The organism is Parvularcula dongshanensis (genome assembly GCF_014199615.1).
Taxonomy (GTDB): Bacteria; Pseudomonadota; Alphaproteobacteria; order Caulobacterales; family Parvularculaceae; genus Parvularcula; species Parvularcula dongshanensis.
In genome coordinates this window covers 168,342-281,433 of record NZ_JACHOB010000004.1, presented here as the reverse complement: position 1 = coordinate 281,433, position 113,092 = coordinate 168,342, and the positions used below count along the sequence as shown (strand labels likewise).

The 113,092-nt window shown below is 67.9% G+C and carries 103 protein-coding genes (2 of these 103 only partly in view); 39 read left to right on the top strand and 64 right to left on the bottom strand.

Translation table 11 applies throughout. The features are described 5' to 3' along the window. Window positions 1-1,566, top strand: the 3' portion of a protein-coding gene (locus GGQ59_RS10850; protein WP_183818451.1) for a glycoside hydrolase family 3 protein. 1,092 nt of this gene lie to the left of the window's left edge; only the last 1,566 of its 2,658 coding nucleotides appear in the window; the start codon falls outside the window, past its left edge; the stop codon is at window positions 1,564-1,566. A 50-nt stretch (window positions 1,567-1,616) separates the two neighbouring features. On the opposite strand, the gene GGQ59_RS10845 is transcribed toward GGQ59_RS10850, so the two are convergent. From GGQ59_RS10845 to GGQ59_RS10775, 15 genes are all read right to left on the bottom strand, one after another. Continuing rightward, window positions 1,617-2,786: a bifunctional 2-methylcitrate synthase/citrate synthase gene (locus GGQ59_RS10845; protein ID WP_183818449.1), complete on the bottom strand. Its 1,170-nt coding sequence runs from the start codon at window positions 2,784-2,786 to the stop codon at window positions 1,617-1,619. A 12-nt stretch (window positions 2,787-2,798) separates the two neighbouring features. Further along, window positions 2,799-3,710: a methylisocitrate lyase gene (gene prpB, locus GGQ59_RS10840; RefSeq protein ID WP_183818447.1), complete on the bottom strand. Its 912-nt coding sequence runs from the start codon at window positions 3,708-3,710 to the stop codon at window positions 2,799-2,801. After that, a complete protein-coding gene (locus tag GGQ59_RS10835) occupies window positions 3,710-5,242 on the bottom strand; it encodes an MmgE/PrpD family protein (RefSeq protein WP_183818445.1) in 1,533 nt (510 codons plus the stop codon). The genes prpB and GGQ59_RS10835 overlap by 1 nt, the downstream gene beginning before the upstream one ends. Before the next feature lie 98 nt (window positions 5,243-5,340). Beyond that, the gene (locus tag GGQ59_RS10830) at window positions 5,341-6,411 is read right to left on the bottom strand and encodes an EscU/YscU/HrcU family type III secretion system export apparatus switch protein (RefSeq protein ID WP_183818444.1); all 1,071 of its coding nucleotides are present in this window, start codon (window positions 6,409-6,411) and stop codon (window positions 5,341-5,343) included. Further along, a complete protein-coding gene (locus tag GGQ59_RS10825) occupies window positions 6,412-7,155 on the bottom strand; it encodes a flagellar biosynthetic protein FliR (RefSeq protein ID WP_183818441.1) in 744 nt (247 codons plus the stop codon). Then, entirely contained in the window at window positions 7,152-9,224 is a 2,073-nt protein-coding gene (locus GGQ59_RS10820; protein ID WP_183818439.1) for a flagellar biosynthesis protein FlhA, read from the bottom strand. Before GGQ59_RS10820 ends, GGQ59_RS10825 begins: the two co-directional genes overlap by 4 nt. Before the next feature lie 13 nt (window positions 9,225-9,237). Next, entirely contained in the window at window positions 9,238-9,504 is a 267-nt protein-coding gene (locus tag GGQ59_RS10815) for a flagellar biosynthetic protein FliQ (protein ID WP_221400994.1), read from the bottom strand. Beyond that, complete coding sequence (fliE, locus tag GGQ59_RS10810; RefSeq protein WP_183818437.1) at window positions 9,504-9,794, bottom strand: flagellar hook-basal body complex protein FliE; 291 nt, start codon at window positions 9,792-9,794, stop codon at window positions 9,504-9,506. Before fliE ends, GGQ59_RS10815 begins: the two co-directional genes overlap by 1 nt. Next, window positions 9,795-10,178 (bottom strand): flagellar basal body rod C-terminal domain-containing protein, encoded by a 384-nt coding sequence (locus GGQ59_RS10805; protein ID WP_183818435.1) that lies wholly within the window; start codon window positions 10,176-10,178, stop codon window positions 9,795-9,797. Beyond that, a complete protein-coding gene (locus GGQ59_RS10800) occupies window positions 10,178-10,516 on the bottom strand; it encodes a hypothetical protein (protein WP_183818433.1) in 339 nt (112 codons plus the stop codon). The genes GGQ59_RS10805 and GGQ59_RS10800 overlap by 1 nt, the downstream gene beginning before the upstream one ends. Before the next feature lie 79 nt (window positions 10,517-10,595). Continuing rightward, a complete protein-coding gene (locus GGQ59_RS10795; RefSeq protein ID WP_183818431.1) occupies window positions 10,596-11,024 on the bottom strand; it encodes a flagellar biosynthesis repressor FlbT in 429 nt (142 codons plus the stop codon). A 1-nt stretch (window position 11,025) separates the two neighbouring features. Beyond that, window positions 11,026-11,391 (bottom strand): flagellar biosynthesis regulator FlaF, encoded by a 366-nt coding sequence (locus GGQ59_RS10790; protein WP_183818429.1) that lies wholly within the window; start codon window positions 11,389-11,391, stop codon window positions 11,026-11,028. Between the two features lie 55 nt (window positions 11,392-11,446). Beyond that, window positions 11,447-12,655 carry a flagellin gene (locus tag GGQ59_RS10785; protein ID WP_183818427.1) on the bottom strand — a complete coding sequence of 403 codons (1,209 nt, stop codon included), beginning with the start codon at window positions 12,653-12,655 and terminating at the stop codon, window positions 11,447-11,449. 123 nt (window positions 12,656-12,778) lie between these two features. After that, the gene (locus tag GGQ59_RS10780) at window positions 12,779-13,108 is read right to left on the bottom strand and encodes a hypothetical protein (RefSeq protein WP_183818425.1); all 330 of its coding nucleotides are present in this window, start codon (window positions 13,106-13,108) and stop codon (window positions 12,779-12,781) included. Beyond that, window positions 13,105-13,299, bottom strand: coding sequence for a rod-binding protein (locus GGQ59_RS10775; protein ID WP_183818423.1), 195 nt, complete (start codon window positions 13,297-13,299; stop codon window positions 13,105-13,107). The genes GGQ59_RS10780 and GGQ59_RS10775 overlap by 4 nt, the downstream gene beginning before the upstream one ends. Before the next feature lie 202 nt (window positions 13,300-13,501). On the opposite strand from GGQ59_RS10775, the gene GGQ59_RS10770 reads away from it, so the two are divergent. Both GGQ59_RS10770 and GGQ59_RS10765 read left to right on the top strand, forming a co-directional pair. Next, window positions 13,502-14,683, top strand: a complete 1,182-nt coding sequence (locus tag GGQ59_RS10770; protein ID WP_183818421.1) for a flagellar hook-length control protein FliK — start codon at window positions 13,502-13,504, stop codon at window positions 14,681-14,683. 10 nt (window positions 14,684-14,693) lie between these two features. Beyond that, entirely contained in the window at window positions 14,694-14,957 is a 264-nt protein-coding gene (locus GGQ59_RS10765) for a flagellar hook assembly protein FlgD (RefSeq protein ID WP_183818419.1), read from the top strand. Window positions 14,958-14,976: 19 nt separating this feature from the next. Here GGQ59_RS10765 and GGQ59_RS10760 read toward each other — a convergent pair whose 3' ends face one another. The 7 genes from GGQ59_RS10760 to GGQ59_RS10730 all read right to left on the bottom strand — a co-directional run bounded on the left by GGQ59_RS10760 (window position 14,977) and on the right by GGQ59_RS10730 (window position 19,126). Further along, window positions 14,977-15,441 carry a flagellar basal body-associated FliL family protein gene (locus tag GGQ59_RS10760; RefSeq protein ID WP_183818417.1) on the bottom strand — a complete coding sequence of 155 codons (465 nt, stop codon included), beginning with the start codon at window positions 15,439-15,441 and terminating at the stop codon, window positions 14,977-14,979. Then, a complete protein-coding gene (locus tag GGQ59_RS10755) occupies window positions 15,441-16,127 on the bottom strand; it encodes a flagellar basal body L-ring protein FlgH (protein WP_183818415.1) in 687 nt (228 codons plus the stop codon). Before GGQ59_RS10755 ends, GGQ59_RS10760 begins: the two co-directional genes overlap by 1 nt. Then, window positions 16,124-16,492 carry a flagellar basal body P-ring formation chaperone FlgA gene (flgA, locus tag GGQ59_RS10750; RefSeq protein WP_183818413.1) on the bottom strand — a complete coding sequence of 123 codons (369 nt, stop codon included), beginning with the start codon at window positions 16,490-16,492 and terminating at the stop codon, window positions 16,124-16,126. Before flgA ends, GGQ59_RS10755 begins: the two co-directional genes overlap by 4 nt. Next, on the bottom strand, window positions 16,492-17,277 hold the full coding sequence (flgG, locus tag GGQ59_RS10745) for a flagellar basal-body rod protein FlgG (RefSeq protein ID WP_183818411.1): 786 nt from the start codon (window positions 17,275-17,277) through the stop codon (window positions 16,492-16,494). Before flgG ends, flgA begins: the two co-directional genes overlap by 1 nt. 4 nt (window positions 17,278-17,281) lie before the next feature. After that, window positions 17,282-17,992 (bottom strand): flagellar hook-basal body complex protein, encoded by a 711-nt coding sequence (locus GGQ59_RS10740; protein WP_183818409.1) that lies wholly within the window; start codon window positions 17,990-17,992, stop codon window positions 17,282-17,284. Continuing rightward, the gene (gene motA / locus GGQ59_RS10735) at window positions 17,989-18,846 is read right to left on the bottom strand and encodes a flagellar motor stator protein MotA (RefSeq protein ID WP_183818407.1); all 858 of its coding nucleotides are present in this window, start codon (window positions 18,844-18,846) and stop codon (window positions 17,989-17,991) included. Before motA ends, GGQ59_RS10740 begins: the two co-directional genes overlap by 4 nt. 61 nt (window positions 18,847-18,907) lie before the next feature. After that, window positions 18,908-19,126: a hypothetical protein gene (locus GGQ59_RS10730; RefSeq protein ID WP_183818405.1), complete on the bottom strand. Its 219-nt coding sequence runs from the start codon at window positions 19,124-19,126 to the stop codon at window positions 18,908-18,910. Between the two features lie 240 nt (window positions 19,127-19,366). Between GGQ59_RS10730 and GGQ59_RS10725 the strand changes: the two genes are divergently transcribed. Further along, window positions 19,367-19,786: a helix-turn-helix domain-containing protein gene (locus GGQ59_RS10725; protein WP_221400993.1), complete on the top strand. Its 420-nt coding sequence runs from the start codon at window positions 19,367-19,369 to the stop codon at window positions 19,784-19,786. 8 nt (window positions 19,787-19,794) lie between these two features. Here the strand turns inward: GGQ59_RS10725 and GGQ59_RS15470 are convergent, their stop codons facing one another. From GGQ59_RS15470 to GGQ59_RS10710, 3 genes are read right to left on the bottom strand one after another with little or no spacing between them, the layout of a single operon-like run. Continuing rightward, window positions 19,795-20,226, bottom strand: coding sequence for a magnesium transporter MgtE N-terminal domain-containing protein (locus GGQ59_RS15470; RefSeq protein WP_183818403.1), 432 nt, complete (start codon window positions 20,224-20,226; stop codon window positions 19,795-19,797). Then, a complete protein-coding gene (locus tag GGQ59_RS10715) occupies window positions 20,223-20,798 on the bottom strand; it encodes a hypothetical protein (protein WP_183818401.1) in 576 nt (191 codons plus the stop codon). Before GGQ59_RS10715 ends, GGQ59_RS15470 begins: the two co-directional genes overlap by 4 nt. A gap of 4 nt (window positions 20,799-20,802) precedes the next feature. Continuing rightward, window positions 20,803-21,264, bottom strand: a complete 462-nt coding sequence (locus tag GGQ59_RS10710) for a flagellar basal body-associated FliL family protein (protein ID WP_183818399.1) — start codon at window positions 21,262-21,264, stop codon at window positions 20,803-20,805. 145 nt (window positions 21,265-21,409) lie between these two features. Here GGQ59_RS10710 and fliF point away from each other — a divergent pair, with 145 nt between their 5' ends. Genes fliF through GGQ59_RS10690 form a run of 4 tightly spaced genes read left to right on the top strand, consistent with a single transcriptional unit; the run spans window position 21,410 to window position 24,999 of the window. Continuing rightward, a complete protein-coding gene (fliF, locus tag GGQ59_RS10705) occupies window positions 21,410-22,891 on the top strand; it encodes a flagellar basal-body MS-ring/collar protein FliF (protein WP_183818397.1) in 1,482 nt (493 codons plus the stop codon). A 25-nt stretch (window positions 22,892-22,916) separates the two neighbouring features. Next, on the top strand, window positions 22,917-23,189 hold the full coding sequence (locus tag GGQ59_RS10700; protein WP_183818395.1) for a FliM/FliN family flagellar motor switch protein: 273 nt from the start codon (window positions 22,917-22,919) through the stop codon (window positions 23,187-23,189). Window positions 23,190-23,191: 2 nt separating this feature from the next. Next, the gene (gene fliP, locus GGQ59_RS10695) at window positions 23,192-23,941 is read left to right on the top strand and encodes a flagellar type III secretion system pore protein FliP (RefSeq protein ID WP_183818393.1); all 750 of its coding nucleotides are present in this window, start codon (window positions 23,192-23,194) and stop codon (window positions 23,939-23,941) included. Further along, the gene (locus GGQ59_RS10690; RefSeq protein ID WP_183818391.1) at window positions 23,938-24,999 is read left to right on the top strand and encodes a FliG C-terminal domain-containing protein; all 1,062 of its coding nucleotides are present in this window, start codon (window positions 23,938-23,940) and stop codon (window positions 24,997-24,999) included. The genes fliP and GGQ59_RS10690 overlap by 4 nt, the downstream gene beginning before the upstream one ends. Before the next feature lie 8 nt (window positions 25,000-25,007). Here GGQ59_RS10690 and GGQ59_RS10685 read toward each other — a convergent pair whose 3' ends face one another. The 5 genes from GGQ59_RS10685 to GGQ59_RS10665 all read right to left on the bottom strand — a co-directional run bounded on the left by GGQ59_RS10685 (window position 25,008) and on the right by GGQ59_RS10665 (window position 30,682). Continuing rightward, window positions 25,008-26,108 carry a flagellar basal body P-ring protein FlgI gene (locus tag GGQ59_RS10685; RefSeq protein ID WP_183818389.1) on the bottom strand — a complete coding sequence of 367 codons (1,101 nt, stop codon included), beginning with the start codon at window positions 26,106-26,108 and terminating at the stop codon, window positions 25,008-25,010. After that, window positions 26,105-27,097 (bottom strand): flagellin, encoded by a 993-nt coding sequence (locus GGQ59_RS10680; RefSeq protein WP_183818387.1) that lies wholly within the window; start codon window positions 27,095-27,097, stop codon window positions 26,105-26,107. The genes GGQ59_RS10685 and GGQ59_RS10680 overlap by 4 nt, the downstream gene beginning before the upstream one ends. Continuing rightward, window positions 27,094-28,506, bottom strand: a complete 1,413-nt coding sequence (locus tag GGQ59_RS10675; RefSeq protein WP_183818385.1) for a FlgK family flagellar hook-associated protein — start codon at window positions 28,504-28,506, stop codon at window positions 27,094-27,096. The genes GGQ59_RS10680 and GGQ59_RS10675 overlap by 4 nt, the downstream gene beginning before the upstream one ends. Window positions 28,507-28,514: 8 nt before the next feature. Beyond that, window positions 28,515-29,813, bottom strand: coding sequence for a flagellar hook protein FlgE (locus tag GGQ59_RS10670; RefSeq protein WP_183818383.1), 1,299 nt, complete (start codon window positions 29,811-29,813; stop codon window positions 28,515-28,517). A 65-nt stretch (window positions 29,814-29,878) separates the two neighbouring features. Beyond that, complete coding sequence (locus GGQ59_RS10665; protein WP_183818380.1) at window positions 29,879-30,682, bottom strand: flagellar motor protein MotB; 804 nt, start codon at window positions 30,680-30,682, stop codon at window positions 29,879-29,881. A 92-nt stretch (window positions 30,683-30,774) separates the two neighbouring features. On the opposite strand from GGQ59_RS10665, the gene GGQ59_RS10660 reads away from it, so the two are divergent. Beyond that, window positions 30,775-31,509 carry a FliM/FliN family flagellar motor switch protein gene (locus GGQ59_RS10660; protein ID WP_183818378.1) on the top strand — a complete coding sequence of 245 codons (735 nt, stop codon included), beginning with the start codon at window positions 30,775-30,777 and terminating at the stop codon, window positions 31,507-31,509. 7 nt (window positions 31,510-31,516) lie between these two features. On the opposite strand, the gene GGQ59_RS10655 is transcribed toward GGQ59_RS10660, so the two are convergent. The 12 genes from GGQ59_RS10655 to GGQ59_RS10600 all read right to left on the bottom strand — a co-directional run bounded on the left by GGQ59_RS10655 (window position 31,517) and on the right by GGQ59_RS10600 (window position 50,116). Further along, window positions 31,517-32,878 carry a spinster family MFS transporter gene (locus GGQ59_RS10655; RefSeq protein WP_183818376.1) on the bottom strand — a complete coding sequence of 454 codons (1,362 nt, stop codon included), beginning with the start codon at window positions 32,876-32,878 and terminating at the stop codon, window positions 31,517-31,519. 3 nt (window positions 32,879-32,881) lie between these two features. Further along, window positions 32,882-33,817, bottom strand: a complete 936-nt coding sequence (locus GGQ59_RS10650) for an alpha/beta fold hydrolase (RefSeq protein ID WP_183818374.1) — start codon at window positions 33,815-33,817, stop codon at window positions 32,882-32,884. Window positions 33,818-33,863: 46 nt separating this feature from the next. Continuing rightward, the gene (locus GGQ59_RS10645) at window positions 33,864-36,221 is read right to left on the bottom strand and encodes a TonB-dependent receptor (protein WP_183818372.1); all 2,358 of its coding nucleotides are present in this window, start codon (window positions 36,219-36,221) and stop codon (window positions 33,864-33,866) included. 93 nt (window positions 36,222-36,314) lie between these two features. Then, window positions 36,315-37,037 (bottom strand): helix-turn-helix domain-containing protein, encoded by a 723-nt coding sequence (locus tag GGQ59_RS10640; RefSeq protein WP_183818370.1) that lies wholly within the window; start codon window positions 37,035-37,037, stop codon window positions 36,315-36,317. Between the two features lie 243 nt (window positions 37,038-37,280). After that, window positions 37,281-41,948, bottom strand: a complete 4,668-nt coding sequence (locus GGQ59_RS10635; protein WP_183818368.1) for an ExeM/NucH family extracellular endonuclease — start codon at window positions 41,946-41,948, stop codon at window positions 37,281-37,283. A 274-nt stretch (window positions 41,949-42,222) separates the two neighbouring features. Further along, on the bottom strand, window positions 42,223-43,008 hold the full coding sequence (locus tag GGQ59_RS10630; RefSeq protein WP_183818366.1) for an SDR family NAD(P)-dependent oxidoreductase: 786 nt from the start codon (window positions 43,006-43,008) through the stop codon (window positions 42,223-42,225). 75 nt (window positions 43,009-43,083) lie between these two features. Further along, a complete protein-coding gene (locus GGQ59_RS10625) occupies window positions 43,084-44,256 on the bottom strand; it encodes a zinc-dependent alcohol dehydrogenase (protein WP_183818364.1) in 1,173 nt (390 codons plus the stop codon). A gap of 18 nt (window positions 44,257-44,274) precedes the next feature. Continuing rightward, entirely contained in the window at window positions 44,275-44,988 is a 714-nt protein-coding gene (locus GGQ59_RS10620; protein ID WP_183818362.1) for an SRPBCC family protein, read from the bottom strand. 310 nt (window positions 44,989-45,298) lie between these two features. Continuing rightward, on the bottom strand, window positions 45,299-47,077 hold the full coding sequence (locus GGQ59_RS10615; RefSeq protein WP_183818360.1) for a glycoside hydrolase family 15 protein: 1,779 nt from the start codon (window positions 47,075-47,077) through the stop codon (window positions 45,299-45,301). Then, window positions 47,064-47,813: a trehalose-phosphatase gene (gene otsB / locus GGQ59_RS10610; RefSeq protein WP_183818358.1), complete on the bottom strand. Its 750-nt coding sequence runs from the start codon at window positions 47,811-47,813 to the stop codon at window positions 47,064-47,066. Before otsB ends, GGQ59_RS10615 begins: the two co-directional genes overlap by 14 nt. Window positions 47,814-47,859: 46 nt before the next feature. Beyond that, a complete protein-coding gene (locus GGQ59_RS10605) occupies window positions 47,860-49,290 on the bottom strand; it encodes an alpha,alpha-trehalose-phosphate synthase (UDP-forming) (RefSeq protein WP_183818356.1) in 1,431 nt (476 codons plus the stop codon). 94 nt (window positions 49,291-49,384) lie between these two features. Then, a complete protein-coding gene (locus GGQ59_RS10600) occupies window positions 49,385-50,116 on the bottom strand; it encodes an RNA methyltransferase (protein WP_183818354.1) in 732 nt (243 codons plus the stop codon). 349 nt (window positions 50,117-50,465) lie between these two features. Here GGQ59_RS10600 and GGQ59_RS10595 point away from each other — a divergent pair, with 349 nt between their 5' ends. Genes GGQ59_RS10595 through GGQ59_RS10585 form a run of 3 tightly spaced genes read left to right on the top strand, consistent with a single transcriptional unit; the run spans window position 50,466 to window position 55,194 of the window. Then, entirely contained in the window at window positions 50,466-52,181 is a 1,716-nt protein-coding gene (locus tag GGQ59_RS10595) for an SIR2 family protein (protein ID WP_183818352.1), read from the top strand. A gap of 2 nt (window positions 52,182-52,183) precedes the next feature. Further along, complete coding sequence (locus GGQ59_RS10590; RefSeq protein WP_183818350.1) at window positions 52,184-52,759, top strand: hypothetical protein; 576 nt, start codon at window positions 52,184-52,186, stop codon at window positions 52,757-52,759. Further along, a complete protein-coding gene (locus GGQ59_RS10585; protein ID WP_183818348.1) occupies window positions 52,756-55,194 on the top strand; it encodes an AAA family ATPase in 2,439 nt (812 codons plus the stop codon). The genes GGQ59_RS10590 and GGQ59_RS10585 overlap by 4 nt, the downstream gene beginning before the upstream one ends. 89 nt (window positions 55,195-55,283) lie before the next feature. On the opposite strand, the gene GGQ59_RS10580 is transcribed toward GGQ59_RS10585, so the two are convergent. Then, on the bottom strand, window positions 55,284-55,754 hold the full coding sequence (locus tag GGQ59_RS10580; protein ID WP_183818346.1) for a GlcG/HbpS family heme-binding protein: 471 nt from the start codon (window positions 55,752-55,754) through the stop codon (window positions 55,284-55,286). 192 nt (window positions 55,755-55,946) lie between these two features. Between GGQ59_RS10580 and GGQ59_RS10575 the strand changes: the two genes are divergently transcribed. The 8 genes from GGQ59_RS10575 to GGQ59_RS10540 all read left to right on the top strand — a co-directional run bounded on the left by GGQ59_RS10575 (window position 55,947) and on the right by GGQ59_RS10540 (window position 63,383). Further along, entirely contained in the window at window positions 55,947-56,516 is a 570-nt protein-coding gene (locus tag GGQ59_RS10575; protein ID WP_183818343.1) for a DUF2306 domain-containing protein, read from the top strand. Then, on the top strand, window positions 56,513-57,394 hold the full coding sequence (locus tag GGQ59_RS10570; RefSeq protein ID WP_183818341.1) for a helix-turn-helix domain-containing protein: 882 nt from the start codon (window positions 56,513-56,515) through the stop codon (window positions 57,392-57,394). Before GGQ59_RS10575 ends, GGQ59_RS10570 begins: the two co-directional genes overlap by 4 nt. Further along, window positions 57,391-58,350: an alpha/beta hydrolase gene (locus tag GGQ59_RS10565; RefSeq protein WP_183818339.1), complete on the top strand. Its 960-nt coding sequence runs from the start codon at window positions 57,391-57,393 to the stop codon at window positions 58,348-58,350. Before GGQ59_RS10570 ends, GGQ59_RS10565 begins: the two co-directional genes overlap by 4 nt. Before the next feature lie 87 nt (window positions 58,351-58,437). After that, window positions 58,438-60,600 (top strand): carbohydrate binding family 9 domain-containing protein, encoded by a 2,163-nt coding sequence (locus GGQ59_RS10560; RefSeq protein WP_183818337.1) that lies wholly within the window; start codon window positions 58,438-58,440, stop codon window positions 60,598-60,600. Between the two features lie 600 nt (window positions 60,601-61,200). Then, window positions 61,201-61,989 carry a CAF17-like 4Fe-4S cluster assembly/insertion protein YgfZ gene (ygfZ, locus tag GGQ59_RS10555; protein ID WP_183818335.1) on the top strand — a complete coding sequence of 263 codons (789 nt, stop codon included), beginning with the start codon at window positions 61,201-61,203 and terminating at the stop codon, window positions 61,987-61,989. Continuing rightward, window positions 61,986-62,570: a DNA-3-methyladenine glycosylase I gene (locus GGQ59_RS10550; RefSeq protein ID WP_343074321.1), complete on the top strand. Its 585-nt coding sequence runs from the start codon at window positions 61,986-61,988 to the stop codon at window positions 62,568-62,570. The genes ygfZ and GGQ59_RS10550 overlap by 4 nt, the downstream gene beginning before the upstream one ends. A 14-nt stretch (window positions 62,571-62,584) precedes the next feature. Next, the gene (locus tag GGQ59_RS10545; RefSeq protein ID WP_221400992.1) at window positions 62,585-62,755 is read left to right on the top strand and encodes a hypothetical protein; all 171 of its coding nucleotides are present in this window, start codon (window positions 62,585-62,587) and stop codon (window positions 62,753-62,755) included. A gap of 79 nt (window positions 62,756-62,834) precedes the next feature. Beyond that, a complete protein-coding gene (locus GGQ59_RS10540; protein WP_183818331.1) occupies window positions 62,835-63,383 on the top strand; it encodes a hypothetical protein in 549 nt (182 codons plus the stop codon). 12 nt (window positions 63,384-63,395) lie between these two features. Here GGQ59_RS10540 and dusA read toward each other — a convergent pair whose 3' ends face one another. Beyond that, entirely contained in the window at window positions 63,396-64,370 is a 975-nt protein-coding gene (gene dusA, locus GGQ59_RS10535; protein WP_183818329.1) for a tRNA dihydrouridine(20/20a) synthase DusA, read from the bottom strand. A gap of 648 nt (window positions 64,371-65,018) precedes the next feature. On the opposite strand from dusA, the gene GGQ59_RS10530 reads away from it, so the two are divergent. Both GGQ59_RS10530 and GGQ59_RS10525 read left to right on the top strand, forming a co-directional pair. Next, window positions 65,019-65,819: an AcvB/VirJ family lysyl-phosphatidylglycerol hydrolase gene (locus GGQ59_RS10530; protein WP_343074324.1), complete on the top strand. Its 801-nt coding sequence runs from the start codon at window positions 65,019-65,021 to the stop codon at window positions 65,817-65,819. Window positions 65,820-65,931: 112 nt separating this feature from the next. Beyond that, window positions 65,932-67,548 (top strand): phosphatidylglycerol lysyltransferase domain-containing protein, encoded by a 1,617-nt coding sequence (locus GGQ59_RS10525; RefSeq protein ID WP_183818325.1) that lies wholly within the window; start codon window positions 65,932-65,934, stop codon window positions 67,546-67,548. A 209-nt stretch (window positions 67,549-67,757) separates the two neighbouring features. On the opposite strand, the gene GGQ59_RS10520 is transcribed toward GGQ59_RS10525, so the two are convergent. The 4 genes from GGQ59_RS10520 to GGQ59_RS10505 all read right to left on the bottom strand — a co-directional run bounded on the left by GGQ59_RS10520 (window position 67,758) and on the right by GGQ59_RS10505 (window position 72,930). Beyond that, window positions 67,758-69,875: a TonB-dependent receptor plug domain-containing protein gene (locus GGQ59_RS10520; RefSeq protein WP_183818323.1), complete on the bottom strand. Its 2,118-nt coding sequence runs from the start codon at window positions 69,873-69,875 to the stop codon at window positions 67,758-67,760. Window positions 69,876-69,902: 27 nt separating this feature from the next. Next, window positions 69,903-70,895, bottom strand: coding sequence for a hypothetical protein (locus tag GGQ59_RS10515; protein WP_183818321.1), 993 nt, complete (start codon window positions 70,893-70,895; stop codon window positions 69,903-69,905). Between the two features lie 98 nt (window positions 70,896-70,993). After that, on the bottom strand, window positions 70,994-72,559 hold the full coding sequence (locus GGQ59_RS10510) for a M56 family metallopeptidase (protein WP_183818319.1): 1,566 nt from the start codon (window positions 72,557-72,559) through the stop codon (window positions 70,994-70,996). Next, window positions 72,556-72,930 (bottom strand): BlaI/MecI/CopY family transcriptional regulator, encoded by a 375-nt coding sequence (locus tag GGQ59_RS10505; protein ID WP_183818317.1) that lies wholly within the window; start codon window positions 72,928-72,930, stop codon window positions 72,556-72,558. Before GGQ59_RS10505 ends, GGQ59_RS10510 begins: the two co-directional genes overlap by 4 nt. A gap of 271 nt (window positions 72,931-73,201) precedes the next feature. Here GGQ59_RS10505 and GGQ59_RS10500 point away from each other — a divergent pair, with 271 nt between their 5' ends. Next, entirely contained in the window at window positions 73,202-74,320 is a 1,119-nt protein-coding gene (locus GGQ59_RS10500; RefSeq protein WP_183818315.1) for an endo-1,4-beta-xylanase, read from the top strand. Beyond that, window positions 74,317-75,822, top strand: a complete 1,506-nt coding sequence (locus GGQ59_RS10495; RefSeq protein ID WP_183818313.1) for a UxaA family hydrolase — start codon at window positions 74,317-74,319, stop codon at window positions 75,820-75,822. Before GGQ59_RS10500 ends, GGQ59_RS10495 begins: the two co-directional genes overlap by 4 nt. A 3-nt stretch (window positions 75,823-75,825) precedes the next feature. On the opposite strand, the gene GGQ59_RS10490 is transcribed toward GGQ59_RS10495, so the two are convergent. Then, complete coding sequence (locus tag GGQ59_RS10490; RefSeq protein WP_183818311.1) at window positions 75,826-76,806, bottom strand: glycoside hydrolase family 43 protein; 981 nt, start codon at window positions 76,804-76,806, stop codon at window positions 75,826-75,828. Between the two features lie 29 nt (window positions 76,807-76,835). Continuing rightward, the gene (locus GGQ59_RS10485) at window positions 76,836-79,043 is read right to left on the bottom strand and encodes a hypothetical protein (RefSeq protein ID WP_183818309.1); all 2,208 of its coding nucleotides are present in this window, start codon (window positions 79,041-79,043) and stop codon (window positions 76,836-76,838) included. A 490-nt stretch (window positions 79,044-79,533) separates the two neighbouring features. Here GGQ59_RS10485 and GGQ59_RS10480 point away from each other — a divergent pair, with 490 nt between their 5' ends. Together GGQ59_RS10480 and GGQ59_RS15465 are read left to right on the top strand one after the other, a co-directional pair. Then, the gene (locus GGQ59_RS10480) at window positions 79,534-82,653 is read left to right on the top strand and encodes a TonB-dependent receptor plug domain-containing protein (protein WP_221400991.1); all 3,120 of its coding nucleotides are present in this window, start codon (window positions 79,534-79,536) and stop codon (window positions 82,651-82,653) included. 67 nt (window positions 82,654-82,720) lie between these two features. After that, entirely contained in the window at window positions 82,721-84,127 is a 1,407-nt protein-coding gene (locus tag GGQ59_RS15465; protein ID WP_221400990.1) for a glycosyl hydrolase family 28 protein, read from the top strand. A 7-nt stretch (window positions 84,128-84,134) separates the two neighbouring features. Here the strand turns inward: GGQ59_RS15465 and GGQ59_RS10470 are convergent, their stop codons facing one another. Together GGQ59_RS10470 and lra1 are read right to left on the bottom strand one after the other, a co-directional pair. Beyond that, the gene (locus tag GGQ59_RS10470; protein ID WP_183818305.1) at window positions 84,135-84,950 is read right to left on the bottom strand and encodes an IclR family transcriptional regulator; all 816 of its coding nucleotides are present in this window, start codon (window positions 84,948-84,950) and stop codon (window positions 84,135-84,137) included. 74 nt (window positions 84,951-85,024) lie between these two features. Continuing rightward, entirely contained in the window at window positions 85,025-85,786 is a 762-nt protein-coding gene (lra1, locus tag GGQ59_RS10465) for an L-rhamnose 1-dehydrogenase Lra1 (protein WP_183818303.1), read from the bottom strand. Between the two features lie 120 nt (window positions 85,787-85,906). On the opposite strand from lra1, the gene rhmD reads away from it, so the two are divergent. The 9 genes from rhmD (at window position 85,907) to GGQ59_RS10420 (ending at window position 95,674) form a co-directional block, all read left to right on the top strand. Continuing rightward, window positions 85,907-87,091 carry an L-rhamnonate dehydratase gene (gene rhmD / locus GGQ59_RS10460; RefSeq protein WP_183818301.1) on the top strand — a complete coding sequence of 395 codons (1,185 nt, stop codon included), beginning with the start codon at window positions 85,907-85,909 and terminating at the stop codon, window positions 87,089-87,091. Window positions 87,092-87,104: 13 nt separating this feature from the next. Continuing rightward, the gene (locus GGQ59_RS10455; RefSeq protein WP_183818299.1) at window positions 87,105-87,974 is read left to right on the top strand and encodes a 2,4-didehydro-3-deoxy-L-rhamnonate hydrolase; all 870 of its coding nucleotides are present in this window, start codon (window positions 87,105-87,107) and stop codon (window positions 87,972-87,974) included. Continuing rightward, window positions 87,974-88,717: an SDR family NAD(P)-dependent oxidoreductase gene (locus tag GGQ59_RS10450; protein WP_183818297.1), complete on the top strand. Its 744-nt coding sequence runs from the start codon at window positions 87,974-87,976 to the stop codon at window positions 88,715-88,717. Before GGQ59_RS10455 ends, GGQ59_RS10450 begins: the two co-directional genes overlap by 1 nt. A gap of 14 nt (window positions 88,718-88,731) precedes the next feature. Next, entirely contained in the window at window positions 88,732-89,631 is a 900-nt protein-coding gene (locus tag GGQ59_RS10445) for an amidohydrolase family protein (protein ID WP_183818295.1), read from the top strand. Continuing rightward, window positions 89,628-90,833 (top strand): FMN-dependent L-lactate dehydrogenase LldD, encoded by a 1,206-nt coding sequence (gene lldD / locus GGQ59_RS10440; protein WP_183818293.1) that lies wholly within the window; start codon window positions 89,628-89,630, stop codon window positions 90,831-90,833. The genes GGQ59_RS10445 and lldD overlap by 4 nt, the downstream gene beginning before the upstream one ends. Beyond that, the gene (gene rhaT, locus GGQ59_RS10435) at window positions 90,806-91,903 is read left to right on the top strand and encodes an L-rhamnose/proton symporter RhaT (RefSeq protein ID WP_183818291.1); all 1,098 of its coding nucleotides are present in this window, start codon (window positions 90,806-90,808) and stop codon (window positions 91,901-91,903) included. The genes lldD and rhaT overlap by 28 nt, the downstream gene beginning before the upstream one ends. 10 nt (window positions 91,904-91,913) lie before the next feature. Then, window positions 91,914-93,494, top strand: coding sequence for a rhamnogalacturonidase (locus tag GGQ59_RS10430; RefSeq protein ID WP_183818289.1), 1,581 nt, complete (start codon window positions 91,914-91,916; stop codon window positions 93,492-93,494). A gap of 105 nt (window positions 93,495-93,599) precedes the next feature. Further along, window positions 93,600-93,905: a DUF4212 domain-containing protein gene (locus GGQ59_RS10425; protein ID WP_183818287.1), complete on the top strand. Its 306-nt coding sequence runs from the start codon at window positions 93,600-93,602 to the stop codon at window positions 93,903-93,905. After that, window positions 93,902-95,674: a sodium:solute symporter family protein gene (locus tag GGQ59_RS10420; RefSeq protein WP_183818285.1), complete on the top strand. Its 1,773-nt coding sequence runs from the start codon at window positions 93,902-93,904 to the stop codon at window positions 95,672-95,674. Before GGQ59_RS10425 ends, GGQ59_RS10420 begins: the two co-directional genes overlap by 4 nt. A 39-nt stretch (window positions 95,675-95,713) precedes the next feature. Here the strand turns inward: GGQ59_RS10420 and acs are convergent, their stop codons facing one another. From acs to GGQ59_RS10400, 5 genes are all read right to left on the bottom strand, one after another. Continuing rightward, the gene (acs, locus tag GGQ59_RS10415) at window positions 95,714-97,648 is read right to left on the bottom strand and encodes an acetate--CoA ligase (protein WP_183818283.1); all 1,935 of its coding nucleotides are present in this window, start codon (window positions 97,646-97,648) and stop codon (window positions 95,714-95,716) included. A 52-nt stretch (window positions 97,649-97,700) separates the two neighbouring features. Continuing rightward, complete coding sequence (locus GGQ59_RS10410; RefSeq protein WP_183818281.1) at window positions 97,701-98,615, bottom strand: site-specific tyrosine recombinase XerD; 915 nt, start codon at window positions 98,613-98,615, stop codon at window positions 97,701-97,703. An 8-nt stretch (window positions 98,616-98,623) separates the two neighbouring features. After that, window positions 98,624-100,117, bottom strand: coding sequence for a hypothetical protein (locus GGQ59_RS10405; protein WP_183818279.1), 1,494 nt, complete (start codon window positions 100,115-100,117; stop codon window positions 98,624-98,626). Beyond that, on the bottom strand, window positions 100,114-100,248 hold the full coding sequence (locus tag GGQ59_RS15235; protein WP_281373819.1) for a hypothetical protein: 135 nt from the start codon (window positions 100,246-100,248) through the stop codon (window positions 100,114-100,116). Before GGQ59_RS15235 ends, GGQ59_RS10405 begins: the two co-directional genes overlap by 4 nt. Before the next feature lie 112 nt (window positions 100,249-100,360). Then, a complete protein-coding gene (locus GGQ59_RS10400; protein WP_221400989.1) occupies window positions 100,361-100,885 on the bottom strand; it encodes a DUF421 domain-containing protein in 525 nt (174 codons plus the stop codon). An 86-nt stretch (window positions 100,886-100,971) separates the two neighbouring features. Between GGQ59_RS10400 and GGQ59_RS10395 the strand changes: the two genes are divergently transcribed. Then, entirely contained in the window at window positions 100,972-101,307 is a 336-nt protein-coding gene (locus tag GGQ59_RS10395) for a DUF3140 domain-containing protein (protein WP_183818277.1), read from the top strand. On the opposite strand, the gene GGQ59_RS10390 is transcribed toward GGQ59_RS10395, so the two are convergent. Then, on the bottom strand, window positions 101,304-102,347 hold the full coding sequence (locus GGQ59_RS10390) for a 3-hydroxyisobutyryl-CoA hydrolase (protein ID WP_183818275.1): 1,044 nt from the start codon (window positions 102,345-102,347) through the stop codon (window positions 101,304-101,306). The genes GGQ59_RS10395 and GGQ59_RS10390 overlap by 4 nt on opposite strands. Further along, window positions 102,344-103,240, bottom strand: coding sequence for a Brp/Blh family beta-carotene 15,15'-dioxygenase (locus GGQ59_RS10385; protein ID WP_183818273.1), 897 nt, complete (start codon window positions 103,238-103,240; stop codon window positions 102,344-102,346). Before GGQ59_RS10385 ends, GGQ59_RS10390 begins: the two co-directional genes overlap by 4 nt. Before the next feature lie 141 nt (window positions 103,241-103,381). Between GGQ59_RS10385 and GGQ59_RS10380 the strand changes: the two genes are divergently transcribed. Then, complete coding sequence (locus GGQ59_RS10380; RefSeq protein ID WP_183818271.1) at window positions 103,382-104,365, top strand: HWE histidine kinase domain-containing protein; 984 nt, start codon at window positions 103,382-103,384, stop codon at window positions 104,363-104,365. Here GGQ59_RS10380 and alaS read toward each other — a convergent pair. After that, window positions 104,362-107,004: an alanine--tRNA ligase gene (gene alaS / locus GGQ59_RS10375; RefSeq protein WP_183818269.1), complete on the bottom strand. Its 2,643-nt coding sequence runs from the start codon at window positions 107,002-107,004 to the stop codon at window positions 104,362-104,364. The two genes, GGQ59_RS10380 and alaS, sit on opposite strands and share 4 nt — an antisense overlap. Window positions 107,005-107,152: 148 nt before the next feature. Between alaS and GGQ59_RS10370 the strand changes: the two genes are divergently transcribed. After that, window positions 107,153-108,472, top strand: coding sequence for a hypothetical protein (locus GGQ59_RS10370; RefSeq protein ID WP_183818267.1), 1,320 nt, complete (start codon window positions 107,153-107,155; stop codon window positions 108,470-108,472). Window positions 108,473-108,549: 77 nt separating this feature from the next. Continuing rightward, window positions 108,550-109,098, top strand: coding sequence for a lipocalin family protein (locus tag GGQ59_RS10365; protein WP_183818265.1), 549 nt, complete (start codon window positions 108,550-108,552; stop codon window positions 109,096-109,098). A gap of 114 nt (window positions 109,099-109,212) precedes the next feature. Here the strand turns inward: GGQ59_RS10365 and GGQ59_RS10360 are convergent, their stop codons facing one another. The 4 genes from GGQ59_RS10360 to GGQ59_RS10345 form a co-directional block, all read right to left on the bottom strand. Continuing rightward, a complete protein-coding gene (locus GGQ59_RS10360) occupies window positions 109,213-109,800 on the bottom strand; it encodes a hypothetical protein (protein ID WP_183818263.1) in 588 nt (195 codons plus the stop codon). A gap of 189 nt (window positions 109,801-109,989) precedes the next feature. Continuing rightward, the gene (locus tag GGQ59_RS10355) at window positions 109,990-110,391 is read right to left on the bottom strand and encodes a HesB/IscA family protein (protein WP_183818261.1); all 402 of its coding nucleotides are present in this window, start codon (window positions 110,389-110,391) and stop codon (window positions 109,990-109,992) included. A 2-nt stretch (window positions 110,392-110,393) separates the two neighbouring features. Further along, window positions 110,394-110,819 carry an SUF system Fe-S cluster assembly protein gene (locus tag GGQ59_RS10350; RefSeq protein ID WP_183818526.1) on the bottom strand — a complete coding sequence of 142 codons (426 nt, stop codon included), beginning with the start codon at window positions 110,817-110,819 and terminating at the stop codon, window positions 110,394-110,396. Between the two features lie 118 nt (window positions 110,820-110,937). After that, window positions 110,938-113,092, bottom strand: partial view of a S9 family peptidase gene (locus tag GGQ59_RS10345; protein WP_183818259.1) — the 3' portion only. 83 nt of this gene lie beyond the right edge of the window; only the last 2,155 of its 2,238 coding nucleotides appear in the window; its start codon lies beyond the right edge, outside the window; the stop codon is at window positions 110,938-110,940.

The window sequence follows — 113,092 nt, the reverse complement described above, 5'->3', positions numbered from 1 at the left end:
GACGCCGACGTGCCGTTCACGGACATCCCCTTCTCGGAAGTCGCGAGCGAAGAGAACATCGCGCTGTCCGAACAGGCCGCCCGTGCCTCGCTCGTGCTCCTCAAGAACGACGGCGTCCTGCCCCTTCAAGAGGGCACGAAGGTCGCGGTGATCGGGCCGAACGCGGACAATTGGTGGACGCTGGTCGCGAACTACAACGGCATCCCGACGCAGGCGACGACGGCGCTTGCGGGCGTGCGCGAGAAGGCGGGCGAAGAGAACGTCACCTACTCGGCCGGCTCCGCCATCGCGGGCGACATCTACACGACCTACGACGCGGTGCCCGCCTCGGTCCTGTTCCACGAGGACGAGGACGGCGAGATGCAGCCGGGGCTTCAGGCCGCCTACTACGACGATCCGGCCCGCGAGGGCGAGCCGGCCAAGACCCAGGTCGACGAGAACATCGACTTCTATTGGGAGCGCACGCCGTCGAACGACGCGCTCGCCGACGAGTTCGGCGCGACCTGGGAAGGCGTGATCGTCCCCGAGGAGAGCGGGTCTTACGCCTTCAAGGCGTCGCGCTGGCTCGAAGTCACGGTGGACGGGCAGGAGATCGGCACCGAGCCGATGCAGCTCGAGGCGGGGCAGCGCTACCCCCTCACCGCCACCTTCGGCCTCGACAGCGGCTGGACGCGCGACGCGCTCGAGAAGTTCGCCGAGCTCGAGTGGACGCGGACCGACATCGACCTTCGCGCCGAGGCGATGGCGGCGGCCGAAGAAGCCGACGTCGTCCTCTTCTTCGGCGGCATCGACGCGAACCTCGAAGGCGAGGAGATGCCGGTCGAGATCGACGGCTTCCTCGGCGGGGACCGCACGAGCCTCGACCTGCCCGCCCCGCAAGAGGAGCTGCTCGAAGCGCTGAAGGGCACGGGCAAGCCGCTCGTCCTCGTCAACTTCTCGGGCAGCGCCATGGCGCTCAACTGGGCGGACGAGAACGCCGATGCGATCGTGCAGGCCTTCTACCCCGGCGAGAAGGCGGGCACGGCGATCGCCGACCTCCTCTGGGGCGAGTTCAGCCCGTCGGGCCGCCTGCCGGTGACGTTCTACCGTTCGGTGGACGACCTGCCCGAGTTCGGTGACTACTCGATGCAGAACCGGACGTACAAGTACTATACCGGCGAGCCGCTCTACCCGTTCGGCTACGGCCTCAGCTACACCGAGTTCGGCTTCGGCAAGATGAAGACGCCGCGCAGGCACGATGCGAGCCAGCCCCTGCCCGTCAGCTTCACCGTGACGAACGAGGGCGAGCGCGAGGGCCGCGAGGTCGTGCAGGTCTACCTCTCTCACGAGGACCGCGCGAACGAGTCGGTGCCGATGAAGGAACTCGTCGCCTTCGACGTGGTCGACCTCGCCCCCGGCGAGAGCAAGACGGTCGAGTTCGAACTCGCCCCCGAGCGCCTCGGCTACTTCGCCGAGGACGGCAGCTTCGTGACGCCCACGAGCGGCCGCGCGACGATCACCGCGGGCGGCGGCCAGCCGGGCACGGAAGGCACCGTGTCCAAGCGCGTGACGTTCCGGGGCGAGTAAGCCTCAATCCGACGACGAGAAGGGGGCGGCTTCGGCCGCCCCCTTTTTTGTCAGCCGCGGTCGCCCATCGGCACATAGGCGCGCTGCGCCGATCCCGTGTAGTGCGACAGCGGACGGATCAGCTTGTTGTGGCCGAGCTGCTCGACGATGTGCGCCGTCCAGCCCGTGATCCGTGCCATGACGAAGAGCGGCGTGAACATCGGGATCGGGAAGCCCATCAGGTAGTAGGCGGGCCCTGCGGGGAAGTCGAGGTTGGGGTAGATCCCCTTCTCCGACACCATGGTGTCGTCGAGGATGCGCGACATCTCCCAATAGGTCCGCGCTTCCTCGGTGTCCGTGACGTCCACCATCCGCTTGAACGCGTCCGTCATGGTCGGCACGCGGCTGTCGCCCGAGCGGTAGACGCGGTGGCCGAAGCCCATGATCTTGCGCTTCTCGCGGAGCGCGGTCAGCATCCAATCGCGGGCGCGGTCCGGCGAACCGACCTCCTTCAGCATGTCCATCACCGCCTCGTTCGCCCCGCCGTGAAGCGGCCCCTTGAGCGCCCCGATGGCGCCGGTGACGGCGGAGTAGAGGTCCGAGGTCGTCGACGCGATCACCCTCGCGGTGAAGGTCGAGGCGTTGAAGCTGTGCTCGGCGTAAAGCGTCATCGACACGTCGAAGGCTTCGACGACCTGAGGTGCCGGCACCTCGCCGAAGCACATGTGGAAGAAGTTCTCAGACCACGGCAAGGACGCGTCCGGCGCGATGGCCGGCTTGCCTTCGCGGTGGCGATAGTCGGCCGCGATCATCTCCGGGATGTTCGCGAAGAGGCGCAGCGAGAGCCGCTGCAACGCCTCGGCGTCGAAGCCCGCCTCGCTCATGCCGGAGCCGAGGTTGGCTTCCGCATCCTCCTGCCCCGCGAAGGACACGGAGGTGCGAAGCGTGTCCATCGGATGGGCGTGCGCCGAGTAGCGCTCGATCACCCCGCGCAGCGCCGGGGAGAGGCCGCGCGCGGCGCGCTCCTCCGCCTCGAACGCTTCGAGCTGCGTCTTCGTCGGCAGCTCGCCGTTCCAGATCAGGTAGGCGGTCTCCTCGAACCGGCCCTGCGTCGCCAAGTCCTGTACGGCGTAGCCGCGATAGGTCAGCGAGTTCGTCTCGGGCACCACCTTGGAGACGGCCGTGTCGTCGGCGAGCACGCCTGCGAGGCCGTAGCGGACCTCTTCGTTCGTATCGGTCATCCGTGTTCCTTCCTACTCGGTCGGCGTATCGCCGACCTCGAAGTTGAAGAGGTCCTGGTCGAAGCGGCTGTACTCCTCGTAGCGGAGGAGGTCGTAGAGGTCGCGACGGTGCTGCATCCGGTCCAAGATGCCGTTCTGGTCGCCGACCTCCTTGATGTGGTCGAGGCCGCGCAGCGCCTCGCCCATGGCGAGCCGGAGGGTCGTGACGGGGTAGATGACGACGTTGAAGCCGAGGTCGGTCAGCTCCTGCTTCGTCAGCAGGCGGGACTTCCCGAACTCCGTCATGTTGGCGAGCATCGGCACGCCCAACTCCCGGCGGACGCGCTCGAACTCGCGCTCGTCCTTCATCGCCTCGGGGAAGAGCATGTCCGCGCCCGCGTCGACATAGGCCTTCATCCGGTCGATGGCCTGGTCGAGGCCCTCCACCGCCCGCGCGTCGCAGCGCGCGATGAGGACGAAGTCGGGATCGAGGCGCCCGTCCGCCGCGGCACGGATGCGCTGGACCATGGTGGCGGTGTCCACCACCTCCTTGCCGTCGAGATGGCCGCAGCGCTTCGGCATGACCTGGTCCTCGATGTGGCAGCCCGCGAGGCCCGCCTCCTCGACGAGGCGGACCGTCCGCGCCGCGCTCATCGGCTCGCCGAAGCCCGTGTCGATGTCCATGAAGGCGGGAAGGTCCGTCACCCGCGCGGTCTGCTGGCCGCGCCGAATGAACTCTTCCTGGTTCGCGATGCCGATGTCGGGCAGGCACAGGTCCGCCGCGATCACGGCGCCCGAGACGTAGACGCCGTCGAAGCCTTTGCGCTCGATCGCCTGCGCGCAGAGCGGGTTGAAGGCGCCGGGGAACTGATGAAGCCCCCCGTCGCCGAGCATGTGGCGGAACGCCTTGCGCTTCTGGTTCGCGGTCTTGCTCGTGAACAGCATCAGAAGATCCCTCTCAAAGCGTTCTCGGTCAGATAGCCTTCCGGCGCGACCGGGTTGAGCGCCAGCACCTCTTCGGCCGAGAGGTCCGGCAGGCGCTGGACGAGGTCCAGGAACCGGGCCGCTTCGGCCTCTTCCAGTATGCCCTCGGTCAGCGTGCGGAACTTGCCGACATAGTCCTCGCGCACGAAAGGCGAGGCCCCGTCGGGGTGGGCGTTGGCCAGGGCGATCTCGTCCTCGATCGTCCCGCCGTCCTTCATCGTCACGACGACGCGCGCGCCGAAGGCTTTCTCCTTCGGGTCGCTCGCGTGGTAGCGGCGCGTCCACTCGGGATCCTCGGTCGTCTCGATCTTGTGCCAGAGGCGGACCGTGTCGTCCCTGCGGGCCCGCTCCGGCGCGTAGGAGCGCTCGTGGTGCCACTCGCCGTCCTGAAGCGCGACGGCGAAGATGTACATGATCGAGTGGTCGAGCGTCTCGCGCGACGCGTTCGGGTCTCTCTTCTGCGGGTCGCCCGCGCCGGTGCCGATGACGTAGTGGGTGTGATGCGAGGTATGCAGAACGATCCGTTCGACCGCATCGAAGTCCTCGATCCGCTTGCCCATCCGGAAGGCGAGGTCGATCAGCGCCTGGCTCTGATACTCGGCCGAGTGCTCCTTGGTGTAGGTCTCGAGGATCGCGCGCTTGGCCTCGCCGGGCGCGGGCAGCGGCACGCGGTAGGTCGGAGCGTAGGGGCTTTCCCCCCGGTCGCGGGCGGTCCTGCCGTTCAGGATCCAGGAGATCACCGAGTCCTCGCCCTCGTAGATCGGGCTCGGCGCCCCCTCCCCCCGCATGGCGCGGTCGACGGCCTCGATCGCGGCCTTGCCCGCATAGGCGGGCGCGAAGGCCTTCCACGAGCTGATCTCGCCCTTGCGCGACTGACGTGTCGTGACGGTCGTGTGCAGCGCCTGCTGGATCGCCTGGAAGGTGATTTCGGGATCGAGGTCCAGAAGCGTGCCGAGCCCCGCCGAGGCGGACGGGCCGATATGGGCGATGTGGTCGATCTTGTGCTCGTGCAGGCAGATCGATTTGACGAGGTTCACCTGCACTTCGTAGCCCGTCGCGATGGCGCGGACGAGCGCGCGGCCGTCCCGGCCCGCCTGCTGCGCGACGGCCAGGATCGGCGGGATGTTGTCGCCGGGGTGAGAGTAGTCGGCCGCCAGGAACGTGTCATGGAAGTCGAGCTCGCGCACCGCCGTGCCGTTGGCCCAGGCCGCCCACTCCGCGCCGACGCGCAAGCCGGCGGGCGCGCCGAACAGCGTCGCGCCGCCTTGCCGCGAATGCGCCTTCGCCTGCGCGCGGGCGGTCTTGATCGGCCCGCGGTTGAGCGAGGCGATGGCGACGGCGGCGTTGTCGATGATGCGGTTGACGATCATCTCGGCGGTGTCCGCCTCGACCTCGACAGGGTCGGCGGCCAGCGCCGCCAGCTTCCAGGCGAGCTGCTCTTCGCGAGGAAGGTCGTCCTTCGACGGGTGGGCGCGGACTTCGTGTTCGATCATGGGGCTCCCTCTTTTTCTCCTCCTTTACGGCGGATGGCGGGGGGGCGGCAGGGGCAGGATCGTGCGAAGACACACGGCGCGGCGCGAGGCCGTCGCGCCTAGCGCTTCTTCTGTGCCTTCACCCGGTCGGCGAAGCGGATCGCGGCGGCGACCGCCGCGAAGTGCTCGCGCTTGATCGGCGCGCCGACCTCGACGGTGGCGTGAAGCGCGCGGGCGCAGGAGACGTCGCGGTGGATCGGCACGCCCGCCGCCTCCGCCCGGCGCCGGATGGCGAGCGCCATGCCGTCCACGCCCTTGGCGACGCAGCGCGGCACGTCCCCGCCCTTGCGGTCCCAGCTGAGGGCGACGGCGTAGTGCTCGGGGTTGACGATGACGACGTCGGACTTCGGGACCTCGGCGAGCTGCGCCATCCCGGCGATCTCCTGCGCCTTTCGCTGCCGGGCGCGCTTTTGCTCGGGGTCGCCTTCGGACTCCTTCGCCTCGTCCTTCACCTCCTGCCGGGTCATGCGCAGCTTCTTGGTGTGCCGCGCGTGCTTCATGGGCAGGTCGATGGCCGCGGCGCCGAGCGACAGGAGGACCGCGATCAGGAGCATGCCGGTCAGGAGCGTGCCGATCTCGATCGGCAGGACGCCCGGCGCGCCGCCCGTGCGGGACAGGATGCGCGGCAAGGCCGTGACGGCGAAGCCGACGCCGGCGCCTGCGAAGACGAGCATCTTTATGCCCGACTTCGCGAACTCGGCGAGGCCTGCGGGGCCGAACTTCTTCTTCGCGTTCCCCATGGGCGAGAGCCGCTTGAGGTCGGGCTTGATCTTGGACGGCGCGAAGACGATCGCCTGCTGCGCGATCAGCGAGACGAGGGTCAGGAAGAGCGGGGCCACGAGGACGGCGATGACGGCGAGCGCGGGCTTGCCGATGACGGCGAGCGGCGTGCCGCCCGTCATCAGGAACTCGGACGCGGCGTCGGGCCGGGCGAGGATGCCGCCGAGCGCGCGGGCACAGAGAAGCGCGAGCGTGCCCCCGCTCGCCGACAGGACGATGAGGAGGCCCGCGTAGCGCGCCAGGGTCTGCACCTCGGGCGAGGAGGGAACGTCCCCCTTCTCGCGCGCCTTGCGCAGGCGCTCGACGGACGGCGCAAAGGCCTTGTCGTCGTTCTCCGCGCCTTCCGCCACCTACCAGAACCCTAAGGGTGCTTCGTCCATGGCGCCGAGCCAGGCGGTCATCATCGCGCCGAGGCACAAGGACAAGAGGAAGAGGCCGGCGAGGACGTTGGCGGGCACGCCGACGAAGGTGACCATCATCTGCGGCATGGCCTGGTTTATGAGGCCGAGGACCACGTTGTAGAGAAAACCGATGAGGACGAAGGGAAGCGCGATCGAGACCGACAGGGCGAAGGCGTCCGCCGTCCGGCTCATCGCCCACTCTCCCAACCCGTCCGTCGCGGGCACCCCGCCGAGCGGGAAGACGGCGTAGCTGTCCGCGAGCAGGCGCACGGCCTGAACGTGCAGGTCGAGCGTCACGAAGAGCGCCGCCCCGACGAGGGTCAGCAAGGTGGAGACGGCGGGCGTCGCCTCCTCGGTGACGGCCGCCCCGAGGATCTGCGACAGGTTGATCGCCTGCGCAATGATCACGCCCGCGATCGTCAGGGCATGGATCATCACGCGGAAGGAGAAGCCGAGGCCGAAGCCGATCAAGGCCTCGCCCGCGATCAGGACGAGGATCGGCGTGTCGGCGCGGGCCGCCGAGGCCGGCAGGACGACCGGCAGGATCGCCCCCATCAGCGCCAGCGCCGTGATGAGGCGCACCCGGACGGGCACGGCGCGCTCGCCGATCCCGGGCAGCAGGAACATCATCAGCGAGAGCCGCGTGAAGACGGCGAGCGCCGCGATGACGAAGGCGCCGAGAACGCCGGTCACGCGACGGCCAGCATGGCGGGCTTGCTGCCCGGCCCGATCTCCTCGAAGGCGAGAACGGGGTTCTTGAGACCCCGGCTCCTGAGCACGTCGCGAACGATGCGCCGGCGGCGGGCCGTGACCGCGACGGCGGCGTAGGCCCCGCCCGCGGCGGCCTTGTTGAGCGCCGTCTGAATGTCCTCGCCGAGACCCTTGACGTCGGCGGCGGTCAGGGCGCCGCCCTCGGGCGTGAGGCGTTCCTTGAACGTCTCTTCCCAACGCGGAGAGAGCTGCACGAGGGGCAAGGAGCCGTCCGGCGCCCGGTAGCCCTCGATGAAGGTGAACGCGATCTGGCGCCTGACGGCCTCGACGAGGTCTTCGGGGTTCTGGCATCGCGGCTGGTGCTCCACGATGGCGTCGAGGAGGAGCGGAATGTTCCGGACGCTGATCCGCTCGGCGAGGAGCCCGCGCATGACCCATTGCAGCGTCTCGGGCGCGACCTTCTCGGGCATGAACTCGTCGAGAAGGCGCTTGTTCGCCGCGGCGCGCTCCTGATCGGTGAGGTCGGTAAAGGCGCCGAGCGACTCGCGCAGGGCGCGGCGGGTCATCAAGCGCTCGAAACCGTTCTGGACGGCCTCCAACAGGTGGGTCGTCAGCACCTCGACGGGCTCGATGACGGTGATGCCTTCGTCCGAGAGCTGCTCGCCCGACGGCGCCGACACCCAACGGGCCTCCGCGCCGTAGACCGGCTCCTTGACCAAGCTTCCTTGGATGTCAGGCCGTTCGTTGTGCTTCACGAGGGCGAGGACGCTGCCCGGTTCGAGCTTGTCCGTGCCCGCCACCGCGCCCTGAACGACGATGCGGTAGGTGCCCGGCCCGAAGCTGCCGTCCGTCACGCGGATGGGCGGCATGACGAAGCCGTAGCGCGTGATGACGAAGTCGCGCAGCTTCTCGATGCGCTTGTCGAGCCCGTCCTCGCCGCGACTGACGAGGGCGCTGAGCGAACGGTCGAGCTCCAGGTGGATCTCGTCGAGGTCGAGGCTGTCGCCGGGTTTCGGCTTGGCCGGCGCGGTCTCGACCTTCGGCGCTTCGGCCTTCGGCTTCGAGAGCGTCTTCTGCGCGGCGTAGGCCGCGTAGCCGAGCCCCCCCGCGCCGAGCATGAAGGGAACGAAGGGCAGGCCCGGCAGGAAGGCGAAGACCGCCATGAGGACGCCGACCGTGCCGAGCGCGAGCGGGCGCGCGGTGAACTGACGGATGAGGGCCGCATCGACGCTGCCTTCGCCCCTGCCCTTGGACAGGAGGAGCGCGGCGGCGATCGAGATGATGACGGCGGGGATCTGGCTGACGAGGCCGTCGCCGACCGTCAGGATCGAGTAGTTCTGGATCGCCTCGACAAGGCTGATCTTGTGGACGACGAGCCCCATGATCAGGCCCGCGACGATGTTGAGGAGCGTGATCAGGAGGCCGGCGACCGCGTCGCCTTTGACGAACTTCGAGACGCCGTCGAGGGAGCCGAGGAACGCGGTCTCTTCTTGTTGAAGATCGCGCAGGCGCCGCGCCTCTTCGTGGCTGATCGCGCCGGCCGCGACCTCGGCGTCGATCGCCAGCTGCTTGCCAGGCATGGCGTCGAGCGCGAAGCGGGCGCCGACCTCGGCCATCCTTCCTGCGCCCTTCGTGATCACGAGGAAGTTCACGATGATCAGAACGCAGAAGACGATGAGGCCGAGGAACAGGTTCCCCCCCATCACGAACATCGCGAAGCCTTCGATCACCCCGCCCGCCGCGGCCGTTCCCGTGTGCCCCTCGCCGATGATCAGCTTGGTCGAGGAGATGTTGAGCGCGAGGCGCAGAAGGAGCGCGATCAGGAGGACGCTCGGGAAGGAGGAGAAGTCGAGCGGCTTCTCGATGAAGAGCGCGATGGTGAAGATCAGGATCGCGAAGGCGAAGCTCGCCGTCAGCCCGATGTCGAGCAGGATCGGCGGCACGGGCAGGATCATCATCACGATGATGACCATGAGACCCAGGGTGAGCAGCACCGTAGGCTGACGCAGAACGTCGAGCCGGAGGGGAGAGGCCGCCGCCGTCGCGCTCATTCGGCCCGCATCCTTACGGTGCGATCACCGGCAGGACGGCCGTGTCGAAGAGGCGCATGCACAGACCGACCATGAAGCTCGCCGTCAGGCAGAAGACGAGCAGCATCGCGGCGCCCTTGGGCACGAAGGTCAGGGTCATCTCCTGAACCGAGGTCAGCGCCTGGAGAAGGCCCACGACGACGCCCGCGACGAGGGCCGTCAACAGAAGGGGCGCCGCCATCATCGCGGCCGTCAGCATGGCCTGGCGGGCGAGGTCGATGATCTGCGCGTCGCTCAGCATCAGACCGGCATCCGCAGGATTTCCTGATACGCCTCGACGACGCGGTCGCGGATCGTGACGGCGGCGTCGAGCGCCAGCTCGGCCTGCGCCATCGCCTCGACCACGGCCTGCGCCGTCCCCTCGCCCTTGGCGAGCTGCGCGACGGCTTCGTCGGCCTGATCGAAGACCTGCGCGAAGCTCTCGGCGGCCTGCTTCGCGGCGGGCTCGGCGCTTTGCGTCTTGGCGGGGGCGGCCGGCTTGCCGATCTGGGCGTAGCCGTTGAGGGCGCCGAGGGCGGAAAGGTCTGACATCTATCGCCTCAGAAGTCGGATGAGGTTGGAGTAGGTTTCGCGGGCCTGACGGAAGGCCTCGAGGTTGGCTTCGAAGCTGCGCTTGGCTTCGCGGGCGTCGGTCACTTCGACCAGCATGTCGACATTGCTCATCTCGACGTAGCCGTCCGGGTCCGCGAGCGGATGGCCGGGGTCGAGCACGCGGTTGAGCGACTTCTGGTCGAGGCTGAGCGCAGCGACCGACACCGCAGCGTCGCCCTGCCCCGCTTCGAAGGTCAAAAGCTTGCGGTGGTAGCCGGGCGTGTCGACGTTGGAGAGGTTCTCGTGGACCGTCCGGAGGCGGAGGCTCTGCGCACCCATGCCGTCGGCGGCGGCGCGCATGGCGGCGGTGATGGGATCGACCATTAGCGGCCCCGCCCGAGAACGGTGCGGTAGAGGCTCAGCGCCTGGTCCCAGACGCCGAGCGCCAGGTCGTGCTCGCCCCGCGCTTGCGAAAGCGCCATGACCTGCGCTTCGAGCGAGACGGAGTTGCCGTTCGGATCGGAGGCCGCGGTCTTGTCGATCGAAACCTGCGGCGTGGCGCGCCCCGCCCGGTAAGCCTCGGCGAAGCTTTCAGCCGCACGAGCCTTGTAGCCTGGCGTGTCCGCCTGCGCGATGTTGGTCGCCGCGACCCGCTGCGCCTCGGTGGCATGGGTCGCCATCGCGCGTGCGATGTCGAGCATGCCGAGCTTGGATCCGATCATTCCGCCCCGCCTGCCGGGCCGGGCCCGGCGTTAACGTCGCGGTCAGAATGCTTACGATCGGTTGAACATATGGTTAACGTTACCGCGAGGCGATGGCCTTACGTTCTTCCGAATCGCAGCCCAGCATCTCGTCCTCGACCGTGAAGAGCGGCTTCAGCGCCATCAGCACGCCGTGAAAACGGCCCGCCGAGGCGAAGGCGGCGGCACGGTCGACGTCCTCGATGTGCGGCGTTCCGGCGAACACATCGGCCAGAGCGGCGAGCTGCACCTCCAGGGCGGCTTTTCCATCCTCCGGCGAGCACTCGTTCGCGAGGATCAGCTGCGCGGCGTAGTAGGCACGGCGCACCGGCGTCTTCACCGCGTTCGGGTGCAGCGCATCGGACAGCCTGAGGACGAAGGTCCCCTCATCCATGACCGTGATGGCGGAGCGCTTCGGGCCGTTCTCGACGAGGCAGCCGCCGACCAGGAAGCGTTCGTTTGGACGGAGGGTGAGGGTCAGTCGTCCCATTCTAGGCCGCCTTTTCTCGAGTGGGAGCCGCAAGCCCGGCCGCGACCTGGCGATTGATGTCAGCGAGAACCTTCGCGTCGGCGCTCTCGCTCAAGACCCCGTTCGAGTGGCGGAGCACGAAGCCCGCCAGGCTGAGGAGGGATCCTCTGATCTCGGGAGGAAGGGCGTTCTGAGGGCTGGAGAGGTCGGTCGCGAGCGTCGTCCAGAGCTGTACGTTGCGGTGAACCGCGTCGGCGAGGGCCGTAAAGGGTTGTTCGTCCCGTCCCAGCTGGCCTGCGAGCTCGAGAAGGAGCGCACGCTCCGCGCCGCGGGGGGAGAGAGTCTGCCGGCGGGCCTGCGCGTAGCCAGCCTGGGCGTCTGAGTACATCGGGTCGTCCAATCAGGAGAGAGGCCGGCGCGCTGACGCGCGCCGGCCAGTTGGATCAGCGGAACAGCGACAGGATCGACTGCGGCGCCTGGTTGGCGATCGACAGCGACTGAAGGCCGAGCTGCTGCTGGACCTGGAGCGCCTGGAGGCGGGCCGAGGCCTCTTCCAGGTTCGCGTCGGTCAGAGCCGACACGCCGATCTCCAGCGAGTCGATCAGCGAACCGATGAAGTCGTTCTGGATGTCGACCCGCTTCTGCGCGGAGCCGAAGCCAGCCGAGGCGTCGATCGCCGTGTTCAGCATCGTCTCGATCGAGGTCAGCGCCGCAGCGGCACCTTCGGTCGTCGTGACGTCGATGTCGGCGAGGCCCGAGAGGCCGCCCGCAGCGGTACCGCCGGTCTTGGCCGTCGCGCTGTAAGCGGAGGTGGCCGCACCGCTGTTGGTGACCGTCAGGACCGTATCGTCGCCAGACGTCGAGATCGCGAGCGCCACGTCGGCGGAGAAGCCGGCGTCCGCTTCCGCGGCGGTCTTCAGCGCCGAAGCGACGTCAGCCGCCGTGTCGCCCGCCGAGGCGGTGTACTCTACAGTGACGCCGCCCGCCGTCAGGCTGAACAGATCACCCGCCGCGAGGTCGCCGCCCGTGAAGGTCAGCGTAGCGGTGGTCGGCGTGCCGGAGCCGTCTGCCAGCGTGCCGGACCCGGAGTCCGTCACGAAGCCCGCCTCGCCGCTCGCGATGTTCGTCGTCGAAGCGACGCCGGCCGTCTCCGTCAGGTCGACGCGGTTCACGGCGATCTTGTCCGCCGTCACGTTGTTGCTCGCATCGCGGTTCAGCGAGGAGAGGAGCGAGACCGAGTCGCCGCCCTTCAGAAGGTTCAGGCCGTTGAACTGCGCAGCATCGACGGTGTCGGCGATCTGGTTACGGAGCGCCGTGATGTCGGTCTGGATCTTCGTCCGGTCGACGTTCTCTTCCGCCGCGGACACGATCAGGCTCTTCATCTCCTTGAGGAGGCCGGTCACGGTCTCGGAGGCCGAACGCGCGACGCCCACGGTCGCGGCGCCCAGATTGAGGCTGTCCGTGATCGTCTTGAACGCAGCGACGTCCGATTCCATCGTCGTGGAGATCGCCCACACGGCGGCGTTGTCGCGGGCCGTGTTGATCTTGCGGCCGGTCGAGATCTGGCTCTGAACCGTCTGCAGGCTCTTGTTGATGTTCTGCAGCGTGTCGAGCGCGACCATCGCGCTCTGGTTGGTATTGATGCTCGTCATGAGATCCTGCCCATTCACTCAAACTGACGAGTCCGTCCTTCTGACGAAACCGGGGTCGACCCCGGCGCAACATCTCTGAAGTTGCCCCGAGGAAGCCTTACCGCGCCATGCGATAATATTCGCTTAAACGCGCGTCCCTCTTTCCACTGCCTGATCCGTATGCGTGAGACGGCCGCCCGCCGCCGTGTAACCGACCGTGCGCGCGCGCTGTTGCAGGGATCCGAGCCGGTCGGAGGCCGAACGGCAGGCCGTCAGGGCCAGGCCGAGGAGGCGATGGTTCTCCTCCACCGCGCTGCGCACGGCGTCGAGGCTGTTCGCATCGGCCCCGCGCGTCTCGAGCACCGTGGCGAGGCGGGCCTTCTCTTCCTGGTAGGCGGGCAGCGTGTCGAGGCGGCCACCGAGCAGCGCCGCCTTCTCTTCCGCCAGCAGCGTCAGGAGCGCCTTCGCGGTCACAGCGTGGCGTCCGTCGAGGCCGTGTCGTCCTGCCGGGCCGCAAGCTCCGCGTAGAACCTGTCGGCCAGGCCGATGCCGCCGTCCTGCGCCATCTGGTCCGCGACCGCCTCGAGCAGGAAGCTGGAGAAGGCGTCGCCCTCTCCCGTTCCTTGCGCGCCGAAGGCTTCGGCGACGCCCGCATGTTTCAGCATCTCCGCGAGGAAGGCCGACTCCAGCTGCTCGGCCTTCTCGCGCAGCGGCGACGCGCCGGCAGGCGACGGCGTGGCGACTGCACTGATGCTTGGTATAGGTATGATCGCCTCCTGCGTTGCAAGAGACGTAACGAGACGCGTGTAAAGGGTCGGTAAACCCTGTTGGACGATAGTCCCTCAAGACTCACCTGCCGCCGGGACCATGCCGAGCCTTCTTCTTCCTCTCACGACGACCAATGCCGGCGCTGCGCCCCCCGAGGGTCAGGCGATCAAAGGGGACGCGCCCTCGGCAGCGGAGTTCGCCGCCATTTTGGGCGGTTCGGAGGGCGGCCTTCTGTCCCTGGCGACGGCACCCGCCACCCGGACCATCGAAACGGGCGTGGTAGACGGACCGTTGAAGACAGAGGAGGCGTCGGCGGACGCCCTCGTCCCGACCGACGCTTCGCAGACCCTCTCGGTCATCCTTCCGCAGGCGAACGCAGCGGCTTCGGGCGAGACGAGCGATTCTGAGGCGTTGGTCGCGGACGCAGCCGAGGCCGCGGAGGCCCGGAGCCTTCCTTCTCTTCCGGGCGGAAGGAGCGCGCCGGTCCCAGTGCCGGTAGCGGGTGGCCGCCAGGCGGTCAGCCCGGCGGGCGAACCGGCCGAGAGCCCCACCCCTGCCGCGACCGCAGGAACGGCCGAACCCATCGCGGCGGTCGGATCGAGCGAACCCGACCAGCCGTCCGGCCTTCTGGATATCGAGAGACCCGCGCCCTCGCGCGCGAACCGCGACGCCGCAGCCTCGGCGGAAGCGGAGCTGGCGCACCCATCGGCGGACCGGTCCGCCTCGGCCACGCAGAAGCCGGCAGACCTTTCCATGGCCGGGCCGAGCGCCCTGCCCGAGGGCTCGAGGGTTCCCCTCGGCACCGAACCGATGAACGCCCCGCCGACCCAGACGAGCGGCGTCGGCAACGCCTCCGCGCCCTCGCGGCTCGAGACCCAGGCCGCGCCTGCGCCCGGCGAACCGGCCATGCAGGTCCTCGACGCCGTTCGCCTGCGAAGCGACGAGCGGTCCGTCACGGTGCGGCTCGACCCCCCCGACCTCGGTCGCGTCCAGATCGAGTTCGACTTCCACAAGCGCGGTGCCGTTACCGCCCTCGTCTCGACCGACAACCCCGATACCGGCGCGCTGCTGCGGCGGCACGCGGACTGGCTTCAGCGCGAGTTGACCGCCGCCGGGCTCGGCGACGCGACGTTGAGCTGGGGTCAGGCCTCGCAAGGCGGCGGCGATGATGCCGACCGCCAGCGGATGAGCCAGCTCGCTTTCCACGTTCACGATCTGCCGGCGGCGCCGGCGGCCGCCCGCCCCGCTCCCGCGAGCGGCCGGATCGATCTCAGGCTGTAGGAGCTACCCCATGTCCGTCAACGCCGTCACCGCCGCCATGAGCCAAGGCGCCGATACACCCGCCGCTCAGTCGGCACCCAAAGCCGACTTCGACGCCTTCCTCACCATGCTGACGGCGCAGGTCCGGCATCAGGATCCGCTGGCGCCGCTCGACTCGACGCAGTTCGTCGAGCAGCTGGCGACGTTCTCGTCCGTCGAGCAGCAGGTCGAGACGAACAAGCACCTCGAAGCGATCGCCGAGATGCTGTCTCTCGCCCTTCAAGATCAGGTCTGACGCCGGTCAGCGCCGGCCGTCAGCGTTCCTGTCGAGCATAGTCGAGGATCAGAACGCTGACGACCGTGTCGCCCAGCGTGAGCTTCGCTTCCTCGGTCAGGCGATCCCGGACCGCGTCGTAGGTCTCGATGTTGCTGATGTCGCCGGTGAAGTAGCCTTCGTTGGAAAGGCCGAGCAGGGCCCGCATCAAGCCGTCGCGTACCTTCGGCTCGCGTGCGAGGTAGTCCTTGGCCGCACCCGCATCCATCTCGATCGAAAGGTCGATCATGACGAGCGACGTGATCTTCTCCTCCGACACGACGGGCACGATGAAGGGACGCTTGAACTTGAAGTAGCCGGCCTGCTTCGGCGCTTCGGCGTGGTGGACGTCGACCTTCGCCTCTTCGCCATGCGCCTTCGGCTTCTTCGTCATCGTCATCATCGCGCCCGCCCCGCCCCCGAGGACGGCGATGAGGACGATCAGGGCGGGAAGAAGCTTCTTCATCAGAACGGCACCAGGATGTCGAGGAGACGCGAGCCGACCTTCGGCTTGGTCGTACCGGCGACCTGTCCGTGGCCGGAGTAGACGATGTCGGCGCTCGCGATCTTCTCGTGGCTGATCGTGTTGTCGCGCGTGATGTCCTCGGGGCGCACGACGCCGCTGACCTTGAGGTCGCGGGTTTCCGCGTTGACGCGGATGCGTTGGGTGCCCTCGATGACGAGGTGGCCGTTCGGCAGCTGGTCGACGACGACCGCTGCGAGTTCCAGCGTCACCTTTTCCTGGCGGGCGATGCTGCCCGACCCTTGAGCGGCCTTGCTGCGCGACAAGGCGACCGCAGGGTCTACGCGAGCGCCCAGGGGCAGGACGCCGTTCGCCCACTCCGGCAGGCCGAAGAGCGCGTTGACGGAGAAGTCCTCCTCGTTGGTGCGCGTCGCATCCATGCTGTTCTGCATCTCGGCCTCGTCGTCGACCGAGACGATGACGGTGAGGATGTCGCCGACCTCGCGCGCGCGCCTGTTGCCGAAGAGGCTCTGGGGATCCTGGTTCCACAGGCTCGCGGTCGCGGGGGGCTTTCCGTAGTTGCGGGTCGCGACCTGCGGCAGCGGCTCTTCTACGGGGTAGTCCGGCCTCGAAGCGCAGGCGACGAGGACGAAGGCGAGGACGAAGGCGAGGACGAGGATGCGCTTCATGGGCGCACCTCGACGAGGCCCGAGGCGAGGACCGTGCCGCTGACGACCCGGCGGGTCGCCGTGTTCATCACGCTGATCTCCTCGCCTTCGCCGCCCGCGCCGAGGGCGCGACCTTCGGCTTCGAGGCGCATCGCGCCCTTCCTGGCGACGAGGGTGACGAGGGCGTTGCGCTGGACGAGGTCGGGCATCTTCGTGTCGCCGAGCACGACTTCGCGGCCTTCGAACACCGTGCGCGTCAACTGTCGCCCGACGAGCGCGCAGGGTGCCTGGCACCCCGATACGTGCGACGCCTCGATGACCGTTCCGGCGGGCAGGCGGCTCTCCGCGAGCACGGCGCCCGACATCAGAAGAACCAGCGCGATCATTATCTTATCCTCGTCGCGGCGGCGTACATCTCGTCGGCGGCGGTGAGGACCTTGGAGTTGAGCTCGTAGCCGCGCTGCGCCTCGATGAGGTCGGCGATCTCGGAGACGACGTCGACGCCCGACTCCTCGAGGTAGCCTTGGCGGATGAAGCCGTTGCCGTCGAGGCCGGGCGGCGCCGGGTTCGGATCGCCAGAGGCCTCGGTCGCGCGGTACAGGTTGCTGCCGAGCGCCTCGAGGCCGCGTTCGTTGACGAAGGACGACAGCGTGATCACGCCGATCGATTGGGGCGGCGTGCCGTCCGTGAACTCCGCCATCACCTCGCCGTCCGGCGTGATCGTCAGCTTCCGGGCTTCGCGCGGCACCGTGATCCCGTCCGCGAGCGGAAAGCCCGACGAGGTGACGACCTGACCGTCGGCGCTGACTTCGAACTTGCCGTCGCGCGTGAAGGCCTGCTCGCCGGAGGGCAGCTCGACCTCGAAGAACCCTCGGCCCTCGATCGCGAGGTCGAGGTCGCCGCCGCTCGCGCGAAGACCGCCCTGCCCGATGTCCATCGCGATGGCGGCCGTCCTGACGCCGAGGCCGAGCTGTACGCCCGCCGGCACGATCGTTCCCGTACGCGACGAAAGCGCGCCGGGCGTCACGTCCTGCCGATAGATGAGGTCCGCGAACACGGCCGAGCGCGGCGCGTAGGCCGTGGTCGACATGTTCGAGATGTTGTTCGCGATCACGTCCACCCGCGTCTGCTGGGCGGCCATGCCGGTGGCGGCGGTGCGAAGGGCGTCCATGGCTCTACTCCTGCCTGATCGCGGCGATCAGGGCGCTGAGGCGGTCGTGCTCTTGTTGCGAGAGCGTCTGTCCGGCGTCGAAGAGACGCTGCGTGGCGATCATCTCGGCGAAGGCTTCGACGGCCGAGACGTTGGAGCGTTCGAGGAATCCTTGCAGGACCTGCGGCTCCTCGATCAGGTCGTCGCCATTGGGCGCCTGCCAGTGATTGCTTCCCGCACGAACGGGTTCCCCGCGCGGCCTGAAGACGCCGATGTCGGCGTAGGCCTCGCCGTCGATGCTCATCGTGCCGTCGCGCGCGATGGCGACGTCCTTGGCCTCCGGCGGCACCTCGATCGGCGAGCCGCCGCCATCGACGAGGGGGAAGCCGTTGGGATCGACGACCAGACCGTCCACGTCGAGCGTGAAGGCGCCGGCCCGCGTAAGCCGCGGCCCGGCCGGCGTCTGAACCTTGAAGAAGCCCTCGCCGTCGATGGCGAGGTCGAACGTGCCGCCCGTGCCGTCGAGGCCGCCGGGCGTGAAGTCGGTGTCGTGCGCGACCAGGTGGCCCATCGACATGGAGGGCGTACGCCCGGTCCGAGTGACGTGCTCGGCGAAGACCGTGCCTTCCGCCTTGAAGCCTGGCGTGGAGGCGTTGGCGATGTTGTTCGCGGTGACGGAAAGGGCCTTCATGAGGCCCGACTGCCGCGCGAGGCTCGCGATGCTGGCGTCGGTCACGCCGCCTCCTTCAGCGCGGTCTCGAGCTCGGTGAAGCTCGGGCGCAGACCCGAAGGAACGCGGCGGCGTCCGACCTCGACGCAGATGTTGGGCGCGTGGCGGTGAAGGGTGGAGACGAGCACCTCGCGGAACAGCTCGTAGAAGGCGTGCTCCTGCTCGCGCACCGTCCGAACGCGGGCCGCCAGCGGACCGAAGACGCCGTAGGCGAGGAAGACGCCCAGGAACGTGCCGACGAGCGCGCCGCCGATCATCTGTCCGAGGATCTCCGGCGGCTTGTCGATCGAAGCCATGGTCTTGATGACGCCGAGCACGGCCGCGACGATGCCGAGCGCGGGCAGCGCATCGGCGAGCGCGCCGAGCGCATGGGCGCCGTGCAGCCGCTCCTCCTTCAGCTGCTCGAGTTGCTTCTCGAGCAGCTCCTCGACCTGATGCGGGTTGTCGAAGTTCATCATCATGCTGCGGATCGTGTCGCAGATGATCTCGACCGCGACCCCGTCGGATTGGATCCGGGGGTACTTGGAGAAGAGAGCGGAGTTCTTGGGGTCTTCGATGTGCGCTTCGACTTCGACCGGGCTCTCGCGGAAGAGGGCGATGAGCTTGTGCATTAGGCAGAGGGCGTCCTGATAGTCGGCGCGCTTCCACTTCGGCCCCTTGATGACCGCGACGATGTCCCCGCCCGTCTGCTTGATCGCGTGGAAGTCGTTCGCCGCGAGGAAGGCGCCGAGCCCGGCGCCGCCGATCATCGTCATCTCGTAGGGCAGAGAGTGCAGGATGATCGAAAGCTTGCCGCCGGCGAAGGTGTACCCGCCGAAGACCATGACGACCGTGACGGCGAGACCGATGAGGGTAAGCATACGGGAATGGTTACCCGCGTCATTATGTATGAAAGGTTAAGTGCTCGCGCAGCGGGAACGATCAGCCATTGTTCGCCGCGCTGGACGGCCACGGCCTCTCGACCGGCAACGATGGATCGCGGCTCAGTAGGCTGAGGAGATCGCTTCGGGCTTCGGGCGACATCTCCGCGAGGCGACGGCAGAGGCTCGCGAAGACGTGGTCGTCCAGGAAGTATAGGGTTTGGAGCACCAAGGCTTCGTCGCCGCAGCGCTCGATGAGTGCCCTGATCGATGCGTCCATGAGAACCTGCCGTCCCAGCTGGGCAGTCAGAGAGCGCCCGGAAGCGGCGGCATAGCACATCGCGAACGCCTCACTACGCGTTTGCGATACGCTGGCGATGCCGAGGATCGACCGTTTCGGTCCCAGCGACCCGCATCGACCAGGGCGCTCGCGTGTGAGGGGTGCAGCGCTTCAACCTAGGGTTGATCTTCGTGGCCTCGACAAGTAGAGGTAGATCGCCGTTACGAAGGGGCCTCGAGCTTGGCACGTACCGCAACGCCCTGCCCCGCCACGCCGCCCCACGAAGTCGATCTGCGGGTCGGCCAAAACCTGCGCAGTGCGCGCAACATGCGCGGGCTGACGCAAAAGGCGCTCGGTGAGGCGGTCGGCCTGACCCTTCAGCAGATCCAGAAGTACGAGAACGGCTCGAACCGCATCAACGTCTCGCGCCTCCATCAGTTCTCGGAGGTGCTCAAGGTTCCGGTCTCTCACTTCTTCTCCGGCCCGGCGGCGGACCTCTCACCAAGATCCGCTGAGCCTGCGCCCGGCGCAGGCGCCCCCGGCGGGCTTCGCTTCTCTGCGGAGGATTTCGAGCTCTTGACGCTCTTCAAGACCCTTTCGCCGCGGCTGAAGCGGCGAATGATCTGCCTCGTCGAAGAGATGGCCGAGCCGCGCGGTTGACGCGCCGATCAGCTCCCGGGCGCCTCCGGCGCCGACAGGATCGCCACCGCTTGGGGCGTCTCCATCTCGCCGAGGACCGCGCTCGCTCGGCGTTCGGGCAAGCGCGAGAGGATCCGGCTCGCCTCGACGGGCGGCAGGGCCACGAGGATGGCGGCGGCCTGCGCGGTGGGCATCGCGGCGTAGAGCCGCATCAACCGCGCTTCGGCGTCCGCCCCCGGGGCGGCGGGCGCCTCGGCCTCGATGGCCGCCCTCTCCCGCTCGATCAGCAGGCGCTCGCGTTCGAGGGCGTGTAGCGACTCCTCGACATCCGCGACCTCCTCGGAAGCGGACGTTTGAAGGCTCGGCAGGGGAAAGCCGGCGATCAACTCGCCGCCCGTCCGCGCGACCGCCGTCAGCGCGACGAGGAAGGCGAGGCTCGGTAGGATCGCCGTGCTGTTCACTCGCCCCCCGCGGCCCGGCGGGCGAAGGGGTTGGGACGGCTCGGCGCGGCAGGGGCGACCCTGACGACGTTGTCGGCGGGGGCGGCGCGGCTGGGGACCGGGCTGCCCGCCGGTACGGGTGCGCTTCTGGCGCTGCGCGTCCTAGCCTGCCGCTCCGGCTCGTCGTCCTGGGCGTTCTTCAGCACCTGCTCGTTCATCAGCTCGATCAGGACGCGCATGTCGGCGGCCAGCAGCGTCACCTCGGTGCGCGTCGCCTCGATGCGGGCCCTGTTCTCGCGCCAGGTCTCGCGGGCCTGCCGGTCCATCGTCTCGAGGAGGAGGTCGACTTTGGGCTCGCACGCATCGATGCGGCCGAGGAGGCGCTCGAGCCTCTCGGCGGCACCGGCCGTCTTCGCCGTCAGCGTCGTCGTCTCCTGCCGGACGGAACCGGCGGCCTTCGTCATCGCGACCACGGCCGCACCCAGGCCATGCTTGAGGTCGTGCAGCCGGCGCAAGCGGCGGCTCAGGACGGCGCAGTAGATCGCCGTGAACAAGGAGAGGCAGAGAAGGGCGGCGTCGAGAAGGGAGATCATAGCCTCAGGTCATCATGAAGTCGGTGATAAGGATCTCCGCGACCGCGCCCGGCCCGAGCACGCTTCGCGCTCTGTGCAGGAGTTGTTCGCGCAGGGCCGGCAACGCCTCCGGGTCGCTGACCGTGTCGGGCGTCACCGCCCGCAGATCGCCGAGGAAGCCGTCCTTGAGCCGCAGGACCTGCGCCTCTTCGAGCGCGGCGTGATCGTCCGTCATGCCCAGCGCGATGCCGATCCGAAGCGAACGCGCGCCGATGCCGGGCCGCAAGCTCACGACCACGGGTTCGAGCGCGACGTAGGCGGCCGCCGGCACGTCGTGGTGCTCTTCCGCCGCGATCGGTCCGGCCTCCGCCGCGCAGCTGGGCGCGAGGCCGCTCGATGCGATCTTGACCATGGCGAAGGTTCCGCCCCCCGCGATCAGCGCGAGGGCCGCGATGCCGAGCGCTCCGCCTTTCTTGCCTTCCGCCATGCCTCGCCCCGTCGCCTCAGACCCACCGGCACGCGGCCGCAGGCCTATCCTGAGTTGGTAGGAATGGTTAAACGCCCGTATTGGTAAAGGGTTTGTTAAGCGTTCCCCATCTACCCCGTTAGGAAAGATGAACGGGGTCTAAGGGGTGGCATCGAGCCTGGGCACAAGCGGGATCCTCGCAGCCTTGCGGGCATTGACGCTCAGGCAACGGATCGTCGCTGGCGGCGCCGTCGCCGCCGTCGTCCTCGCCATGGTCGCGATGGTCGGCCTCTCTCGTCACGAGGACCAGGCCTTGCTCATGTCCGGTCTCGCGGACAGCGCGGCCGGCGAGGTGATGGCCGAGCTCGACGGGCTCGGCGTCGCCTACACCGTAAAGGGAACGTCGATCTACGTGCCGCAGAGCGAGCGGGACCGTCTGCGCCTGGAGCTCGCGCGGCGCGGCCTGCCCCGCGACGGCGAAGCGGGCTACGAACTCCTCGACGACCTCGACGGCTTCTCGACGACCGCGGACATGTTCGATGCGGCCTACTGGCGCGCGAAGGAGGGTGAGCTCGCCCGCACGATCCGCGCCATGCCCGGCGTCCACGCGGTCCGCGTCCATCTGGGCGTCGGGCGCGAATCCGCCTTCCGCCGCAACGCGACGCAGAAGACGGCGTCGGTGACGATCGAGGCGCCGCTCGGCCTGACGAAGGAGCAGGCGAGAGCCGTGCAGACGCTGACGGCGTTGTCCGTCGCGGGACTCTCCCCGGATCAGGTCGCGGTGATCGACAGCCTTCGCGGCGTCGTCGCGGGCCCGGGCACCCGCGAAGGGCTCGCGAGCCTCGACGAGGACTCCCGCGCCGCGGAGATCGAAGGCCGTCTCGTCCGCCTCCTCGAAGCGCGCGTGGGCCCCGGCAACGCGCGGGTCTCCGCCTCGGTCGAGATCGATCGCGACGCGGTGCGTGAGACCGAGCGGGTGGTCGACCCGGACGGTCGCCAGATCGCGCAGCGTTCCTTGAGCGAGGAAAGCGACACCCAGAACGCGTCCGGCGGGGTGGTCACCGTGGCCAGCAACCTTCCCGACGGGGATCTCGACGCCGAAGACGGCAGCGAGACCCTGCGTCGCAGCCGGCAGGAGGAGGTCGTCTATACGGGGACCGAGATCGAGCGGCACACGGAACGCCTTCCCGGCGCCATCTCCCGCCTTTCCGTCGCGGTCCTCCTCAACGAGGCCGACGGCGAAGCCGCCCGGACGCCCGAAGAGCTCAGCGCGCTCAGAGCGCTCGTGGCGAGCGCCGCCGGCATCGACGAGGCCCGCGGCGACACGCTCGCTCTGCGCACCTTGGCCTTCACCCAGCCCGAGCCCATCGTCACGCAGGTGCCGGGCTTCGTCGAGGCCGAGGTCCTGCCCCGCGCGGTGAGCCTCCTTCAGATGGGCATACTGGGCGTGGTCGTCATCGTCCTCGGCGTCTTCGTCGTTCGGCCGCTCCTGTCCCAACGGGCAGAGACCGTCGCCGAGAGCGAGCCCGGCGCCCTGCCGAAGGACGCCGTCGGCCTTCTGACCGTGCTGGTCGAGGAGAGCCCCGACGACGCCGCAGCCGTGCTCGACGCGTGGCTCGAGGACGACGCCGTCGTCCGCGCCGCCTAGAGCCTCAACGGAGGAACCGAACGCCATGAGCCAGACAGCCGCGCCCGCCCCCGCCAACCTCTCGGCCAAGCTCGCCGACGTGCCCGTCACGGTCAGCGTGCTGATCGGCGAGAAGGCCGTCTCCCTCGACGAGCTGTCGCGCTGGGCGCCGGACACGCTCGTTCCGCTCAAGGAAAGCGCTCAGGCGCCGCTCCGCCTCCTCGTCGGCGGCATCGAGATCGCGACGGCGGAACTTTGCGAAGGCGAGGAAGGCCCCGGCAGCCTCGCCATCCGCATCCTGGACGTCACCGGCGGCTGAGCGTGCGGGCGGCCCTCGCTCTCTTCCTCTTCGCTCTCCTCGCGCTCGGTCCCGCCGCGGCGCAGGAGCCGGAGGGGCTCGGCACGGCCCTTCAGGCGCTGGCGCCCGAGGAGGGGACGAGCCTGCGCGCGGAGCTGATCCCGCTCTTCCTCGTCGTCACCGTCCTCAGCCTCGCGCCGGGGCTGCTGATGATGGTCACCTGCCTGCCGCTCATGGTGATCGTCTTCTCCTTCCTCAGGCAGGCGATCGGGCTTCAGCAGGCGCCGCCCAACATGATGATCACGAGCCTCGCGCTCTTCCTCACCTTCTTCGTCATGGAACCCGTCTTCACGACGGCCTGGGAGGTCGGGATCGAACCCTTGCGCAATGGCGAGATCACCGAGGTCCAAGCCTTCGACGCGGTCATCGTTCCGTTCCGCAGCTTCATGGAAGCCCGCACGCATGAGAGCACGCTCATGACGCTGAGCGAGGCCCTGCCGGGCCGTTGGGACGGAGTCTCGGACGACGTGCCGCTCTCCCTCCTCGTGCCGTCCTTCATGCTGTCCGAGATCAAGACGGCCTTTCAGATCGGCTTCGCGGTCTTCTTGCCGTTCCTGGTCATCGACCTCGTCGTCGCCTCCGTCCTCATGGCGATGGGCATGATGATGGTGCCGCCCGCGGTCGTCTCCCTCCCCTTCAAGCTCGCCTTCTTCGTCCTCGCCGACGGCTGGACGAAGATCGCGGCCGCTCTTCTTCGAGGCTACGCCGGATGAGCCTGACCCCGCGCGACGAGACCTTGCCGGCGACGAAACCCGCCGCGCCCGAGACCGCCCTGCCGCCGCTGAGCGCCGACGAGCAGGCCGCGGTGATCCTCGCGCTGCTCGGCGAGAAGGGGGCGGCGCAGCTCTCGGGACGCCTCGGCGCGCACCACCGGCCACGCCTCGAGGCGGCCGTGCGCAGCCTTCGCACGCTGAACGTCCGTCAGCAGCGTGCCCTCGCAGCGCGCTTCGCCGAGGCGCTCGCGATCCGCAAGGCGGGTCCGCGCGGCGGCGAGGAGGCGGCGACCGCTCTGACCGACGCGCTGTTCGGGCCCGCAATGCCCGCCCTGCCCCCTGCGGAGGCGGAACCGCCCAAGACGTTGTGGGACCGCCTCGCGGGCCTCAAACCCGAAGACGTAGCGGCGTTCCTGGCGGAGAAGGGGCCGACCATAGCGGGCCTCGCGCTCTCGCACCTGCCCGAGGCCTTCGCGGCCGAGGTTGCCGGTGCCCTGCCCGAAGGAGACGCGGCGAAGGCGGTGGCGCGCGTCGCCGGAGACGAAGTCGGCGAGCCCGCCATGCGCGCGGTATGCGCTGTCCTCGAGACCGCCTTCTTCAGCGAAGGGCCGGGCGCATCGCGCGGCATCGACGAGCTCAAGGCGGCGCAGGTGGCGGGCCTCCTCAACCGTCTGCCTACCGCCCGACGCGAAGCGGCGCTCGCCGTCCTCGCCGAGACCGTGGAGCCCGCCTTCTTGGCGGCGATCAAGAAGCGCGTGCTCGGCTTCGACGCGCTGGCGACGCGCCTGCCGCGCAACGCCGTTCCCATCCTCTTCCGCGAGATGGAGGAGGCCGCCCTTCTCAAGGCGCTCGCCTACGCCACGGCGCGCGGCTCGCAGACGCCGGAATACTTCTACGGCAACATCTCCCAGCGCCTCGCAGGGCAGCTCAAGGAACGCATGGCGGCCCATGCCGGGATCGCGGAGACGGCCGGAGAGAAGGCGCAGGCGGAGGTCGTCGGCTTCGTCCTGACCGCGTCCGCAGACGGCCGGATCAGCCTCCTCGACGAAGAGGCCTGACCGGCGCCTTACTGAAGGACCAGGTCGGCGTGGAGCGCGCCGGCCGTCTTCATGCTCTTGAGGATGTCGATGATCTCGCGCGGCGTGACGCCGAGCGCGTTGAGGCCCGAGACGAGGTCCGACAGGGTCACGGTCTCGGGCATCAGCGCGACCGAGCCGGGGCGGCCCTCGTCGACTGCGATGCTCGTCCGCGGAAGGATCGCGGTCTGACCGCCCGCGAAGGCGCCGGGCTGCGAAGCGACGGGGGTCTCGGCGATCGCGATCGAAAGGTTGCCCTGGGCGATCGCGACGGCGGAGATCCGTACCTCGGAGCCGAGGACGATCGTGCCCGACCGCTGATCGACGACGACCCTGGCGGGCGTGTCGGGCGTCAGCGTCAGACGCTCGATCGCGCTCATCACCCGCGCCGGGTTCTCGCCCCCCGGGAAGTGAAGGTAGACCGTGCCGGCGTCGAGAACCTCGGCAGTGCGCTCGCCGAGCGAGGCGTTGAGTACCTCTTCGATGCGGGCGGCGGTCGTGAAGTCGGGGTTCTTGAGCGCGAGGTCGACCCCGCGCAGGTCGCCGAAGCGGAAGTCCACTTCCCGCTCGACCCGCGCGCCGGCCGGGATCGTCCCGACGGTCGGCGTTCCTTGCGTCACGGACGCGGCGCCGCCTTCGGCCTGGAAGCCCGAGATCAGGACCGGCCCTTGCGCCACCGCGAAGACCTCGCCGTTCGCCGCGGTCAACGGCGTCATGACGAGCGTCCCCCCGCGCAGGTCGTCGGCGTCGCCGATCGAGCTGACGGTGACGTCGATCTGGCTGCCCGCACGCGCGAAGGCCGGAAGGCTCGCCGTGACGAGGACGGCGGCGACGTTGTCGGGGCGGAAGTTCTCCTCCGCCACGTTGACGCCGAGCCGCTGCAGCAGGCTCTGAAGCGCTTCTTCCGTGTAGGGCGAGTTTCGTAGCGTGTCGCCCGTTCCGTCGAGGCCGACGACGAGGCCGTAGCCGATGAGGTCGTTCCCCCGCACGCCTTCCACCGTGACGAGGTCCTTGAGGCGGACCTCCCCCGCCTCGGCGCCGAGGGGCGCGAGGACGGCCAGGAAGCTAAGAAGAGCGAGGCAGAGTCTCATCGCATGTAGTCCGTGAAGCTGAGGCGGCTGAGGCGCGCCGTGACGGTGTAGGCGGCTTCGAGCTGGGCTTCGAGGCGCTGGACCTCGGCAGCCGCTTCGAAGGCGTCGCGGCCCGCGAGCGACTCGCGCGTCGCGGTCAGGACGAGGCGCTCGGCGGCCTTCGCCTCGGCCTCGGCGTCGAGCCGGTTCGCGGCGAGCCCGTTCGCCGCCGCCTCGGCGACCAGCCCTTGGCCCGCCGCCTCGAGCTTGCCTGCGGCAGCGCGCGTCCACTCGACGCCGCCCTCCCCCAGTTCGGGCCCGAGGGCGAGGCGGACGAGGCCTTCGATCGTGTTTCGTACCGCCTGACTGTCGGCGCGGGCGGCGAAGGGGACGACCGAACCGTCCGACAGCGCGACGCCCCCGGCGCTGCCCGTCCCGCCCATATAGACCTGCGTATCGAAGCCGCCCCCTTCCGCGAAGAAGGCCGTCAAACGGGCATCGAGTTCCGCCGCGTCCGCAGCGCCTGTCAACTCGGCGCGGACGCTGTCGAGGATCGCGCCCGCATCCGCCAGCGCCCGTCCGTCGGTGGCGTCGCCAGCGAAGAGCGTCCGCCCGCCATGCTGGACGTTCAGCGTCGTGACCGTCTGCGAGAGGAGAGCGCGCGCCGTGTTCGAGGTCTCGATGAGGCCGGCGGCACCGCCGAGCGTCACGTCCGTCAGGGCGCGGGCGCCGTAGCCGTCGATCATCTCGCGCACCGTGCCGACCGCGTCACCTGCGAGCCGGAGCCGGTTCTGCGCCAGCGCCATGCGCGAGGCGGAGGCATCGACGTCGCCGAGCGCCTTGTTCACGAGCGCCAACTCGCCCGCCCGCGCCCCGAGCGTCCGCGAGAGGTCCTGCCGCTCGCCGCTGACCATCTCGGCCGAAGCGCGGGACAGCTCCGTGCGAAGCCGGGTGCTGGTCCGGTGCAAGGACCCGAGGAACAACGCGTCGGGGAGGCCGACCGACGTCATCGGACGGCCGCCATGAGCACGTCCATCATGTCCGAGACGGTCTGCAGGACCCGCGCGTTCGCGGCGTAGGCCTGTTCGATCAGCATCATGTCCTGAAGTTCCTTGTCCGTATCGACGCCAAGCGCGCCGATCTCGGCGTCCGACGCACCGCGCTGCCGGATCGCGGCCGCGACGGACCGTCCCTCCGCCGATTGGAGCTTCGCGCCCTGGTCTGCGGACAGCGCGCTTGCCCGGACCGCGGGACCGCCATCCGCGGTGAGCGTCGAGAGGAAGCGGCCGAGCTGATCGCCATTGCCGATGGGGCCGGTCGCCGCGGCGCCGAGGCCGTCGCGAAGACGGGTCACCGTGCCGCCCTGCGCCGGATCCACGGCGGCGGCCAGCCGAAGGCGTCCCGCGATCCCCGCGCCGAGCCCGCTCGGAGAGGGATCGCCGCCGTCGGTGAAGAGGCCAGCCTCCCCCGGCGTCTTGGTCGGATCGCTCTCATCCGCCGCGAAGCGCGTCACGAGGTCGACCGCGACTTCGTCGAGTGCGTCTTGAAAGGCCGGAACCTCTCCGTCCCGCTGCGAGAAGAGGGCTGCGATGCGGCCCGAGCTCGAGCGCTGCGGCCCCGTCCCCGTCGGCGTCAGGTCGACGCCGTCGACGCTGATGCCCGAGAGCGGCGCGCCGAGCGCATGCGTCCGGCCCACGCTCCCCATCGGAGTGAATTCGACCGTGTGCGCGGTACTCGTCAGCAGGAAGGCGCCGCCCTCCGTCACGAGGTGGACGTCGTCGCCCTGCCTGAGGACGGTCACCGGCAGGTCGGCATTGATGCCGTCGATCAGGCGTTGGCGCTCGTCCTCCACCGCCGGCGTCGTCTCGCCGGCGGGCAGACGGTTCAGCGCTTCGAGGCGGGTCAGCGCGTCGTTGATCTCGACGACGGCGATACCGATGTCGCGGTCCGCTTCGCTTCGCATCGCGTCCGCGCCCTCGGAGGCTTCCCCGAGGCGCGTCGTCAGCGCCTGTCCCGCGTCCCGAAGGCCGAGAAGGAGCGTCTCTGACTCCGGCGTCGCGGCCGCGTCGCGCAGCGACCGCTCGAAGTCCGCCAGCGCGGCGAGGACGCCCGTCTCGTCGTTCGGGCCGCCGAAGAGTTCCGTCAGGCGCCGCGCCGCCTCCGCACCGCTCGAGGCGGACGAAGCCAGCGCGTCGGCCCGCATCCGCTCGGTCGTGAGGTGAGAGGCGCCCGCGCGGGTCTCGCCCAGGAGGCGGACGCCCGCGCCTTGCGTGCCGATGACCCGCTCGGAGAGCGCCGCCGCCCGGCGGACGTAGCCTTCCGTATGCGCGTTCGCGACGTTGCCGGCCGCCACGTCCGCGCGCGCGCGGGCGGCCGCGAGGCCGGAGGTGGCGATGTTGAGCGCCGCGCTGACGGTCATCAGCTACCCTACCTTTTGATGTTGGTGGTTTCCTGCAGCATCTCGTCCACCGTCTGAATGATCTTGGCGTTGGACGCGTAGGCGCGCTGCGTCTCGATCAGGCCGGTCAGCTCGGAGGCGATGTCGACCGTCGACTCCATGAGGCCGTAGCCGACCGTCTCGCCGACGGGGCCGGTGCCTGCGTCCCAGAAGTACACGTCGCCGCTCGACTGGGACATGCGGAAGGCCCCGTTGTTGGCGGCGCTGAGGCCGTTCGGGTTCGGAACGTCGCCGACCGGGATCCGGTACAGCGTACGGCGGAAGCCCGTGTCGTAGATGGCGTCGAGGTTGCCCTGTTCGTCGACCTCGACCTTGAGGAGGTCGCCGATCGCGGCGCCGTCGCGCTGGATCGCGTAAGGCGCGAAGTCCGCTGCCAGCTGCGTCAGGCCCGCGTTCTGGCCGGTCCGTCCGACGAAGAGCTGAACCGGACCCCGCGGCAGGTCGACGGTGATCTCGCCCGTCGCGGCGTCATAGGTCGGGTTGTTCGTCACGGCGTTGATCATGCCGCCGCTCGTCATGTTGTCCTGGAAGTCTACGTCGAAGGAGGACAGGCTGACAGGCACCCCGGTCGAGTTGTCGAACAGCTCGACGGACCAGGCGTTGCTGCTGCCGGTCGCGGGCACGTTGGGCGTGTAGACGGCGGTCAGGATCTGCGTCCGCCCGAGGTTGTCGTAGTACTCCATCGGCACTTCGTAGGGCTCGCCCGGCGCGCCCGCTTGGGTCGCGTCGGCGGGCAGGTTGACGCCCATGGAAATGCGCTCCGTAGGCGTCGACGTGTATCGGTTGACCAGCACGTTGACGGGCTCGAGGCTGGCGCTGCTCTCCCTCGTCACCGCGCCGACGTCCCCGGTCTCGTCCGTTGGCCAGCCCATCAGGAAGAGGCCGGTCGATGTGCGGAGGAAACCGTTCTCGTCCGGCGAGAAGGAACCCGTCGGCGTCAGCATGAAGGTCCGCCCGACCGCGTTCTCCGCCGCGCCGGAAGCGGTCGTCACGGGCAGCATGCCCCGGCCCGCGACCGCCAGGTCGGTCGAGTTGCCCGTCGAGATGAGCGAGCCTTCCTCGTTGACTTGGCGATACGCGTTCACGCGAACGCCGCCCGCCGCGTAGGCGTTGTCGCGCTGCTGGATCACCATGGAGGAGAAGTCGGCGACCGCTCGCTTGTAGCCGTAGGTATCTGAGTTCGCGATGTTATCGGAGATCGTGGCGAGGCGCGTCGCGTTGACGGCGAGCCCCATGATGCCCGCATTCATCGAGGAAGAGATCGTCATGCTATGGCCTCGCCTATTCGTTCCCGTCTCGGTTGGTAAACGAACAGGCTTAACCGAAGGTTTCGTCAGCGAAGGCCTGCGCGCATTGGCTGAGACGGCGTCGGCATCGCATCCGCCTTCTTGCCTAGAAGGGTGATGGCGATGCGCCGATTGGCCGGATCGTGGCGATCTTCTGCCAGCGGCGCACGGTCGGCCCTGCCGGAGACCTCATCGAAGCTCGTCTCGTCCACGCCTTCCGCCAGGAGGAGGCGGCGGGCCGTGTTGGCCCGGTCGGCCGACAGCTCCCAATTGGTGTAGTCCTGGTCGTCGTAGGTGTAGCCGTCCGTGTGCCCTGTGATCTTCACCGGGGCCTTCGCGCCGTCGATCACGCCCGCCACGCCCGAAAGGAGCGCGCGGAGCTCGCTCGACGGTGCGGCCGATCCCTTCGCGAACAGGGCGTGACGCTGGGCTTCCAAGAGTTCGATCACGATGCCCTCCTCCGTCTCGGTGACACGGACGCGGCCGTCCGCATCGGCGAGACCCTGGGCTGCCGCCGCTTCGACGATCGCCGCTTCGATCTCGGCCGGGTGGCGCTGTATCGCCTCCTCGTCGCCGCCCCTGGTCGGAAGGTTCTCCGAGGTGGCGATGCTGTCGCCCTCCAGCATGTCGGTGCCGCCGCCGGAGATCGGGCTGATCGGGATCGAAGGATCGAAGTAGTCGGCGAGGCCCTTGCGCTGATCCTCCGTCGTCGCGTTCAGGAGCCACATCAGGAGGAAGAACGCCATCATCGCGGTGACGAAGTCCGCATAGGCGACCTTCCACGCCCCGCCGTGGTGGCCGCCGGCGACGACGACGCGTTTCCGCTTGATGATGGTCGCTTCGCTGCTCATCCGCCCGCCCGTCCGTGCGGACCTACCTACTCATGCGAGCGTAAATCCGATTTTAACGCGCAACGAGACAGTCATTAGGGATGGAGACGTGAATGACTGCGACTGGTCTTGCCCTGCTGGTGAACGCCCCCCGCGCCTGGCCCGACCGGCTCGCGGCGCAGCGTTCGCGCGGCGAGGCGCAAGGTCCTCTCGCTGCGGAGCTTCTGACCGAGAGCCTGCGCCGCAAGGTGACGTTCGGCTCGGTCCGGTTCGCCCGCCGCTCGGCGGACGCGCCGCCGTCCGACGAGGAGGTTCTGGTCGTCTGGCCGAGCGCCCCCGCCGCGCCGCGCCTGCGTTTCGCCCTGCCCGCTGCGACGGCGGAGAAGCTCGTCGACGCCGCCTTTGCGGGGCCGGTCACGGACGAGGCGCTTCGCGCCGCGGTGCTGGCGGAACTTTGCGGTGAGGCTTTCGGCGGTTGGAGCACCGGTCAGACGATCGAAGAGGACGGCGTTCCTCTCGCCACCGCGTGCTTCGTACTGACGTTGGAGGATGACGACGAGATCGTCGTGAACGTTCAAACCCCGAGCGAACGGCCAACCGCGAAGGGCATCTCTGCGGGCCGCCTTCTGACGGCGAGCCTGCCCGTCGAAGCATGCCTCGGCGAGCTCGACCTTCCTTACGCGAAGGTGTCCTCTTTGAAGCCGGGCGATACGCTTCCGCTGCCCCCCGCCGCGGCCGAGGGCATCGCGATGCGCCTGCGCGGCCGCCTGCGCCCCCTGGCGAGGGGCGAGATGGGAACGGACAGCGGCGTGCGCGCCGTTCGCCTGACGGGCACGGCTGCCGCCTGAACCAGCCTTACCCGGCTTCGTGCCAGTCTTTGCGAAGCCGCGGCGCCGTCACGAACATCAGGACGGCCGCGATCACGTAGAAGCTGCACCCCGACAGGATGGCGTAGCGCAAGGACTCCGCGCCGAGCCTTGCTGTGAGCCCGTCCGAGATCGCTCCGATCGCCGCCTGCCCGACGCCGATGCCGATCAGGTTGTTCACGAACAAGAACACCGCGGAGGCCGTCGCCCGCATGTGCGGCGGGACGAGGTGCTGGAAGGCCGAGATCACCGGGCCGAGCCAGACGAGGCCGAGCGCGGTCGGGATCAAGAAGACGACGAAGGCGACGCCGAGCGACGGGGTGAGGAGGCCGATCGCGAGGAACGGCACGGTGAGGACGAAGGCGCAGGCGGGCACGACCGCGTAGGCCGAGCGGCGCGTCTGCCCGTAACGGTCCGCGAGCGCGCCGCCCATCCAGATGCCGACCACGCCGCCGATCAACAGGATCGCGCCGTAGAAGTAGGCGGCGTAGAGGAGCGGCCCCGGGTTCGGCGGCAGGAGCGCGTCCGGCATGAAGGAGAAGAAGCCCGGCAGCGCCTCGCCGAAGCTCCGTACGAAGAAGGAGGGCAGCCACAAGAAGAGGCCGTAGCCCATCATCGACGCCGAGGCCGCGCCGAGGCTCAGCCCCCAGAAGCTCGGCTTCCTCGCGAGGGTCGCAACGACGTCCTTGATCGAGGTCCAGACGTCCGAGGCGGGCGGCGGCACGTCCTTGTCGAAGCCGCCCCGCACCGGCTCGCGGACGGTCAGCTTCAGAAGCGGCGCCGCGAGGAGCCCTGCGCCGCCGACGATGAAGAACGCCGCCCGCCAGTCGAGGAGGCTCGCCAGGATGCCGCCGAGGATGATCCCGATGGCGCTGCCGACCGGGATGCCGAAGGAGTAGACGGCAAGCGCCCGGGAACGCTCTTGCGGGGGGAAGTAGTCGGCGATCAGCGAGTAGGCCGGCGCGACGCCGCCCGCCTCTCCGACGCCGACGCCGAGCCGTGCGAGGAAGAGCTGGCCGAAGGACTGCGCGAGGCCGCAGGCGGCGGTCATGGCCGACCAGACCGTCAGCGCGACGGTCATGATGACCACCCGGCTCTTCCGGTCGGCGAGCATCGCGATCGGCACGCCGAGCAGGGTGTAGAAGAGCGCGAAGGCGAGCCCGCTCATCAGGCCGATCTGGGTGTCGGAGAGTCCGAGTTCCGCCTTGATCGGCACGGCGAGGATGCCGACGATCTGCCGGTCGATGAAGTTGAAGGTGTAGACGATCACCAGCACCGCCAGCACCCAGGCACGGGTGCGGTTGCTGGCGCGGGGCGCGGGGGTCAGGCTGGCGGCGGGCGCGTCACTCATGCCTCAACGTCCAGGATTCGCGTCGCGGAGGAACCCCTCGATCGCCGCTGCGACCTCTTCGGGCGCCTCTTCCTGCGCGACGTGGCCGACGCCGTCCAGGCGGACGAGCGTGGCGTTGGGTATCACTTCGGCCAAGCGCGCGCCGTCGGCGGGCGGGATGATCTGGTCTTCGGTGCCCCACAGGATCAGCGTCGGCGCCTCGATCGTCCGCAGGACGGGTTCTGGGTCCGGCAGGGTGAACTCTTCGAGGGACGCAACGAAGGCATCGCCGTTCCCCTCGCGCCGCATCATCTCGCGCAGGGTCGCGAGGCGCTCTTCGGGCACCTTGCTCGGATCGGCATAGATGCGCGCGATCGACGCCTCGAAGGCGGGCGCCGGCACGGTGCGCAAGTAAGCCGCGAGCATCGGCGGCACCGGGGCGGGCACCTCCGTCGTCCCGTTCATAGGGTAGGCGCCGGGGTCGATGAGGACGAGCGCCGACACCTTCTCGGGCGACATCGCCGCCAGGCGCCAGGCGGCGAGGCCGCCGAGCGAGTTGCCGACGAGCACGGCCCGCTCGATGCCGAGCGCCTCCATCAGTTCGCCCGCGAAGGCGGCCCGCTCCTCGGGCGCGTATCGCGCTTGGGGGTCCGGCCCGGTCATGCCGTGGCCGAGGAGGTCGTAGCGGACGACGCGGTAGTCCTCCGTCAGGAGCGGGGCCAGCGCGTCCCAGGTCTCGAGGCTGAAGGTGAAGCCGTGCATCATCAGGAGGACGGGGGCGCCCTCGGCCCCCTCTTCCCGCACGCGCACGCGCGCGCCGTCCACCTCGACGTAGCGGTCGGCGCCCTGCGCTTCGGGCCCGGCCTGCTCGTCGGAAGAGGCCTCGCGAGGCTCGTCCGTGCAGGAAGCCGTCAGGCAGGCGAGGAGGACGGCACAGGCCGCCGATAGGGCGTGTCGCATAGAGACTATCCTTGACGGGGCGGCGCGACCGCGCCGCCCGCTGACTTCAGAACCGGGCCGTCACCGTCGCGAAGACCTGCCGCGGCGCGCCGTAGAAGGTGGTCGCGACCCCATCGAGGCCGAGGGTCGCCGTGATCGGCTGCACGAAGCTGCCGTCCGCGTTCTGGCTCAGGAAGTTGTAGCCCGAAACGCGGTACTGCCGGTCGAAGAGGTTCTTGCCGTGCAGGCCCACCTGCCAGCGCCCGCTCTCTTCGGTCCAGACGAGGCTCGCGTCGAACAGGAAGTAGGAGGGCTGATCGATCAGCGAGTTCGGCACCTCGAACTGGTTCGTCGAGTCCTTGAACGAGGTGACGGTAAGGAAGCTCAGCTCCCCCGCCCCCACCGGCCGCGTGTAGTTGGTCTGCAGCGCGCCCGACCATTTGGGCGTGTTCTGAACGACCCGCTCGTCCGCGACGTCCTCGCCCGCGACGACGAACTCGGTGTAGTCCGCATCGATGTAGCCGAGGCTGTAAGACGCCGACAGCCTGTCGCCCGCGCCCGTCAGGTCCTCCGAGAACACCGCGGTGCCTTCGAGCTCGACGCCGAAGAACTCCGCTGCGCCCGCATTGGTCGTGATCCCGACGAAGGTCGGCGCCCCGGTGACGGGGTCCGTGCCGCCCGCGGACCCGGGGATCTGCACGTTCTTGTAGTCGGCGAAGAAGACCGCGACGTTGTTCGTCAGCCGACCGTCCATCGCCTGGGACTTCCACCCCGCCTCGTAGGAATCGACCTCTTCGGGCTCGAAGAGGAAGAAGTCGAAGATGTCCGCGTCGTCCACGTCGCCGTCGCCGTCGAAGTCGATGGCGTCCGTGCTCTGCCCCCGCGGGTCGAACCCGCCGCCCTTGAAGCCCTGGCTGTACGAGACGTAGAGATCGTTGTCGCCATTGGGCGCGTAGGAGAGCGACACCCGGGGACTGAAGTCGTCGAAGGTCTCGGCGCCCTGGAAGTCCGAGGTCGTCGCGATGAGGGTCGGGTTCATCCCGCCGAGGGGCTCGGTCCGGCCGCCGATGAAGGTCCGGCGCAGAACGTCCGCGGACCGCTTGTCTTCGGTGTAGCGCCCGCCGAGCGATAGCTCGAAGCCCTGCCACCCCATCATCCGTTCGAGGTCGAAGCTGAAGTCGCCGAAGACGGCCCAGCTCTTCGTATCGACATCGCCGGTCGTGTTGGCGTTGAGCCCAGGCAAACCGAGCGCCAAGCCGGTCGTGCCGAGCACCACGTCGAACGTGTCGTAGGCGTTGGCGTCTATGTAGTAGACGCCGGCGACGCCTTGAACCGCATCGCCCTCATAGGTGAGCTGAACTTCCTGCGTGAACTGATCGTTGTTGTAGATCGCTGGCACGTCGACGTCGACCTGCGGCAGCGCGTCGAAGTCGATCTGCGTCTCGGTCTCGTCGTCACGCCAAGCCGTGATGCTCTTGAGGCTCAGCGCGTCCGTCAGCTCGAGCTCGGCCGACAGCGAGATGCCCCAAGCCTCGGTCTCGTTCGGCCCTTCGATGCCGCCGCGCGTGTCGTAGACGTCGTCCAGCACCGGTGCGCCGGAGACGAGGCCGACGATCGGCCGGTGGCCGCCGCGCGGACTGGACGTGTCCTTGAGCCAGTCCGCCGTCGCCCGCAGGAACAGGACGTCCGAGGGCTCGAACTCGACCGTGCCGCGCGCGCTGAGGATCTCCTTGTCGTAGTTCTCCTCGCCCGTCGTCAGGTTCTTGCCGAACCCGTCGCGGTTGAACGTGCCGAAGGCCGCCCCGACCCGGAGGGTGTCCGTCAGCGGCGCCTCGGCCTTGGCGACGAGGTCCGCCTGGTTGAACGTGCCGTAGGTGCCGCGCAGCTCCAGCGCAGGCTCCGAGCCCAGCCGGCGCGTCACGTACTTCACCGCCCCGCCGATCGTGTTGCGGCCGTAGAGCGTGCCTTGCGGCCCGCGCAGGACCTCGATCCGCTCCACGTCGTAGATGTCGAGAACGGCGCCCTGCGGCCGGTTGAGGTAGACGTCGTCGACGTAGATCCCGACGCCCGCCTCGAAGCCCGCCACGGGGTCCTGTTGGCCGACGCCCCGGATGAAGGCGGTCAGGGTCGTGTTCGTCCCCCTGCTGACCTCCAACGTCGTGTTCGGCACGGTCTGGGCGACGTAGGTGATGTCCGGCGTGCCGAGCGCTTCGAGCTGCTCGCCCTGAAGCGCGGTCACGGCGACGGGGACGTCCTGAAGGCTCTCCCCCCGGCGCCTGGCCGTGACGAAGATCGTGTCTTCCACCCCGGCGGCGCCTTCGTCCGGGACCGTCGTCGACTGGGCGAGCGCCGAGCACGGCAAGGCGCCGAGGGTCGCCGCGACGATGAGCGCGAGGCGGCTCGCGCCGCCGGTCTTCTGAGCCATGTGTTCCTCCGAATTCTATTTTTTCGGCAAGGATACATGGCGGCCCGGCGCTCGCCTACGACGCGAGCGCGCAAGCCCAGTGAACAGTTTCGCTCAGCGCAGGCGTCGGCGCGCGGTCGCGGGGGTCGCCCCGGTCCACGCCTTGAAGGCTCTGTTGAAGCTCCTGACGTCCGAGAAGCCCAACCGCGCCGCGATGCTCGGCAGAGGAAGATCGCTGCGCAGGAACGCGGTGGCGCGGGCGGTCAGCGCGGCGGCGCGCAGCGCTCTGAAGCTCGTGCCCTCGGCCTGCAGGTGACGGCGCAGCGTCGCGGGGCTCATGTCGAGGGCGAGCGCCACCTCTTCCTGGCTGACGTCCTCCGCCGCGAGGGCCTCCCGCACGGCGTCGGTAACCGGCGCCGGCGCCTCCTGCAGCAGCCGCGCCTGCTCCTCGCCGACGGCTTCGAAGGTCAGCGCGCCCGGCGGCGGGAAGCGGACGCGCTCGCCCTCCGCCGCCGCCCGGTCGTAGACGAGCGCATAGGCCTTCGCGCCGTAGCGCACCTCCGCCAGCCGTTCGAAGGGGACCGCCGCGGGCCCCTTCGGCCTGCGCAGCCGGACGCAGTGCAGGCTCGGCCCGGCCACGCCCGGCGCGATCAGGCGCAACAGCGCGTGCGCGAAGAGGAGCGTCGCCTCCATCACCACACGGACCTCCGCCGGCTTCTCGACGGCGAAGGGAAAGCCGCGCTCGTCGGTGACGAAGGCGACCTCCCCGCCATGACGGACGATCCGGTTGAACGCGCCGCCATGGAGCATGTTGTAGGCGTTCGCGACGATCTCCATCGCCTCGCCCAGCGTTCCCTCGGGCGGCAGCTGGGAGAGGACGAGGCGTGTCGAGCCCGGCAGGAGGCCGCGCCGGGAGAGCGCGCCCGTCTCGTCGCGCGGCGCCGCTTCGCGCCACGCGTCGAGCCAGTCGGTGACCGGCGTCGTCCCTGTCAGGCCCGTTGCCGTCTCCTGCCCCCTCCTCGAGGCGGGCCTAGTCTAGTCCGCGTCGCCGGGGCGGACCACCCGCCCCGGCTTGAGCGCTTACGCGATCTCGACGGCGGCGCTCTCGCCGAGCTCGAGCCCGATGATCAGCGGGTCGTGGTCCGACGCCGAGAAGGGCGTGTCGCCGTAGAAGCCCGCATCCGTGAACTCGCTCGAGTAGCCGAGGAGATCCGGCTCGTCGGCGTTGATGTGCCACTCCGTCACGCCGGTGACCTGGTCGGCGAGCGAACCCGTCGCGAAGCCGTGGTCGAGCGTGCCGCGCTGACCGTCGAAGGTGTAGGAGTAGGCGTTCTCCTGTCCGATGAAGCTATCGATTAGGTCGACGAGCCCTTCCGAGCGCAGGAGCTGGATCGGGTCTTCCTGCGCGTAGGCGTTGAAGTCCCCGACGATGACGTAGTCGCCGTCCCCCGTGCCGAGCGGATCGGTCGCGATCCAGTCGGCGAGCTGCTGGGCGGCGTCCGTGCGCGTCTCGTTGAACGCGCCCTGCCCGTCGCCGATGTCCGCGTCGCCGCCGGAGCCGCTGCCGCCCTTCGACTTGAGGTGGTTCACGACGAGCGCGAAGCTCTCGCCGCTCGCGATCTCGACGAAGGATGCTGCGACGGCCGGGCGGTTCTGCTGGCTGCCGCCGTCGTCGAAGGTGAAGACCTCCGACGCGTCGAGCGTCACCGCCGTCTGGTCGTAGACGATGGCGTTGGTGATCGCGTCGGTACCGATGCGGCCGTCCGCACCCGCACCGTCGGGGATGACGAAGGCGTAGCGGTCTTCGCCGACGGCCGCGTTGAGCGCCTCGACCAGCGTACGGATCGCCGACCCCTCGCCGAAGCCGTTGTTCTCGACCTCCTCGAAGCCGAAGACCTCGCCCCCGGAAGCCAGAACCGCGTTGACGAGCTTGTCCGTTTGCCGCGCGAAGTCCTCCGCCGACGTTGCACCCCGGGCCTGCCCGGCCGGGTTGTCGGCGGACGCGTCGGACAGGCTCGTGAAGTAGTTCAGCGTGTTCATGCTGACGACCTGCAGCGAGCCGCCGACGTCCGACGGCGTCGCTTCGCGCGCGCCCGTGTTGGTCGCCTCGTCGATCGGCAAGGTGCCGTCCGGCAGCAGGCGGTACTCTGAGAAGCCGTAGCCGAGGACGCCCTCGACGGGCCCGGACATCTCCGCGCCGAGGCGGAGCGTCGGGCCTTCGAGGCCGAAGTCGTCACCCGCATCGATGTAACCATTGCCGTTGTCGCCGGGCGCGGTGGCCGGGGCGTAGCCGAACTCGGACGGGTTCTGGCTCGAGACGCCGTCATCGATGATCAGACGGTTGAGGGCGTTCGCCTCTTGCAGGGCGTCGATCTCGTCCGCCTGCGTCTGCGCGTCGAAAACTTGCGTCGGCTGCACCTGCGTGCCCGCACCGACGACGACCTCGCCGTAGCGGTCGAAGTTGAAGTTCTCGATGACGGTGATCGGCGCGTCCGTGCTGCTCGTCAGCGAGACCCGCATGCCCTCGAAGCGCTCGAGCGAGCCTTCCGAGGCGAGCGGCAGGGTGACGCCGACATATTCGGGCAGCATGATGCCGGTGCCGGTCACGTCGATGCTCGTGACGTTCGTCAGCGACGTCAGGCCGAAGCGTTCCTCGACGGTACCGGAAACCGTGATGAGGTTCCCCGCGTCGACGGCGCCGTCCGTATTGGCGATGAAGATCCCCTCGGACGTCGCCTCGTCGCCGTCGTAATCGGCGACTTCCTCCTGGACGTAGAAGCCGTCGTCGACGACGCGAGTCACGACCGCAGAGATGGTGACAGCCTGGCCGACGAGCATGGACTCGTAACCATTGCCCTGGATCGTCGAGATCAAGACGAGCTCACCCGGCGGGGGCGGCGGCGGCGCGCCTGCGTCGTTCGCGGCGCCGGGCGTCGCGTCCTCGGGCCCGGCCCAGCCCCCGTCCTCGGTCCGGTAGAGCGACTGGCCTTCAGGCGTGCTGCTGGTCTCGGCGACGCCCATGTCTGTCGAGGTCAGGCCTGCGGCCGCGCCTTCGGTCGCCTGGAACGTGCCTTCATAGCTGAAGAACTCGAGCGCCGTGCCGGCCTCGGCCAGGACCAGGCCGTCGGGGCCGTTCTGAATGCCCGAGACGTCCCACACGTAGTAGTCGTAGGTCCCGTCCGAGGTCATGGAGAGACCGGCGACGCCGGTGCTCTCGTAGACGACGCCGCCATTGCCGTTGAGAAGCTCGACCGTCAGGCCGCTGACGTCGGCGCCCGCGCCCACGCGGACCTCGACGAACTCGCCCGTGTCGGTACCGGCATTGTCGTAGTGCACCTCGTTGAGGCGCGGCGGTTCCGGCGGGGCACCCGCATTGTCCGCCCCCGCCGTCGCCTCGCGCGGGCCGGTCCAGCTGCCGTCGTCCTCGCGTTGCAGCGACAGGCCTTCGGCCGTGTCGGCCGCCTCGGAGACGCCGATGTCGACCGAGGTCTCGCCTGCAGCCGCCCCGGCGGACGCGGTGAAGATGCCCTCATAGGAGAGGAACTCGATCAGCTGACCATCGATCGACAGCGCGAGGCCGTCGGGGCTGCCGTTCTGGATGCCGTTCGAAGGCAGCTCCCAGACGTAGTAGTCATAGGCGCCATCGGACGTCATCGTCAGGCCCGCAACCGCCGTGGTGCCGTAGACGGAGCCGCCATTGCCGTTGACGAGCTCGACCGTCAGGCCGGAGACGTCCTCGCCGGCATTCACACGAACCTCGACGAACTCGCCAACGTCCGCGCCGTCATTGTCGTAGTGCAGCTCGTTGATCCGGGCGCTCGTCGCCACGGGCAGCTCGTTCGCCGCGCCGCGCGTCTCAGACGCCGGACCGGCCCACGAATCGTCCACGCCGCGCTGGAGCGACTGACCCACTTCCGTGTTGCTGGTCTCCTCGACGCCGATATCGATCGAGGTCTGGCCCGAAGCGGCCCCCTCGGCGGCGGCGAACTCGCCTTCATAGGATAGGAACTCGACGAGAGTGCCGTCCACGGACAGGGCGAGGCCGTCCGGGCTGCCGTTCTGCAGGCCGTTGGTCGGCAGCTCGAAGACGTAGTAGTCGAACTCGCCGTCCGTGGTGACGCTCGCCTCGTCGGCCGTCAGCGCGTCGTAGACCGTGCCGTTCGAGCCGTTCAGAAGCTCGACGAGGAGGCCCGAGGCATCCGCGCCCGCCTTCGTCCGCACCTCGACGAACTCGCCGACATCCGTGCCCGCATTGTCGTAATGCAGCTCGTTGATGCGCGCTTCGAGGGGGATGAAGTCGTTGTCGTAGCCCGCCGTCGCGTCGCGCGGCGCGTCCCAGCTGCCGTCCTCGTTCCGCTGCAGCGAGAAGCCGACCGACGTGTCGCCGGGCTCGAAGACGCCGATGTCGGTCGAGGTGACGCCCGCCGCCGCGCCTTCGGTCGCCTCGAAGCTGCCTTCGTAGGAGAGGAACTCGACCAGCTGGCCGCCGTCCGACAGGGCGAGGCCGTCCGGGCTTCCGTTCTGGAGGCCGTTCGTCGGCAGCGCGAAGACGTAGTAGTCGTAGGCGCCGTCGCTCGTGACGCTCGCGCCCGCCGCCGTCAGCGCGGCGTAGACGCCGCCGTCGTTCCCGTTGACGAGCTCGAGGACGAGGCCGCTGACGTCGGCACCCGCCGCCGTGCGAACCTCGACGAACTCGCCGACGTCGCCGCCCGCATTGTCGTAGTGGAACTCGTTGATGCGCGCGGTCGATTCCAGCACGTCATCGACCGCGACGCTGATCGCCTCGCTCGACGAGGCGCCGTTCGCGTCGGTCGCCGTGACGATCAATTCGTAGGCGTTGTCGCCGTCCGCGTCGGCCGGGCTCTCGAAGTCGGGCGCCTCGGCGAAGCTGACCTCGCCCGTCGCCGCGTCGATCACGAAGCGGTCGGCGTCGTCCCCGCCGAGAGAGAAGGTGATCGCGTCGCCCTCCGCGTCCGTCGCGGTCGCGGTGAAGACGCTCGTCTCGCCCTCATCGGCCGCGACCTGGGAAGGCACGCTCAGGACCGGCGCGTCGTTCGTGCCGGTCACCGTCACGGTGACGGTCGCGACCGAGGAGCCGCCGCGGCCGTCAGAGACGGTGTAGCTGAAGGTGTCCGTGGCGGTCTCGCCCTCGGCCAGCGCATCGAAGACGCCCGCCGGGTCGTAGGTGACGACGCCGTTCTCGAAGCTGACGCTCGCCCCGGCTGCGCTGACGGCATCGACGCCCGCGATGCCGATCGCATCGCCGTCGAGGTCCACGTCATTCGCCAGCAGCGCGTCCTCGCTCAGCGACAGCGCGTCGTCTTCGCCCGTCGCGGCCGCCTCGCCCTGGACGAAGGGATCGTTGTTCCGCCCGTCGAGGTAGTAGGTGTAGCCGTCCTGCGCGAAGGTGATCGCCTCGACGTCCGTGAAGGTGTGCCGGTCGCCCCTGCCCTCCCCTTTGTCGGTGACGAGGTAGATGTCGCTACGGCCCAGACGATCGATCTCGTAGCCGAGCACGCCGCCTTCGAGCACCACCGTGTCGAAGCCCTTGCCGCCGAGCACCACGTCGCCGCCGGCGCCGAGATAGACCGTGTCGTTCCCGGCCCCCGCCTGGATCAGGTCGCGCCCGGCGCCCGCATAGATCGTGTCGTTGCCTCCCCGGCCGAGGATAAGGTCGGACCGATCCGTACCGTAGAGCGTGTCGTCACCGTTCGTACCGAACGGAAGGCGGGGGAGTTTGAAGACCACGGGGAACCTGCCTGGCTGTAAGCGCGCGCTGCGCATTGCCAGAGTTTGTTCACACTTTTGTGTCGTTAGAACCCCGTTAACCTGTCAATTCGGCAAGGAGATTTCCACACCGAGAGGACCGAGCGCCTACGACTTCGCGGTGAGCGTGTGTCCGGGTTCGTTTCGTCAGCGCGACCTCCTCACCGGCTAGGGCGAAGGTCGACCGATCCGGCGCGCGGCACGAAAAAGCCCGCTTCTTTCGAAGCGGGCTTTCCTGGTCTCGTAGGGGCGTGCGTCAGTTCGACTGCCGGCCCGGCTCCGCCATGTGGCGGTGCATCTCGGCGAGGACCGTGTCGGGGATGATCCCCGTGAAGGCCGCCTGGACCTTGTTCATGAAGCCGGAGACCACACCAGCCTTGCCCTTCATCATCGCGTCGTAGCCGTGCTTCGCGGTCTTGGCGGGGTCCTCCTTGGAGTCGTCCTGACCGACCGGCGTGCCCTCCATCTCGGCGCGGTCGAAGAACTCCGTATCCGTCGGGCCCGGCATCAGGCAGGTGACCGTGACCTCCGTCTCCTTAAGCTCGTTCCTGAGCGCGTAGGAGAGGCTGTCGAGGTAGGCCTTCGTGCCGTTGTAGACGGCTTGGAACGCGCCGGGCATCAGGCCGGCGATCGAGCCCGTGATCAGGATGCGGCCCTTGTTCCGGTCGCGCATCTGGCGGCCGACCTTGTGCAGGAGCGAGGTCGTCCCCGTCACGTTGAGGTCGATCACGTCCTTCGCCTTCTGGAAGTCCTGATCGAGGAAGGCGCCGCCGAGGCCCTGCCCCGCATTGGCGAGCAGGAGGTCGACGGGGCGGCCCCCGATCGCCATCCAAAGCTGGTCGAGGCCGTGCTCGGTGCCGAGGTCCGTCTGCACCGCCGTGACGGTGACGCCCTGGCCGCGCAAGCTGTCGGCGGCGTGCTCGATCTCGGCCTCGTTGGCGACGATGAGAAGCTCGTAGCCGTCGGCGGCGCAAAGCTTGGCGAGTTCGAGCCCGATGCCAGTCGAAGCACCGGTCACGACGGCGAGTCCAGTATGAGCCATGATGCAATCTCCTAGATTATGGAAGCGTACCTTACAGGGCGCCGCCGCCCGGTCCCGGGCGGCGGCCGGCCCCGATCAATGAGGTTTCAGAACGACCTTGGTCCATTCGTCCTGATTGTCGTGGAAGTTCTTGTAGCCTTTGGGCGCCTCTTCCAGCGGCAGGTGGTGGCTGATCAGGAAGGTCGTGTCGATCTCGCCGTCCTGGATCCGTTTCAGAAGATCGGCCGTGTACCGCTGGACGTGGGTCTGGCCGGTCTTCACCTGCAGGCCCTTCTCCATCAGCGCGCCGATCGGGAAGTCGTCCACCAGACCGCCATAGACGCCCGGCATCGACACCCGGCCACCCTTGCGCACGCACATGATCGCCTGGCGCAGCGCGTCGGCGCTGTCGGCGCCGATGCCGAAGCGCTGCTTGACCGTGTCGAGCATGTTGCCCGCCGTGAAGCCGTGGGCCTCCATACCGACCGCGTCGATGACCGCGTCCGGCCCGAGCCCGCCCGACATCTCCATGAGCGCCTCGCGCACGTCGGTCAGCTTGAAGTCGATGACCTCGGCCCCGAGCTCCTTGGCGAGCCGCAGGCGGTTCGGGTAGTGATCGATCGCGATCACCTTGCCCGCACCCATGATCATCGCGGACTGGACCGCGAAGAGGCCGACCGGGCCGCAGCCCCAGACCGCGACCGTGTCGCCGGGCTTGATGTCCGCGTTCTCCGCGCCCATCCAGCCGGTCGGCAGGATGTCGGAGAGGAACAGGACCTCGTCGTCGCTCATCCCGTCTGGGATCACCTGCGGGCCGACGTCGGAGAAGGGCACGCGGACGTACTCCGCCTGACCGCCCGAGTAGCCGCCGGTGAGGTGGCTGTAGCCGAACAGCGAAGACATGGCGTGCCCGTAGAGCGCTTCGGACGCGTCCTGCTTCTCGACGGGGTTCGAGTTGTCGCAGGCCGAGTACAGATCGTTCTCGCAGAAGAAGCAGCTGCCGCAGGCGATGGTGAAGGGGATCACCACCCTTTGTCCCTTCTCGAGCGTACTCTTGGGCCCGGTCTCGACGACCTCGCCCATGAACTCGTGGCCGAGGACGTCGCCCTTCTTCATGCCGGGGATGACGGCGTCGTAGAGGTGAAGGTCGGAGCCGCAGATCGCGGTCGAGGTGATCTTCACGATGGCGTCGCGGGGGTTCACGATGGCGGGGTCGGGGACGTTGTCCACGCGGACGTCGTGCCGCCCGTGCCAAGTCAGTGCGCGCATGAGTTTTCCTTCCGTGTCTTACGGATGCATCTGGGAGGTGGCGATCTCGCCCGTCTCCATCAGCATCTTGAACCGCTTGAGGTCGCGGCGGGCTTGGATGTGAGGCTCGGCCTGCATCACCTTGGCGACCATGCGCCCGGCCGCGCCGAAGGGCGCGTCGTAGGCGATGACGAGCTCGACCTCGGTGCCGCGTCCGGCCGGGGCGTCCTTGAACGCGACGTGGCCGGTCGTCTTGATGTCCGAGCCCTCGACCGACCGCCAGCCGATCATCTCGCCCTCGCGGTCCTCCGTGACCTCGGTGATCACGTCGACCGTGCGGCCGCCGGGCGCGCGGATCTGCCAGTCGTGACGCGTCGCGTCGCCCTCCGCCCGCGGCGTGATGGCGCGCACGTTCTCCATGAACTTCGGCAGGTTCTGGAAGTCGCGGAAGAAGGCGTAGAGCTCCGCCTTCGGCTTGTTGATGGTCACCGTCTTGCCGACCAAGGCGTAGTCGCCCATGCGGTTGCGCACCGCCGTACGCGCGGGCGCGTCGTCGGGCGGTCGCCGGTCGCGGTCGTGCTGACGCGCCCTCGCGGTCGCGACGCCGATCGCGGTCGCCGCCAACGCTCCGGTCGCGATCAAGCCGAGGACGGTGCCCGGATCGTTCGTCCCCTTGCGGTTCGGTTCGTCATGGGCGCTCCGTGCGGGCAGCGCGCCCGACGGACCGCCAGGATGGGTTGAATATGACGCCATTCTTGGCCTCCCATGTCCTAAAGGGTCATGGGTAGAACGCGGCGTAGGCCCGTATCGTTCCGGGACAGCGGTATGACAGGGCCGCGAAGAGCGGCGGAACCGGCGAGCGCGCGGCCCGTCCGATCCGCTGGCCCGGGGTCTCTCCGGACGGCCGAAGGCCGATCGGGAATAGCTGCACCGGGGCTCGCTCGTTTGAACGAGGACGCCCGATCAGTCTCGGCCAGCCGCTTCGTCGGCAAGGAGGACGAAGCCGCTCCGGGCGGCGCTTCCCCGCGGGACGGTTCTAACCCCGATCACTACCGCGCTTCGGTCAGACGACCTCGGACCAGCCCTTCGACAGCCGCGTCGCGGAGTTGATGATGCCCACCATGGAATAGGTCTGCGGGAAGTTGCCCCAGAGCTCGCCCGTCTCCGTGTCCATGTCCTCCGACAGGAGGCCGAGGCGGGTCCGGCGGGAGAGGACGTGCTCGAACAGCGCGCGCGCCTCGTCCTTCCGGCCCACCGCGATCAGCGCGTCGACGTGCCAGAAGGTGCAGGCGGTGAACGCCGTCTTCGGCTTTCCGAAGTCGTCCGCCGCCTTGTAGCGGTAGACGGCGTTGCCCTCGCGCAGCTCCTTGTCGATCGCATCGACCGTACGGCGGAAGCGTTCGCGCTCTTCGTCCGATTGCGGATAGCCGACCTCGCACATCAGAAGCACGCTGGCGTCGAGGTAACCACCGTCGAAGTCGCCCGTATAGGCGCCCTTCTCTTCGGACCAGGCGTTCGCCTCGATCGTCGCGCGGATGGTCTCCGCCCTATCGTGCCAGTAGGCCCGGCGATCCTCATGGCCGAGGTGCTCGGCCACGTTAGCGAGGCGGTCGCAGGCCGCCCAGCACATCAGGACCGAAGAGGTGTGGACCGCGGCCCGCGTGCGGTACTCCCAGATCCCGGCGTCGGGCTGATCGTGCATGGCGAAGGCCCGCTCGCCGATCTTCTCCATCAGGCGGAAGTCGGTCTCGCCCGCGGGCGCCCGCAGGCGCCGGTCGAAGAAGGCCTGCGCAGCGCCTAGAATGACCTGTCCGTAGACGTCGTGCTGGATGTGCTCCGACGCTTGGTTGCCGCGACGCACGGGCGGCGATCCGCGATAGCCCGGCAGGCGGTCGACGATGTGCTCCTCGAGCTTCATCTCGAGACCGACGCCCAGGACCGGCTGAATGTGTCCGCCGTCCGTCAGCGCGGCGACGTTCCTGAGCCAGCGCAGATAGTATTCGAGGGTCGAGACCGAGGAGAGGCGGTTGAGCGCGGTGACGGTGAAGTAGGCGTCCCGGATCCAGCAGAACCGGTAGTCCCAGTTGCGCTGCGATCCCGCGTGCTCGGGCACGGACGTCGTCAGCGCCGCGATGATGCCGCCCGTCTCCTCGAAGACGCAGAGCTTGAGCGTGATCGCCGCCCGGATGACGGCGTCTTGATACTCGAACGGGACGGCGAGCCTGCGCGACCACTCCTGCCAGTAGTCCGTGGTCCGCTCTTCCCAGTCGCGGGCAAGGACGTCGGTCGCGTCCGACAGCGACTCGTCCGGTCCGAAGACCATGTGGATCGGACGGTCGAGCGTGAACTGCGTCTCGGAGAGGACGTAAGAGATCGGCGCGTCGGTCGTGACGCGGAAGCGGCTGCCGTCTTCGGAGCTGTATCGGATGTGGTTGGTGCCGCGCGACATGCGAAGCTCGCCGCCCTTCCAGCCATCCGTGGGTTTCAGCCGGACGCGGATGCGCGCGGTCCCGGCGCGCGGCACGATGCGCCGCACGAAGCTCGCAGGACGGAAGGTCCGCCCCTTCGCCGAGAAGCGCGGGCAGAAGTCGTAGATGTCGAGGACCGCCCCGCCCTCGGCATGCAGCGTCGTGCGCAAAACGGCCGTGTTGCGGATGTAGGTCTGCTCGGACCGGGTGTGCCCGACCATCTCGACGGCGAAAGTTCCTTCCCCGCCCATGAGCGCGTCGAAGACGGGCTCTCCGTCGAAGCGCGGCAGGCACAGAAAGGCATAGGCGCCGTGCTCGTCGACGAGGCCCGCGATCGAACCGTTGCCGACGACGCCGAGTTCAAGAGAGTCCATTCAGCGCCTCTTTCAGGAAGGCCCAGACGTCGTCCGGGTCGTCTAGGCGGTAGCGGGCGATCGTATCGCCGTCACCGACTTTGACGGCTTCGCCTCCGAGGCGCTGGACGACGGCGAAGCCGTCCTCGTCCGTCGCGTCGTCGCCGAAGAAGACGGGGCGGCGTCCGGCGAAGGGGGCGTCTTCCATCAGCCTTTCGATGGCCACGCCCTTGTCCATGCCGACCGGTTTCAGTTCGATCACGCGCTTGCCGTGCTGCAGCTTGTAGCCCTCGGTCTTCGCCGCGAGGCCGCGAAGCGCGTCCAGGACTGCGGGTTCCGCCTCCGGGTTGGCACGCGTGTGGATGGCCAGGACCGCGGCCTTCTCTTCGACGAAGACGCCCCTGTTCGCGTGGGCGATGGCCTCGGCGGCGCGAAGAAGGTCCGCCGGCGCCTCGGGCAGCGTGCCCGGTTCGCTCACGCCGGGCGCGAGCACCATGTTGCCGTGATTGCCGGCGCGCCAGAGGCTGGTCGGCACGCGGCGCGAGAGGTCGCGGCCGTCGCGCCCCGAGATTAGCGCCAGCGCGCCGCCGAGCGCCTTCTCGAGCGCGTCGAGCATCTCCGCCCCGCCCTCCGGCAGCCAGACAGCGTTCGCGTCGTCCTGGAGCGGCGAGAGCGTACCGTCGAAGTCCAAGAAGAGGGCGGCGCCCGATAGGAAGTCGTGCGGCGGCGCCTCCGAGGCGAGCGCGGCTTGCGGCATGAACGAGGCCCCTTGGTCGTGAAGAGCGGCCGGACGGCCCCTCGTCTTAACGGTTGAGCGCGACGACGCTCCCTGACCCCGCCTTAGCGGGGCTCGCGCTCGACCCCAAGGGCCGATCCGGCGACAGGTCCGCGATGAAGGACTCGCGCCACCAGGTGATGTCCTGCTCGTTCACCACCTTGTTCATCGCTTCCCACCGGCGGCGCCGCTCCGGCAGCGCCATGCGCAGCGCCTCGCGCATGGCGTCGGCCATGCCGGACAGGTCGTGCGGGTTGACGAGGAGCGCGCCGCCCGAGAGCTGCTCCGCCGCGCCCGCGAACTGCGACAGGAGGAGGACGCCGGGGTTGGCGGGGTCCTGCGCCGCGACGAACTCCTTGGCGACGAGGTTCATCCCGTCATGCAGCGGCGTGACGAGGCAGAGGCTCGCGATGCGGTAGAGGCCCGCCAGGTAGTCGCGCGGATAGCTACGCGCGAGGTAGCGGATCGGGATCCAGTCGAGGTCGCCGTAATCGCCGTTGATGCGGCCCGACAGCTCGTCGAGCTCGCCGCGCAGGTCGGCATACTCCTCGACCTTGGTGCGCGAAGGCGGCGCGATCTGCGTGTAGGCGATCTTGCCGTGAAGGTCGCGGTCGTGATCGAGCAGCCGGCCCATCGCCTCGAAGCGCTGCGGGATGCCCTTGGAGTAGTCCATCCGGTCGACGCCGAGGATCAGCTTGCGGTTGCCCAGGAACGGCTTGATCCGCGACTGCGCGACCTGGGCCGCGTCGCCGACGGACAGGCGCGCGAACTCGTCCGCGTCGATGCCGATCGGGTAGGCCTTGATGGTGATCGCGCGGCCCTGGACCTCGTAGCGGCAATCGCCGAGCGCCTTCGCGCCCATCTCCTCGAGGATGTACTTCTCAAAGTTGCGCCGGTCGTTCGTCGTCTGGAAGCCGATCACGTCGAAGGCCGCGAGGCCGCGCACGAGCCGCGCGTGGTCGGGCAGCGACTTGAAGATCTCGGGCGGCGGGAAGGGGATGTGCAGGAAGTAGCCCATCCGGCCGTCCCAGCCGAGCTCGCGCAGGTCGCGGCCGAGCAGCATGAAGTGGTAGTCGTGGACCCAGACGACGTCGTCGCGCTGCAGGCGCGGCCGGATCAGCTTGGCGAAGCGGCGGTTCACCTCGGCGTAGATCGCGAACTCGCTCTCGTCGAAGTTCGCGAGGTCCACGCGGTAGTGCATGACCGGCCACAAGGAACGGTTCGAGTAGCCGAGGTAGAACCCCTGATGCTCCGCCTCGGTGAGGTCGGTCACGGCGAACTCGACGCCGTCCTCTTCGAAGAGCTCGACGCCGCGCGGGGCGGTCTTCGTCACCTCGCCGGACCAGCCGAACCAGAGGCCGCCCGACTCGGCGAGCGCCTCCCAAAGGGCGACGGCCAGGCCGCCCGCCTTCGACCCCCCGGCCGCGGTGCGGTTGGAGATGCCGATCAGCCTAGGCATAGGAGAAGCGCTCTCGCGGTTGCGTCCTTCCGGAAACACCGCCCCAAAGGGGAAGTTCGGAAGCACGGAAGGATTTCAGCTAGCGTATTCAGTATCACGTTCCCTCATCCTGACGCCTCGCAAGCTGCCTGACCACCCCGCGAAACAGTCGCGTTTCCGCCTCGGTCAGCTTGGCATGCGTCAGCATGGTGCGCAGGTTCCGCTCCAGTGTGGGCCTTTTCGCCTCCGGATAGAAGTAGCCAGTGGCTTCTAGGGCGTTGAACAAATGCGTGATCATGCCCTCCGTGCTCTCCCGGCCCGCGGGCGTCTGGTCGTAGGGGCTCTCGAAGCGCTCCCCCGATCCTGCGGCGCGGGACCACTCATAGGCGACGAGGAGCACGGCCTGGGCGAGGTTCAGCGAGCTGAACTGAGGGTTCACCGGCACGGTCAGGATCGCGTCGGCGAAGGCGAGGTCGTCGGTCGACAGTCCCGACTTCTCGCCGCCGAAGAGGACCGCCGTGCGCAGTCCGTCCTGGGCATGCGCGACGAGCCGCCCGGCCGCGTCTTCGGGCTCGTGCACCGGCACGAAGACCCCCCGCTGCCGCGCCGTCGTCGCGAGGACGTAAGCGCAGTCGGACACGGCCTCTTCGACCGAGCCGAACACGCGTGCCCCGTCGATCACCTGGGACGCCCCCGCCGCCATCGCTCCCGCCTTGGCGTTCGGCCAGCCGTCCCGCGGCTCGACGAGGCGTAGCCCGGTCAGCCCGAAGTTCAGCATGGCCCGCGCGCTAGCGCCGATGTTCTCGCCCATCTGCGGGCGAACGAGGATGACGAGAGGGGTGATCATGAAAGGCGCTTACGCCGAGCGGGCGGCAGGATGAAGCGGTTGGGCGGCCGGCGCGTTCATGTCGCTTCAACGGCCGGACTGACGCTAGCGGCGAGCTACGGCGCAATCAGGCCCGAATCGAACGTTCTGCCGCTCGCGCATAGGGTCCGGTCCTATCCAGAAGGCGACATAAGACCCGTTTCTCCTCGAATAGTAAAAATCGCGATTGAAGGAGCGGAGGGCAAGCGATTCTCAATCGCTGATTGTTTCCGCGCCGGCTACCACCTAGACCGCAAACCTCAGGAATCGCGCGATGTTGGAAGCAGGTCGACGATAGGCGCGCGTAACAAACAGGGGGTGCATCATCACCGTGCCGAAAGCCGCCACGATTTCGATTGCTGAGACGCTCTCGCTTCTGGATGGCGACTTTAGGGCCTTTGCCCAAGGCGTCGCTGAGGGCCGTTACGCGTTTTGGCTAGGCTCGGGCATTTCCTTGTTCCGGTACCCGGGCCTCAAAGAAATCATCATCAAGGCGCTGGAATATCTCCGCACTCGCGTCGATCACACTCAGAACACTTGCCCGTTCAAGAAAGCGTTGGTCCGCGCCTACGGGATTGCTGATCTGAGCGCCGATGAGAGAGACTCCATCGATCTGACCTTGGCTGTTGAGGATTGGCCACTCGCTGACCTTCTGAAGGAACGGCTTAGCGGCAAGTATGCGCAGTTTCTTAACATCGACGTCGACGATGAGCCGCTAGACCTCATGATTTGGGACGCGGTCAATGTGGTAGGTACCTACGCCAACGATGATGTAATGCCCGATGCTGAGCATTATGCGATCGCCGTGCTCGTCAAGGAAGGTCTAGTCAGGGAGCTCCCCTCGGCAAATTGGGACGGGCTGATCGAAAAAGCGACGCGCGAGCTAAGCGGCGACAACGACGGCCTAAAAATCTGTGTGCGCTCGGAGGACCTGCAGGCGCCAGATCAAAAGGCAACGCTGACCAAGTTTCATGGCTGCGCGGTGCGCGCACGCGACGATGAGGCGCTCTATCGACCGTATCTTGTGGGCGCACAGCGTCAGATCGATGGATGGGCCACAGACGCGAAGGTCGCGGGGCTGGTCCAGCATTTAATCGACGTTGCAATCTCTAAACCAACTCTTTTGCTCGGCTTCTCCGCGCAGGACGCGAACATCCGAACGATTTTTGCGCTGGCTGCAGACAAGCAGAGCTGGGACTGGCCCGGCGACTTGCCGGCGTACGTCATGGCTGAAGAGGCGGTCGGAGAAGCACAGACTGCGCTCCTAGCAAATGTCTACCGCAACCAGTTCGCAGGAGCCGATCGAGCACAAATCAAAACGAGCGCCCATTTGCAGGCTTACGCTAAGCCTTTGCTGACGGCGCTGTTGTTGTGGACCTATGCCGCCAAACTTCAGCGTACGGCCCGACTCGGGACTTTTGATCTGTCGGACGAACTCGCTGCGTGGGTAGACGAAGGAGTGATCCTGTTGCGCGATCAAATGGCAGCGGCGAACACAGGTAACCATTTGGCGTTCGTGGAGGCGTTGATCGGCGGTCTGTCGCGCGGCAAGCGCCTGTTCCTCGCGGGCCGAAGCGATCCGACAACGACGCGTTACGAGGCGCTCAGCCCAATACCGCTGAGTCAGATGGATCAGAACGTCGAAACAGAGACAGATGGGACGCCCGAGGCTGCGGTAATTGCCGCTACGCTCGCCAAAGGCGTCCATGTCGGCGATTGGACGCTCAGACCAACGTTGAACACGGACGATCGAGCTGGTGTCGCCGAACTGACGAGTGGCGGGCGGACCAACCGGGTGTTTATGGTTGGCAAGCCGGACGCGGAGCTTGCACTTCATGACAGCGAAGCGGTCCTGGAAGACGACGAAGACGCCATTCTTATCCACGCCCGATCAATCCATGAGAGAATGCAACGGTCGCCCACACGCGCGCCAGGCCGGACCGGCGGCCCTGTGGGGCCGCGTCGAGTCAGCATGGCTAGTCTTATCGCGGAGGTGGCCGAGCCCTCGGCGCTGATGGAGCGCTTCAAACAGGAAGCGGGTCTGTAACGATGAGTGCGCCTGTTGAGCGAGTGGTGGCGTTCCTAGCGAACGCCGGCTTTCACGAGCTTCCGCTACCTTTAGTTATCCGTCAGAGCACGTTTGAATTCGCCGCTGTGATGATGGGGCCGGGCGATGCGAGTGACATCGTCCTCATCGCGGACACTGTGGACGCCAGAGACGCCGACGTTGTTAGAAGGATACAAGGGGTCGCCCGGGCGCTTGATCTAGCGCGCTCACGCAATCCCCTGACGTGTGTGTTGGTCGGTCCAAGGCCGCACCCGGACCATTTGTCCAGGCTCATGCAGGTGTGCCGCGTCTTACCAGTCGGCACGATTCCCTCCGGCGAAGAGCACAGCGAGGAGCATCTCTCAAACTGGCTCGCAGTGCTCACCCCGCTTGACCAAATCGACACCGAAGGCGCCGTCGCCGATCCGATGGCGGAGCTGATGTCGCGGATCGACGATTTAACTCCGGACGTTCAAGCTCTCTGCGAGAATGTCCCGAACGGTCCGAGCGCCGTCGAAGCTGCGGTCAACGAGTTGCTGACTAAGAGCCTCAGCGCCGCCTGGGGGGACAAGGCATGAGCGCTCGGCTGACGCAGGTACAGGTAACGGACTTTCGCAGCATTCGCGGAACCGTCACCGTGCCACTCGATGCACCGGTGGTCCTTGTCCACGGCCCAAATGGCAGCGGAAAGACGAGCTTGCTGTCTGCGATCGAGCTTGGCCTCACCGGGGCGGTGGGATCGCTCAAACGATTTGACGACGCTTATACAGACAATCTCGTCCACTATGACGCTGTCAAAGCGAGTATTTCGGTCAACGCTTCGCACGACGAGATTCCAAACACTCCCGCCGAGGTGAGAGTTCGGGCCGGTGAGATCGAGGGCACGCCGTTATTATCGCGGATGCAAAGCCGTTTCTTCACGGAACGCTCTTTACTCTCTCAGGCAACGTTGAGCCGTCTTCTCGAGATCTATGAAGCAAGCGATGCGCGCAAGACGGCGAGCCCCCTCACCAGGTTCGTCAACGACCTCTTGGGGCTCGATCAGCTTGATTCGCTCGTGGAGGGCCTTCATCCCACCGGTGACAAAAGACGTCTGGTTAAAAGCTTGCCGCTTTATGGCGAGGCGATCGACGAGCTGGCTGAACATGATAAATATGTTACAAGGCTCGCAGACGCGATCACAGAAGCGAGGACAGCGCTTGGGAGTAAAGCGGCCGAGCTGACCGAAGCGCTCGGGCCTTTCGGTGTTCAGTCAATCAATGATCTCGATGACGACCGGTCCCAACTAGGCGACAGCAACGCGGAACGCCGTGCATCTGTCGAAAAAGCAGCGCTTCGCCGTGATATTGAAGCCGCGCTGTCCGTGTGGCGACGGATTGAACAGCAACCGGGTCGTGAGCAACGGGCCGCGGCGGAAGCCTTTGTCCAGGATCGCCAGGAGACGCTAGCAGCGTGGGAAAATGATGAAAGGCTGGCGCTCGAGGTGGCGTTGAGCGGAGCCGCCGCGCTCTACGCAGACCTGCCGCCAGCCCGATCGGTGGGTTGGGTCGAAGCACATCGGGAAGCGGTCGAAGAACTAAGCGATGAATTCGCTAAGGCGGACGGAAGGCTGACCCGCGACGAGATGGCCCGCAAAGAGCTTATAGATTTTCGCGAGGCCTTAAATAAGGCAAAGGCCCGTGAAGGCCGACTTGATGAAAGCCTCGGGACGCTCGCGACGAGTAGTGGAGAGATGGCGCAGGCTCTTTCACAACTCGCACCGCTCGTCGACAGCGAGATTTGTCCTGTCTGCCGAAGGGATTTCTCTGAAGTAGGAACGACATCTCTCCGAACCCATCTCGCCACACACATCTCGTCCCTGTCGCAAACCGCAAGTCGTTTGCGTTCTGTGGCTGAGGAGCGCCAAACAGTCCGCATGCAGATTACGCAACATCAGAGAAATCTCAGTCGATTGGAAGAAACGGTTCTGGACGGCGGAGATCTTGCAGCGCTCAGGCATCGCCGCGCCAATCTCGGCGAAGCGCTTCGTCGATTGCAAGACACCGCCGACGCTGCGCGACGGGGCGATGCTTTGTCGAAAGAGACAGATCAAGCGTCGCAGCGTCTGGCAATTTTGAGGCGTGATGAGGAGGCGCTGCGGGGTTTGCGAGCTTCGGTCCTAGGCTTCGCGCAGCAGCTCAGCCTTCAAGAGCCGTCCGAGAGCGAGGCGCTCGGAACAGTTTTGGAGCGTTATTTGGTAGCGCTCGACCAAGTCCTCGCCGCAGCGCTGCGTCGCGACCAGGAGCGCAGGCGGGTTGAGGCGGCACTCGAGGCCTATGCCAGCGCCCATGCGCGACTTAGCGAGCTTGAACGCGATCATCGCGACGCGAGCGCGAAACACAAGAGCTTCAAAGATGCCATTAAGGCCACCAACGGAGTCCGTGGGGAGATCCGGAAACTATCGGATCGCGCCGTGGAGGCGCGCACGGCTGTTGTGCGCGAGGTGTTCAACGAGTCTCTAAATCGAGTGTGGAATAATCTCTTCATCCGGTTGGCACCGGAAGAACCTTTTCTTCCCGTATTTGAACTGCCGGATAAGGGAAGAGGGCCGGTCGAGGCGAAGCTTACCACGCGCTATCGTGGCAAGGACCAGGGCGGAAATCCGAAAGCCATGCTCAGTGCTGGTAATCTCAACACGGCGGCGCTGACGCTCTTTCTATCCCTACATCTGTCTGTGAAGCCGCTATTGCCCTGGCTCGTGATCGATGATCCGGTTCAGAGCATGGATGAGATTCACATCGCGCAGTTTGCGGCGCTCCTCCGTACGCTAGCAAGACAGCAAGGCCGCCAGGTCGTTATCGCTGTTCATGAACGTCCGCTCTTTGAGTATCTCGCGCTAGAGCTGAGTCCGGCATCGCCTGGCGACAAGCTCATCACGGTTGAGTTGTCAAAGGACGCCGAAGGACGGACGATCTGTGATCCAAAGCCGATCACGTGGAACGCGGACGCAGTCTATCGGGCAGAAGCTGTTTGAGATCGCAGAAGCTCGTGCATGCAGCTAGGCGCAACTGTCCGATGTCCGCTCCTACACCTGCGCGGTCAAACGGTTCATCCGAAGGTGCCTCAAGGTCGACTTGTCCTGAGCCCCGCCGCCGTCGCGCCTGCTTCCGCGCACTCGATATCTTGCTCCTGGCTTGCGCCCGACGCGCCAACGCCGCCTAGCGGTTCACCCGCTTCGGTGAACAGCGGCACGCCCCCGCCGACGGTCGCGATGTTCGGGACGTTGGGCGCGTTCCACTCCCGCATCGTCGCCGTCGAGAAGCGGAACGTGGCCGCCGCGTGGCCTTTCCACCGAGCGACCTCCGTCACGGCAGGGATCGCGTCGTCCATCGCCGCGAAGGTCACAAGGTCACCGGCGCCATCATGCACCGAGACGGCCATGTTCCATCCCTCGGTCTCCGCCAACGCGAGGCAGCCGTCGCGTACGGCGGCAGCCGCGTCGTAGTCGAGGTGCGGCCGCGCGGTCTGAGCGCAGGCGGCAAGGGGGAATATAGCGGCGATCGACGCCGCGACGGCGATGGTGTGTCGGAACATCGGACGGTCCTCGGTTCGCTTGCGTTGAGCGTGGCATCGCCGATGAGGAAAGGCATGTCGCGAACGGGTCCCTTGCTATCGCCAAGGGGCCAGGGTGCGCGCGAGCCGGTTGTGGTCCGGCCGCCCAGGTATAGCGTGCAACCGATGGAAAAGACGTCACCTGGATCGCCTTCGCGCGTCGGTTGGGGGTTGATGGTTGTAGCGGCGAGCTTCATCGGCCTTGCCTCGGCACGCTATGCGCTGCCCGAGGCGCCGTCCGCCCCCTTGCCTAACTACGAGGCCCGGAAAGTCACATTCGTCACGCATGCCTTGGCGGGCGGCATGGCCTTGATGATCGGGCCTTGGCAGTTCCGCGGCCCGACGCGGAGCGCGTGTCATAGGTTTCGCGGGCGGGCCTACGTGGCGGCCATCGCGGTTGCGTGGTTGGCGTCCCTACCGATCGCAGTCACGGCCGAAACAGGCAGCGTCGCGGCGCTCGGTTTCCTTTGCCTCGGGTTGGCTTGGATCACGACGACGATGCTCGGCTTCGCCGCAGCGCGCCGTGGCGAGATCGCCGAGCACCGACGCTGGATGGTCAGGAGCTACGCGCTCGCCTTCTCGGCCGTCACGCTGCGGCTCTACCTCGCTGGTGCGCTCGGCGCGGGCGTGGCGTTCAGCACAGCGTACCCCATCATTGCTTGGGCCTGTTGGGTGCCGAACCTTCTGCTAGCCGACGCTTGGCTGCGCAGGCCGGGCGGTTCAGGCGCGAGGGTGCCCGCATGACCCTTCGGGAGTCCAGCACCGTACTCGGCACGATCACGCTGCCCGATATCACGCTCGGCCGCGCCCCCGTGCCCGGCGTGCCGTCCGTCTATGCGCACCGGGCGGACGAGGACGGCGACCGTCTGATGATCTCGTTCTCGACCCACGCGCTGTCGTTCGTGCTGAGCGGCCGCAAACGGCTCTTCAGCGGGAAGCGGTACGTCGAGGTCGAGGAGGGCGGGGCGGTGCTGTTCGCGGCCGGCCATTGCCTCTCCACGGACACGCGACTCGGCCCTGAGCCCTATCGGAGCCTGTTATTTTTCTTCGACGACGTCTTCTTAGAACGAGTGCTGGCGAAGCAAGGCGCGCAGCGTCCGGCACCGCGTAGCGAAGAGCAGTTCCATACGTTGCATCCGAGCCGCCAGCTGGCGGCGCTTCGCGACGAGACCGCACGGACCCTCGCAACCTTTCCGGCGATGTCTCCCGCGCGGATAGCCCTGCGTTTGGAAGAGGCGTTACTCGTCCTATTGGAGACGGAGGGCTCGGATGCCTTCACCGTCCTTCGCAGACCAAACGGTGACGATCCGGTCGCCCGGGTCCAGCGCACGGTAGAAGGACAGTGGCAGCGGGGCTTGTCTACCGAAGAGATGGCTTTCCTCTGCCACATGAGCGCGTCGAGCTTCAAACGGCACTTCCGTACGGCGTACGGCGTCACGCCGGGCCGATGGCTCGTCGAGCGGCGACTTGGCTACGCGGCCCACCTTCTTCGCGTCGAGCGCAAACGCCCGGCTGAGGTGTTCGAGGCGGCAGGTTTCGCCTCCGCCTCGTCCTTCACGCAAAGCTTCAAAGCCCGGTTCGGCACGACACCGAGCGCGTACAGAGAGGGGAACGAGCCATGAGCTTCACGAGACGCGGTGTCCTAGCGAGCGGTGCGACCATGGTGGCTTTGCTGGGTCGGGGGGCGCGGGCCGCTAACGCCGAACCTGCGTTCAGCCCCGCTTCGGGTCGCCTCTTCCCCCTCGGCGAACTCAGCTCGGATAGGGTTGTACCGCGGGCGGTCGATGTCTGGGTGCCGGATGGCGCGACCGCGGAGAACCCTGCGCGCGTGGTCTACGTTCACGACGGCAAGAACTTCTTCGATCCAGCGCAGAGCTATTCAGGAGTCGCGTGGGAGATGGACGACGCAATGACGAAGCTGGCGGGTGAAGGCATCGAGCCAGCCGTGGTCGTCGCCATCGCCAGCCCGTCCGATGCGGACAGGCCGCGTGAGTACAACAGCCGCCACCTGTGGGACCGGCTGACGCCCAAGACGCGTGCCGTCATGGCGCGCTCCTGCGGCGGCGAGGTTCGCTCGGACGACTACCTCGCCTACCTGACTGAGACCGTCATGCCGAGGATCGAGGCGGACTTCCCCGTGCGCCGGAGCCGCTCGGATACCTTCCTCCTCGGCTCCAGTATGGGCGCTCTGATCTCACTCGAAGCGTTGGCGAGCCATCCTGACCGCTTCGGCGGGGCCGGTTGCCTGTCGGCGCATCTGATGGGCTTCGGACCGTTCGCACAGGACGAAGCGTTGCGGCCGACCGACGAGCAAGTCGCCGAGGTGACCGCGGCGGTCGGCGCCTTCGCGGCGAATGACCTGCCGGCGCCAGACCTGATTAGGCTATGGATCGATCGAGGTACGGAAGAGCTCGATGAGCACTACCCGCCTTTCCAGGAGTCGTTCGAGGCCGGTGCCGAACGCGCGGGCTTCACACCGGGCGACGGCTACCGCGCTCAAGTGTTCAAAGGGACGGGCCACCACGAACGATACTGGGCCGCGCGCCTGCCTGAGGTTCTGCGCTTCCTGCTCGGCTGACCTTCCTTCGACAGGATCAGGTCCGCTGCCGGAAGGTCGCGGACCGTCGCGGTCTCTACCCTGACCGAAACGGACAGGGGAAAAGCAATGCGGGTACTGACGACGGCCTTGATCGCGATGAGCGTTGCGGCCGGCCTTCCGGCCGCGGCACAGGAAGCAGGACCCGAGAGCCTGGTCGCGCGTACGATCGACCTCGCTGAGGCGCCTGACATAGACGGCGCGATCCTGGAGCCGGTCTGGCAGCAGGCTGACGCACTGACCGGCTTCGTCCAGATCGAACCGGTGCTCGGCGCGACCCCGACGATGGAGACGCGAGCTTGGGTCCTACACGACGACCGCAACCTCTACATCGCCGTCGAAGCGCTCGACCCGCAGCCTGACGCGATGCGGGTTCGGCGGCTCGAACGCGACCTCGCCATCGACGCGGAGCCGTCAATCCGCGTGCTGCTCGACCCACTATCCACCGGGCGGGACGGCTACGCGTTCGGCCTAAACGCCGGCGGCGCGCGCTACGACGCGCTGATCGAGAACAACCGGACCGAGCGGCCCGAATGGGACACGATCTGGCAGGGCCGGGCTCAGCTGACGCCGGATGGCTGGACGGCGGAGTTCGCGATCCCGTTCCGGTCGCTAGGGTATCGTGCGGAGGCGGGAGACTGGGGCTTCCAGATCACCCGCATGATCCCGCGCTTGGGCGAGGAGATCCGCCTATCGAACGTCGACCGCTCCCGCGAGATCATGGACCTGACCGACGTCGCCCGGCTCAGCCTGACCGCGCCGCCGCGCGACGGTTTGGGCGTCGAGGCAATGGTCTACGGCATCGTCAGAGTCGAGCACGGTACCGGCGAGGATACCGACACGAAGGGCGTGCTCGAGCCCAGCGTGGACGCCCGCTGGTCGATTACGCCCTCGCTGAACGGTACGGTCACGCTGAACACGGACTTCAGCGATGCGCCGCTCGACGAGAGGCTAGTCAACACGGGGCGCTTCGCGCTCTTCCTTCCCGAGACCCGGGACTTCTTCCTGCAAGACGCCTCCGTCTTTCAGTTTGGCGGCGCGGCCTTCACAGGCGACGTCAACGGCCGCCCGTTCTTCTCGCGGAGGATCGGCCTCGAAAGCGGAGCGGCGGACGGCATCGCGGCAGGTACCAAGCTATCGGGGCGGGTGGGGCGCTTCGGGATCGGTGCGCTGTCCGCCTGGACAGAGGAGGGGACGGCGGAGCCGCAGCTGCTGTCCGTCGCGCGCTTGTCCGCCGACGTGACGGCTGGCACCCGGATCGGCGCGATCGCGACGAACGGCGATCCGTCAGGGCTGACGGACAACACGGTGGCGGGGGTCGACCTCCAGCATATCTGGACAGGCTTGGGCGGCGGCAACCTTAGCGTCGACGCAGCCGTCTTGCGCTCCTGGCAGGGCGGCGAAGCGTTCGACACCATCGGCTCGGAGGTCGCCTATCGGTCGAGCGCTTGGACGGGCTTCCTGCAGTACAAGGACATCGAGGCCGGCTACGACCCCAAGCTCGGCTTCGCGAACCGGTCCGGCATTCGGCGAATGAACGGGTACGGGTGGAAAAGCTTCTACCTCCGTGACCTGCCGATCAGCTACGCCAGCCTTGGGGTCGCGCGCGGCGTCGTCGGTGATCGCGACGGCACGGTTCTCGATGGCCACTTCGCGACCTTCCTGACGCTGAGGACGCCGCGCCAGGACCAGCTGTTCCTGAACCGGCTCGAACGCAAGACGACGGTCCTCGAACCCTTCTCGATCTTGAGCGAACTGCCGGTCGCACCGGGGGTCTACGACACCGAGAACTACGAGGCGCATCTCGACCTGGCGCCGTCGCGGACGGTCGGCGGGCGGCTCTACGTGGATTGGGGCGGTGCCTATGACGGCGAGACGATCAAGGTGAACCCGATCCTGCGGGTCCGCCCGAACCGGCACCTCGCCTTTGAGGCTGGCTACACGCGTGAATCCTTCGACCTGCCGACCGGCGATCTCACCGTTCAAGTCGTCAGTGCGGGCGCTGAGTTCAACGCGACGCCGAACCTGCGCATCGCTGGCCAAGCCCAGTACGACGACGCGAGCGATCGGCTCGGTCTGCTCGGCAAGCTTCGGTGGGAGGTCACCCCGGAGACCGAACTGCTCGTCGCTCTGTCTCACGGTCGCGACCTGGCCGGCCCAGTGAAAACGGCAACCTCTCAAGAAACCGACACGCGGTTGACCGTTAGGTTCGGACGCGTGCTTCGCTTCTGATGTCCGGTCCTGCGCCGAAGTGGACGTCGCAGTCCTGCAATCAACGTCCCTTATCGGTGACGAACCGACTTTCCGGTCGCTGCTGAAAGCGACCTTACCGCCACACTTATCCCCGCCCCCTTGGGCCCGTGCCATTCTCTCCTGGTCGCGGCAGGGCCGACAGCTGACGTCTCTCCTGCCTGCCGCTGCGGGACCACGTGCCGGTCGGCCTGGGTGATGGAATGCATCCCGCCGTATCGGGCCAGACACGCGCCGGGCGAGCTGAAGAACGGCCCCGGCGGATCGCCTCGAGGGAGGTGGAGGGTCCCGTACCGCGCGTTGCGAGGGTTTGGGACCCCTTGCGCCGCAGACAACCTTACCACTCCCCGAACTGCGGCGAGCCGCGCGCGGGACACCCCGGACCATCGTACCACCGCGCAAGCGGACGATGAGCGCTGCCTCGCTTCCGGTCTCGCTGGCGCCCGGGGCCAAAGGCCCGTGCCGCCAGCCAGCGCTCAAGCAGGCGGGCGGTCAGCCCGCCGGTAGCGCCACTAAGAATGCAGCGAGCGACAGCGCCACGAAGAATGTGCATCCCGACCGATCTTCTCTTATCTCTCCGCTATGACCTCGCTTCCCCCCGCCGTCCTGCCCGGCCGCCGTGTCCTGTCGCTGACGGGGCCGGACACCGTGTCCTTTCTGCAGAACCTCCTGACCGCGAACGTCGCGCGGCTTTCGCCCGGCGAAGCGACGCATGCGGCGCTCCTGACGCCGCAGGGCAAGGTGCTCTGCGCCTTCTTCGTCCACAGGACCGAGGAAGGCGTCCTTCTCGACCTGCCGCCCGGCCAGGACGCGGCGATCGGACAGCGGCTCGGCCTCTACAAGCTGCGCGCGAAGGTTCAGATCGAGGCGCGCGGCGACCTCGCCGTCCATGTCGGCGACGAAGGGCCGGACGGTGCCGTGACCGACCCGCGCCTGCCCGCGCTCGGCAAGCGCTGGCTCGCCGGGCCCGCCGCGCCGGAGAGCGACGCCGGCTACGACGCTCGCCGCCTCGACCTCGGCGTGCCGGAGTTCGGGCGCGACTACGAGGCGGGCGCGGTCTTTCCGATGGACGTGAACCTCGATGCGCTCGGGGCGGTCGACTACAAGAAGGGCTGCTTCGTCGGACAGGAGGTCGCCTCGCGCATGTTCCGCAAGGGCGAGGTGCGAAAGCGCAGCTGGCAGGTGCGCGGCGACGCCCTCGCGCCCGGCGCGCCGGTCACGGCCGGCGGCAGCACGCTCGGCGAGGTGACCAGCACGCGGGACGGCGTCGGCCTCGCCCTTTTGCGGGTCGACCGGGTCGCCGCGGCGGCCGAGCCACCGATGTGCGGCGACGACCCGGTGACGCTGACCCCGCCGTCCTACCTTCCGTGAGCGGGCATCCCGACGGCCTGTCCCGCTGCGCCTGGGTGCCGCCGAACGACCCGCTCTACACGCGCTATCACGACACCGAGTGGGGCGTGCCGGAGTACGACGACCGCGCGCTCTACGAGAAGCTGGTGCTCGACGGGTTCCAGGCGGGGCTTTCTTGGCGGACGATCCTGCACAAGCGGGCAGCGTTCCGCGAAGCCTTCGAAGGCTTCGAGCCGGAGCGGGTCGCGCGCTTCGGCGAGGCGGACGTCGCGCGGCTCCTCGGCGATGCCCGCATCGTGCGCAGCCGCACCAAGATCGACGGCGCCATCCGCAACGCCCGCGCCTGGCTCGCGGTGATGGAGGAGGAGAGCTTCTCGGCTTGGCTCTGGTCCTTCTACGGCGGCGAGCCCTGCCGCAACGCCTGGGCGACGACGGCCGAAGTCCCGGCGCAGACAGATGAGAGCCGCCTCATGGCCCGCGCGCTGAAGAAGCGCGGCTTCGTCTTCTGCGGTCCCGTCATCACCTACGCGTTCTGCCAGGCGGTCGGCATGGTGGACGACCACCCCCTCACCTGCTTCCGTCACGGGGCGGCGAGCGCCTGACGGCGGAACGTTCGATGACGGCGCTCGTCGATACGTCTGAACGAAGCAACCTTGGGGAGGATGCGATGGAGGGGGAGAAAGCACGGCAAGGGAAGGTCATCCTTCGCCGCCGATGGCAGCGGATCGTGTTCGTCGGCGGGCTTGCCGCGATCGTGCTCGTGGTGATCCTGCTTCGCCTGACCTGAGCGGAACGGCTCGATTCGCGACTCGGGCGCAGGCTGTGTATGACTCCGGCATCGACCCCGGGCCGGAGGAAGCGGGCGGATGCGCAACATCGTAGTCGGCGTAGCGGGCGCGCTGCTCCTCGGCGGCATAGCGCTCTACCTTGGCTACCTCCTCGCCAGGACGACGAAGGCGGAGGCGCCTCCGCCGGTCGCGGAACAGTCGCCTGCGGCCGCTGCCGGGCCTTCGGCCTCACCGGAAGAGGATGCCTCTCCGCCCGAGGCCTTCTCCGAGCGCATCGGCGAAGCCGCCCTGCCGGGCGGCGCGGGCGGTCGCCTGGGGCCGGTACGGCCTGAGCAGCGTTCGGAAGGGGAACGGGAAGGAGAAGAGGAGACCGGCGTGCCGCCCTCCCCGCGCCTCTTTCAGCGAAACACGAAGCTGACCGACAAACCGGACGGCTCGCCCTACTACACCCAGAGCGAGCGCTTCACGACGGAAGAGCGGGAAAAGCTCGCCTCGAACGCCGCGCCCCGCCCCGCGGCTCCAGTGGGATCCCCACCCGCGCCTTCGCTCTTCGAGCGGACCGGCAAGCCCGGTTCGGGTCGGCACCGGACAGGCGCCGGGGACAGGGACGCATCCCGCATTCGCTGAACGGCGCGCCCCTCAGGCGGCAGCCTGCGCCGCTTCGACCTCGTCCAGCGCATCTAGAAGCACAGGCGATCCGCCCGCCCTCGTCTCCTCCGACAGCCGCCGCCGCCAGGTGCGCGCTCCGGGCTCGCCCGCATAAAGACCGAGCATGTGCCGAGCGTAGCGCCAAACGGGCGTGCCGGTTCGCTCGGCTCGATCTGCGACGGTCCGCACGACCATAGCGCGGCTCGGCGCAGGCACGTTCTCACCGAAGAGCCGTTCATCGACCGACGTCAGCAGGTAGGGCCGCTCATACGCGGCGCGGCCAAGCATGACGCCCGCGAACCGGCCGAGATGCGCCTCGGCCTCGTCCAGCGAGCCGATGCCGCCATTGAGGACGACGTGGAGGTCACGCCGTTCCCGAGCCAGCTGCGCGACGAGTTCGTAATCCAGCGGCGGTACGCTCCGGTTCTCCTTCGGGCTGAGCCCCTGAAGCCAGGCCTTGCGCGCGTGGACGATGAGCGTCTCGCAGCCCGCCCCCGCCATCGCGTCCGCGAAGGCGGGCAAGACCGCGGCTGGATCCTGGTCGTCAACGCCGATGCGGCACTTCACCGTGACCGGTACCGAGACCGCACGCCGCATCGCCTCGACCCCGCGTGCGACGAGGCTGGGATCACGCATCAGGCAAGCGCCGAATGCGCCCGACTGCACCCTGTCCGAGGGACAGCCAACGTTGAAATTGACCTCCTGATAGCCGTACCCCTCCCCGATCCGAGCGGCCTCGGCCAACCGGCCGGCGTCCGACCCGCCAAGCTGCAACGCGACCGGCCCCGCCACGCTTCCAGGATCGAGAAGGCGGTCTCGGTCCCCACGGATGATCGCCTCGTCAACGACCATCTCCGTGTAGAGCCGCGCTTTGCGAGTAAGCAGCCGATGAAAGAACCGGCAGTACCGGTCCGTCCAATCGATCATAGGCGCAATACAAAATCTATGGGATTGATTTAACGGCATTTTCTCAGTAGGAAGAACGGACCAACAGCGAACGTGCACATGGCATGTGCACCTTGTCGACTGCACAGCCTGTTTTCCTTGTTCTTACTTTACATAACTGCGTACGAGAGCGGTGGCTACGGCCCGTTCGCGACCGGCCGGGACGGTGACGTTCGGCAACCTCCTTTAGATCATGAGCTCCGCTCGCACTCCGACTCTGCCTTCGCAAGATCGACTATCATCGTTTCATCGATCGGGAGGACGAGGATTCCTATGAAGTTCGGCGCAAGATGGCGCAGATCGCCGAAGCAGGCCGGGATGTCTTCGCCAACACGACCTAGGCCGCACGATTGCCGGAGAAGGTCCGATCGGCATGGAGGGCTGGACCGGTATACGCGGTAGAGCCGTAACGCGCTCTCAGGGCGCGATCGTCTTGATCGTACTCGGCAGGCCCGCCGGCTTCGGTGGAAGCGTCTGTGATTTGAAGCCGTCGAGATCTGGACCTTAGTCCCTCTAGGTACTGATGCCCGTGTCCCTCGCGACGCTCCTTAGCAGCCTGTGTCACCGATCCGAGTACCGGCACGGCTCGTGAGACGATCGAGCCTCGCACAGACGCGCGCCACCGAAGTCCGCCTCGTTGCCTTTAGCGGACTGGTCCGCGTCGCAGAGATGTTCGGGTTGACTACGACGGACATTCTGTTCCGAGCTTGGGAAGAAGGACGAGCAGCATGTTGGAAGACGGCCACCTCGAGTTGCGGGCCTTCTCGGAGGGTGGCCGAAAGAGGTATGTTGTCGAAGAGTTCTCGGGCCCAGCGCCTCGATCCGCCATCGTTCACTTCACCATCTCGCCGGTCTCTTCCCGTGTCCGCTTCTCGTCCCATTGCCTCTCCCGTTCCGAAGAGCGTTCTGATCCTCTCAGGCGACGGGATCCTGCCGACCTTCTCCTGGGGCCTCGCCCACGAACTCCGGCGGCGAAACGTGTCGGCCGACATCATCGGAGCGTTCGCGCACTTCCTGAAACGACGGAGCGAAGCGTCCCTGGCGAAGCACGTCGCAAGCCGGCTCGAACGCTTCGATGCTACTGCCTCAATTACGCTGGTTGGCTACTCTTTCGGCGCGGTCATCGCCTTCGCGGCACCGCGACTTCCCGATTCGATGAAGCGGCGGATAGAACGTGTCGTCCTCATCGCCCCGGCTACGATGACAGGCTTCCAGTTCCACCCGGCAGGCTGGCTCGACGGACACGGACCCGACGATCTCCCGACCGCTCCGGCGATCGGACGCTTGGTCGAGGAGGGGTTCGAGGTGAGGTTGCTCTACGGCGCCCAAGACCGTGTGCGTGCTCGCGCACCGGATGGCGTCGTCGTCGAAACGGCGACGCTGCCTGGCGGCCACGATCTTGGGAGCCGCTTCCGGTCGATTGCAGAACACGTCGTAAGGCCTTCACGTGAGCGACGCCGCGACTCGTAGACCCCTCGCCCGCACACCGCGGCGATGGGGCGTCCGGGGCGCGCTCCTGGTTCGGCGGAGCGCTGCGGCGCTCGGTCTTGGCCGCTTGCCAGGCATTCTCACGGCTGCGGTTATGGTCCTCGCCCCTGCCGTCTTCGCCGTCCTCAGCTTCGGCGCCGGCGTCATCTTACTTTGGTCGCTCGCCCTCCCCTCACTGCCCGAGGAAGTCGCGCGGCTCGTGCCGGTCGTTCGGGTCAACGCGTCGCACTTCTTCAGCAGCCTCGCCGGCGTGCTTCTCCTCCTCGTCGCGGCTGGCCTCCGGCGGCGATCGCGAAGCGCTTGGACCTTGGCCTTCGGCCTGCTGATCGTTTCGACCGTCCTCAATGCCACCCGTTCAGGCAGCTTGGTGGAGAGCGCGGTTCTCGCGATCCTAGCCGCCGCACTTTGGCTCTCCCGGGGCGCTTTCTACCGGCCCGGCGGTCTGCGCCGAGCGTTGCACGAGCGCGGCTGGTTCCTCGCAGCGATCGCAGCCTTTGCGACCTTCGTCTGGTTGGGCTTCGTCTTCTTCGAAGACGTTCCTTACTCAGACGAGCTCTGGTGGCGTTTCGTCCTCGAAGACGGCGGCGCCTCTCGCTTCCTGCGCGGCGCGGCCGGCGGGGCGATCCTCCTTGCGGGCGTCATCGCCTGGCGCCTCCTCGCACCGGCGCCGCTCGAGGAGGCTCCTCCCCCGCTCGACGAGGACCGGATCCTTCGAGTTCTCGATCGAGCGTCCTTCGGACGGTGTGATGCCAACCTCGTTTGGCTCCGCGACAAGCACCTCTTCTGGAGCGAGAGCGGCGAGACCTTCTTGCAATACGGCGTCAGGGGACGGCGTCTGATCGTAATGGGCGAACCTTGCGGACGAGAGAACGACATCCTTCCGACGCTGCGCGGGTTCCGCGACTTCGCAGACCGGCATGGGATGGAACTCTGCTTCTACTCGGTCGGACGGGACCTCTTGCCAGGCCTCGTCGAGCTTGGCCTCATCATCCAGAAGATCGGCGAGGCAGCCCTCGTTCCCCTCCCGTCATTCAGCCTCGAAGGGAGCGCGAGGAAGCCTCTACGGCAGATCAAGCGGAGAGTGGAGCGGGAGGGCTTTACCTTCCGTATCGCTCCGATCGACGAGGTGCCGGCCCTCCTGCCGAAGCTGAGACCGATCTCCGATGCTTGGCTGGCGCGCCATGAAGGCGAAGAGAAGGGCTTCAGCCTCGGTTCGTTCGACGAGGCATACCTCTCCCGCTTCCCCGTCGCCTTGGTCGAAGGGGCGGACGGACCGGTCGCCTTCGCCAACGTCTGGACCACGACGAGCCGACGGGAGCTTTCGGTCGATCTGATGCGTTATGCCGAGGCGACCCCGCGCGGCGTCATGGACTACCTCTTCACCGAGCTGGCCTTCTGGGGAAAAGAGAACGGCTACGGCGTCCTCGACCTCGGGATGGCGCCGCTGTCGGGCCTCGAAGAGGATCGCTTGGCGCCGCTCCTCTCTCAAGTCGGCGCCTTCGCCTATGAGCATGGCGGGCGCTTCTACGGCTTTCAAGGCCTTCGGATGTACAAGGACAAATTCGATCCGGTGTGGGAACCGCTCTACCTCGCCGCAGCCTCCCGGCTCGGGCTTCCCTTCGCCCTCGCCGACGTCGCTCTGATGACGAGCGGCGGCGTCCGCGGCGTGATCCGCCGGCCCCGTTCTGCGAGCGGCTCCGCCGGCTCTTGATCTGCCTCGGATGCGTGCAGCGCCTGAAGGGCCAACGGCTCTCCATGCCCGGCAAATTCGTCGCTTCAGACCGACGACGCGCAGGTGACCGATCAGTGCCACGTCGCCATGGTCGAACCCGCTCGCCTCGAACCGACAGGCGAAGCAGCTTCGAACTCGAGACCGCCGATCATCGGCTCGACACGCAAGCGGCGCCCGACAGCCAGCGTCTAGAACGAGCCGCTGACAGAGAAGCCGAAGATCGGTCCGATCAGGCGGTCCCGGTCCTCGAAGTAGGCAACGGGGCCCGTTCGGCGTTCTTCGTAAACGATGCGCTCCCAGCGGCTTCGTCCACCGAGGATGTTGTCGACCGAGAGACGCATCGTCAAACCGAACACGTCCTTGTTCTCGGCGAACAGGGCGAACCAGACCGGCCCCTCGTAAAGACGTCCCAGCTCCGTCAAGCGGTATGACTTCGCCGCCCTCTCGTAGTAGAGATCGCTACCCCATGCCCAGTCCGTATGCGGCACGTCATGTCGGAAGTTGAGTTCGATCAAGCGCTGCCGCTCGTCGCTGATGGGTCGGGCTCTACCGGTCAGAGGGTCGTCCAGGCGACTGTCCTGCAGCACGATGAGCGCGTCCAGCTTCATGCCGGGAAGGCCTGCCGGGTCGAGCTGCAGCGTACTCGCCCACTCCGCGCCGCGAATCACGGCGTGGTCGATGTTACCAGGCGATTCACCAGCCTCGCCGATCGGCACGAAGTCGACGATGTCCTGTATCGACTCGGCGTAGACGCGGAGCGTCGTGGAGCCCCAGGGGCCCAGCCCCCTCTTTCCTTCCGCCTCGAAACTCCAACTCTGCTGCGGCACGATGTCGGGGTTGCCCGCGTTCTCGTTCTCTTCGTCGAGATCGACTTGGGCGAGGAAGTCGATGAAGTCGAGCTGCCCCACGGCCCGCTCCGCTCGTAGCGAGATGTCAGTCTTCGCGGACGGTTTCCAGGCGAGGGAGACAGAGCCCTTCGGCCGGAGGAAGCTGCGCTCCTGTCCTCCGTTTCCGATCTGGCGCAGTTCGGAGTACTCAGCGCCGCCCGCAAGCTGAAGGGTGACGCTCGGCGACAGCGGTCGGCCGTAGCTGACGATCGTCTCGTAACGCTCCTCTTCGACCCGGCCGGTCCCCTCCGGGTACGGGACCGCTTCGAACGCGCCGTCAGTACCGAGCACGTAGAGGGCGGAGACGTTGTCGAGGGCGTTGAAGGCGACTTCTCCCGACAGCTGCCAGTCGCCGCCCAACGCCCTCATTCGGTACTCCGCCCGGCCGATCCGCTCGGTGCTGTCGCCCGTGGCCACGAAGCGGTCTCCGGCGAGCGCGCCGGCGAGGGGGCGGGTGAAGATCGTTTGGCGGAACGGCTCGTGCTCGAAGCGGTCGAGCCCGATCAGCTTCAGCCGCCCGGTACCGAGCGAGAACTCCCAATCGCCCCCGATCTCGTAGTCGTAACCGTTCTGCTCGACCACGACGTCCCGATCGCGGTCGTCGCCATCCGGCCTCGTCCGCTCTCCGTACTCGACGTAGTCGTAGTAGAGGCGCCCATAGGAGAAGTTCAGGTTCCCGACGCTGCTGCCCGGGCCGTCGATCGCGAAGCGGCTGCTGATGCGGGGTTGTTCGGCATGGGTCGACCAGACGTCGTCGCGATACTCGACCGGCACGCCGAGAGGCGAAGTGATCACGGTCCCGCCGCCTGCTCCGCTGCGCGAGCTGCGATTTTCGAGGCCTAAGGTGTAGTCGACCGGCCCGAGCGTTCCGCTCAGAGAGAGACTGCCGCGCGTCAGCAGCGGATCGGTGTGGTAGGGCCGCGCCTGTGGCTCCCAGGCGAACTGTCCGTTGATGCGGCCACTCTCGGTCACGACGTTCGCGACCTGTCCCGAAAGGCCCGGGATATCGAGCGTCGCCCCGTCAAGGAGTTCGATCCGCGTGACGGTCGCGGCCGGCACACGGGTAAGCTCCGTGACGACATCGTTGGACTTCGTCGAGACACGCTTGCCGTCGATGAGCACGTTGGTGCTCGCCTGTCCGAGCCCTCTCTCTTCCTCCTCGGCCTGGCGGATGACGAAGCCCGGCACCTGCCGCAGCATGTCGAGCGCCGTTCGCGGCTTGAAGCGGGCGAAGTCCTCTGCCGTGTAGGTCTGGGCCGCCGCGACCTTGCGGGCCTGCGGTGCGGCCAGCGCGGGCACGTCTCCGCTCGGGGCTTCGTCCTGCGCATAAGCAGGCTGGAAGCCGAGGAACGTGAGCGCGGCGAGAGAAGCGCCAAGCGCGCGGTGCCGTTGGTCGAGGGCGCTGCGGTGCGGTGTCATAGGGGCGTCTCGTCGGACGTTGCCGGTTCAGTCACGCTTCTTCATGCGACCCGGGTCGAAGCCCGCGATGCGCATTCGGACGAGTTCGTCCGCGTCGGGCCGCCTCAGCCCTGCCTCCTCGAACGCCTGCACATAGTCCGGATTGACATCGTGGATTCGTAACCTAACGAGCTCGTCCGGCGAGAGGTCGTCATAGCCGAGCGCGGCCATCGCCGCCGCGAACTCAGGCGTGACGCCGTGGATACGCATCGTGACGACCTCTTCTGCCGAGAGTTCGGCGAAGCCAGGACCCATGCCGGCAAGAGCAGCGACGTAGTCGGGTGTCACGCCGTGGATGCTGAGGGCGAGGATCTCGTCCGCAGGCAGCGCGCGAAAGCGTGGGCCGATCTGCGCCATCTTCTCGACGTAGGACGCGGTGACGCCGTGAATGCGGAAGGCGACGAGATCGTCCAGATCGTCGAGTTCGTACCCGGTGGCCGCCAGCTCTCCGGCATAGGCCGCGTCGGCGCCGTGAATCGCGACGGCCATGAGCTGATCGAGGTCCGGGCGGCCAAAGCCGAGGGCCTCGAGTTCCTCGATCATCCGGGTGTCCGCCCCGGCCAACATGAGGTGATACTGCTCGTTCGCATCGGGACGTTCGAGACCGAGCTGTTCGAGCCGGTCGGTAAAGCCGAAATCCGGTTCGAAGATGCATTCACCGCCACCGCGCCCATTCTGTACGCGGCCTTCGCATTCGAGGGCGCCCGGTTCGCGCCGAATGACGAATGCGGTGTCGGTCGCCGATTCCGCCATGAGCTGTTGCTGAGACAGGCCCTCGAGGGCAGCGAGCGGCCAGCTGCGGGTCGTGCTCGACGTGCCGCCGTCGCTGGAGATCTTGCGGATGGCGAGGTCGAGCTCGGATGAGGCATTCTCCTCTCCCATAGGCAGGATACGCCAGTCGATGACTTCTCCTGCGGCGACGGGATGGAACGTTCCGGCGATAAGAAGGCTACTGGCGGCGAGGGTCAGGACGATCTTCATGGCGCTTCTCCCAAAGCTGTCGGTTGACAAGGCTCACCCGTTCACCCGGAAGCGGGCGTCAGGACACGGACGGATCGGATAGGTGGCGGGCGGCGGCCCTAGCGGCTCTCCCCCCGCTTCAGGTCGTCGAGGTCGATGCCGAAGAGAGCGAGTTCGGTTACCTCGTCCACGGTGAGGTCTCGGTAGCCCGCCTCCCTGAAGCTGCGGACGTAGTCGGCGCTGACACCTGCGATCCTGAGGTCGGTGAGGTCCTCAAGGCTAAGGCCCTCGAAGCCCACCTCCGCCATCTCGCGGACGAACGCCGCGTCGACCCCCTGGATCGCTGCGGGCGCAACGTCGCTTGGATCATCGATCGCGATGCCTGCTCGCTTTAACTCGCGAAGGAAGTCGCCGTCGACGCCGTGCATACGGAACTCGATGAGGTCGTCGGTGCCGAGGTCCGCGAAGGCCGGCTCTGCCGCCGCGATCTCGTCGGCATATTCGGGCGTCACGTCGAACATTCTCATCTCGATGAGCTGCTCGACCGAAGGGCGGCGTTGGCGACTGGTCCGCTCGATCCGGTCCGGGCGGGCCTCCGCGTCGGCTTCGGCTTGAGCGGGCTCCCGCACCGAGCGCAACGACGTGGCCGTCGCGTCGCGCCCGGCAGCGACCGACTGAGCCTCGACGGGCGACAACGCTGCGAGCGGGCCGACTACGAGGACCACGAGCGCCGAACAGCCGGCCGTCCAGACGCCGCGGGCGGGTACGCGGGAGAGCCGGGCGTCGAGCACGCGTGCGACGCGCCTCTTCAACGAGTTGCGGCCCGGCGCGACGCCGTGGGCAGCGAGAGCGAGCGACCGGTTCTCGTGCCGTGCCGCGCCAACGAGGAGGCTGGCATAGTCCGCGCCATCGACGTCGGCGCGCAGGACGGCGTCGTCCGCCGCCTCCTCGCGTAGCTGATGCGCCTCCGCCGCAAGCCGCCAGGCGAACGGATTGAACCAGAAGAGCGCCGTCACCAGCCGAGCGATCAGCATGTTGGCCCAGTCGAGCCGCGCCACGTGGGCCAACTCATGCGCGATGATCGCTTCGGCCTCTTCGCGCGCCTCGACAGCCCTCGGATCGAGTAGGATGACGGGACGCATGAGACCCCAACTGACCGGCGAACGGACGTCCTCGCTGACGAGGAGCGCGGTGCCGTCCTTGAAGCCCATGCGCTGCTGCGCGCGAGCGAGCGCCGTCAGCCATGGACCGTCGACGAGGACCGAGGCGCGGGCGCGCAGGGTGAAGAGCCTTGCGACCGCGAGGAGCGTGAGGAGCGCAAGGACGGCTGCAGGCAGTGCGTAGGCGAGCAACCAAATAGCCCCCTGACCCGAGGCGACGGGCGCCGACCTTTGTGTTGCATCGCCGAGAGGAATGCTGGCGCCCTTCGATCCTGGCGGACCATGAACCTCGGTCGGAGGCGACAGGCGCGCCTGACCGAAGGTGGGCGCAGCTGGAAGCTCGACCGTCAGCGCAGGCAGGCGCAGGACGGCGAGCGGCAGGAAGAGAGCGGCAAGAAGGCCCGCATGAGCCACGAAGGACCGCTCTGCGGCGGACCTGCGACGGAGGAGGCGAAGGGCGATCAGAGTGCCTCCCGTCAGGGCCGCCGACTTCCAAGCGAACTCGATGAGAAGATCCGTGGTCATCGCTTCTCCTCCCGCGCCTTCGCGATCATCCGTTCGAGCTCGTCCAGTTCTTCCTCCTCGAGGCCCTGGGACATGCCGAGCAGCGCCGTCGCCGCGCCGGCCGGCGAACCGCCGAAGAAGACCCGGACCACTTGGCTGAGCGCGGAACGGGAAGCCGCCTCCTCGGCGAGGACGGGCGCGTAGAGGTAGCCGCGTTCGGAAGGGGAGCGGCGTACGAAGCCCTTCCGTTCCAGGCGCGAAAGCATGGCGCGGACGGCGGACCCGCTGAGCTCGTCCGGCAGCGCCTCGCGAACTTCGGCGGCAGCCAGCGCGCCCCGCTCGTAGAGGATATCGACGATCTGCCGTTCCCGCGGGGGTAGGCTATCGAGCATGACCGGAACTCCTCACCGCGCCGCATGCGCTACATTTGTAGCTGTGCTACATCTGTAGCGCATGCGGCGCAAGCGGTTTCCGCAGACGGGAGCCTAGGCCGCCGGCCGATCTGCGACGGACAGGGCGGCGGACGGCAGCGCTCGAGCGAGGTGAGAACCAGAGGCTGGTGGAGCCCCTGGCGCACCTAGGATTCCTACTTTCTAGCATTACGTACTGCAATGTGGTCGCCACCTTGCTAGGATGGGCTGCCGCAATCGAACGACCTGCCCTATGCTCGAGACTGACCGACGACGCCTCCTCCAGACCCTGCCGGCCGCCGGCGCCGTTTTGGCAGCGGCGCCGCTCATCGCCCATGGTACCGACCAGGCGGCTTCGGGGCTCGGCGATCTTGCTGCGGCGCGAGGACTCCGGTTCGGCAGCGCGGTCAGGAACACGCAGCTCGCCGATGAAGACTACGTCGCACTCGTTCGGCGGGATTGCAGCGTCGTCGTCGCGGAGAACGCGCAGAAGATGTACGCGATCCTGCCTACGCGCGACGCTTGGCGGTTCGACGAAGCGGACGCGCTCGCCCGCTTCGCCGAGGCGAACGCGCTTGGGCTCCGAGGCCACGCGCTCTTGTGGAACCACCCGGACTACCTGCCGGACTGGCTGACAGACACGGCGTTCGACGGACCGCGCGACACGGAGAGCTTCCTGCGCGGCTACATTGGCAGGGTCGCGGGGCGCTACGCGCCGCAGATCTACGCTTGGGACGTCGTCAACGAGACGTTGGACCCCGAGACCGGTGCCCTGCGTCCCACGCCATTCACGAAGGCAATGGGCCCCCAGGTCGTGGACGTCGCCTTCGAAGAAGCGAAGGCCGCCGCGCCCGGCGCGACGCTCAGCTACAACGACTACATGAGTTGGGAGGACGGACACGAATCCCATAGGGCAGCCGTGCTGCGCCTCCTCGAGCGGATGGTTTCGGACGGCGTGCCCGTGGACGGTCTCGGCATCCAAGGCCACGCGAAGTGGACAGACAGAACGGCCGAGTTCTCCTCCGCGCGGCAGAAGGCTTGGCGCGGTTTCCTGGACGAGGTGACGGGCATGGGACTCGAGCTGTACGTGACGGAGCTCGACGTGAACGACGGCGACGCGACGGGTACGGACACCCAGCGCGACGCGGAGATCGCTGCCTACACGAAGGACTACCTCGACCTGATGCTCGACTATCCACAGACGAAGGAGGTGCTGACCTGGGGCCTCGTCGACCACGACAGCTGGATTCAGGCTTTCGTCGACGAGGGCGAACTGGTCCGCCGCCCCCTCCCCTTCGACGACGCGTACCGGCCGAAGCCTATGTACGAAGCGATCGCGAAAGCGTTTCGCGCAGCGCCGGAGCGGTCATGAGCGTCGCCCCCGCCGCCCTCCGCATACACCCGGACGACAGCGTCGCCGTGGCGCTGCGCCCTCTCTCCGCCGGCGAGACCGTCGAGGTTGCCGGACAGCGTATCGCCCTCTCCCAGGACGTTCCCCAGGGACATAAGATCGCTCTTCGTCCGCACCGGGAGGGCGAACCCGTGACCCGCTACGGTCATCCTATCGGACGAGCGACGGCGCCGATCGAATTCGGTGAGCACGTCCACTCGCACAACTTGGCGACGGCCCTCCAGGCGGGCGGTGAGTACGCCTACGAGCCGCAACCGGCACCTTCGTCTCCCGCTCCCGCCCGGGCCTCGACCTTCCAAGGATACCTGCGTGCGGACGGGCGTGTCGGCACCCGCAACGAGATCTGGGTGCTGAACACGGTCGGCTGCGTCAACGCGACCGCCGCCCGCGTCGCGAAGGCGGGCGCGCAGATCGTCGAGAAGCGGGGCGGCGCCGACGGCGTCCACGCCTTCGCTCACCCCTTCGGCTGTTCCCAGCTCGGCGACGACCTCTCCGCAACGCGCGACGTTCTACGCGGGCTTGCCGTGCATCCCAATGCGGGGGGCGTCGTCCTGATCGGCCTCGGCTGCGAGAACAACCAGCTCGACGCGTTCTTGGACGGCCTGCCCGAGGCGGCGCGCGAACGCGTCGTCCCTTACGCTGCCCAGTCGGTCTTCGATGAGGAGGAAGAGGGCATCCGCGCCGTCGAGACCCTGCTCGAGCGCATGTCCGGCGACCGGCGCGAGACGCGGCCCGCCAGCGATCTCACGCTCGGCATGAAGTGCGGCGGCTCCGACGCCCTCTCCGGCCTGACGGCGAACCCGCTGGTCGGGCGGATGACGGACCGCGTCACGGCAGCGGGGGGAAGCGCCCTACTCACGGAGGTGCCGGAGATGTTCGGTGCAGAGCGTCTCCTCATGAACCGGGCGGAGAACAAAGCGGTCTATGACGAGATCGTCCGTATGGTAACGGGGTTCAAGGACTACTTCGTCCGCCACGACCAGCCGGTCTACGAGAACCCGTCGCCCGGCAATAAGGAAGGCGGTTTGACGACGCTGGAGGAGAAGTCCCTGGGCGCGGTGCAGAAGGGCGGGTCCGCCACCGTGACGGACGTCCTTTCCTACGCACAGCCAAGGCGACGCCCCGGCCTGTCGCTTCTGACCGCGCCCGGCAACGATGCGGTCTCGTGCACCGCCTTGGCGGTGTCCGGCGCGACGGTCATCTTGTTCACGACGGGCCGAGGCACGCCGCTCGGCTTCCCTGTCCCGACGCTCAAGATCGCCTCGAACTCTACCCTCGCCGAGCGCAAGCCGCGATGGATCGACTTCGACGCCGGGCCCGTCGCGACGGGCGAGGCGACGGTGGAGGAAGCCGCAGACGCGCTTTGGGACAAGATCCTGCGCACCGCGTCGGGCGAGGCGGCGCGCAACGAAGAGAACGGCTACCGCGAGATCGCCATGTGGAAGACCGGCGTCACGCTCTGAAGCCTACTCGTCGTAGGCTTCACGGATCCCGTTCAGCGTCTCTCGGTCGATCGGCAACACCGTGCCGTGCCGCGTGCCGTCGGGGAAGGACAATTCGTCCGTGATGTTCTCCCAATGAACGAGGTCGGGCGAGCGTGCGCCCATCATCTGGTGCTCCATATAGGCGTCGTAGTAGACGTAGAACTCGCCATCGATCTTGACCGCGGTCGGGCCCTCGACCCAGACGCCTTCGGGCGTGAACGGCGGCGAGGCCGGGCCATAGGGCCCTTGCGGGTCGGCGGCGATTGCGATGCGGACGTTCTTTTCCGGCTCGGGCCGCTTGGTCTCGTCCTTGACGAACATCACCGTCCGCTCGCCGTCCTGTATCAAGCTCGCGTCGATCGAGACGAAGCCGCCATCGTAGAAGAGTTCCGTTGGCGTGTAGGTCTCGAAGTCCTTCGTCTTCACATAGTAGACGCGGTGGTTGATACCGACCCCGAGGGTCGAGCGGATATCACCCCTATCCTCGGTCTCGGGAAACCGTCCGGGAACGGCCGAGGACCAGAAGATCAGGTACTCGCCGGCTTCTTCGTCGTAGAAGATTTCCGGCGCCCAGGAGTTGAGGGTACCACTACCGCGCATGACCGGCAGCTCGGTTTGGTCCGACCAATGAACGAGATCGTCCGAGTGCGCGATGCCGATGTTGTCTGTCCACCATCCGGTCGTCCAGACCATGTGATAGCGGCCGTCCGGCCCCTGGATGATGCACGGATCGCGCATGAGATCGTCACCGACCTTCGGCTTCAAGACCGAGTCGCCCCCGTTGATGGCGTTCCAGGTCAGGCCGTCCTCGGACCAGGCGAGGTGTAGGCCCGTCTCGCCGTCGTTCCTGAAGGAAGAGAAGAGGTAGACGGTATCGTCGCCGCTTTGCGCCTCGTCCTGCGCGATGGCGGTGCCGAATCCTGCCGCAAGCACTGCGAGCGCAGCGCCGATCGTCCTTTTCATTTCGTTCCTCCTCGTCTTCGGGGCTTGCCTCATGGCAAGGGGTTCAGTCCTTCGTGCCGGACGACCCAATCTTCGGGAAAGCCCGGCGCGTCGCCTTCGGATCCATCCCACCCCGCCGCCATCAGCGCCACGGCCGCCAGAAGCGAGCCGTTGGAGGGGAAGTAGGTGTCGGCGTCGCGTACCCATCCCGTCTCGGCGAGATGGTAGCGCGGCGTCATGCCGGTGACGCCGTACTGGTTGTTGGCGGCGTCCATCATCAGGTAGTTCAGCGCCCGCTCCGGCTCGCCGAGACGCGCGGCCGTCATCGCCAGCATGGGGAAGTCCCACCCCCAAGTTTGACGGAAGTCCCAAAGACGGTCCGTCGCATCCATCGTCCGCCGCATCGCCTCCGCGTCGACATCCGTTCCCGGGATCATTCCCACCGCCATCAGGAAGGAGGGGTGGTCGCGGTTGTGGCAGTCATGGTCGGGCGCAGGGCCCGACATCGTCGCGCCGCCCGTCGTACCGATGCCGTTCGCGCAAGCGTCCTTGTCGACGTCGGTCCAGAAGCTCTCCTCGCCGCCGACGGGCAGGTACAGACCAGCAGCCATCGGCAGAGGCGGCAGGCCGTCGAGCGCCGCCTGCCATGACGGCTCCGGCTCTCTTCCTATCCTCTCGCGCCAGACCTGCGCGGTGCGAAGCCCATAGGCCCAGTAGGCAAGCTCGAAGGCAGGATCGTAAGTCGTCTTGGCCGGCCAGTTCTCCTGCACGGGGATGACCGGCGGGCCGAGACGCAAGACTCCTTCTTCCGTCTCGGTCAGGAAGGAAGCGAGTAGGTCCGCCGTGGCGAAGACGACCTCGGCGTTCTCCTCCAGTACGGAGCGGGAAGGGCTTGCTCTGTACAGAAGCTCTGCAAGGGCGATCGGGTGCGGCTGCTGCCACATGATGAAGGGATTGATCGTGCTGGGGCTCTCCCGCGCGTCGTCGCCTGTCATCTTCGGCCACCAAGCGCCCTCGCGGCGGTAATGCGCCGCCCGCTCCCGCGCCATGGGCAGCGTCTCTCGGTACCAATCCAAACTCGGCGCCAAGAGTTCCTCGCGGCCCCAGAGCGCGAAGTGCGCGGCGTGCCACCAGTGCATCTCATGGTGGAACTTGCCGTTCCAACTGTTCGAGTAGAGCCCCTCCTCCTGGGGGATGAGCTTCGTCCCGCCGTTCACGCGCGTGAGGTACTGCGACAGAACGATCCGCCGTTCGAGTTCCGCCGCGCGCGGATCGTCCGTACCGGAAAGGTCGACTGCGCCGCCCTCTTCCCAGAACGCCGCCCAGGCCGCGTCCGACGCCGCCACCATCTCACCGAAGTCCTCGACAGTGGGCAGGGCCGCTGCATCGGGGCCAAATGCCAGTGCGATCCGCAGCGTATCCGTCTTGGCGTTGGGCCGTATGGCGACGCGGTGCGGCTCCGCGAGGCGCGGTGTCGTTGCCCCCTCGGTGACCAAGCTCGCGGCGTAGCCGTCGGCATCGAGCCGCCGTTCGAGCAGTATCCGCCCGTCCGCCTCCTCCAACCTCGTCGTGTGGCGGTCGGGCGACGACCAATCGGCCGGGTCCGGGTTCAGGTTCTTCGCGACGTAAGGAAAGGCGAGGTCGATGCCGAGCTGCCGCGCTTCGATCAGGGGCGAGGAGATCTCGACCAGCACCACGTCCGCATCCGGGTGAACGCGGGTCGACACGACGACAGGCTCGCCTTGGATCGCGAACGTGCTCGTCGCCGTCCCGGACCAAAGATCGAGCGTTTGCCGGGCGTCCTCGACGTCTTCTTCGGACAATGCCCGCCCTTCGCCCTCCGCGCCGTCGGCCAGGCGAAAGCTCAACCGGCCTAGGGAGTAACGGTGGGGATTCTCGCGCAGCCAGCCGATGGCAGGGTTGGCGTCGGCCTCGGCCCAGTCCTCGATGTAGGGGTAGTCGTAGCTCCGCCCCCCCACCTCGATCGGCTTCATCGCGTCATCCAGCGCGTAGCCTTCCGGATTAGGAAAGCTGTGCCACGCCCACTGCGCCTCGGTCAGGAGCGGCGAGTGCTCTGCGTAAGCGTCGCGAAGGCCTTGAAGGCCCGTCACGTCCAAAGACAGTGCGAGGCTACCGTTCCCGACCATGACCGCCGCATGGGGATCGATTCGCTCGAGGGTAACGGCGTGCCGGGCGACGAGCGCCTCACGGTCGATCGGAGACGTCTGTGCCGCCGATATGCCGACGAGCGTCGTCAAGGCCCCGCCGATCGCCAACCCAACGCGCTTTCGGCGCCTCAGCCGTTCGAACTCCATCGCATCCCTCCCGCACCGGGCCTCTACGGACCCGTGTGACTTACTCTCTCATAATGTGAAGCGATCACCAAATGGAGCGCTCCGAACGTGAGGCGGTGCACCGTTCCCGTTGCGCTGTGTGAGTGTCCCTCGGAACGTTGCCGATTTAGCTCACACTGCGGAATAGGTGCCCACCAAATGATATTCAGCTTTACATCCTCGTAGGGCGGGGGCAACCATTCGATCATCGCGTACCGGTCGGACACAGACCAGGCGCGTGGGAGACGCGACGCTCTGAAATGGGAACTCAACCACCAGGTGAGCTCGCGTTCTTCTTCTTGGAGGCAGGGACGGTTCGATGAACCGTGCGTCCGCCTACCGAGGACCGACAATGAGCGGGCCGTCTCAACCCCGGCCCCTGAGGACACGTCGCACGGAGAGAAGGGACGAGGGCATGAAACGAACAGATCGGCCACAGAACCAGGGCGGACGAGCGCGCCACAAGGCGCTGCTCCTCGGGACGGTAAGCGTTCTGATGGGCACATCGCTCGTCTCGATCGCTCAGGCGCAGGACGGGACGTCTGGAACGGGCGCACAGACCGCGCCGCAGCGCGAGGCGAATGAGGACACGATCATCGTCACGGGCTCCCGCCTCGCCCCGCGCGGCGTCGACGCGCCGACACCGGTCAGCGTGGTCGGGGAAGAAGACTTCACCCTCTCCGGTACACAGAACGTCGAGAACCTGCTGTTCGAGCAGCCTCAGTTCAGCGCGAACCAGTTGGACGGGCCGAAAGCCAACACGGTCCAGGCGGGTCAGCCCGTCGGCATCTCGACGCTGAACCTGCGTAACTTCGGGCCGACCCGGAACCTCGTACTCGTCAACGGGCGCCGATTCGCCATCTCCGGCCCGGCGCTGACGACCGACGTGAACACGATCCCCGTCGCACTCATCGAGCGGACCGAGATCGTCACCGGCGGCTCTTCGGCCGTCTACGGCTCGGACGCGATCACGGGCGTGACCAACTTCGTGCTGCGGGACGACTTCGAGGGCGTGGAGCTGAACGGTCAGTTCACGATCGACAGCCCGACCAGCACCGAGACCTACAGCGCCGACCTCACCATGGGCGGCAACTTCGACGGGGGCCGCGGCAACCTGACCGCCTCGCTGAGCTACCTCGACCGGGGCGGCTTCACCAACGCCGACCGCGGCGACTTCGCCGTACCGTCCTACTCGGACGGCTGCGTGACGGCGGCGTCGTACAGCGACGAGCGCGCGGGCGTGCCCCTCGCCGTGCCGGCCGGAGAGACCTGTCTAAGCGCCGGAGGCCGCCCGGGCCTCGTCACAGGGGGGTCGAGCGCCGTCCCCAACGGCCGAATCGGTAACATTCCCGCCTTCGGCACGGATACCGAGATCGACGCCGCGCTGACCGCGCTGGGCCTTCAGAACGCGGCCGGCCTGGGGGCGGTCTTCGACGAGGGCGGCACGAGCGTGCGGCCCTTCACCGATGCCGACCGCTATGACTTGGGCCCGAACACCTTCCTAGTGACGCCGCAAACGCGGTGGATGGGCAACGCCTTCGGTCACTACGACTTCAACGATCACGCCACGGGCTACCTCGAGCTGCACTTCAGCAACAACAAGGCAGAGGTCCAGATCGCGCCGACGAACGCAACGGGCAACTTCCTCATCGAGACGGACAATCCTTACCTCAGCCCGGACCTGCAGAACCTCTTCGGCCTGCTCGACGCGCGCGAGGAGGGAACGACGGAGATCACGAGGGGCCTCCTGTCGCTGACAACCACGCCGAACGACGGCCTCGCCATCATCAACTACAACCGGCGCTTCAGCGACCTGCCGACCCGCTTCGCGACGTCGGACCGCTCGGCGTTCCGGACGGCGGTCGGCGTGCGGGGCGACATCGGCGACGCGTCGGACTCCTTCCTCCGCGACCTCGCCTACGACGTCTACTACACCTACGCGACGACCAGCGAGACGGACGTTCAGATCGGCTCGGTCTCGCTCAGCCGCATCCAGAACGCGATCTTGTCGAGCGGAGACCAGCCCCCGCTCTTGAACTTCTTCGGGCAGAACATCTCGGCCGAGGCGGCGGACCTGATCGGCTTGACCTCGGTCTCCAAGATCGAGGCGGAGCAGGAAGTGATCGTCGGCACCCTGACCGGCGTCGCGTTCGACATGCCCGCAGGCCCAGTCGACTTCGCGGCGGGCTTCGAATGGCGCCGTGCCGAGGCGTCCTACACGCCCGATGCCTATCTGAGCTCCGGCGACGTATCGGGCTGGAACGCGGCGGAGGCGACGAGCGGCGATCAGAGCGTCAAGGAACTCTTCGGCGAGGTCCGGGTGCCGATCCTGGCCGACATGCCCTGGGTTCAGCGCCTCAACGTCAACGGCGCCTTCCGCTACTCCGACTACAACCTCGAAGGCGTCGGCAGCGTGTGGACCTACTCGGCCGGTGCCGAGTGGGCGCTGAACGACGATCTGTCCTTCCGCGGCCAATTCCAGCACGCCATCCGCGCGCCCAATGTCGGAGAGCTCTTCGGTGGGCAGGGAACGGACGGTCCGCTCGCGACCGACCCATGCTCGGCGCGCGTCTCGGCCGATCAGCAGACAGAGACCCTACGGGCGCTCTGCATCGCCACCGGCGTGCCGGCGGACCGCGTCTTCACCGCGGGGGTCCAGCCCTCGCCCTTCTTGAACCAAGTGCGCGGCGGCAACCCCGATCTCAGCGCGGAGGAGTCCGACACGGTAACCCTCGGCCTCATCCTGGAGCCGAGCGCCATTGACGGCCTCGTCCTCAGCGTCGACTACTTCGACATCGACCTCGAGGACGCCATCGCGCCGCTCGGCGGCGGCGGCATCCAGAACGTCCTCGACCTGTGCTACAACACGCTTCAGGACGCGGGCAGCGTTTACTGCCAGGCGATCAACCGCGATCCTCTGTCCGGCGAGATCGCCCCGCCGCGCTACGTCTTCACGACCAATGCGAACATCGGCGGCATCAAGACCAAGGGCATCGACGCCATGCTCCGCTACGGCTTCGACACCGAGTGGGGCCTGTTCGACGACGGCAGCCGCTGGCAGTTCGACTCTTCGTGGACCTGGACGGACGAGTTCGTCGTTACACCCATCCAAGAGCTGCCGGAGATCCAGAACTCCTGCGTCGGCGCCTGGGGCGGCACCTGCGGACAACCGCTGCCCGAGTTCAAGGGGACGACGCGCCTCACCTGGACGACCGGACCGGCGCTCTTGTCGCTCAGGGCCCGCTACCTCGACGGCGTGACGATCGACTCCGTCGTCGTCCCGCGGGAACGCGGCGAGACGCCGCCAGACCTCGCCACGCTGACGAACCCGAAGATCGACCCTTACGTCTACCTCGATCTGACCGGCGGCTACGAAGTCTCGGACAACACGCGATTGACGGTCGGCGTCCGGAACATGCTCGACAAGGACCCGCCCGTGCTCGGCTCCTCGCAGCTGCCCGGCTCGAACACGATCCCGGCGACCTACGACGTGCAGGGACGGGTCTTCTTCGTCAGTCTGAACCATCGGTTCTAGACGCATCATGGAAAGGCAGCGCGGTCCGAAATGGCCGCCCTGCCCTTCTTACGAGGTCGAAACCGTAGTGAACTCCCCCTCCCGACGTGACCTCCTTCGGCTCGGCGCCGTCGTCGGCGGGGGGCTTTTTCTACCTCGCACCGCGCTGGCCCTGCCGGACGATCCTTGGTCCGGTGCTCGGAGGATCGAGGCGGCCATCGTCCCGCCCGCATTTCCATCCCGGACCTTCACCGTCACGACGCACGGCGCGGCGGCGGACGGTGAGACGTTGGATACGGAGGCGTTCGCCCGCGCGGTCGAAGCTTGTTCCGCGAGCGGAGGCGGGCGGGTCCTCGTGCCGCCCGGCCGCTACCTGACGGGCGCGATCCACCTGCGCTCGAACGTCGAGCTGCATCTGGAGGAGGGCGCGCACCTCCTCTTCAGCATCGACCCCGCTCACTACCCGCTCGTCCTGACACGCTATGAGGGCGTCGAGTGCTACAACTACTCGCCGCTGATCTATGCCTACGGCGCGACGAACGTCGCAGTGACCGGAAAGGGCCTGCTCGACGGTCAGGCGGGCAACGACGCGTGGTGGCCCTGGTGCGGCGCGGAGCGTTACGGCTGGTCCGAAGGTGAACCGAGCCAGTCCGCAGACCGCTTGCGCCTCTTCGGAATGGCGGAAGAGGACGTTCCCGTCCGCGAGCGGGTCTTCGGCCCCGGCCACTACCTCCGCCCGAGCTTCATCGAGTTCTACGGCTGCCGGAACGTCCTGATCGAAGGCGTCACCTTGAAGGACGCGCCGTGCTGGAACCTGCATCCGGTCCTCTGCGAGAACGTCACCGTCCGGAACGTCACCGTCACCGGGCACGGTCCGAACAATGACGGCTGCAACCCGGAATCCGTAAGCGGAACGCTGATCGAAGGCTGTCGCTTCGATACGGGGGACGACTGCATCGCGATCAAGTCGGGGCGCAACGCGGATGGACGGCGCGTCGCGGTCCCTGCGAGCGACATTCTGATCCGGCGCTGCGTGATGAGGGCGGGCCACGGGGGCGTCGTGATCGGCAGCGAGATCTCGGGCGGCGCCCACCACGTCTTCGTCGAAGACTGCCGCATGGACAGTCCCGACCTTTGGTACGCGCTGCGGTTCAAGAACAATGCGATGCGAGGCGGGGTCGTCGAGGACGTGTACGTTCGCGATGTCGATGTCGGCCGGGTGGGGCGCGCTGCGATCACCTGCGACTTCAACTACGAGGAGGGGGCGGACGGCCCCTTCGTTCCGGTCCTGCGGCGTCTCAGGGTCGAGCGGATGCATGTAGCCCAGGCCGTCCGCGTCCTCGACGTCCAGGGTCTGCGCGGTGCGCCCATCACCGACGTCGCCCTGCGCGACTGTACGTTCAGCGGGGTGACTGAGCCGAGCATCCTTGCGTATGCGGAGGGGCTCAGCCTCGAAGAGGTGTTCGTGAACGGCGAGCGCGTGACGGCCTTCTGAAGGACGCTCAAGCGCTCGAAGGCATCTCTTCGGGGGTCGGCCGCCAGCCGAGCTCCCGGCTGATCGCGTAGGTCGTCTCTTTGACGAGGGGAATGAGTTCCCCCATGCGCTCGTCGTCCATGTACTGCGCCGCACTCGACACGCTGACGGCGGCGACGATGCTCCCCTCGACGTCGCGGATCGGGGCTGACACGCAGCGTACGCGGTCCTCATTCTCCTCTAGGTCGAGCGCGTAGCCGCCCGCGACGTAGGCCCGCATCCTGTCGAGCCAGACCGGCAGGCTGCTCGACGGCTTGTACGCGTTCAGGCGGAAGAGTTGCCGCCAGCGTTCCTCCGTCTCGTCGAGGATCAGTGCCTTGCCGAGCCCGGTCGTCGCGACCGGCTGCCGCTCGCCGACATGGGAGCTGATCAGGATGCGGCGACGCCCCGGAATCTTGTCGAGGTAGAGGACCTCGTCTTGGAAAAGGACGCCGAGGTGGACGATGTCCGAGGTCGCCCTGGCGAGGTCGTCGAGGAAGGGGCGTGCCGTCCGGGTGAGCTGCACCTGCTGACGTGCGCAGTGCCCAAGCTCCAAGATGCGCGGCCCCAGGCTGTAGCCTTCGCGCGGCTTGAAGGACAAGAAGCGCCGCTCGGTCAGTGCGGTGGCCAAGCGGTGGGCCGTGCTCCGCGTGAGGCCGAGCTGCTCCGAAAGCTCGTTCAGCGTCATCGGACCGTCTTGGACGAGGTCCATCACATCGAGCCCGCGGAACAGGGTCTGCGCGCCGGCCACGCCCTTCTCGTCCCGCGTGCTGTTCTTGGGCGTGTTCTGCTTGAGCTTGGGCATGCGCCCCCCATATCGGACCGCCTGTCGGTCTAGGCCGCTGAGCGCCGTCCCGCAACGTGGGACGGAAGCTCCAATTACTGCAGGTTCACGAACATGCCCCCATCGACCAGCAGCGAGGCGCCGGTCACGTAGGCCGCCATGTCGGAGGCGAGGAAGACGGCGGGCCCGGCGAGATCCTCCGCCCGCCCAAGCCGGCCGAGGGGCACCCGGCCCTCCATGTACCGCCGCTTCTCCTCGTCGGCGAGATCGTCCTTGTTGATGTCTGTCGCGATCGTGCCCGGCAGGAGCGCGTTGCAGCGGATGCCGTGCCTGCCAAGCGCCACGGCTGCGGACTGCATCAACGACAAGACGCCCGCCTTGGTCGGCGTGTAGTGGGTTTGGAACTCTCCGCCGACGAGGGCGGAGATCGAACTCACCGCGATGATCGATCCGCCCCCGCCCTGCTCGACCATCCGCCGCGCGGCCGCCTGGACCATGTAGTACGCGCCGTGAAGATTCACCCGCATCGTCCGCTCGAGCGTCTCCCGCGGCATGTCGAGAAAGCCGTGGAACGGACAGATGCCTGCGTTCGAGACGAAGACGTCGACGCCGCCGAAGGCTTCCTGCGCGGCCCCGACGAAGGCGGGCGCCGCGTCCGGGTCGGCCACGTCGCTTCTGACGGCGAGGGCTCTTCGCCCGGCCGCTTCGATGCCCGCGATGGTCGCCGCGGCCCCCTCTTCGCCCCGATCGTAGTTGAAGGCGACGTCCGCACCCGCCCCCGCCATGCCGATCGCGATCGCCTGGCCAATGCCGGCCGAAGCGCCGGTGACCAGCGCCCTCTTCCCTTCGAGCAACACCTGCGTTTCTCCCTAACCCTACCGCCCGATCTCGTTGACGGGCCTTTGGCCGTTATCTAGACATAAGTTTCATATTGTAAAAGTTCGGGCGACAGACCCGGCGTCGAGGGAGCCAGCGCGATGGCGCATCCGAAGGTCCGCGAAGTCCGTGCTTTCGTCCTGAGGGGCGGCGGTGCCGACTACCACGACCAGGGCGGCGGTCACTGGATCGACGACCGCATCGCGACGCCGATGTCTCGCTACCCGGACTATCGCGACAGCCGCCAGAGCTTCGGCATCAACGTGCTCGGTACGCTCGTCGTCGAGGTCGAGGCCGAGGACGGCACGATCGGCTTCGCGGTGACGACTGGCGGCGAGCCGGCCGCCTTCATCGTCGAGCGTCACCTCGCCCGCTTCGTCGAGGGACGCGATCCACGCGAGGTCGAGAAGATCTGGGACCAGATGTACTTCTCGACCCAGTATTACGGCCGGAAAGGCCTCGTCGTGAACGCGATCTCGGGTGTGGACCTGGCGATCTGGGACCTCCTTGGCCGCCTGCGCGAAGAGCCCGTGCATGCGATGATCGGCGGCGCCGTCCGCAACGAGCTGCAGTTCTACGCCACGGGCGCGCGGCCCGACCTCGCCAAGGAGATGGGCTTCATCGGCGGCAAGATGCCGCTGCGCCACGCGCCGGCCGAAGGAAACGAAGGTCTTCGCGAGGCGGTGGATGCCATTGGTGAGATGCGCGCTCGGGTGGGCCCGGACTTCTGGCTGATGCTCGACTGCTGGATGGCGCTCGACCTGGACTACGCGACGAGGCTCGCGCACGCCGCGCATGAGCACGGCCTCAAATGGATCGAAGAGGCGCTGAGCCCCGACGATTACTGGGGCTACGCGCAGCTGAAGCGCGACGTGCCGAAGGGCATGCTCGTGACGACCGGCGAGCACGAGGCGACCCGCTGGGGCTTCCGCATGCTCCTCGAGATGGAGTGCTGCGACATCATCCAACCCGACGTCGGGTGGTGCGGCGGTCTGACCGAACTTCTGAAGATATCCGCCCTCGCCGATGCGCACGGAAAGCTCGTCATCCCGCACGGATCGTCCGTTTACAGCTATCACTTCGTCGCGACACGTCACAACAGCCCCTTCGCCGAGTACCTCATGATGGCACCCAAGGCGGACGAGGTGGTGCCCATGTTCTCACCGCAGCTGATCGGCGAACCCGTCCCGAAGGATGGCCGCTTGAAGATCGCCGAGCTCGACAAGCCGGGCTTCGGCGTCGAGCTCAACCGCGACCTCGCCATGGCGAGGCCCTACGCCCGATGATCGAGGAACACTCATGAAGCTCTGCCGTTTCGGCCCGCCGGGAAGAGAGAAGCCGGGACTCGTCGACGGTGCGGGGACCGTCCGTGACCTGACCGGCATCGTCGCCGACATCGACCCGGCCGTCCTCTCGCCCGCTGGCCTGTCGCAGCTGTCAAACCTCGACCCCGCTGCCCTGCCCCCCGCGCCGGACGGCGTGCGCCTCGGCGTGCCCTTCATGGGGACCAGCAAGATCGTCGCCGTCGGCCTCAACTACGCCGACCACGCGAAGGAGGCGGGCTTGCCCGTACCCGAGGAGGTCATCACCTTCATGAAGGCGGTGTCGAGCCTCAGCGGCCCCTTCGACGACGTCGTCCTGCCGAAGGACTCGGCGCACGCCGATTGGGAGGTCGAGCTTGGCGTCGTGATCGGCCGCGAGATGTCCTACGTCGACGAGGCCGACGCACTCGATCACGTCGCGGGCTACGTCGTCGCCAATGACGTCTCCGAGCGCTTCGACCAGAAGGAACGCGGCAGCCAGTGGTCCAAGGGCAAGGGCCACGACACCTTCTGTCCGACCGGCCCCTGGCTCGTCACGAAGGACGAAGTCCCCGATCCGCAAGACCTCTCCATGTGGCTCGAGCTCAACGGCGACCGGATGCAGGACGGCAGCACACGAACGATGATCTTCTCCGTCGCCGAGTCGCTCGCCTATATCAGTCGCTTCGTCACTTTGATGCCGGGAGATCTCGTCATCACCGGCACCCCGCCGGGTGTCGGCGAGGGGCAGAAGCCGGACAAGATCTTCCTCAAGGAGGGTGACGTCATGCGCCTCGGTATCGAAGGCCTCGGCGAGCAGCAGCAACGGGTCGCCTCCTGGCGGCCGCGCAACGAGCGAGGCGCGTGATGTTCGAAGGACGCTTCGCGGGCCGCACCGCTGTCGTCACGGGGGCGGGTTCCGGCCTTGGCCTCGCCGTCGCCGCCCGCATCGTCGCAGAGGGCGGCAAGGCCGTCCTGTGGGACCTGAACGCTGACGCTCTCGAAGAGGCGGCGCGGTCGTCCGGCGCGACGGCGACCGCCGCGCTCGACGTCTCGGATGCCGACGCCGTCGAGCGCGCGGCGAAGGACGCATCCGAAACGCTTGGCCGCATCGACATCCTCGTCAACAGTGCCGGGATCACGGGCGCCACCGCCCCGGTCCACGAGTTCCCCGTCGACAGCTGGCGCCGCGTCATGGCGATCAACCTCGACGGCACCTTCCTTTGCTGCCGCGCCATTCTGCCCTTCATGCTTCAGGGAGAGTACGGACGGATCGTCAACGTCGCCTCGGTCGCCGGCAAGGAGGGCAACCCCAACGCCTCGGCCTACTCCGCCTCCAAGGCGGGCGTGATCGGCCTGACGAAGTCGCTCGGCAAGGAGTATGCGGGCAAGGGCGTGATCGTGAACTGCATCACGCCAGCGACCTTCGACAGCCCGATCTTGGATCAGCTGCCGCAAAGCCAGGTCGACTACATGCGCTCCAAGATCCCGATGGGCCGCCTCGGCCGCGTCGAGGAGAGCGCGGCGATGGCCTGCTTCATGGCGTCGGAGGAGTGCTCCTTCACCACGGGCGCCGCCTTCGATACCTCCGGCGGCCGGACGACGTTCTGAGGACGGTGGGTGCGGTGAGAGACATTCCCTTCGTCGACGCTCACGTCCACTTTTGGGACCTCTCGCATCTGTCCTATGCGTGGCTGACACCGCCCTTCACGGATGAAGGGGTCAACGGCAATGTCGAGGCCATCGCGCATGACTACGGCCCCGGCGAGTACCGCGCCGACGCGCAGGGATGGACCCTCGCGGGTGCGGTTCACGTCGATGCCGGGGCGGACGCTTCGCAATCACTCGCCGAGACCGACTGGCTCGAAACCTTGGGTGACGAGGCAGGCCTGCCCACAGGCATCGTCGCCTTCGCCGCGCTCGAACAGCGGGACGTGAGAGAGAAGTTGGCGGCGCAAGCCGACCGTCCCCGCGTCCGCGGCATCCGGCAGATCGTCAATCATCATCCCGACCCGAACCGGACCTATCAGCCGTTCGACCTGACGCAGTCGGAAGACTGGCGCCGAGGGTTCGCGGCCCTGGCCGAGCACGGGCTGAGCTTCGACCTGCAGATCTACCCGCACCAGCTCGGCGGCCTGGCGCCCTTCCTCGCCGAACACGACGACGTCTTCATCGTCCTCAACCATGCCGGCATGGCGTTCGCGGACGAGCGTGACGCCTGGCAAGAAGCGATGATCGCGCTCGCCCCCCTGCCGCACGTCTCGGTCAAGCTCTCCGGCTTCGGCATTACCGATCACGACTGGACGGAGGACAGCATCCGCCCGTTGATCCTTCGCCTTCTCGACCTCTTCGGGCCGAAGCGCCTTCTCGCCGCGAGCGACGTGCCGACCGACAAGCTGCACGGCAGCTTCGACCGCTGCCTCTCCGCCTACGCGTCGATCCTTTCTGACCTGTCGGACGACGAGAAGCGCGACGTCTGGGGCCGGAACGCGAACCGCGTCTACCGGCTGGGGCTGGATCTGTGAAAGCCGCCTCCGCCCTCGACTACCGCGCGCTCGCCAAGCGCCGCCTGCCGCCCTTTCTGTTCGAATATATCGACGGCGGCTCCTACGCCGAGGTGACGCTGCGGCGGAACATCGAGGACCTGGAGCGCGTCGCGCTACGCCAACGCGTCCTCAACGACGTCTCGAAGGTCGACACTTCGGCCACCCTCTTCGGTCGCCGCTGCGCCCTCCCCCTCGCGCTCGCGCCCATCGGCCTTGCCGGCATGAACGCGCGACGCGGCGAGGTCCAGGCGGCGCGCGCGGCGGCGGCGGCGGGCGTGCCCTTCTGCCTCTCCACCGTCTCCGCATGCCCGCTCGAGGAGGTCGCAGCGGCAAGCTCCGCGCCCCTCTGGTTCCAGCTCTACGTGATCCGCGACCGCGGCTTCATGCGCGACCTTCTCCAGCTCGCCAAGGATCACGGTTGCGACGCCCTCGTCTTCACCGTGGACATGCCGGTGCCGGGGTCCCGCTACCGCGACTACCGGTCAGGGCTTGCGGGCAGCGCCGACCGGACAGGCCAGCTTCGGCGAATGTGGCAGGCGATGCGCCACCCCGGCTGGGCGTGGGACGTTGGCGTGCACGGACGGCCGCATCAGCTCGGCAACGTCGCGCCCGTCCTCGGAAAGTCGACGGGGCTCGAGGACTTCTTCGCTTGGATGCGGAACAACTTCGACCCGACCGTCACCTGGGACGATTTGGACTTCGTGCGCTCGATTTGGGACGGCCCCCTCATCATCAAGGGCATCCTCGACCCGGACGATGCCATCAAGGCGGCCGAGCTCGGTGCGGAGGGCATCGTCGTCTCGAACCATGGCGGACGCCAGCTCGACGGCGTCCCCTCCACGGCCGAAGCGCTGCCGCCGATCGCCGACGCCGTCCGTGATCGCCTGACCGTCCTCGCGGACGGCGGCATCCGCTCGGGCCTCGACGTCGTGCGTATGCTGGCGCTCGGTGCAAGCGGCGTCCTTCTCGGCCGCGCCTGGGCTTACGCGCTCGCCGGCGGCGGCGGCGAGGCGGGCGTCGCGCACGTCCTGAAGCTCATAGAAGCCGAGATGGGCGTCGCCATGGCGCTGACGGGCGCGACGAGCATCGACAAGATAGACAGGTCCATCCTGGTCCAGAACAGAGGCGCGGAGCGCCCATCGGAGGAAGCATCATGGTCCCCAATCCGTTCCTCGGGTTGATCTTCCACTGGCTGGGCGGCCTCGCCTCGGCCAGTTTCTACGTCCCCTACAAGGGCGTGCGCCTTTGGTCCTGGGAGGTCTTCTGGCTGACCGGCGGCGTCGTCAGCTGGCTGATCGCGCCGTGGCTCTTCGCGTCCATCGGGTCCGAAGACACGCTCGGCGTCCTCGCCCGCACTTCGCCCGGAACGCTCTTCTGGTGCTACCTCTTCGGCGGGCTGTGGGGCTTCGGTGGTCTCACCTTCGGCCTCTCGCTCCGCTACCTCGGCGTCTCGCTCGGCATGGCGATCGCGCTCGGCTTCACGACCGCCTTCGGCACGCTCGTCCCCCCGATCTTCGCAGGCGAGTTCGCCGAGACGCTGCTTTCATCGACCGGCGGCCTGGTCGTCCTCCTGGGCATCCTCCTCACCCTGATCGGCATCGGCGTCGTCGCTGCGGCTGGGCGGGCGAAGGAGCGCGAGCTCTCGCCCGAGCTGCGGACCCAGGGCGTCGCCGAGTTCGACTTCCGTAAAGGCCTCCTCGTCGCGGTCTTCTCCGGCATCATGTCGAGCTGCTTCGCCTTCGGCCTCGCCGCAGGCGAGCCGATCCGTCAAGCCTCCCTCGCCGCCGGCACGGGCGTGCTCTGGCAGGGTCTGCCGGTCCTCTGCGTCGTGCTCCTAGGCGGCTTCACAACCAACTTCGTGTGGTGCGCGATCCTGATCGCGAAGAACGGCTCGGCGGGCCAGTGGTTCGGCCGCAGGCGCCCCGCCGTCGCGCTCGGTGCGGACGCGGCCGAGGCGCCGCCGCGAGACGCCCCGCTCGCTCTCAACTATGCCCTTTGCTCGCTGGCGGGCCTGCTCTGGTACCTACAGTTCTTCTTCTACACGATGGGCGAGAGCCAGATGGGCAGCTTCGGCTTCTCGTCCTGGACGCTCCACATGGCGTCCATCATCATCTTCTCGACGCTATGGGGCTTCGGCCTTGGCGAATGGAAGACGTCGAGCCGCCGGACCAAGACGATCGTCTGGATCGGCATTGGCCTCCTCGTCGCCTCGACGGCCGTGATCGGCCTCGGCAACAAGCTTCAAGGGTAGAGGGAAAATCATGATCGACAGACGCGCCATGCTGCTCGCGGGCAGCCTCGGACTCCCCGTAGCGAGCCTTACGCAGCCCGCGCGGGCGCAAGGAAACGAAGCGCCCACCGCATCCGTCGACGTCCGCCGCTTCGGCGCGACGGGCGATGGACGGACGATCGACACGGAGGCGGTGAACAAGGCCATCGACCACTGCGCGTCCATGGGCGGCGGCACCGTCGTCTTCCCCGCCGGGCGCTACGCCTGCTACACGGTCCGTCTCAAGAGCAACGTCACCTTGCACCTGTCGGACGGCGCCGTCCTCCTAGCGGCGCCGAACCCCGAGCCGGGCGGCAGGGGATACGATCATCCAGAGCCGATCGACCCCGCAATTCAGGGCTATCAGGACTTCGGCCATAGCCACTTCCAGAACTCGCTGATCTGGGGCGAAGGCCTACACGACGTGGCGATCACCGGCCCCGGGCTCATCGACGGGACGAACCTCTCCCGCGGCGACGGCTCCTACGGCTATATGGACGATCCGCACCATGACGGAACCGGCAACAAGGCCATCGCCTTGAAGGAGTGCCGCAACGTCCTCCTGCGCGACTTCCGCGTCTACAGGGGCGGCTGGTTCGCCCTCCTCGCGACGGGCGTAGACAACCTCACCATTCAGAACCTGCTGGTCGACACCACCCGCGACGGCTTCGACATCGACGCCTGCCGCAACGTTCGGGTCACGGACTGCACCGTCAACTCGCCCTGGGACGACGGCATCTGCCTCAAGTCGTCCTACGCGCTCGGCTACGCGCGGCCCTGCGAGAACGTCACGATCACCGGCTGCTACGTCACCGGCAACTACGAGATAGGCTCCGCGCTCGATGGTACCTGGAAGCGTATGCCCGCTTCCTTCGCGCCGCAGGTCCACGGACGGATCAAGTTCGGCACGGAGAGCAATGGCGGCTACAAGAACGTCACCATCACCAACTGCGTCTTCGAGGAGAGCCAGGGCTTCGCGCTCGAGACCGTGGACGGCGGCGACCTCGAAGACGTCACGATCTCGAACTGCGCCATGCGCGGCAACTACTCCTCGCCCTTCTTCCTGCGCCTCGGCCGCAGGATGCGCGGGCCCAAAGATGCCACGATCGCCAAGTTCCGCCGTATCCTGATCAGCAACGTGACGAGCTCGGGCAGCGCCATGGCCCTTCCCTCGATCATCGCAGGCATCCCGGGCCACCCCGTCGAAGACGTCAAGATCGCGGACTGCTACCTCGAACAGACGGGCGGCGCGCCCGAAGCGCTCGCAGACCGCATGCCCCCGCTCGAAGAGCTCGGCTACCCCGAGCCCAACATGTTCGGCGACCTGCCCGCGACGGGTTTCTTCATCCGCGACGCGAAGAACGTCGAGATGTCGAACGTCGAGGTCGCTGTCCAGAACGCCGACCCTCGCCCGGCCTTCTGGCTCAAGGACGTCGACGGCGCCGACTTCTTCCGCCTCCGCGTGCCGCAAGGCGAAGCGTTCCGGCTCCAGAACGTGACCCGCTTCCGTACTTTCGGAAGCCTCTCCGTGCCCGATCGGGCGGCGGCGGCCATCGACAAGACGCGCTTCTGACCCTCCGCTTGGCGCGGGGTCAGGCACGCCGTGGGAATGACGTCTGGCCCTAGGCCCTCTCTGTCGTAAGCTCCCAGGCGAATCATAAGAATAAGGGAGAACGCCTTGAGCAAGACCGACACACCGCCCGGCCGGGCGGCAACGCCGCCGCCTGCGCCCAAACGCACCTACTGGCAGGAGAACCTGCGCCTCCTCGGCCTCCTCCTCGTCGTCTGGTTCGTGGTCAGCTTCGGCTTCGGCATCCTCCTGCGCGGACCGCTCGATGCGGTTTCCTTCTTCGGCGTTCCCTTGGGCTTCTGGTTCGCCCAGCAAGGATCGACCTACGTCTTCGTCGCGCTGATCTTCATCTACGCATGGCGCATCGGGAAGATCGAGCGTCGCTACGGCGTCTCCGACGAGGACGCGGCATGAGCGCTGAGATCCTGACCTACATCTTCGTCGGCCTTTCCTTCGCCCTCTACATCGGCATCGCGATCTGGAGCCGGGCAGGCTCGACCAAGGAGTTCTACGTCGCGGGCGGGGGCGTCCATCCGGTCGCCAACGGCATGGCGACGGCCGCGGACTGGATGTCCGCCGCCTCCTTCATCTCCATGGCGGGAATCATCGCCTTCGCAGGCTATGACGGCTCGGTCTTCCTGATGGGCTGGACCGGCGGCTACGTCCTCCTCGCCCTCCTCCTCGCGCCCTACCTTCGCAAGTTCGGCCAGTTCACCGTCCCGGACTTCCTCGGTGAGCGCTACTACTCCAAGGCCGCGCGGGTCGTCGCCGTCCTCTGCCTCATCGTCATCAGCTTCACCTACGTGGCGGGGCAGATGCGGGGCGTCGGCGTCGTCTTCTCGCGCTTCCTCGACGTGCCCATCAACACGGGCGTCGTGATCGGCATGACCGTCGTCTTCTTCTACGCCGTCCTGGGCGGGATGAAGGGCATCACCTACACCCAGGTCGCGCAGTACTGCGTGCTGATCTTCGCCTACCTCGTACCGGCGGTCTTCATCTCGCTCCTCGTCACCGGCAACCCGTTGCCGCAGTTCGCGCTCGGCGCGGAGGCCGGCGACACGGGACAGACCGTGCTGCAGCGCCTCGATTCGACCCTCGTCGATTTGGGATTCGCGCCCTATACGGAGGGGTCGAAGGCGACGATCGACATGTTCGCGATCACCCTCGCGCTCATGGTCGGCACGGCGGGCCTGCCGCACGTGATCGTCCGCTTCTTCACGGTCCCGAAGGTGTCGGACGCCCGCAAATCCGCGGGTTGGGCGCTCGTCTTCATCGCGCTCCTCTACACGACCGCCCCGGCGGTCGGCGCCCTTGCCCGCCTGAACTTCGTCGAGACGGTCAACGAGACTTCCTACGCAGAAGATACGCCGGACTGGGTGAAATCCTGGGAGGGGATCGGCCTCATCGGGTGGCAGGACAAGAACGGCGACGGCCGCGTGCAGTACGCGGTCGGCGCGCCGTTCGAAGGCGCGCCGAGCTTCACGGGCGAGATAGGCGCATCGGGCGAACGCCTCCTGTCGAACGCACCGACAGGGGGCGCCAACGAGATCTACGTGGACCGGGACATCATGGTGCTCGCCAACCCCGAGATCGCGAACCTGCCCGCATGGGTCATCGCCCTGGTCGCGGCGGGCGGCATCGCCGCGGCGCTATCGACGGCAGCGGGACTGCTCCTCGTCATCTCCACGAGCGTCAGCCACGACCTTCTCAAGAAGACGTTCAAGCCCGACCTGACGGAGAAGAACGAGCTCATGGCGGCCAGGGGCGCGGCGGTGTTCGCCGTTCTCGTGGCGGGCTACTTCGGCATCAACCCGCCGGGCTTCGTGGCGCAGGTCGTCGCGCTCGCCTTCGGCCTTGCCGCCTGTTCGCTCTTCCCTGCCATCGTCATGGGGATCTTCTCCCGACGCGTGAACAAGGAAGGCGCGATCTTCGGCATGCTCTCGGGGCTGATCTTCACCGTCCTCTACATCGGGCGGTTCCGCTTCGGCTGGTTCGGCGGCGGCAGCGAGGAGGACTGGCTCTTCGGGATAAGCCCCGAAGGCATTGGCGCCGTCGGCATGGCCCTCAATTTCGCCGTCGCCTTCGGGGTCAGCCGCTTCACCAAGGCGGTGCCGGAGGAGACCGTCGCACTGGTCGAGCGCATTCGCGTACCGAGCGGTGCCGGCGCCGCCCACGCGCACTGAAGCGCCGAGGCCGGTCCCTAGGGACCGGCCTCCCCCGCCTCACCCTTGCCGGTGGCGCGCCGCCCCTTCGACGAGTTGGTCGACGACTTCCGGCTCGGCGAGGGTCGAGGTGTCGCCGAGCTGGTCCGGCGCGCCCTCGGCGATCTTGCGCAGGATACGGCGCATGATCTTGCCCGAGCGGGTCTTGGGCAGGCCAGGCGCGATCTGGATCACGTCCGGCGTCGCGACGGGACCGATCTCGGTACGGACCTGATCGCGCAGCGCCTTCTCGATCTCAGCGCTCGGCTCGAGCCCAGCGCGCAGGATGACGTAGCACCAGAGGCCCTGGCCCTTAAGGTCGTGCGGGAAGCCGACCACGGCGGCCTCCGCGACCGCATCGTGCGCGACGAGCGCGCTCTCGACCTCGGCCGTACCCATGCGGTGGCCGGAGATGTTGAGGACGTCGTCCACACGCCCCGTGATCCAGTAATCCCCATCCGCATCGCGCCGCGCGCCGTCCCCGGTGAAGTACGTGCCCGGATAGGTCGTGAAGTAGGTCTGAACGAAGCGCTCATGATCTCCCCACACCGTCCGCATCTGTCCGGGCCATGAGCGGGTGAGGACGAGGTTCCCTTCCGCTTCGCCTTCCAGGACCTTGCCGTCCGCGTCGACCAGCGCCGGTTCGATCCCTGGCATCGGCTTCGTCGCGGCGCCGGGCTTCGTCATAGGGTCGCCGGGCAGAGGGCTGATCAAGATGCCCCCCGTCTCGGTCTGCCACCAGGTGTCGACCACGGTACAGCGCCCCTCGCCCACCACGTCGTGGTACCAGCGCCAGGCTTCGGGGTTGATCGGTTCGCCGACCGACCCGAGCACGCGGAGGCTCGATCGATCGTGCTTCTCCACCGGCGCGTCGCCCTCGCGCATCAGCGCGCGAATGGCGGTCGGCGCGGTGTAGAGGAGCGTGACGCCGTGCTCTTCGACGATCTTCCACATCCGGCTCGCATCCGGCCAGGTCGGCACGCCCTCGTACATGAGGGTCGTCGCGCCGTTGGCGAGCGGTCCGTAGACGATGTAGGAGTGCCCGGTGATCCAGCCCACATCGGCGGCGCACCAGTAGACGTCGTCCTCCTTGAGGTCGAAGACCTTCTCGTGCGTGTAAGATGCGTAGACCATGTAGCCGCCGGTCGTGTGCAGCACGCCCTTCGGCTTCCCGGTCGAGCCCGACGTGTAGAGGATGAAGAGCGGATCCTCCGCATCCACCGCCTCGGCCGGACAATCGGACGACGCCTCCGCCTTCTCCTCGTGCCACCAGACGTCGCGGCCCGCCTGCATCGCGGCCTCGCCGCCCGTGACCTTCACGGTCAGGACGGTGTGTACCGCCCGGCCGGCGTCGTTGCGCGTGAGGGCCGCATCCACGTTCTTCTTCAGGACGATCGCCTTGCCGCCCCGCCGCCCCTCATCCGCGGTGACGACGGCCGTCGCGCCGCAGTCCTCGATCCGGCTCGCCAGCGCCTCGGGAGAGAAGCCGCCGAAGACGACCGAGTGAACCGCGCCGAGCCGCGCGCAGGCGAGCATGGCGTAGGCTGCCTCGGGCACCATGGGCATGTAGAGGATGACGCGGTCGCCTCTCGTCACCCCGCGCGCCTTGAGGACGCTTGCCATACGGCAGACCTCCTCATGCGCCTCGGCGTAGGTGATCGCCTTCGCCACGCCTGGTTCGTCGCCCACCCAGAGGATCGCGGTCTTGTCGCCGCGCGTCTCGAGATGCCGGTCGAGGCACTGGACCGAGGCGTTGAGCGCGCCGTCCGCGAACCACCGGATGTGAAGGTCCGAGGCGTCCCAGGATACGTCCGACGCGCTCGTCGGCGCCTTCGTCCAGTCGAGGCGCTCGGCCTCGCGCAGCCAGAAGGCGTCGGTGTCGGAAACTGTACGGGGGTTCGAGGAAGTCGTGGTCAAGGGGCGCTCCGAAGCCGGGTTCGGCGCACCGTAGGGCATGGGACGGCCGGGCAGAACACCGGCGCCTGTAAGAAACCCGGCGCCGCGCCTTTTAGGAGGCGCTCAGTGGATGTTTCTCCTTCAGCACCTTGGCCAGGCGTTCGCGGGTCACATGGGTATAGATCTGCGTCGTCGTGATGTCCGCGTGCCCCAGCAGCTGCTGCACCGCGCGAAGGTCCGCGCCTCCTTCGAGGAGATGGGTCGCGAAGGCGTGGCGAAGCACGTGGGGGCTGATCCGCTCCGAAGCGATCCCCGCCTTCGGCGCGGCCGACTTCAAGAGCTGCGCGAAGCGGGCCGGGGTCAGGTGGCCGGCCTTGCCGGGGCCGGGAAAGAGGTAGGGGCTTTGCGCCTTGGCGTGCTTGTCCCGTCCTGCCGCGACGTAGGCCTCGACCGCGCGGACCGCTTCGTCGGTCAGCGGCACGAGCCGCTCCTTGTCGCCCTTCCCGACGACCCGCAGCCATGGCTCGCCCCGGCGGACCGCGGAGAGCGGCAGCGAGACGAGCTCAGAGACGCGAAGGCCCGTCGCATAGAGGAGCGCGATCAGGGCGTAGAAGCGCGCGTCCTCCGCGCTCTCACCCGCCTCTTCGGCCGCGAAGTCGAGGAGCGCGCCGACCTCTTCGGCCGACAGGATCTTGGGCAGGGGACGGCGCGTCTTCGGCCGGTCGACGGTCAGGGTCGGGTCGTCCTTGCGCACGCCGTCCTCACGCAGGAAGGCGTAGAATTGGCGCAGGGCCGAGAGGCACAAGGAGGCGGTCGCGGCGCTGCGCCCCGTCTCGTGAAGGTGGGCGAGGTAGCCTGCGACCTCTTCGCGCCCCGCCTCGTCGAGGGTCACCTTTCGCGGTCGCATCCAATCGGCGAAGCGCCTGAGGTCGCGGCCGTAATTGCGCACGGTGCGCTCTCCCGCCCCGCGTTCGACCAGCATCATCTCGCAGAAGCCCTCGACGAGGCCCGCCTCGCGCGGCGTCATCGCGTGCCTCAGTTCGTAGGCTTCAAGCTCGGCACAGGCTCGCCCTCGGCCGTCTCCGGCGCGGCGGGGGCCTGTCCCCGAAACTCGGCGAACAGGCGTGCGCCGCCTGCATCGTAGGCAAGCCTGCGGGCGGTCGAAGGCGCCTCGCCCGACTGGCTCATCATCTCGGCGACGACGCCCTCGGCGACCGCCTTCGCTTCACCCTCGGCAGTGACGCCGAGCCCCGTCAGCGCGGCGAGCGCGGCGGCGCCCGGCGAGCGCGAGCGCGCGGCGGCGAGGGCCAGGGGGACGAGGCCGGCCGCATCGACACCCGCGACGGCGGTCCGGTCGCTCAGCGGCAGAAGCTGGAGGTCGGCGTTCGCAGCCGCCCGGCTCAGCGCGGTGAGATCCTGGGTCTCGGGCCGGTCGCCGAGCGTCCGCATGCCGACCGCCCAGCGGCTCGCGGCCTCGCGGCGGCCGCCGACCAAGGCGGCGAGGGCCGGCAGCGCGCGGCGGTCGGGCGCGACCGCGTCCGGATCGGCGGTGCGAAGCACCTCGGCGAGGAGGCGCGTGCGCGCCTTGAAGCTCGTCCAGTCCGGCGCGGCCTCCAGCGCCGCGGCGAGGCGGGCCGCCTGCTCCGGCGTGCCCGCTTTAGCCGCCAAGGCCGCACCGACCTCCGCCACGCCGAGGTCTTGGGCGAGGCGGCGGCCCTCGTCGGCATCGATCAGGTCCAGGGCGAGGGCGCGTTCCAGCGCGGCGACGCGCAGCTCGGCCGCCGCCGTGCCGTCCCGCGCGACCGCGGCGAGGACACCGCCGGGAAGCTCGGGCACGGCGCCGGGCGTGACCTCGGCACCGAGAAGGCGGACGGCGGCGTACTGGACCGCATCCTCCGGCGAGACGCTGGCCCCCAAGGACCCGCCCGCCTGGAGCGTGTTGAAGATGCGCTCGTCGCCGGGCGTCAACGCGCCTTGATCGCGCAGCAGACCGAGGGTCAGGTCCGCCGCCGCGCTCTCGCCGTTGGCGACGTAGCAGAGGAAGCGCAGCTTCAAGAAGAACGGATCGGACCGGCCGCGCTGGAGCGCCGCGCCGCGCGCGCAGGCGGTCGTCAGGTCGCCGCTCAGCATCGCCGCTTCGGCCATGACCTGCGACAGCGCGGGTGCGCCGCGCAAGGAGGGGCTGAGCTCCGCGAGGTTCGCCGCCTCTCGGGTGAAGCCGAGCCGGGCGGCCGCGAGCAGCTTGCGCCCGGCGAGCGCGTCGTCCGCGCCTTCCGGTCCCTCGCCGGGAGACAGGAGGACCCGCCGCGCGAGGTCGAGATAGGCAGGCTCCGCGTAACCGCTCGGCAACGCGTCGAGGAGCGCGCCGACGGTCTCGGCGTCCGCGCCCTGCCACAGCGTCTCGGGCAGGGCTCCCGTATCGACCGTCAGCGTGCCGGTGGCGAAGGCGCTGTCGTCCAACGCTCCCGTCTCGACCTGCGCCCAAGGGTTCATCGCCCCGAAGAGGAGCGCGATCGCCAGAACCTTCATTCCCCCTCCTTCGGCTGGAGGACGACCTCCTGCTCGATGATCCGCTGCGCCGGCTGGCGCCGATCCCCCATGACGTAGAGCACGATCAGCATCAACACTGCGAGCACGATCAGGAACAAGATGAACCGCAAGTCGAACGTCCCCCCGGCGGTGGGCCTACTCGTTGAAGCATGCATAGGCCTTCGGCTTAGGCGGGCCTGGTTAACGAGTCGCTAGGGAATGCGGGCGCGCTGCACGCGGCGATCACCGTCCCGCCCCAGGCGGCAGCGCCCGCTCGTCGCCGAGCTCCTCCGTGCCGATCACGCTGATCGTGCCGTCGGTCTCGAGGATCAGCGCCCCGACCCGGTCGAGCCCGCCTTTCCCGCTCTGCCGGACGCTGGCCTCCAACTCCTCCTTGGTGACGCGTTCCCGCTTCATTAGGTCCTCGCGCCACGCACCGCGGTAGTAGAGGATCGCGGGCGTCGCCTTGACGACATCCTGGAACCGGCTTGAGCGGACCGAAGCGAAGGTGACGCAGGCCTGAAGGCCGATCAGCATCGCGAAGGCCACGACCCCCTGGCCGAGCGTCACGGACTTCGAGGTCAGCATCGACGCCAGGACGGAGCCGAAGGCGATGGTGATGACGAAGTCGAACATGTTGAACTTCGACAACGTCCGTTTGCCTGAGAGGCGCAGCAGGACGACGATGGCCACGTAGGAAAGAAGGCCGAGGATCACCGTCCGACCGATCACGGCCCAGTCGGGAAAGAACAGCGGTGCGTCCTGCATGCCGCCTTGTGACCCCGCGACGCATCGCCCGCAACCCGAACCGGGCAGCGCCTTCTGGCATTAGGGCCGCGGAAGGAGCCCCACAAATGAGCAAGAGCGACGAGGACGTCTACCAGGAGTTCAAGGACCTGGTGAACATGGCGCCGAAGGAGATCGAGGACTTCCTGAGTACCGAGGAGTCGAAGAAGGTCGGCCAGGACTCAGGAGACGGCGAGAGCAAGGGGCACAAGTCCGGCAAGCGGATCGTCGAGATCAAGCACAAGAAGAAGGCCGACCTGACCGACGACGACTACGACCACATGCGAAAGGTGACGAGCTACATCAATCGCCACCTCGCCCAGGGCGGGCCCGAGGACGACATGGAACACTCCGACTGGCGCTACAGCCTGATGAACTGGGGTCACGACCCCAAGAAGGACTAAAGAAGGCCCGACAGGTCGAGGTCGCCGCCGCGCGGCGCCTCGAAGTAGCGCGACAGGCTCGACGCCGTCAGGCCCTCCGGGGTCGCGGGCGACCAGCGGGGCTGACGGTCCTTTTCCACGACCTGGGCGCGGACTCCTTCGATGAAGTCGGGCCCGTCCATCAGATGGGCGACGACGCGGAACTCCCGGGCGATGCATTCGGCGAAGTCTCCGGATGCTTCGGTCAGGAGGCGGTAGGTAAGCGCGAGGCTCGTCGGGCTCGCCCCCTCCATGCGCTGCAACGCGCCTTCGGCCAGCGGCGTGCGGGTCGCCCTCAAACGTTCCAGGACCTGTTCGACGCTCTGGACCGCCCCGAACAGACCGGCGATCTCGTCTCCTTCGGGAAGCGGGCTTCGGTCGCTCGCCGGCAGAACCGCCTCGATCGATCCCGCTTCGCCCGGATCCGGCAGCGTGAGCAGCGCTTCGCGTAGGTCTTCGAGCGCGTTCGACGGCGCGGCCGTGGTGGCGACGCCCGCCGCGACGCACTGATGCCCGGTCAGCCGCGCACCCGTGAGGCCGAGGTAGAGCGGCAAACCGCAGCCAAGCTGGTTCAGAAAAAAGCTCGCCCCCACGTCGGGAACGAGGCCGATCGCGCATTCCGGCATCGCCCAGACCGTCCGCTCGGTCGCGATGCGATGGGCCGCGTGGATCGACACCCCAACCCCGCCGCCCATGCAGATCCCGTCGATGAGCGCGACGCTCGGCGTGCTCATCCGTGAGAGGCGTGTATTGAGGCGGTACTCGGTCCGGAAGAAGTCCGCGGCCGCCTGGGGGTCCTTCCTCGCGACCTCGTAAAGCGCTCGAATGTCGCCCCCGGCGCAGAACGCGCGCTCGCCTGCCCCTTCGATCAGGACCGCTCGCACCGCCGGGTCGGCCTCCCAGGCCGCGATCGCCTCGTCGAAGGCGGCGCACATGGCGGGCGTCAGGCTGTTCAGTGCGCGAGGGCGGTTCAGGGTCACGATGCCCCAAGAGCCGCGCCGTTCGAGGTCGACCTCCGTCACGCCGCTCTCGCGAACCGCACCGGCTGGCCGGAGGGGGCGACGTGGCGCTCGTGCTCGATGAGGAAGGCGTGAGGTACGCTGAGCGCAGCGAGGCCGACGAAGAGGGTCCGTAGGGTCTCGTCGGCCAGGCTGACCGGCGCCGCCCGTCCCAACGCCAAACCCAGCCCCAGGACGATGAGAAGCGCCGCCGCCGTATAGAAGAGCACACCGAAGCGAGAGGCACGGCCGCCGAGAAGGCTTCGGTGGCGCAACATGTGACGGGGGCCATGCAGGAGGACGAAGTAGGCGGCGAAGAATACCAATGGCGGCAGCACGACGCCGAGAAGGACCACCGTTGCCGCCTCGATCGCGCTCGCAGGGTTCCGCCGGGCCGCGACGAGAAGGACGAGGGCGAGGAAGGCCGCGCCGACCGTCACCGTCAGCGGGGGCATGACGGCGGGGATGACCGCGCTGCCGGTTACCGCAGCGAAGATCGCCCCTGCCTCGGACGGGTGCGACAGGCAGGGCACGAGCACGATGCTCGATGCCAGCGGAACGCGGATCGCGGGCGCCAGCTCTCGCCAATCGTCGGAGAAGTGCCAGACGGACAGGCCGAGGAAGCCGATCAGCGCGGCGGTCGGAACGAGAAGGAACGCCGAGACCACGCTCGCGGCGAGCGCGAGGTAGGCGGCGTGAAAGCGTACGAAGCCGCCGCTGCCGGACCAAAGTCCGGCGCGCCTGGCGAGCCAGAGGTCGAGCGCACCGTGCGGCAGTCCGAGGACGAGGACGAGCGCGGTCAGGATCAGCACCGTCGGCCCGTGCACGGCCGCCCCGCCGAACGCCGCCCACAACCCGCAAAGGGCGATCGCGGCGGCGAGGAAGGCGAGCGTATGGCGAGGCGAAGCGGCACCCATCGAAGGAAGGTAGGGCGGACCGCGACCGGTCAAGCGAAGGCAAGCAAGGCCAGAGCCTTGCCGTTGGTCGCATCTCCTTGAGGCGTTGGAAGATTGTTTCGTTTCCAAGCCGTTCGGGCCTAGGGTCGGGCGAGCAGGGGAATGACGATGTACGACGTGACGAGCGACGATTGGAGCCTGGATGGCTTCGTTCGGACCATCCACCAGGGCGGCGTCGCGCTGTGGTCGTGGGCGCCCGCCGAGAAGCGTGTCCAACTCGACGCGCTGGCCAGGCAGTTCTGGGGCGGGCTCGATTCGGACGTCCAACCGCTCTCCGCCCTTTTCCGCCGGATCGATGCCCGGGACCGCGAGGAGGCCGCTGCTCGCTGGTGGCAGAGCGCCGAAGCCCCGGGACCTTACGCCTTCGACTTCCGGATCGCCCATGGCGGCGAGGAGCGCTGGATCTCCGCTCGCGGCGTCGGCGGCGACGGCGGCCGGCAGGGCGGTTGGGTCCGCGCCATCTTCGTCGACACGACGCAAGAGCATCAGGCCGAAGAGGCGCAGAGGCGGCTTGCGAGCGAGATGGCGCACCGGCTCGCCAACCTCTTCGCCGTAGCGGGCGCCCTGACCGCGGCGGCGGCGCGCGAGGCGGAGACCGTCTCCGATCTGGTCGGCGAACTGCGAAGCCGTTTCGCCGATCTACACACCGCGGCGAACCTCGCCATGCGCGGTGCGGTGGACTCGAAGGGCCGCGTAGGCCTCGCCGACGTCACAGCCGCGCTCCTCGCGGCCTATGATCGCGATGGGGCCGCCGTGACGGTCGACATTCCCGGCGACGTGACGATCGAAGGCGATACCGTCACGAACTACGCGTTGATCATCCACGAACTGGCGACCAACGCCGCCAAGTACGGCGCCTTCGCGCAGCCCGGCGGTCGCCTCGACGTCGACGCTCGCCGCGACGGGGAGCGCATCGCTCTGTGCTGGCAGGAGAAGGGATGCGTCTTGAGCGAAGCAGGCGACGGGCCCGCCGGCTTCGGCAGCCGCCTTCTCGATCAGACCGTCGCGTCGATGGACGGCGCGCTGGCCCGCAGCCTTTCCGCGGATGGCCTCACCGTCCGTTTCACCGTGCCTAGCGCGGCCTAGCCGAGCATCGCGCGCACGGCGCCGATGGCGGCCTGCGCCGCGCCCGCATCCGGCCCGCCGCCATGGGCGAGGTCGGGCTTGCCGCCACCGCCCTTGCCGCCGAGCGCCGTGACCGCGGCCTGAACGAGGCTCGGCGCCGGGTGGCTGGCGGTCAACGCGTCGCCGACGCCGATCGAGACGCTGGCCTTACCGTCGTTCACGGCGATGAACGCCGCGACCGCGTTCGGCGCCTCCTTCAGCGCCTGCGCGATCATGCCGCGAAGCTCCTTGGGCGGTACGCCCTCTAGAACGGCGCTGGTGAAGAGGGCGTCGCCGACCGCTTCGGCCTTGGGCGCGCCGCCCCCGCCGGTCGCGGCCTTCTTGCGGGCCTCGGTCAGCTGCTTCTCGAGCTTCTTGCGCTCTTCGGTCAGGGCGCGGACGCGCTCGGCCAACTCTTCGGGCTTGGTCTTGAGCGCCGCCGCCGCCTCGATGGCCGCGTTTGCTTGGCCCTTCAGGTAGGCGCGCGCGCCTTCGCCCGTCACCGCCTCGATCCGGCGGACGCCAGAGGCGACCGCGCCTTCGGACGTCACCGCGAAGAGCGCGACGTCGCCCGTGCGATCGACATGCGTGCCGCCGCAAAGCTCGACCGAGTAGGGCTTGGTCTCGTCGTCGGGGTCTCGTCCGAGCGTCATCACCCGGACTTCGTCGCCGTACTTCTCGCCGAAGAGCGCCATCGCGCCCTCTTTGATGGCGTCGTCATAGGCCATGTAGCGCACGAGCCCTTCGGCGTTCTGCCGTACGACCCTGTTCACCTCGGCCTCGACAGCGTCGAGCGCTTCGGCGCCGACAGCGCCGTCATGGCTGAAGTCGAAGCGGAAGGCGTCGGGCCCGACGTAAGAGCCCTTCTGGACGACGTGGGTGCCAAGGTGCCGGCGCAGCGCCGCGTGCAGGAGGTGGGTCCCTGAGTGGTTCGCCTTGATTGCGGCGCGGCGCTCGTGATCGACGCGCAGGGTGAGCGTGTCGCCGACGCGCAAGCTGCCCTCTTCGACCACCGCTTCGTGGACGTGGACGCCCGCCTTCTTCTTCGTGTCGGTGACGCGAAGCCGCGCGCCGCCCTCGGTCTCGGCCGTGCCGCTGTCGCCGGTCTGCCCGCCGCTCTCGCCGTAGAAGGGCGTCTGGTTGGCGGCGAAGGCGATCGTGTCGCCGGCTTCGGCCGTCTCGGCGAGGCTAGCATCCTTGACGATCGCGACCACCGTGCCCTCGGCCCGCTCGTGCGCGTAGCCGATGAACTCCGTCGTCCCCTTCTCCGAGGCGACCTCGAGCCAAGCCCTGTCCGCGCCCGCATCGCCTGAGCCCGCCCAGGCGGCGCGCGCGCGCGTCTTCTGCTCGGCCATCGCCGCATCGAAGCCTTCGGCGTCGAGGCCGTAGCCCTGCCGCTTGAGGGCGTCCGCCGTCAGGTCGAGGGGGAAGCCGTAGGTGTCGTAAAGCCGGAACGCGGCCTCGCCAGGCAAGGTGCCACCGCCCGGCAGCTTCGCGGTCTCGTCGGAGAGAAGCTTCAGACCCCGCGTCAGGAGGTCCGAGAAGCGCTCTTCTTCGACCCGCAGCGTGTCCTCGATCAGCACCTGCGCGCGGACGAGCTCCGGGAAGGCGCCGCCCATCTCGGCCGTCAGCGTCGGGACGAGGCGGTGCATCAACGGCTCCTCGGCGCCCAGCACGTTGGCGTAGCGCATGGCCCGCCGCGCGATGCGCCGAAGGACGTAGCCGCGCCCTTCGTTGGACGGGCTGACCCCGTCCGCGATCAGGAAGGAGCAGGCGCGAAGGTGGTCGGCGATGACCCGGTGCGCTGCGGCGTCGTCCCCCTCCGCCCCGCGGCCCGTCAGCTCGACCGACGCATCGATCAAGGTGCGGAACAGGTCCGTCTCGTAGTTCGAGTGCACGCCTTGGAGCACGGTCGCCATGCGCTCGAGGCCCGCGCCCGTGTCGATCGAGGGCTTGGGCAGGGCTACGCGCTCGCCGCCCTCCTGCTGATCGAACTGCATGAAGACGAGGTTCCAGATCTCGACGAACCGGTCGCCGTCCTCGTCCGGGCTGCCCGGCGGGCCTCCCGCGATGTGGGGGCCATGATCGTAGAAGATCTCGGAGCAAGGACCGCAGGGCCCGGTGTCGCCCATGGACCAGAAGTTGTCGGAAGTCGCGATGCGGATGATGCGCTCGTCGGGAAGCCCCGCGATCCGCTTCCACAGGTCCGCCGCTTCGTCGTCCGTGTGGTAGACCGTGACGAGCAGCTTCTCCGGCGCGAGGCCGAATTCAGCCGTGACGAGCTTCCAGGCCGCCTCGATCGCCTCTTCCTTGAAGTAGTCGCCGAAGGAGAAGTTCCCCAGCATCTCGAAGAAGGTGTGGTGACGCGCCGTGTAGCCGACGTTGTCGAGGTCGTTGTGCTTGCCGCCCGCCCGCACGCATTTCTGCGAGGAGGTCGCGCGGCTGTAGGGCCGCTTCTCGGCGCCCGTGAAGACGTTCTTGAACGGCACCATGCCGGCGTTGACGAAGAGAAGCGTGGGGTCGTTCTGCGGCACGAGCGGCGCGGAAGGCACGACCTCGTGCCCCCGCCCCTCGAAGAAGGACAGGAAGGCTGCGCGGATGTCGTTCACTGTGTGGGTCATCGGCGCGCTCTATCGCGCGGCGGCCCCGCACTGACAAGCGGTCGCTCAAGCGCGGCGTGTGCAACGAACCGCGCTTTCCCCGCGACACGGCCGAAAGCTTTTGTAAAGGAGGGGAGCCCGCACCGGTAACCGTTTGGGAGGGATAACCATGCGCCGCATCCTACTGACTACCTCGCTGCTCGCCTTGCTGCCGACGGCCGCAGCCGCGCAGTGCGAAGACTTCGGCGGCGTCGTCCTCTGCTCCGGCGTGGACGAGGACGGCTTCGCGACCGAGAACAGCATCTACCTGGAGGTCGAGAGCGACGGCGAGGTCCGCAGCCTCGACGGCGAGGACGCTCTCGCCTTGACGGGACCGGCCACGCAGGTCGTGGTGGGCGCGGGTGCGAGCGTGTCGGGCAGCGATGACGGCATCGACTTCGGCCAGGCCGAGGACGGCGTGCTCGGCGACCGCCTCGTGCAGAACGACGGCGCCATCTCGGGCGGCGACAAGGCGATCGACGCGGACGGCCTCGAGTTCGTCACGGTCATCAACACGGGCACGATCACCTCTGGCGACAAGGGCATCCGCGTCGGCACCGGCGACGATGCCTACCTCGAGAACTACGGTACCATCAGCGCCGGGGACGAGGCGTTCGAGGCCGGAGACCGCGCCTTCGTCTTCAACGACGCCGGTGCCGTCATCGAGACGACGGACGAGGACGCGATCCAGGTCGGCGCCGATGCCGAGATCCTGAACTTCGGCAGCATCCTCTCCGGCACGGGAAGCGGCGACGGCATTGACGTCGACGGCGGGACGATCATCAACTTCGAAGGCGCCTCGATCGTCTCGCGCGGCTTCGCGAGCGATCCGGCGGACGCCGAGGCCGGCATCGACGTGGACGAAGGCTCGGCGACACTCGAAGTCGTCAACCTCGGCCTCATCGAGGGGCAGATCGGCATCCTCACCGACCCGGGCAATGACGGCAGCCAGCTGATCGAGAACCAGGCGACGATCCGCGGCACGGGCGGCATCGCCCTCGACCTCGGCGCGGGCGAGGACGGCCTCGTCCTGAACACGCTCGACGCCGTCTTGGAGGGCGACGCCCTCTTCGGGTTGGGCGACGACCTTATCACCCTGATCGGCGACCAACGCGCCTTCGTGGGCTCGCTCGGCGGCGGTGACGACTTCACCCTCTTCGACGGCGGGACGGGCGATGACACCATCGCGCTCGACAGCCTCGTCACCCTCGACGACGTCGGCATGATCGTCGCCTCGTCGATGCTGGCCGGCGCCTTCGAACTCGACTTCACCAACGCGGACGGCTCGTCGAGCCTCCTCCTCTTCACGAGCTTCGAGAACTTCCTGATCGGGGGCGAACTCTTCGCCTTCGGCGATCTCAGCGAGATCCCACTGCCCGCCGCGGCGCCGCTTTTCGCCGGTGCCCTCGGCCTCGGCGGCATGCTGCGCCGCCGGCGCCGCAAGGCATAGAGCCGAACGCCGGGCGGCGCTGGCCTAGACGCCGCCCGGCACCACCTATGGGGATCAGCTACCTCAAGAGGTTCCCCATGCGCGCACCGCGCGCCCTTCCTCTCCTGCCCCTCCTTCTCGTCGCTTGCGCACAGCAGCCCGACTACCGGGCCGAGACCGCGCCGCCCGAGGCGGTCACCGCCCTCGACCTCGAACGGTATCAGGGCCTCTGGTACGAGATCGCCCGCTACCCGAACCGCTTCGAGCGTGGCTGCACCGCCGTCACCGCCCGCTACGCTCTGCGCGAGGACGGGAAGGTCGCAGTGACCAATAGCTGTCTCAAGGACGGTGAACGCGACGTCGCCGAGGGCGTCGCCCGGCGCACCGGCGAGGCGACGCTGCGAGTGCGCTTCGCGCCTTCCTGGGTGCCCTTCGCGGAGGGCGACTACTGGGTGCTCGCGCTCGAGCCGGACTACTCGGCCGCTTTGGTGGGCAGCCCGGACGGGAAGTACCTTTGGATCCTCTCCCGCACGCCGAGCCTGTCCGGCGAGGTCCTAGACCGGATGATCGCGGAGGCCGAGGCGCGCGGCTACGATGCGGATGCTCTCGAACTGACGCCGCAGCCGGCGGGCCCGCCATCCGCTTGATCGGCGATGTACGACCGAACACGCCGAAACCGTTCCCTCCTCACGGCGCCTAGCCGCAAGGAGGGAACGGTCATCGGGGGCCTGCGCCTCGAGCGGCGCAGGCGAGGATTGGCGTCAGGCCAGCCGGCGGCGGGCCGCTAGCCCGGCGAGACCGGTCAGGAAGAAGACGAGCGCACCCGGCAGCGGCACCACTTCGATCGTGACGACGTCGTCGCCGAACTCGACGTCGAGGTCGCCGCCGAGATCCGAGATGATCGTGTCGAGACCGATATCGCTCGCAGACGAGACGGCATAGGCGAGGAAGCTGACGGTCGCGATGACGAAGTCGTCCGCTTGAACGGCCGCCAGGGTCGCGTCGGAGTTCCCGGTGATGCCGAACAGATCGACAATCCCGTCGATCGCATCCGCGCCGAAGTCCGCGATGAACTCGGACGTGACGGGCGGATCGACCTGATTGATGCCGGTCGCCGGGTCGAGGAAGCTGACGCCGGCGAAGGCGAGCGCCGTGTCGTCGTAGAACAGCTCGAGGAAGTACTCGGCCAGGTACTCGGCCGGATCGTCAGCGGTGAACGTGATGCGGAAGTCGACGATGTCGCCGACCATGACACTCGTGTCGTCGGTCTCGACGGCGATGACGGCAGCTTGCGCAGAAGCGAAGCCGGCGACCGCCAGCGAGAGCGCGGCGGAAAGTAAGCGGCGCATGAACCCCTCCATGGTTTACGAGGTTTAACCTTCTCGTAAGGGAAGGGTCCGTCAACGGGGAGTCCCACATCCGGACGCGCGCGAGAAAAGAATCTCGCTTCCGTGATTGCGGCGCACAACGCTGACGTGTTCGGACGATGGCGCTTACGCGCAGACCGATGTTTCCCGCGGAAAACCCTCCGCCAGTGGTCAGCTCGCTGCGGCCGGAACGATCGTCACGCTTTCGCCGCAGCCGCAGGCATCCGTTTGATTCGGGTTCTCGAACACGAACTTCGAGGACAGCTTCTCTGTGACGAAGTCGATGCGCGTGCCGAGCAGGAACAGGATCGCCTTCGGGTCGATCAGGATCTGCACGCCCTCGGACTCCACCCGCTCATCGAGCGGGGCGGCCTCGGTCGCGTAGTCCATGGTGTACTCCATGCCCGCGCAGCCGCCGTTCTTCACGCCGATGCGCACGCCGAGATAGTCGTCCTCAGCCCGCGCCATGATCGCCTTCATGCGGTCGGCGGCGCGCGGCGTGAGGGTTACGACGGCGGGCCTCTCGCGCTTCTTAGGGCGCGCTACCGCTTCGCTGCTCGGGCGCTCTGCCATCGCTACATCCACCCCAATTCCAGCTTCGCCTCGTCCGACATGCGTTCGGGGCTCCACGGCGGATCGAAGGTCATGTCGACATCGACCCGGTCGACGCCGTCCACGCGCTTAACGGCGGTCTCGACCCAGCCCGGCATCTCGCCCGCGACGGGGCAGCCGGGCGCGGTCAGCGTCATCAGGATCTTCACCTCGCCGCCGGTCTCGTCGGTCGGCGGCTCGAAGTCGACCTGGTAAATCAGGCCGAGCTCGTAGATGTCGACCGGAATCTCGGGGTCGTAGACGGTTTTGAGCGCATCGACGATCCGCCCCGTGACCTCCGACATCTCGGACTCGGAAAGGAGCTTGCCGGCGGAGGACGGCCCGCCGAGGTCGATCACGTCGCGCTTCTCGCGCGGCGGAGACAAAGCCGACAGGTCGGCCTCGTCCATGTCGCGGCCGCCGGACAGGGGATCGAAGTCTTCGCCGGCGAAGTCGGGGGCGGTGATGCGTTCGCTCATGCCGACCATTTCGGTCGGAATTGCTTCGGTTTCAAGCCGCCATACCGTCTCAGTCCGCCCCCTCGCTGCCCGGCTTCAAGTGACGGTTCAGGAACCGCATCCGCGTCGCCATGAGGTGCCGCGACAGCGCTTCGCCCCTGATGCCGTGGCGCTGGCCCGGATAGGTCATCATCTCGAAGGGCGCCCCCGCCTCCTGCAGCGCGGCGTAGACGCGGGTCGAGTTGTCGAAGGTCACGTTGTCGTCCGCCATGCCGTGCATCATCAGGAGCGGGAAGGTCGCGTTGCTCAAATAGGGAAAGACCGAGGACGCCTCGTAGCCTTCGGGGTTCTCTTGCGGCGTCTGCATGTACCGCTCGGTGTAGAAGGTGTCGTAAAGCGCCCAATCCGTGACCGGCGCGCCCGAGACCGCCGCTGCGAAGGTGCCTTCGGGCGCCTGAAGCGCCGTCATCAGCGTCATGTAGCCGCCATAGGACCAGCCCTCGATCGCGATCCGGGCAGGATCGACCCAATCCTGGCTCTTGAGCCACTCGACGCCGCGAAGCTGGTCTCGGACCTCGGGTCCGCCCGTACGCTCGAAGATCACGTCCTCGAACGCCTTGCCCCTATTGTACGAACCCCGGTTGTCGAGCCTGAAGACGACGTAGCCCTGTCGCTGCAGGTACTCGTCCGCGAGGCTCGGCCAGCGCTTCGTCACGGTCTGAACGTGCGGGCCGCCATAGACCTCGACGATGACGGGGTACTGGCGCGAGGGGTCGAAGTCGTGAGGCTTCAGCACCGAGTAGTGCAGCGTCTGACCGTCCTCGGCCTCGAGCGTACCGAACTCGGGGACCGCGTGCGTCGCGAGGAAGGGGAAGTAGGGATGCCCCTCTTCGAGCGCGTTCTCCTCGATCCAGGCGATGCGCTCCGCATTCGCGTCGTAGAGCGCCGTCTGCGGCGGCGTCTTCGGGTCCTCATAGGTGCCGACATAGCTCGCCGCGTTCGGCGCGACCTTGACGTCCCAGGTTCCCCCGCTTGGGGTCACTTGAGTGATCTTGCCGGGCTCGCGGTAGCTGACCTTGTAGAGGTGCCGCTCCAGCGGCGTCGCGCCGAAGCCCGTGAACCAGACCTCGCCCGCTTCCGTGTCCACGGCTTCGATGCCCGAGACGACGCCGGGTCCCGACGTCACGGCTGTCTTCGTACCGTCCGCGTCCCACCGGTAGACGTGCCGCTTGCCCGTCTCCTCCGTGGTCCAGAGGAAGCCGCCGTCCGGCAGGGGGCGGAAGTCGTTGGAGAGGTTGATCCAGGTCGCCTGGCGCTCCGTGGCGACCGCCGTGATCTCGCCGGTCTCCGCGTTCACGCGGGAGAGCTTGAGCTCGGTCTGATCGCGGTTGACCGTCTGGACGTAGAGAGTGGTCGGCGAGGCCCAGTCGACCCGCGCGAGGTAGGCATCGGGCGAGGCGCCCCATTCGACCTCGACCGGCTCGCCCCGGCCCAAGGGCTCGACGAAGAGCCGGACGACCGCGTTCGGACGGCCCGCCCGCGGATAGCGCTGCTCGATCACGCTTACCTCGTCCGCGGCGATGTCGAAGCGGGGAATGACGTCGACCGTGCTCTCGTCGGTGCGGGTGTAGGCGATACGCCCGTCGTCCGGGCTCCACCAATTGCCGGTGTAGCGGCTCATCTCTTCCTGGGCGACGAACTCGGCCGTGCCGTAGGTGACGGCGTTCGCTAGGTCGGCTTCCGGGCTGATGCGCCGCTCGCGGCCGGAGGACAGCTCCACCGCGTAGAGGGCCCCGTCCCGTAAGAAGGAGACGTAGCCTCCCTGCGGGCTGACCTTGGCGTCGTACTCGAAGCCTTCCGTCCCCGTGAGGCGGCGCACCTGGCCGTCGAGGCTCGCCAAGTAGAGGTCGCCGCCGAGCGGCACGAGGACCTGACGCCCCTGCGCGTCCCAGTCGTAAGAGACGATACCGCGCGAGCCTGCGATCCGCTTGCGCTCGCGCAGCGCCTTCTCCTCTTCGGAGAGTTCGCCCTCGTCCGGGTCGAGCGCCGTGCTGTCGACCAGCATCCGTGCCTCGCCCGTCGCGGTGTCGAAGGCCCACAGGTCGAAGCGCTGCGCGTCGTCCGTGCGTCCCCGCAGGAACGTCACCTTCGTGCCGTCGGGCGCGTAGGCGACCGACCTGGGCTCGCGCCCCGACAGGCCCGGCGAGGCGTAGAGGCGCTGAAGG

Coding starts and splice junctions, on each gene's coding strand:
- GGQ59_RS10845 (WP_183818449.1), bottom strand. CDS start 2,786: ATGACCGATACGAACGAAGAGGTCCGCTACGGCCTCGCAGGCGTGCTC.
- prpB (WP_183818447.1), bottom strand. CDS start 3,710: ATGCTGTTCACGAGCAAGACCGCGAACCAGAAGCGCAAGGCGTTCCGC.
- GGQ59_RS10835 (WP_183818445.1), bottom strand. CDS start 5,242: ATGATCGAACACGAAGTCCGCGCCCACCCGTCGAAGGACGACCTTCCT.
- GGQ59_RS10820 (WP_183818439.1), bottom strand. CDS start 9,224: ATGAGCGCGACGGCGGCGGCCTCTCCCCTCCGGCTCGACGTTCTGCGT.
- GGQ59_RS10815 (WP_221400994.1), bottom strand. CDS start 9,504: ATGCTGAGCGACGCGCAGATCATCGACCTCGCCCGCCAGGCCATGCTG.
- fliE (WP_183818437.1), bottom strand. CDS start 9,794: ATGTCAGACCTTTCCGCCCTCGGCGCCCTCAACGGCTACGCCCAGATC.
- GGQ59_RS10805 (WP_183818435.1), bottom strand. CDS start 10,178: ATGGTCGATCCCATCACCGCCGCCATGCGCGCCGCCGCCGACGGCATG.
- GGQ59_RS10800 (WP_183818433.1), bottom strand. CDS start 10,516: ATGATCGGATCCAAGCTCGGCATGCTCGACATCGCACGCGCGATGGCG.
- GGQ59_RS10795 (WP_183818431.1), bottom strand. CDS start 11,024: ATGGGACGACTGACCCTCACCCTCCGTCCAAACGAACGCTTCCTGGTC.
- GGQ59_RS10790 (WP_183818429.1), bottom strand. CDS start 11,391: ATGTACTCAGACGCCCAGGCTGGCTACGCGCAGGCCCGCCGGCAGACT.
- GGQ59_RS10785 (WP_183818427.1), bottom strand. CDS start 12,655: ATGACGAGCATCAATACCAACCAGAGCGCGATGGTCGCGCTCGACACG.
- GGQ59_RS10775 (WP_183818423.1), bottom strand. CDS start 13,299: ATGCTGAAACATGCGGGCGTCGCCGAAGCCTTCGGCGCGCAAGGAACG.
- GGQ59_RS10770 (WP_183818421.1), top strand. CDS start 13,502: ATGCCGAGCCTTCTTCTTCCTCTCACGACGACCAATGCCGGCGCTGCG.
- GGQ59_RS10765 (WP_183818419.1), top strand. CDS start 14,694: ATGTCCGTCAACGCCGTCACCGCCGCCATGAGCCAAGGCGCCGATACA.
- GGQ59_RS10760 (WP_183818417.1), bottom strand. CDS start 15,441: ATGAAGAAGCTTCTTCCCGCCCTGATCGTCCTCATCGCCGTCCTCGGG.
- GGQ59_RS10755 (WP_183818415.1), bottom strand. CDS start 16,127: ATGAAGCGCATCCTCGTCCTCGCCTTCGTCCTCGCCTTCGTCCTCGTC.
- flgA (WP_183818413.1), bottom strand. CDS start 16,492: ATGATCGCGCTGGTTCTTCTGATGTCGGGCGCCGTGCTCGCGGAGAGC.
- flgG (WP_183818411.1), bottom strand. CDS start 17,277: ATGGACGCCCTTCGCACCGCCGCCACCGGCATGGCCGCCCAGCAGACG.
- motA (WP_183818407.1), bottom strand. CDS start 18,846: ATGCTTACCCTCATCGGTCTCGCCGTCACGGTCGTCATGGTCTTCGGC.
- GGQ59_RS10730 (WP_183818405.1), bottom strand. CDS start 19,126: ATGGACGCATCGATCAGGGCACTCATCGAGCGCTGCGGCGACGAAGCC.
- GGQ59_RS10715 (WP_183818401.1), bottom strand. CDS start 20,798: ATGATCTCCCTTCTCGACGCCGCCCTTCTCTGCCTCTCCTTGTTCACG.
- GGQ59_RS10710 (WP_183818399.1), bottom strand. CDS start 21,264: ATGGCGGAAGGCAAGAAAGGCGGAGCGCTCGGCATCGCGGCCCTCGCG.
- GGQ59_RS10700 (WP_183818395.1), top strand. CDS start 22,917: ATGAGCCAGACAGCCGCGCCCGCCCCCGCCAACCTCTCGGCCAAGCTC.
- GGQ59_RS10690 (WP_183818391.1), top strand. CDS start 23,938: ATGAGCCTGACCCCGCGCGACGAGACCTTGCCGGCGACGAAACCCGCC.
- GGQ59_RS10685 (WP_183818389.1), bottom strand. CDS start 26,108: ATGAGACTCTGCCTCGCTCTTCTTAGCTTCCTGGCCGTCCTCGCGCCC.
- GGQ59_RS10680 (WP_183818387.1), bottom strand. CDS start 27,097: ATGACGTCGGTCGGCCTCCCCGACGCGTTGTTCCTCGGGTCCTTGCAC.
- GGQ59_RS10675 (WP_183818385.1), bottom strand. CDS start 28,506: ATGACCGTCAGCGCGGCGCTCAACATCGCCACCTCCGGCCTCGCGGCC.
- GGQ59_RS10670 (WP_183818383.1), bottom strand. CDS start 29,813: ATGACGATCTCTTCCTCGATGAATGCGGGCATCATGGGGCTCGCCGTC.
- GGQ59_RS10665 (WP_183818380.1), bottom strand. CDS start 30,682: ATGAGCAGCGAAGCGACCATCATCAAGCGGAAACGCGTCGTCGTCGCC.
- GGQ59_RS10660 (WP_183818378.1), top strand. CDS start 30,775: ATGACTGCGACTGGTCTTGCCCTGCTGGTGAACGCCCCCCGCGCCTGG.
- GGQ59_RS10655 (WP_183818376.1), bottom strand. CDS start 32,878: ATGAGTGACGCGCCCGCCGCCAGCCTGACCCCCGCGCCCCGCGCCAGC.
- GGQ59_RS10650 (WP_183818374.1), bottom strand. CDS start 33,817: ATGCGACACGCCCTATCGGCGGCCTGTGCCGTCCTCCTCGCCTGCCTG.
- GGQ59_RS10645 (WP_183818372.1), bottom strand. CDS start 36,221: ATGGCTCAGAAGACCGGCGGCGCGAGCCGCCTCGCGCTCATCGTCGCG.
- GGQ59_RS10640 (WP_183818370.1), bottom strand. CDS start 37,037: ATGGAGATCGTCGCGAACGCCTACAACATGCTCCATGGCGGCGCGTTC.
- GGQ59_RS10630 (WP_183818366.1), bottom strand. CDS start 43,008: ATGGCTCATACTGGACTCGCCGTCGTGACCGGTGCTTCGACTGGCATC.
- GGQ59_RS10625 (WP_183818364.1), bottom strand. CDS start 44,256: ATGCGCGCACTGACTTGGCACGGGCGGCACGACGTCCGCGTGGACAAC.
- GGQ59_RS10620 (WP_183818362.1), bottom strand. CDS start 44,988: ATGGCGTCATATTCAACCCATCCTGGCGGTCCGTCGGGCGCGCTGCCC.
- GGQ59_RS10615 (WP_183818360.1), bottom strand. CDS start 47,077: ATGGACTCTCTTGAACTCGGCGTCGTCGGCAACGGTTCGATCGCGGGC.
- otsB (WP_183818358.1), bottom strand. CDS start 47,813: ATGCCGCAAGCCGCGCTCGCCTCGGAGGCGCCGCCGCACGACTTCCTA.
- GGQ59_RS10605 (WP_183818356.1), bottom strand. CDS start 49,290: ATGCCTAGGCTGATCGGCATCTCCAACCGCACCGCGGCCGGGGGGTCG.
- GGQ59_RS10600 (WP_183818354.1), bottom strand. CDS start 50,116: ATGATCACCCCTCTCGTCATCCTCGTTCGCCCGCAGATGGGCGAGAAC.
- GGQ59_RS10590 (WP_183818350.1), top strand. CDS start 52,184: ATGAGTGCGCCTGTTGAGCGAGTGGTGGCGTTCCTAGCGAACGCCGGC.
- GGQ59_RS10585 (WP_183818348.1), top strand. CDS start 52,756: ATGAGCGCTCGGCTGACGCAGGTACAGGTAACGGACTTTCGCAGCATT.
- GGQ59_RS10580 (WP_183818346.1), bottom strand. CDS start 55,754: ATGTTCCGACACACCATCGCCGTCGCGGCGTCGATCGCCGCTATATTC.
- GGQ59_RS10575 (WP_183818343.1), top strand. CDS start 55,947: ATGGTTGTAGCGGCGAGCTTCATCGGCCTTGCCTCGGCACGCTATGCG.
- GGQ59_RS10570 (WP_183818341.1), top strand. CDS start 56,513: ATGACCCTTCGGGAGTCCAGCACCGTACTCGGCACGATCACGCTGCCC.
- GGQ59_RS10565 (WP_183818339.1), top strand. CDS start 57,391: ATGAGCTTCACGAGACGCGGTGTCCTAGCGAGCGGTGCGACCATGGTG.
- GGQ59_RS10560 (WP_183818337.1), top strand. CDS start 58,438: ATGCGGGTACTGACGACGGCCTTGATCGCGATGAGCGTTGCGGCCGGC.
- ygfZ (WP_183818335.1), top strand. CDS start 61,201: ATGACCTCGCTTCCCCCCGCCGTCCTGCCCGGCCGCCGTGTCCTGTCG.
- GGQ59_RS10545 (WP_221400992.1), top strand. CDS start 62,585: ATGACGGCGCTCGTCGATACGTCTGAACGAAGCAACCTTGGGGAGGAT.
- GGQ59_RS10540 (WP_183818331.1), top strand. CDS start 62,835: ATGCGCAACATCGTAGTCGGCGTAGCGGGCGCGCTGCTCCTCGGCGGC.
- dusA (WP_183818329.1), bottom strand. CDS start 64,370: ATGCCGTTAAATCAATCCCATAGATTTTGTATTGCGCCTATGATCGAT.
- GGQ59_RS10530 (WP_343074324.1), top strand. CDS start 65,019: ATGTTCGGGTTGACTACGACGGACATTCTGTTCCGAGCTTGGGAAGAA.
- GGQ59_RS10525 (WP_183818325.1), top strand. CDS start 65,932: ATGGTCCTCGCCCCTGCCGTCTTCGCCGTCCTCAGCTTCGGCGCCGGC.
- GGQ59_RS10520 (WP_183818323.1), bottom strand. CDS start 69,875: ATGACACCGCACCGCAGCGCCCTCGACCAACGGCACCGCGCGCTTGGC.
- GGQ59_RS10515 (WP_183818321.1), bottom strand. CDS start 70,895: ATGAAGATCGTCCTGACCCTCGCCGCCAGTAGCCTTCTTATCGCCGGA.
- GGQ59_RS10510 (WP_183818319.1), bottom strand. CDS start 72,559: ATGACCACGGATCTTCTCATCGAGTTCGCTTGGAAGTCGGCGGCCCTG.
- GGQ59_RS10505 (WP_183818317.1), bottom strand. CDS start 72,930: ATGCTCGATAGCCTACCCCCGCGGGAACGGCAGATCGTCGATATCCTC.
- GGQ59_RS10500 (WP_183818315.1), top strand. CDS start 73,202: ATGCTCGAGACTGACCGACGACGCCTCCTCCAGACCCTGCCGGCCGCC.
- GGQ59_RS10495 (WP_183818313.1), top strand. CDS start 74,317: ATGAGCGTCGCCCCCGCCGCCCTCCGCATACACCCGGACGACAGCGTC.
- GGQ59_RS10490 (WP_183818311.1), bottom strand. CDS start 76,806: ATGAAAAGGACGATCGGCGCTGCGCTCGCAGTGCTTGCGGCAGGATTC.
- GGQ59_RS10480 (WP_221400991.1), top strand. CDS start 79,534: ATGAAACGAACAGATCGGCCACAGAACCAGGGCGGACGAGCGCGCCAC.
- GGQ59_RS10470 (WP_183818305.1), bottom strand. CDS start 84,950: ATGCCCAAGCTCAAGCAGAACACGCCCAAGAACAGCACGCGGGACGAG.
- rhmD (WP_183818301.1), top strand. CDS start 85,907: ATGGCGCATCCGAAGGTCCGCGAAGTCCGTGCTTTCGTCCTGAGGGGC.
- GGQ59_RS10455 (WP_183818299.1), top strand. CDS start 87,105: ATGAAGCTCTGCCGTTTCGGCCCGCCGGGAAGAGAGAAGCCGGGACTC.
- GGQ59_RS10450 (WP_183818297.1), top strand. CDS start 87,974: ATGTTCGAAGGACGCTTCGCGGGCCGCACCGCTGTCGTCACGGGGGCG.
- rhaT (WP_183818291.1), top strand. CDS start 90,806: ATGGTCCCCAATCCGTTCCTCGGGTTGATCTTCCACTGGCTGGGCGGC.
- GGQ59_RS10430 (WP_183818289.1), top strand. CDS start 91,914: ATGATCGACAGACGCGCCATGCTGCTCGCGGGCAGCCTCGGACTCCCC.
- GGQ59_RS10420 (WP_183818285.1), top strand. CDS start 93,902: ATGAGCGCTGAGATCCTGACCTACATCTTCGTCGGCCTTTCCTTCGCC.
- acs (WP_183818283.1), bottom strand. CDS start 97,648: ATGCCCTACGGTGCGCCGAACCCGGCTTCGGAGCGCCCCTTGACCACG.
- GGQ59_RS10410 (WP_183818281.1), bottom strand. CDS start 98,615: ATGACGCCGCGCGAGGCGGGCCTCGTCGAGGGCTTCTGCGAGATGATG.
- GGQ59_RS10405 (WP_183818279.1), bottom strand. CDS start 100,117: ATGAAGGTTCTGGCGATCGCGCTCCTCTTCGGGGCGATGAACCCTTGG.
- GGQ59_RS10400 (WP_221400989.1), bottom strand. CDS start 100,885: ATGCAGGACGCACCGCTGTTCTTTCCCGACTGGGCCGTGATCGGTCGG.
- GGQ59_RS10395 (WP_183818277.1), top strand. CDS start 100,972: ATGAGCAAGAGCGACGAGGACGTCTACCAGGAGTTCAAGGACCTGGTG.
- GGQ59_RS10385 (WP_183818273.1), bottom strand. CDS start 103,240: ATGGGTGCCGCTTCGCCTCGCCATACGCTCGCCTTCCTCGCCGCCGCG.
- GGQ59_RS10380 (WP_183818271.1), top strand. CDS start 103,382: ATGACGATGTACGACGTGACGAGCGACGATTGGAGCCTGGATGGCTTC.
- alaS (WP_183818269.1), bottom strand. CDS start 107,004: ATGACCCACACAGTGAACGACATCCGCGCAGCCTTCCTGTCCTTCTTC.
- GGQ59_RS10370 (WP_183818267.1), top strand. CDS start 107,153: ATGCGCCGCATCCTACTGACTACCTCGCTGCTCGCCTTGCTGCCGACG.
- GGQ59_RS10365 (WP_183818265.1), top strand. CDS start 108,550: ATGCGCGCACCGCGCGCCCTTCCTCTCCTGCCCCTCCTTCTCGTCGCT.
- GGQ59_RS10360 (WP_183818263.1), bottom strand. CDS start 109,800: ATGCGCCGCTTACTTTCCGCCGCGCTCTCGCTGGCGGTCGCCGGCTTC.
- GGQ59_RS10355 (WP_183818261.1), bottom strand. CDS start 110,391: ATGGCAGAGCGCCCGAGCAGCGAAGCGGTAGCGCGCCCTAAGAAGCGC.
- GGQ59_RS10350 (WP_183818526.1), bottom strand. CDS start 110,819: ATGGACGAGGCCGACCTGTCGGCTTTGTCTCCGCCGCGCGAGAAGCGC.